The sequence below is a fragment of the Steroidobacter denitrificans genome (assembly GCF_001579945.1).
Taxonomy (GTDB): Bacteria; Pseudomonadota; Gammaproteobacteria; order Steroidobacterales; family Steroidobacteraceae; genus Steroidobacter; species Steroidobacter denitrificans.
On the sequence record NZ_CP011971.1, the window covers coordinates 461,372 to 576,714 of the forward strand.

Annotated in this window: 99 protein-coding genes, 1 tRNA gene, 1 pseudogene and 1 riboswitch (1 of these 102 cut by a window edge); of the genes and pseudogenes, 56 read left to right on the plus strand and 45 right to left on the minus strand. The window is 62.0% G+C overall.

Annotated elements, in window-relative coordinates:
• The first annotated feature begins 128 nt into the window (after window positions 1–128).
• Window positions 129–407 (plus strand): RNA recognition motif domain-containing protein, encoded by a 279-nt coding sequence (locus tag ACG33_RS01955; RefSeq protein ID WP_066918257.1) that lies wholly within the window; start codon window positions 129–131, stop codon window positions 405–407.
• A gap of 128 nt (window positions 408–535) precedes the next feature.
• Complete coding sequence (locus tag ACG33_RS01960; protein ID WP_083536361.1) at window positions 536–850, plus strand: DUF167 domain-containing protein; 315 nt, start codon at window positions 536–538, stop codon at window positions 848–850.
• A gap of 32 nt (window positions 851–882) precedes the next feature.
• Here ACG33_RS01960 and ACG33_RS01965 read toward each other — a convergent pair whose 3' ends face one another.
• Genes ACG33_RS01965 through ACG33_RS01975 form a run of 3 tightly spaced genes read right to left on the minus strand, consistent with a single transcriptional unit; the run spans window position 883 to window position 4,377 of the window.
• The gene (locus ACG33_RS01965) at window positions 883–2,106 is read right to left on the minus strand and encodes a dihydrolipoamide acetyltransferase family protein (protein ID WP_066918260.1); all 1,224 of its coding nucleotides are present in this window, start codon (window positions 2,104–2,106) and stop codon (window positions 883–885) included.
• Window positions 2,103–3,119 (minus strand): alpha-ketoacid dehydrogenase subunit beta, encoded by a 1,017-nt coding sequence (locus ACG33_RS01970; protein ID WP_066918262.1) that lies wholly within the window; start codon window positions 3,117–3,119, stop codon window positions 2,103–2,105. Before ACG33_RS01970 ends, ACG33_RS01965 begins: the two co-directional genes overlap by 4 nt.
• Window positions 3,120–3,129: 10 nt before the next feature.
• Window positions 3,130–4,377 (minus strand): thiamine pyrophosphate-dependent enzyme, encoded by a 1,248-nt coding sequence (locus tag ACG33_RS01975; protein WP_066918264.1) that lies wholly within the window; start codon window positions 4,375–4,377, stop codon window positions 3,130–3,132.
• A gap of 212 nt (window positions 4,378–4,589) precedes the next feature.
• On the opposite strand from ACG33_RS01975, the pseudogene ACG33_RS01980 reads away from it, so the two are divergent.
• A pseudogene (locus tag ACG33_RS01980) lies at window positions 4,590–5,069 on the plus strand (Lrp/AsnC ligand binding domain-containing protein); the annotation flags it as partial.
• A gap of 595 nt (window positions 5,070–5,664) precedes the next feature.
• On the opposite strand, the gene ACG33_RS01985 reads toward ACG33_RS01980, so the two are convergent.
• Complete coding sequence (locus ACG33_RS01985; RefSeq protein ID WP_066918267.1) at window positions 5,665–5,886, minus strand: hypothetical protein; 222 nt, start codon at window positions 5,884–5,886, stop codon at window positions 5,665–5,667.
• A gap of 112 nt (window positions 5,887–5,998) precedes the next feature.
• Here ACG33_RS01985 and ACG33_RS01990 point away from each other — a divergent pair, with 112 nt between their 5' ends.
• The 5 genes from ACG33_RS01990 to ACG33_RS02005 all read left to right on the plus strand — a co-directional run bounded on the left by ACG33_RS01990 (window position 5,999) and on the right by ACG33_RS02005 (window position 13,971).
• Window positions 5,999–8,395 (plus strand): TonB-dependent receptor, encoded by a 2,397-nt coding sequence (locus ACG33_RS01990; RefSeq protein WP_066918269.1) that lies wholly within the window; start codon window positions 5,999–6,001, stop codon window positions 8,393–8,395.
• A 205-nt stretch (window positions 8,396–8,600) separates the two neighbouring features.
• The gene (locus ACG33_RS01995) at window positions 8,601–10,007 is read left to right on the plus strand and encodes a phosphotransferase family protein (protein ID WP_066918271.1); all 1,407 of its coding nucleotides are present in this window, start codon (window positions 8,601–8,603) and stop codon (window positions 10,005–10,007) included.
• Entirely contained in the window at window positions 10,004–11,029 is a 1,026-nt protein-coding gene (locus tag ACG33_RS02000; RefSeq protein ID WP_066918273.1) for a DUF7064 domain-containing protein, read from the plus strand. The genes ACG33_RS01995 and ACG33_RS02000 overlap by 4 nt, the downstream gene beginning before the upstream one ends.
• Before the next feature lie 434 nt (window positions 11,030–11,463).
• Window positions 11,464–11,664, plus strand: a complete 201-nt coding sequence (locus ACG33_RS16995) for an ATP-binding protein (RefSeq protein WP_407696470.1) — start codon at window positions 11,464–11,466, stop codon at window positions 11,662–11,664.
• A gap of 144 nt (window positions 11,665–11,808) precedes the next feature.
• A complete protein-coding gene (locus tag ACG33_RS02005) occupies window positions 11,809–13,971 on the plus strand; it encodes a malate synthase G (protein WP_066918275.1) in 2,163 nt (720 codons plus the stop codon).
• A gap of 38 nt (window positions 13,972–14,009) precedes the next feature.
• Here the strand turns inward: ACG33_RS02005 and gdhA are convergent, their stop codons facing one another.
• Together gdhA and rnk are read right to left on the minus strand one after the other, a co-directional pair.
• On the minus strand, window positions 14,010–15,353 hold the full coding sequence (gene gdhA / locus ACG33_RS02010; protein ID WP_066918277.1) for an NADP-specific glutamate dehydrogenase: 1,344 nt from the start codon (window positions 15,351–15,353) through the stop codon (window positions 14,010–14,012).
• 38 nt (window positions 15,354–15,391) lie between these two features.
• Entirely contained in the window at window positions 15,392–15,832 is a 441-nt protein-coding gene (gene rnk / locus ACG33_RS02015; RefSeq protein ID WP_066922688.1) for a nucleoside diphosphate kinase regulator, read from the minus strand.
• A gap of 751 nt (window positions 15,833–16,583) precedes the next feature.
• Between rnk and ACG33_RS02020 the strand changes: the two genes are divergently transcribed.
• Window positions 16,584–17,105, plus strand: coding sequence for a hypothetical protein (locus ACG33_RS02020; RefSeq protein ID WP_066918278.1), 522 nt, complete (start codon window positions 16,584–16,586; stop codon window positions 17,103–17,105).
• A 4-nt stretch (window positions 17,106–17,109) separates the two neighbouring features.
• Here the strand turns inward: ACG33_RS02020 and ACG33_RS02025 are convergent, their stop codons facing one another.
• Window positions 17,110–17,760, minus strand: coding sequence for a TetR/AcrR family transcriptional regulator (locus tag ACG33_RS02025; RefSeq protein ID WP_083537122.1), 651 nt, complete (start codon window positions 17,758–17,760; stop codon window positions 17,110–17,112).
• Between the two features lie 358 nt (window positions 17,761–18,118).
• Between ACG33_RS02025 and ACG33_RS02030 the strand changes: the two genes are divergently transcribed.
• Together ACG33_RS02030 and ACG33_RS02035 are read left to right on the plus strand one after the other, a co-directional pair.
• A complete protein-coding gene (locus ACG33_RS02030) occupies window positions 18,119–21,634 on the plus strand; it encodes a methylmalonyl-CoA mutase family protein (protein WP_083537125.1) in 3,516 nt (1,171 codons plus the stop codon).
• 101 nt (window positions 21,635–21,735) lie between these two features.
• Complete coding sequence (locus tag ACG33_RS02035; RefSeq protein WP_066918281.1) at window positions 21,736–23,514, plus strand: acyl-CoA dehydrogenase; 1,779 nt, start codon at window positions 21,736–21,738, stop codon at window positions 23,512–23,514.
• On the opposite strand, the gene ACG33_RS02040 is transcribed toward ACG33_RS02035, so the two are convergent.
• Entirely contained in the window at window positions 23,506–24,462 is a 957-nt protein-coding gene (locus ACG33_RS02040; RefSeq protein WP_066918283.1) for a response regulator, read from the minus strand. The two genes, ACG33_RS02035 and ACG33_RS02040, sit on opposite strands and share 9 nt — an antisense overlap.
• Before the next feature lie 172 nt (window positions 24,463–24,634).
• Here ACG33_RS02040 and ACG33_RS02045 point away from each other — a divergent pair, with 172 nt between their 5' ends.
• Complete coding sequence (locus tag ACG33_RS02045; RefSeq protein ID WP_157071634.1) at window positions 24,635–25,717, plus strand: bile acid:sodium symporter family protein; 1,083 nt, start codon at window positions 24,635–24,637, stop codon at window positions 25,715–25,717.
• Window positions 25,718–25,823: 106 nt separating this feature from the next.
• On the opposite strand, the gene ACG33_RS02050 is transcribed toward ACG33_RS02045, so the two are convergent.
• Genes ACG33_RS02050 through ACG33_RS02060 form a run of 3 tightly spaced genes read right to left on the minus strand, consistent with a single transcriptional unit; the run spans window position 25,824 to window position 28,243 of the window.
• Complete coding sequence (locus tag ACG33_RS02050; RefSeq protein WP_168159997.1) at window positions 25,824–27,182, minus strand: ATP-binding protein; 1,359 nt, start codon at window positions 27,180–27,182, stop codon at window positions 25,824–25,826.
• Window positions 27,179–27,844 (minus strand): response regulator transcription factor, encoded by a 666-nt coding sequence (locus ACG33_RS02055; protein ID WP_066918287.1) that lies wholly within the window; start codon window positions 27,842–27,844, stop codon window positions 27,179–27,181. The genes ACG33_RS02050 and ACG33_RS02055 overlap by 4 nt, the downstream gene beginning before the upstream one ends.
• The gene (locus tag ACG33_RS02060; RefSeq protein WP_083536364.1) at window positions 27,845–28,243 is read right to left on the minus strand and encodes a PepSY domain-containing protein; all 399 of its coding nucleotides are present in this window, start codon (window positions 28,241–28,243) and stop codon (window positions 27,845–27,847) included. It abuts the gene before it with no gap.
• Window positions 28,244–28,447: 204 nt separating this feature from the next.
• Here ACG33_RS02060 and ACG33_RS02065 point away from each other — a divergent pair, with 204 nt between their 5' ends.
• The 7 genes from ACG33_RS02065 to ACG33_RS02100 all read left to right on the plus strand — a co-directional run bounded on the left by ACG33_RS02065 (window position 28,448) and on the right by ACG33_RS02100 (window position 37,932).
• Entirely contained in the window at window positions 28,448–28,762 is a 315-nt protein-coding gene (locus tag ACG33_RS02065) for a PepSY domain-containing protein (protein ID WP_066918289.1), read from the plus strand.
• Window positions 28,763–28,933: 171 nt separating this feature from the next.
• A complete protein-coding gene (locus ACG33_RS02070; RefSeq protein ID WP_066918291.1) occupies window positions 28,934–29,572 on the plus strand; it encodes a thermonuclease family protein in 639 nt (212 codons plus the stop codon).
• A gap of 96 nt (window positions 29,573–29,668) precedes the next feature.
• Complete coding sequence (locus ACG33_RS02075) at window positions 29,669–32,860, plus strand: beta-phosphoglucomutase family hydrolase (RefSeq protein WP_083537129.1); 3,192 nt, start codon at window positions 29,669–29,671, stop codon at window positions 32,858–32,860.
• Between the two features lie 174 nt (window positions 32,861–33,034).
• Window positions 33,035–34,309, plus strand: coding sequence for a mechanosensitive ion channel family protein (locus ACG33_RS02080; protein ID WP_066918293.1), 1,275 nt, complete (start codon window positions 33,035–33,037; stop codon window positions 34,307–34,309).
• A gap of 179 nt (window positions 34,310–34,488) precedes the next feature.
• Complete coding sequence (ahpC, locus tag ACG33_RS02085; protein WP_066918295.1) at window positions 34,489–35,055, plus strand: alkyl hydroperoxide reductase subunit C; 567 nt, start codon at window positions 34,489–34,491, stop codon at window positions 35,053–35,055.
• Between the two features lie 237 nt (window positions 35,056–35,292).
• Window positions 35,293–36,873 carry an alkyl hydroperoxide reductase subunit F gene (ahpF, locus tag ACG33_RS02095; RefSeq protein ID WP_066918299.1) on the plus strand — a complete coding sequence of 527 codons (1,581 nt, stop codon included), beginning with the start codon at window positions 35,293–35,295 and terminating at the stop codon, window positions 36,871–36,873.
• 249 nt (window positions 36,874–37,122) lie between these two features.
• Window positions 37,123–37,932 carry an SPOR domain-containing protein gene (locus tag ACG33_RS02100; protein ID WP_066918301.1) on the plus strand — a complete coding sequence of 270 codons (810 nt, stop codon included), beginning with the start codon at window positions 37,123–37,125 and terminating at the stop codon, window positions 37,930–37,932.
• Window positions 37,933–38,002: 70 nt separating this feature from the next.
• Here the strand turns inward: ACG33_RS02100 and ACG33_RS02105 are convergent, their stop codons facing one another.
• On the minus strand, window positions 38,003–38,602 hold the full coding sequence (locus ACG33_RS02105) for a YceI family protein (RefSeq protein WP_066918303.1): 600 nt from the start codon (window positions 38,600–38,602) through the stop codon (window positions 38,003–38,005).
• Window positions 38,603–38,858: 256 nt separating this feature from the next.
• Between ACG33_RS02105 and ACG33_RS02110 the strand changes: the two genes are divergently transcribed.
• From ACG33_RS02110 to ACG33_RS02120, 3 genes are all read left to right on the plus strand, one after another.
• Complete coding sequence (locus tag ACG33_RS02110; protein ID WP_066922697.1) at window positions 38,859–40,499, plus strand: MFS transporter; 1,641 nt, start codon at window positions 38,859–38,861, stop codon at window positions 40,497–40,499.
• 250 nt (window positions 40,500–40,749) lie between these two features.
• Complete coding sequence (locus tag ACG33_RS02115) at window positions 40,750–41,547, plus strand: energy transducer TonB (RefSeq protein WP_210399140.1); 798 nt, start codon at window positions 40,750–40,752, stop codon at window positions 41,545–41,547.
• Between the two features lie 495 nt (window positions 41,548–42,042).
• Window positions 42,043–43,152, plus strand: coding sequence for a Gfo/Idh/MocA family protein (locus ACG33_RS02120; RefSeq protein WP_066918307.1), 1,110 nt, complete (start codon window positions 42,043–42,045; stop codon window positions 43,150–43,152).
• A 148-nt stretch (window positions 43,153–43,300) separates the two neighbouring features.
• On the opposite strand, the gene ACG33_RS02125 is transcribed toward ACG33_RS02120, so the two are convergent.
• Window positions 43,301–45,130: an SLC13 family permease gene (locus ACG33_RS02125; RefSeq protein ID WP_066918309.1), complete on the minus strand. Its 1,830-nt coding sequence runs from the start codon at window positions 45,128–45,130 to the stop codon at window positions 43,301–43,303.
• Window positions 45,131–45,342: 212 nt separating this feature from the next.
• Between ACG33_RS02125 and ACG33_RS02130 the strand changes: the two genes are divergently transcribed.
• The 3 genes from ACG33_RS02130 to ACG33_RS02140 all read left to right on the plus strand — a co-directional run bounded on the left by ACG33_RS02130 (window position 45,343) and on the right by ACG33_RS02140 (window position 49,351).
• On the plus strand, window positions 45,343–46,578 hold the full coding sequence (locus tag ACG33_RS02130; protein WP_407696490.1) for an ATP-binding protein: 1,236 nt from the start codon (window positions 45,343–45,345) through the stop codon (window positions 46,576–46,578).
• Window positions 46,575–47,147: a response regulator transcription factor gene (locus tag ACG33_RS02135; protein ID WP_066918311.1), complete on the plus strand. Its 573-nt coding sequence runs from the start codon at window positions 46,575–46,577 to the stop codon at window positions 47,145–47,147. Before ACG33_RS02130 ends, ACG33_RS02135 begins: the two co-directional genes overlap by 4 nt.
• A 125-nt stretch (window positions 47,148–47,272) precedes the next feature.
• Window positions 47,273–49,351, plus strand: coding sequence for a TonB-dependent copper receptor (locus ACG33_RS02140; protein ID WP_066918312.1), 2,079 nt, complete (start codon window positions 47,273–47,275; stop codon window positions 49,349–49,351).
• Between the two features lie 46 nt (window positions 49,352–49,397).
• Here ACG33_RS02140 and ACG33_RS02145 read toward each other — a convergent pair whose 3' ends face one another.
• Both ACG33_RS02145 and ACG33_RS02150 read right to left on the minus strand, forming a co-directional pair.
• Window positions 49,398–49,988: a BPSL1445 family SYLF domain-containing lipoprotein gene (locus ACG33_RS02145; RefSeq protein ID WP_066918314.1), complete on the minus strand. Its 591-nt coding sequence runs from the start codon at window positions 49,986–49,988 to the stop codon at window positions 49,398–49,400.
• 50 nt (window positions 49,989–50,038) lie between these two features.
• Entirely contained in the window at window positions 50,039–52,474 is a 2,436-nt protein-coding gene (locus ACG33_RS02150) for a phosphoketolase family protein (protein WP_066918316.1), read from the minus strand.
• 217 nt (window positions 52,475–52,691) lie between these two features.
• On the opposite strand from ACG33_RS02150, the gene ACG33_RS02155 reads away from it, so the two are divergent.
• The 4 genes from ACG33_RS02155 to ACG33_RS02170 all read left to right on the plus strand — a co-directional run bounded on the left by ACG33_RS02155 (window position 52,692) and on the right by ACG33_RS02170 (window position 57,026).
• Complete coding sequence (locus ACG33_RS02155; RefSeq protein WP_157071635.1) at window positions 52,692–53,066, plus strand: DUF2946 family protein; 375 nt, start codon at window positions 52,692–52,694, stop codon at window positions 53,064–53,066.
• A 70-nt stretch (window positions 53,067–53,136) separates the two neighbouring features.
• A complete protein-coding gene (locus ACG33_RS02160) occupies window positions 53,137–55,299 on the plus strand; it encodes a TonB-dependent receptor (RefSeq protein ID WP_083536366.1) in 2,163 nt (720 codons plus the stop codon).
• 13 nt (window positions 55,300–55,312) lie between these two features.
• The gene (locus tag ACG33_RS02165) at window positions 55,313–56,515 is read left to right on the plus strand and encodes a hypothetical protein (RefSeq protein WP_210399141.1); all 1,203 of its coding nucleotides are present in this window, start codon (window positions 55,313–55,315) and stop codon (window positions 56,513–56,515) included.
• 40 nt (window positions 56,516–56,555) lie between these two features.
• Complete coding sequence (locus ACG33_RS02170; RefSeq protein WP_157071636.1) at window positions 56,556–57,026, plus strand: TlpA family protein disulfide reductase; 471 nt, start codon at window positions 56,556–56,558, stop codon at window positions 57,024–57,026.
• A 6-nt stretch (window positions 57,027–57,032) separates the two neighbouring features.
• On the opposite strand, the gene ACG33_RS02175 is transcribed toward ACG33_RS02170, so the two are convergent.
• The 7 genes from ACG33_RS02175 to ACG33_RS02205 are packed head-to-tail and all read right to left on the minus strand — an operon-like array spanning window position 57,033 to window position 63,417.
• Window positions 57,033–57,383 (minus strand): YbaN family protein, encoded by a 351-nt coding sequence (locus ACG33_RS02175; protein ID WP_066918322.1) that lies wholly within the window; start codon window positions 57,381–57,383, stop codon window positions 57,033–57,035.
• A 9-nt stretch (window positions 57,384–57,392) separates the two neighbouring features.
• Complete coding sequence (gene mnhG / locus ACG33_RS02180) at window positions 57,393–57,746, minus strand: monovalent cation/H(+) antiporter subunit G (RefSeq protein ID WP_066918324.1); 354 nt, start codon at window positions 57,744–57,746, stop codon at window positions 57,393–57,395.
• Window positions 57,743–58,018 (minus strand): K+/H+ antiporter subunit F, encoded by a 276-nt coding sequence (locus tag ACG33_RS02185; RefSeq protein ID WP_237392710.1) that lies wholly within the window; start codon window positions 58,016–58,018, stop codon window positions 57,743–57,745. Before ACG33_RS02185 ends, mnhG begins: the two co-directional genes overlap by 4 nt.
• A 2-nt stretch (window positions 58,019–58,020) precedes the next feature.
• Window positions 58,021–58,509 (minus strand): Na+/H+ antiporter subunit E, encoded by a 489-nt coding sequence (locus tag ACG33_RS02190; protein ID WP_066918328.1) that lies wholly within the window; start codon window positions 58,507–58,509, stop codon window positions 58,021–58,023.
• A complete protein-coding gene (locus tag ACG33_RS02195) occupies window positions 58,506–60,164 on the minus strand; it encodes a monovalent cation/H+ antiporter subunit D (protein ID WP_066918330.1) in 1,659 nt (552 codons plus the stop codon). Before ACG33_RS02195 ends, ACG33_RS02190 begins: the two co-directional genes overlap by 4 nt.
• A complete protein-coding gene (locus tag ACG33_RS02200) occupies window positions 60,161–60,505 on the minus strand; it encodes a Na+/H+ antiporter subunit C (protein ID WP_066918332.1) in 345 nt (114 codons plus the stop codon). Before ACG33_RS02200 ends, ACG33_RS02195 begins: the two co-directional genes overlap by 4 nt.
• Entirely contained in the window at window positions 60,505–63,417 is a 2,913-nt protein-coding gene (locus ACG33_RS02205) for a monovalent cation/H+ antiporter subunit A (protein WP_066918334.1), read from the minus strand. Before ACG33_RS02205 ends, ACG33_RS02200 begins: the two co-directional genes overlap by 1 nt.
• A 301-nt stretch (window positions 63,418–63,718) precedes the next feature.
• On the opposite strand from ACG33_RS02205, the gene ACG33_RS02210 reads away from it, so the two are divergent.
• The 3 genes from ACG33_RS02210 (at window position 63,719) to ACG33_RS02220 (ending at window position 66,386) form a co-directional block, all read left to right on the plus strand.
• Window positions 63,719–64,792: an NAD(P)/FAD-dependent oxidoreductase gene (locus tag ACG33_RS02210; RefSeq protein WP_210399142.1), complete on the plus strand. Its 1,074-nt coding sequence runs from the start codon at window positions 63,719–63,721 to the stop codon at window positions 64,790–64,792.
• Window positions 64,793–64,801: 9 nt separating this feature from the next.
• Window positions 64,802–65,680 carry an acyl-CoA thioesterase gene (locus tag ACG33_RS02215; protein ID WP_066918338.1) on the plus strand — a complete coding sequence of 293 codons (879 nt, stop codon included), beginning with the start codon at window positions 64,802–64,804 and terminating at the stop codon, window positions 65,678–65,680.
• Between the two features lie 220 nt (window positions 65,681–65,900).
• Complete coding sequence (locus ACG33_RS02220; protein ID WP_066918340.1) at window positions 65,901–66,386, plus strand: DUF934 domain-containing protein; 486 nt, start codon at window positions 65,901–65,903, stop codon at window positions 66,384–66,386.
• A 128-nt stretch (window positions 66,387–66,514) separates the two neighbouring features.
• Here the strand turns inward: ACG33_RS02220 and ACG33_RS02225 are convergent, their stop codons facing one another.
• Together ACG33_RS02225 and cysB are read right to left on the minus strand one after the other, a co-directional pair.
• On the minus strand, window positions 66,515–68,296 hold the full coding sequence (locus ACG33_RS02225) for an ABC transporter transmembrane domain-containing protein (RefSeq protein ID WP_066918342.1): 1,782 nt from the start codon (window positions 68,294–68,296) through the stop codon (window positions 66,515–66,517).
• A 49-nt stretch (window positions 68,297–68,345) separates the two neighbouring features.
• On the minus strand, window positions 68,346–69,323 hold the full coding sequence (cysB, locus tag ACG33_RS02230; protein ID WP_066918344.1) for an HTH-type transcriptional regulator CysB: 978 nt from the start codon (window positions 69,321–69,323) through the stop codon (window positions 68,346–68,348).
• 277 nt (window positions 69,324–69,600) lie between these two features.
• Here cysB and ACG33_RS02235 point away from each other — a divergent pair, with 277 nt between their 5' ends.
• The 3 genes from ACG33_RS02235 (at window position 69,601) to ACG33_RS02245 (ending at window position 72,760) form a co-directional block, all read left to right on the plus strand.
• On the plus strand, window positions 69,601–70,413 hold the full coding sequence (locus ACG33_RS02235) for a phosphoadenylyl-sulfate reductase (RefSeq protein ID WP_210399144.1): 813 nt from the start codon (window positions 69,601–69,603) through the stop codon (window positions 70,411–70,413).
• A gap of 134 nt (window positions 70,414–70,547) precedes the next feature.
• Window positions 70,548–71,672, plus strand: a complete 1,125-nt coding sequence (locus ACG33_RS02240; protein ID WP_083536368.1) for a cysteine synthase A — start codon at window positions 70,548–70,550, stop codon at window positions 71,670–71,672.
• Window positions 71,673–71,752: 80 nt separating this feature from the next.
• Window positions 71,753–72,760 carry a ketopantoate reductase family protein gene (locus ACG33_RS02245; protein ID WP_066918347.1) on the plus strand — a complete coding sequence of 336 codons (1,008 nt, stop codon included), beginning with the start codon at window positions 71,753–71,755 and terminating at the stop codon, window positions 72,758–72,760.
• A gap of 26 nt (window positions 72,761–72,786) precedes the next feature.
• Here ACG33_RS02245 and ACG33_RS02250 read toward each other — a convergent pair whose 3' ends face one another.
• The 3 genes from ACG33_RS02250 to ACG33_RS16300 all read right to left on the minus strand — a co-directional run bounded on the left by ACG33_RS02250 (window position 72,787) and on the right by ACG33_RS16300 (window position 75,639).
• Window positions 72,787–74,193, minus strand: a complete 1,407-nt coding sequence (locus ACG33_RS02250) for an FAD-binding oxidoreductase (RefSeq protein WP_210399145.1) — start codon at window positions 74,191–74,193, stop codon at window positions 72,787–72,789.
• Window positions 74,194–74,215: 22 nt separating this feature from the next.
• Window positions 74,216–75,094: a protease HtpX gene (gene htpX, locus ACG33_RS02255; protein WP_066918348.1), complete on the minus strand. Its 879-nt coding sequence runs from the start codon at window positions 75,092–75,094 to the stop codon at window positions 74,216–74,218.
• Between the two features lie 212 nt (window positions 75,095–75,306).
• On the minus strand, window positions 75,307–75,639 hold the full coding sequence (locus ACG33_RS16300) for a DUF6763 family protein (RefSeq protein ID WP_168159975.1): 333 nt from the start codon (window positions 75,637–75,639) through the stop codon (window positions 75,307–75,309).
• A gap of 128 nt (window positions 75,640–75,767) precedes the next feature.
• Here ACG33_RS16300 and proB point away from each other — a divergent pair, with 128 nt between their 5' ends.
• Window positions 75,768–76,916, plus strand: a complete 1,149-nt coding sequence (gene proB / locus ACG33_RS02265; RefSeq protein WP_066918351.1) for a glutamate 5-kinase — start codon at window positions 75,768–75,770, stop codon at window positions 76,914–76,916.
• Between the two features lie 26 nt (window positions 76,917–76,942).
• Here proB and ACG33_RS02270 read toward each other — a convergent pair whose 3' ends face one another.
• Entirely contained in the window at window positions 76,943–77,206 is a 264-nt protein-coding gene (locus ACG33_RS02270) for a hypothetical protein (RefSeq protein WP_066918353.1), read from the minus strand.
• 233 nt (window positions 77,207–77,439) lie between these two features.
• Here ACG33_RS02270 and ACG33_RS02275 point away from each other — a divergent pair, with 233 nt between their 5' ends.
• Complete coding sequence (locus ACG33_RS02275; protein WP_066918355.1) at window positions 77,440–78,723, plus strand: glutamate-5-semialdehyde dehydrogenase; 1,284 nt, start codon at window positions 77,440–77,442, stop codon at window positions 78,721–78,723.
• Window positions 78,724–78,740: 17 nt separating this feature from the next.
• Window positions 78,741–80,282 (plus strand): OmpA family protein, encoded by a 1,542-nt coding sequence (locus ACG33_RS02280; RefSeq protein ID WP_066918357.1) that lies wholly within the window; start codon window positions 78,741–78,743, stop codon window positions 80,280–80,282.
• Between the two features lie 81 nt (window positions 80,283–80,363).
• Here the strand turns inward: ACG33_RS02280 and ACG33_RS02285 are convergent, their stop codons facing one another.
• The 7 genes from ACG33_RS02285 to ACG33_RS02320 form a co-directional block, all read right to left on the minus strand.
• On the minus strand, window positions 80,364–80,816 hold the full coding sequence (locus tag ACG33_RS02285; RefSeq protein ID WP_066918359.1) for a molybdenum cofactor biosynthesis protein MoaE: 453 nt from the start codon (window positions 80,814–80,816) through the stop codon (window positions 80,364–80,366).
• Complete coding sequence (locus ACG33_RS15575) at window positions 80,813–81,715, minus strand: NTP transferase domain-containing protein (protein WP_210399146.1); 903 nt, start codon at window positions 81,713–81,715, stop codon at window positions 80,813–80,815. Before ACG33_RS15575 ends, ACG33_RS02285 begins: the two co-directional genes overlap by 4 nt.
• The gene (gene moaC, locus ACG33_RS02295) at window positions 81,712–82,272 is read right to left on the minus strand and encodes a cyclic pyranopterin monophosphate synthase MoaC (RefSeq protein ID WP_157071639.1); all 561 of its coding nucleotides are present in this window, start codon (window positions 82,270–82,272) and stop codon (window positions 81,712–81,714) included. Before moaC ends, ACG33_RS15575 begins: the two co-directional genes overlap by 4 nt.
• Before the next feature lies 1 nt (window position 82,273).
• On the minus strand, window positions 82,274–83,344 hold the full coding sequence (gene moaA, locus ACG33_RS02300) for a GTP 3',8-cyclase MoaA (protein WP_066918361.1): 1,071 nt from the start codon (window positions 83,342–83,344) through the stop codon (window positions 82,274–82,276).
• Window positions 83,345–83,362: 18 nt separating this feature from the next.
• The gene (locus ACG33_RS02305) at window positions 83,363–84,625 is read right to left on the minus strand and encodes a molybdopterin molybdotransferase MoeA (RefSeq protein ID WP_066918363.1); all 1,263 of its coding nucleotides are present in this window, start codon (window positions 84,623–84,625) and stop codon (window positions 83,363–83,365) included.
• A 99-nt stretch (window positions 84,626–84,724) separates the two neighbouring features.
• Entirely contained in the window at window positions 84,725–85,075 is a 351-nt protein-coding gene (locus ACG33_RS02310) for a hypothetical protein (protein ID WP_066918364.1), read from the minus strand.
• A 333-nt stretch (window positions 85,076–85,408) separates the two neighbouring features.
• The gene (locus tag ACG33_RS02320) at window positions 85,409–85,780 is read right to left on the minus strand and encodes a hypothetical protein (RefSeq protein WP_066918368.1); all 372 of its coding nucleotides are present in this window, start codon (window positions 85,778–85,780) and stop codon (window positions 85,409–85,411) included.
• A gap of 146 nt (window positions 85,781–85,926) precedes the next feature.
• On the opposite strand from ACG33_RS02320, the gene modB reads away from it, so the two are divergent.
• The 4 genes from modB (at window position 85,927) to ACG33_RS02340 (ending at window position 88,835) form a co-directional block, all read left to right on the plus strand.
• Window positions 85,927–86,610: a molybdate ABC transporter permease subunit gene (modB, locus tag ACG33_RS02325; RefSeq protein ID WP_066922709.1), complete on the plus strand. Its 684-nt coding sequence runs from the start codon at window positions 85,927–85,929 to the stop codon at window positions 86,608–86,610.
• A 3-nt stretch (window positions 86,611–86,613) separates the two neighbouring features.
• Entirely contained in the window at window positions 86,614–87,756 is a 1,143-nt protein-coding gene (gene modC / locus ACG33_RS02330; protein WP_083536371.1) for a molybdenum ABC transporter ATP-binding protein, read from the plus strand.
• Window positions 87,757–87,795: 39 nt separating this feature from the next.
• A complete protein-coding gene (locus ACG33_RS02335) occupies window positions 87,796–88,401 on the plus strand; it encodes a rhomboid family intramembrane serine protease (protein ID WP_066918370.1) in 606 nt (201 codons plus the stop codon).
• Window positions 88,402–88,604: 203 nt separating this feature from the next.
• Window positions 88,605–88,835: a helix-turn-helix domain-containing protein gene (locus ACG33_RS02340; protein ID WP_066918372.1), complete on the plus strand. Its 231-nt coding sequence runs from the start codon at window positions 88,605–88,607 to the stop codon at window positions 88,833–88,835.
• 185 nt (window positions 88,836–89,020) lie between these two features.
• Here the strand turns inward: ACG33_RS02340 and metE are convergent, their stop codons facing one another.
• A complete protein-coding gene (metE, locus tag ACG33_RS02345) occupies window positions 89,021–91,315 on the minus strand; it encodes a 5-methyltetrahydropteroyltriglutamate--homocysteine S-methyltransferase (protein WP_066918374.1) in 2,295 nt (764 codons plus the stop codon).
• A gap of 107 nt (window positions 91,316–91,422) precedes the next feature.
• Here metE and ACG33_RS02350 point away from each other — a divergent pair, with 107 nt between their 5' ends.
• From ACG33_RS02350 to ACG33_RS02370, 5 genes are all read left to right on the plus strand, one after another.
• Window positions 91,423–92,316, plus strand: a complete 894-nt coding sequence (locus tag ACG33_RS02350) for a LysR family transcriptional regulator (protein WP_066918376.1) — start codon at window positions 91,423–91,425, stop codon at window positions 92,314–92,316.
• A 168-nt stretch (window positions 92,317–92,484) separates the two neighbouring features.
• A complete protein-coding gene (locus ACG33_RS02355; protein WP_066918378.1) occupies window positions 92,485–94,035 on the plus strand; it encodes an apoptosis inducing factor family protein in 1,551 nt (516 codons plus the stop codon).
• Window positions 94,036–94,246: 211 nt separating this feature from the next.
• A complete protein-coding gene (locus tag ACG33_RS02360; protein WP_066918380.1) occupies window positions 94,247–95,347 on the plus strand; it encodes an NAD(P)-dependent alcohol dehydrogenase in 1,101 nt (366 codons plus the stop codon).
• Window positions 95,348–95,581: 234 nt separating this feature from the next.
• Window positions 95,582–96,805: an ATP-binding protein gene (locus tag ACG33_RS02365; protein WP_157071837.1), complete on the plus strand. Its 1,224-nt coding sequence runs from the start codon at window positions 95,582–95,584 to the stop codon at window positions 96,803–96,805.
• A gap of 145 nt (window positions 96,806–96,950) precedes the next feature.
• Window positions 96,951–98,657 (plus strand): IS1634 family transposase, encoded by a 1,707-nt coding sequence (locus ACG33_RS02370; protein ID WP_066918020.1) that lies wholly within the window; start codon window positions 96,951–96,953, stop codon window positions 98,655–98,657.
• Window positions 98,658–99,208: 551 nt separating this feature from the next.
• Here ACG33_RS02370 and ACG33_RS02380 read toward each other — a convergent pair.
• Together ACG33_RS02380 and ACG33_RS02385 are read right to left on the minus strand one after the other, a co-directional pair.
• Window positions 99,209–99,499 (minus strand): XRE family transcriptional regulator, encoded by a 291-nt coding sequence (locus ACG33_RS02380; RefSeq protein ID WP_066918386.1) that lies wholly within the window; start codon window positions 99,497–99,499, stop codon window positions 99,209–99,211.
• Entirely contained in the window at window positions 99,496–99,834 is a 339-nt protein-coding gene (locus ACG33_RS02385; RefSeq protein WP_066922712.1) for a type II toxin-antitoxin system RelE/ParE family toxin, read from the minus strand. Before ACG33_RS02385 ends, ACG33_RS02380 begins: the two co-directional genes overlap by 4 nt.
• 588 nt (window positions 99,835–100,422) lie before the next feature.
• Here ACG33_RS02385 and ACG33_RS02390 point away from each other — a divergent pair.
• The 3 genes from ACG33_RS02390 to ACG33_RS02400 are packed head-to-tail and all read left to right on the plus strand — an operon-like array spanning window position 100,423 to window position 101,362.
• Window positions 100,423–100,740: a type II toxin-antitoxin system RelE/ParE family toxin gene (locus ACG33_RS02390; RefSeq protein WP_066922714.1), complete on the plus strand. Its 318-nt coding sequence runs from the start codon at window positions 100,423–100,425 to the stop codon at window positions 100,738–100,740.
• Window positions 100,740–101,039, plus strand: coding sequence for a NadS family protein (nadS, locus tag ACG33_RS02395; protein ID WP_066918388.1), 300 nt, complete (start codon window positions 100,740–100,742; stop codon window positions 101,037–101,039). Before ACG33_RS02390 ends, nadS begins: the two co-directional genes overlap by 1 nt.
• A 29-nt stretch (window positions 101,040–101,068) precedes the next feature.
• Window positions 101,069–101,362, plus strand: a complete 294-nt coding sequence (locus ACG33_RS02400) for a hypothetical protein (RefSeq protein WP_066918390.1) — start codon at window positions 101,069–101,071, stop codon at window positions 101,360–101,362.
• Window positions 101,363–101,446: 84 nt separating this feature from the next.
• Here the strand turns inward: ACG33_RS02400 and ACG33_RS02405 are convergent.
• The 4 genes from ACG33_RS02405 to ACG33_RS02420 form a co-directional block, all read right to left on the minus strand.
• Window positions 101,447–101,522, minus strand: a tRNA-Arg gene (locus tag ACG33_RS02405).
• 307 nt (window positions 101,523–101,829) lie between these two features.
• Window positions 101,830–102,552 (minus strand): YebC/PmpR family DNA-binding transcriptional regulator, encoded by a 723-nt coding sequence (locus tag ACG33_RS02410; protein ID WP_066918392.1) that lies wholly within the window; start codon window positions 102,550–102,552, stop codon window positions 101,830–101,832.
• A gap of 84 nt (window positions 102,553–102,636) precedes the next feature.
• Window positions 102,637–103,032, minus strand: a complete 396-nt coding sequence (locus ACG33_RS02415) for a DUF1840 domain-containing protein (protein WP_066918394.1) — start codon at window positions 103,030–103,032, stop codon at window positions 102,637–102,639.
• Between the two features lie 113 nt (window positions 103,033–103,145).
• Window positions 103,146–104,240 carry an HDOD domain-containing protein gene (locus tag ACG33_RS02420; protein WP_066918396.1) on the minus strand — a complete coding sequence of 365 codons (1,095 nt, stop codon included), beginning with the start codon at window positions 104,238–104,240 and terminating at the stop codon, window positions 103,146–103,148.
• Between the two features lie 415 nt (window positions 104,241–104,655).
• On the opposite strand from ACG33_RS02420, the gene ACG33_RS02425 reads away from it, so the two are divergent.
• Together ACG33_RS02425 and ACG33_RS02430 are read left to right on the plus strand one after the other, a co-directional pair.
• Entirely contained in the window at window positions 104,656–105,504 is an 849-nt protein-coding gene (locus ACG33_RS02425; RefSeq protein ID WP_066918398.1) for an MBL fold metallo-hydrolase, read from the plus strand.
• A gap of 4 nt (window positions 105,505–105,508) precedes the next feature.
• Window positions 105,509–107,158 (plus strand): ATP-binding cassette domain-containing protein, encoded by a 1,650-nt coding sequence (locus ACG33_RS02430; protein WP_168159998.1) that lies wholly within the window; start codon window positions 105,509–105,511, stop codon window positions 107,156–107,158.
• A 273-nt stretch (window positions 107,159–107,431) separates the two neighbouring features.
• On the opposite strand, the gene ACG33_RS02435 is transcribed toward ACG33_RS02430, so the two are convergent.
• Window positions 107,432–108,352 (minus strand): PhzF family phenazine biosynthesis isomerase, encoded by a 921-nt coding sequence (locus ACG33_RS02435; RefSeq protein ID WP_066918402.1) that lies wholly within the window; start codon window positions 108,350–108,352, stop codon window positions 107,432–107,434.
• A 109-nt stretch (window positions 108,353–108,461) separates the two neighbouring features.
• Window positions 108,462–108,591: riboswitch (TPP riboswitch) on the plus strand.
• Between the two features lie 71 nt (window positions 108,592–108,662).
• On the opposite strand from ACG33_RS02435, the gene ACG33_RS02440 reads away from it, so the two are divergent.
• From ACG33_RS02440 to ACG33_RS02455, 4 genes are read left to right on the plus strand one after another with little or no spacing between them, the layout of a single operon-like run.
• Window positions 108,663–110,948 (plus strand): TonB-dependent receptor, encoded by a 2,286-nt coding sequence (locus ACG33_RS02440; RefSeq protein ID WP_066918404.1) that lies wholly within the window; start codon window positions 108,663–108,665, stop codon window positions 110,946–110,948.
• The gene (locus ACG33_RS02445; protein WP_210399148.1) at window positions 110,949–111,197 is read left to right on the plus strand and encodes a thiamine-binding protein; all 249 of its coding nucleotides are present in this window, start codon (window positions 110,949–110,951) and stop codon (window positions 111,195–111,197) included.
• A 6-nt stretch (window positions 111,198–111,203) separates the two neighbouring features.
• Complete coding sequence (pnuC, locus tag ACG33_RS02450) at window positions 111,204–111,872, plus strand: nicotinamide riboside transporter PnuC (protein WP_083536373.1); 669 nt, start codon at window positions 111,204–111,206, stop codon at window positions 111,870–111,872.
• Window positions 111,860–112,678, plus strand: coding sequence for a choline/ethanolamine kinase family protein (locus ACG33_RS02455; RefSeq protein WP_066918407.1), 819 nt, complete (start codon window positions 111,860–111,862; stop codon window positions 112,676–112,678). Before pnuC ends, ACG33_RS02455 begins: the two co-directional genes overlap by 13 nt.
• A gap of 25 nt (window positions 112,679–112,703) precedes the next feature.
• Here the strand turns inward: ACG33_RS02455 and gpmA are convergent, their stop codons facing one another.
• Together gpmA and ACG33_RS02465 are read right to left on the minus strand one after the other, a co-directional pair.
• Complete coding sequence (gene gpmA, locus ACG33_RS02460; RefSeq protein ID WP_066918409.1) at window positions 112,704–113,456, minus strand: 2,3-diphosphoglycerate-dependent phosphoglycerate mutase; 753 nt, start codon at window positions 113,454–113,456, stop codon at window positions 112,704–112,706.
• A gap of 227 nt (window positions 113,457–113,683) precedes the next feature.
• Window positions 113,684–115,343 carry the 3' portion of an NAD-glutamate dehydrogenase gene (locus tag ACG33_RS02465; protein WP_066918411.1) on the minus strand. Its footprint extends 3,305 nt past the window's final position, so the window shows 1,660 of its 4,965 coding nt (coding positions 3,306–4,965); its start codon lies beyond the right edge, outside the window; its stop codon occupies window positions 113,684–113,686.

The following is a 115,343-nucleotide window of genomic DNA, read 5'->3' on the forward strand; positions in this document are numbered from 1 at the left end:
CGGTCAACTCTAACTAAATCGAATCGTTTTCGAACCAAGTGCCGATGAGCCCGGTGGGCTCGTCATGTTTTTACGACGCGTTTTTGTGCTGAGCTGACCTCGGTTCGCGTCCGATTGTGAGTGATCGAATGAGTAAGATTTATGTGGGCAATCTGCCCTTTTCCGCCGATGAGAATGCGGTGCGTGAGCTGTTTCAGCAGCATGGCACCGTTGAATCCGTGGCGCTGATCAATGATCGCGAGACCGGCCGTCCGCGTGGCTTCGGCTTCGTGGAAATGCCGCGTGCCGACGCGGCACGCGCGATCCAGGCCCTGAACGGCCAGGATATGGGCGGGCGCCCGCTGCGCGTCAACGAGGCGCAGGACAAGCCCCGCGGCGGCGGCGGCGGCGGCCAGCGTCGCTGGTAATCGCCTTTTCGGCGCCCCCGCCTGCGCGGGGGCTGCCGTTTCGACCCTTCCGGCGGCCTGTATCTTCCAGGCCTGCATACTATTGTTGCGGCCGGCTCGTCCGGCGCTCGACAAGACCGGGGGTATTCATGACCGGTCCCATTCGCTTTCATGTCTATGTTCAACCGCGCGCTTCCCGGACCGAGGTTGCGGGCACTCATGATGATTGTGTGAAGATCCGGCTTGCCGCGCCGCCCGTGGATGGCGCGGCGAACGCCGCCCTAGTGGCGTTCATCGCGGATCGTTTGGGAATCGCAAAATCGCGCGTGCGCATTGCCGCTGGACAGTCGGCACGTCGCAAGCTCGTGGAAATCGACGCTCCCGTCGATGGCCTTGCCGGCTGCCAGCCCGGCGATCGCATGAACCGGCTGGCCGCCGCACAGGTTAGCGCCGCCCTTCGGTAAACCCTGCGGGCCAAGCCCCGGATATCCGGTCCCTAATCCCGAATGAAGATCATCGCCGGCTGTTCCAGGTAGGTCTTCAATGTCTGGATCGCTTCGGCGGCGTCGTAGCCGTCGATGAAGCGGTGGTCGAACGACGAGGATAGATTCATCATCAGGCGCACGGCGATGTTGCCGTTGTGGACGACAGGACGTTCGACGCTCTTGTTGATACCGATGATGGCAATCTCCGGCGCATTGATGATCGGTGTGGAGACGATGCCGCCCAACCTGCCCAGGCTGGTGATCGTGATCGTCGATCCGCGCAACTCGTCGCGGCCAGCCGTGCCATGGCGGGCCGCTTCGGTCACCCGGCGAATTTCCGCAGCAACCTCCCGCAGCGTCATGGCTTCCACATGCCGTACGACGGGTACTTTCAGGCCGTCGGGGGTCTGCGTGGCGATGCCGAGATGAATGCCGCTGTGCTGAACCAGTACGCTGCGTTCGGCATCGTACAAGGCGTTACATTTGGGAAAGTGCTCGAGGGTTCGCGCCAGCGCCAGTGCCAGCAGCGGTAGGTACGTGTAGTGCACCGCATCGCCGGACAGTCGTGTGTTGAGGTGTTGCCTTAATCGCTCGAGTTCGGTGACATCGACTTCTTCCACATAGGCGAAGTGAGGAATGTTGCGTTTGGACTCGCTGACGCGCTGGGCGCCGATACGGCGTACACCCAGGATACGAATTTCCTCGGTGGCGGTTCGCCGGACGGTGTCGCCGCGCCGCGGCGATCGATGCTCTTGGGTGCCGGACGAGTGTTCGCTCAACGCAGCGTCGAGGTCTTCCCGCAGGATCCGGCCGTCACGACCGGTACCGGTGATCGTCGTCAGGTCGATGCCTGCTTTGCGCGCCCGCAGGCGCGTGGCGGGAGATGTCATGATCCTGCTCGAAGCCGGTATGGCCGTGGATCTCTCCAGGGGTTCACTTTGCGGCGGGTCGGCAGCGGGGCCGCTGCGGGGCGATGCGCTGCTCGGTATCGGCGAATCGGTCTCGATGACAAGCAACTCGGCGCCGACGGCAATGGCATCGCCGGGCTGGCCACCCAGGGAAACGACCCGGCCGGAGACCGGCGCCGGCATTTCCATAACGGCCTTGTCGGTCGACATCTCGACCATGGGCTGGTCCTCCTGGATGACATCGCCCGGCTTGACGCGCCAGAGGACGATTTCCGAGGATACCGTGCCTTCGCCCAGATCAGGCAGTTTGACGACGTGCCGGGTCATGAGGCCTCCAAGGTTGCCTTGATCGCGGCCGACACGCGCGCCTGTCCGGGGAAGTATTCCCATTCGAACGCATGGGGATAAGGGGTATCCCAGCCTGCGACGCGCTGGATCGGGGCTTCCAGGTGCCAGAAGCAGTCCTCCTGGATGCTGGCGAGAATTTCCGCGCCGAACCCGGCGAAGCGTGTTGCTTCGTGTGCGACGATGCAGCGCCCGGTCTTTTTGACCGACGCGGCAATGGTTTCCACATCCAACGGAGCGATCGTGCGCAGGTCGATGATCTCCGCATCCACGCCCAGGCCCCGGGCGCTCGCCAGGCAGACGTGCACCATGGTCCCATAGGTCACGATCGTGACCTGGCCGCCGGGCCGGATGATTTCGGCCAGGCCGATCGGTACGCGATAATGCCCTTCGGGCACATTCCCCCTGGGATGTGAACTCCAAGCCGTCGCCGGCTTGTCAGGATCGCCGTCGAAAGGGCCGTTGTAGAGCCGCTTGGGTTCGAAGAACACCACTGGATCCTCGTCCTCGATGGCGGAGATCAGCAGCCCTTTGGCATCGTAGGGATTGGAGGGCATGACGACCTTCAGGCCGCAGATATGAGCGAACAAGGCCTCCGGACTCTGGGAGTGCGTCTGGCCGCCGCGAATGCCGCCGCCGCAGGGCGTGCGTATCGTCACCGGCGCGGCGAACTCTCCACCGGTGCGGTAGCGGATGCGGGCCAACTCGCTGACGATCTGATCGTAGGCGGGGTAGATGTAGTCGGCAAACTGAATCTCCGCCACCGGTCGAAGTCCATTGACCGCCATACCGATGGCAGCTGCGACGATACCGCCTTCGGTGATGGGCGTGTCGAGCACGCGGTGTTCGCCATACTTGCGCTGCAGGCCGTCTGTGGTGCGGAAAACACCGCCGAAATAACCGACGTCCTCTCCCAGGACGACGACGCCGGGATCCCGCGCCATCATGACATCCATGGCGGAATTGAGCGCCTGGATCATGTTCATATGACTCATGGCTGCTGGCTCATGGCTTTGCCCGCTCCTGCGCCAGTTGCCGGCGTTGGCGCTCCAGATTGCTGGTTCTTTCCTTGAGCACGTCGTCGAACATGGTATCGGGATCCAGCTGTGGACCGTCGCTCAAGGTGCCGTACGTGGTCGCTTCGCGCCAGGCGGCGGCCACCTCTTCTTCGCATTGTCGGATCAATAAGCTCTCGCGCTCCTCCGACCATGCGTCCAGCGCGATCAGATGCGATTTGAGGCGTTCGATGGGATCTCCAAGAGGCCAGTGTTCCCAATCGTCCTTGGGACGATATCGCGAGGGATCATCGCTGGTGGAGTGCGGGGCGGCGCGATAAGTGACCAGTTCGATCAGGGTGGGACCGGCACCGGTGCGGGCGCGAGCGGCGGCCCACTGGGTCACTGCGTAGACGGCCAGAAAGTCGTTGCCGTCGACCCGGATGCCCGGGAGGCCGTAGCCCGGACCGCGCGCCGCGAAGCAGCGTTGTTCGCCGCCGGCAAAGGTCTGGAACGTCGAGATTGCCCACTGATTGTTGACGACGTTGAGAATCACCGGGGCCTTGTAGACTTCCGCGAACAGCAGGGCATTGTGAAAATCCGCTTCGGCCGTACTGCCGTCACCCACCCAGCTGGCGGCGACATGATCTTCGTTCTTGATCGCAGCGGCCATTGCCCAGCCAACGGCCTGCGGAAACTGAGTGGCCAGATTGCCGGAAATGGAAAACAACCTGCCCTCGCGCCAGTGGTACATGACCGGTAGTTGACGCCCCTTGCACATGTCCCGTGTGTTCGATAGCAACTGGCACATCAGGTCCACCAGCTTGCGTCCACGAGTGATATGCAACCCCTGATTTCGATATGAAGGAAACAGCATGTCGCCGGGGCGCAGCGCCATGCATTGCGCCACCGAGACGGCTTCTTCGCCGGTCGACTTTATATAGAACGTGATCTTGCCCTGGCGCTGTGCACGATGCATGCGATCATCGAAGATCCGCGTCAACAACATGTGGCGCAGTCCGAGTTCCAGGTCGGAGGGCGCCAGGTGCGGGTTCCATGGCCCCACCGCGCGGTGATCGTCGTCCAGTACACGCACCATCGAATCGGCAAGATATTCGATCTGTGACGTCGGTGCATTCGGATCCGGCCGCTCAACCGCGCCGGCCGGCGAGAGGACGACATAGCTGAAATCCGGCGCTTCGCCGGGCCGCGCCGGCGGGCGTGGAACATGTAGACGGGATCGTGGGATCGAGCTCATGTACGCGCCTCCTGAATCATGCATCCGCCCCGGGGGGCGCGGCGTGCCGCCGCTGCCGCTCCGCGCGGCCCGGTCGGCGCCGCGCGACACCAGGCCGGATGTGCACCGGATCGAGTATCAGCATAACGAACTACGTTATATATAAAACATAAGTATTATTTTCTATAATTTGATAAATATATGGTTGATTCAGCTGTATACAGGAGCGCTCGATGACCGCCGACCCTGTCGCCCGGGCACTGGACCGCGTGGATCGGCAATTGCTCGCTTTATTGCAGAAAGATGGCCGTCTGACGGTCGCCGAACTGGCGCGAACCGTCAATCTGACGCTGACTCCCTGTATCGAGCGTGTCCGGCGCCTGGAACGCGATGGTTATATCGAGGGCTATTTCGCCCGGCTCAGTCCGCGGCACCTCGGGCAGCCGTTGCTGGCGTTCACCGAGGTCACGCTCGATCATGCTGCGCCGGATGTGATCCAGGCCTTCAGGGAGGCGGTGCAGCAGGTCGAGGAGATCAGCGAATGCCACTTGGTCGCCGGCGGGTTCGACTTTCTCCTCAAGGCTCGCGTGCGGGACATGGACGACTACCGGCGCGTGCTGGGTGATCACATCGCCGGCGTGCCCGGCGTGCGTCATACGCAAACCTATTTTGTGCTGGAGGAAGTGAAATCGACCCATGCGCTGCCTATCCGCGGCCCGGAACCTGCACGCAAGTCCGGGGCAACAGTCGTCCGCGCCGGCATACGTTCGAAATCCGGCCGCCGGCGCTGAAGCGCATCGCGGCGTTCGTGTGGCTCGGTTTGTGAACCTTGCAATTGACCACCTGCTCGTGCGTACAGCCGTTTGGTTGAACCATTCAGAAGTCCTTCGATCATGTTGTGATGTCTATTGCAGCGTACTGGCTGCTACGATCGGTATGCATGATCAGACCCGCCGCCGGTTTGCGGCGCCACGACTCTGGGATGGATGCCGAGCTCTCTGTAACCAGTCGTTCCGTTGCCATCGCGTTGTCTCCTCGCCGTGAGTGCTACCGCATGCTTATCTAGACCACAGCGACATCATCGACTGCCTTACGCGAGTTTAACCGGTGGCCATAACAGAACGTTTGTGTAGCATGCGAGCATGAAAACATAGCGGATGGTTCGCGTTTCTTTACCCAGCTCATCAATTCCCGGCGAGCGACGAAACCGCTTCGAAGGATGGGCCAATGGCATTGGCAGCAGGAAGGGCGACCTGTCATTGATGACAGTTCTCGTGCTAAATAACTCTCAGGTATAACACCTATAAATTAAGCAAGCGCGAATACCCGGCAACCGGACAGCATCATGAATGGCTTATGGGCGACATGGATCTCATCAGCGATCATCTGAATAAATAAATTAAATAGCCGAAAGTTGCATTGGCCATAAAGATCGACAAGGCGGATACGCGAGCAATGCAACGGCACTAGAGCTTGCCGGGTTGGGCAGGGCATGAAGCCGCGTGGCGTCTGCTCAGCCACCTCGATCATGTGCAGGAACTCAACCCGGATTTCGTCGCTGTGATGAACAGTCCGGTCGTGATAGGAGTAACGCCACCCACCATGGTGGGTGTACCGATTACAGCGGAGTACAGGAGGTCAAATGAATCGTCTCGTGCCGCATGTTTCCCAGTTGCAAGGGATCGGTTCGACCTATTCGTTCGCACGCTCAACTCTCGTCTCGACGTTGGGCGGCTGCATCGCGGCCCTGTCGTTCGCGACTGCCACCGGTGCCGAGACCGATGTGGTTTCTCAGGGCGCCAGCGCAACGGGTGTCGGCATCGAAGAAGTGATGGTGACAGCACGTCGCCGCAGCGAATCGGTGGATCGTGTGCCGATGTCGATCGCCGTCGTCGATGCTGGTTCATTGAACGCACGTGGAGTCTTTAGTCCGACCGCGTTCAACGAAGCAGTTCCAGGATTGCGCGTGAACGCACAGATAGGCGATCGCAACTGGCTGATTCCGAACATTCGCGGCCAGGGTCAGACCTACGGCTCGCGGGCTCCTAGCGTCGTGCCCTACTTGGCGGAAGTGCCCCTTTCGGTACTGAGCACCGAAAGCTTCTTCGACCTCGAGAATGTACAGGTTCTCAAGGGTCCGCAAGGTACGCTGTTTGGAAAGGTGACCGACGGTGGGGCGATCCTCCTCACACCAAACCGTCCGAGGGAGAAGTTCGGCGGTGAGCTGCAGATCAAGAGCGGAAATTACGACCTGCAGGGTCTCGATGCGGTCATCAATACCCCGATTGTCGAGGATAAGGTGCTGTTCCGTGCAGCCGCGCAGATCAAACGGCGCGACGGCTTCACGATCGATCGCGCGACGGGCAAGGACTATGACAACGTCCACTACAGCGCCTTCCGCGCAGGCCTGACGCTTAAGCTAACCGATTCACTCGAGAACTACACTCTCGTGCAGTACCAGCGCGCAAATGAGAATGGCACCGGAAGCATCATGTCGTACTACAACCCCGCGCTGCCGACGCCGGAGTTGCTCGGCCTGCCTGCGATCGTGGATGAAAATCTAGCTGCCGGACCGCGCTCGACGATTCTGTGGCCTGACCTGCACTCGGAGCGCAAGACGTTGTTTGTCTCCAATACAACGACTTGGAAGATCTCCGACTCGCTCACCCTGAAGAACATCATGGGTTACGTTGACCGTAAGGACCAGTCGTCGGCCGATTACGATGGCTCAATACTGCCGTTGGTAGATTTCAGACAAGTCAATATGCCGAATTTTTGGGTTCGGCAGTACAGTGAAGAACTGCAACTTCAAGGCTCCTCGCTCGGCGGTAAGTTGGAATGGATTACGGGGCTGTATGCCGATTACAGCCATCCGGGCGGTACCGCTGGCAACGAGCGCGTGATGTTCTTCGTAGGGGATGTCGCGATTGTGCACGAGGACAATAGCAGCATTGCCACATTCGCACAGGGATCCTACGACCTGTCCGAGTCATTGCTCGATGGGCTGAAGTTTACCCTAGGCGCCCGCTATACATACGAGTACAACAAGAGCTATACGTTTCAGTCGGAGACTACACCTACGCAGCCCCCGCAGCCCACATACGTGTGCCTCATACAAGGTGTTTCGCCCGATTGCGTGAATCGGGCCGCGAGCCATCAGGACGCCGTCACGTACAACATCGGACTCGATTATCAGGTTACGCCCGACACGTTGCTCTATCTCGTCACTCGCAAGGGCTATAAGGGCGGTGGCTATCAGGTCTACATTGCACGCCCGGACTTCAATCACTACGACGCGGAGACGATTAAGGACGTAGAGCTCGGTGTGAAAAGCGCATTCAATGTCGGCGGTATGCGGGGCCGCGTGAATCTCGCCGGCTTCTATGCCAAGCAGGACGACATTCAGCGCCTCTCTATTGTCGTGGACACTACGGTTACACCGCCGACGCCGTATTCGTTCATTGCGAATGCCGCTTCGGCAACCGTCAAAGGCATCGATTTCGAGGCATCGCTCCTGCCGTTCGAAGGACTCAGGTTCGACCTGCGGTATACCTATACGGATTACCGGTATGATAGGACGGCTGCGGGATTGGCAGCCTGTGATGCGGTAAAATCTTCGACGAGCACGGCAGGTTTTTGTGCGCTCAACTGGGCACCGGGCACGCCGGAGAATCAGGTGTCGGCCTCGCTCAGCTACACATTGCCCATGAATCCGCAGTACGGTGAGATCACGATTGGTGTGGATTACTCCTATCAGGATGATCTTGCGTTGACCGACGAGAGCTACACCTCGAGCCTGACCGGCAACAATTACAATGGTATCGAACCGGCGTTTGATCTGATCAATGCGACACTCACGTGGCAGAGCATGTTCGGCCGGCCGCTCGATCTGAGCGTCTTCGGTACCAATCTCAACAATACGGTGTACCGAACCGGTGTGAATAATTTGAGCAGTAACGTTGGGTTCGCCTCGTATTTCTACGGCGAGCCACGCATGTACGGCGCGTCGCTCAAATATCGATTCGGTGCGAGCCGATAATGATAGCGCACCGGTCCGATGCCCTTTGCATGGGTGGTACCGCCATATACAGCGGCCCGTACGGCGCCAATACGACGGAGAATCTGCCGGCACGGTGGGTTGGCTTTGGGGGAATCGATCAGGGAATTCGGCCCTGCCGACGGGGGTTGTCTGGTCCGTCCCGTAGCTTGTGAGTTCGGAGTGGGAAGAGTACGGAGGGATCAGAATGGGGTCCGACGCGGAGCGGGACGCTTCGGTCGTCGCGCAGCTGCTGGCAGCCGTGCGATCAGATCTGGAGCGCGTCATCAGGCCCGCGATCGCTGATCTGAACGCGCGCGCCAGCGCACAGATGATCGCCGAAATCCTCGATTACCTGATCATTTGGCACCGCGATATGGCCGGCGTCATCGGCGGACTCGATGAACGGCTGCGTGGGCTGGCGCGTGTAGAACAGCCGTATACGGGTTGGGGCGACATGTTTCCATCGCAGGGGCGACGTAACGGTCTGCTGCAGAGCATCGAGACCCTCCTCCAGAGCGGCGCGCTCGATGGTGTGCAATGCGGCGAGGCTGTGGCGGCCGATCTTGCGTTATTTGAGGCCGAAGCTCAACTCCGTGCTGCGGAGATGCGTCGCGAGGCTGAGCAGGCGGGGAAGGAAGTGAAGGTAACGGCGCAGCGACTCACAGCGCTCATCGAGCCCCACCCCATCGGCAATTTGCGGCGCGTTTCATCGTTCAGCCGTGTTTACGGTGGCTATTCCAAAGACACATTCCTGTTCGATCTCGTGGATGACGTCGCGGCGATCGAGTCGCTGGTGTTGCGGCGTGACCTGCCTTTCGGCCCGGCGGGAACGACGGTAAAGGATGAGTTTACGCTGCTTCGTCGGCTGTTCGATCGCGGCTTTCCAGTGGCGGAGCCATTGCTGCTCGATGCGGACGGCCGTCACCTCGGACAGCCAGCGATGGTCTCGCGACGCGTAGCGGGACGCGCGGGAACCGACGCGTGGTCGGGCGATGCACGGCGTTGCGACGGTATCGTGCGGCAACTCGCGCGGATTGTGGCACGCCTGCATGCGCAGAATCCGGCCGAACTGGGATTCGTGCTCTATGCTGGCGATTCGAGAGCGGCGGTTCGGGCCTATCTTGAGCACTGGCGCGATCGATGGCATCGCTACCGCGTCCACCCCTCGCTAACCCTTGCAGCCGGATTCGACTGGCTACTGGCTAATATTCCCGCGCTCGAGGGCAGGTCGGTCGTCGTTCATGGGGACGTCGGCTTCCACAATGTGATGGTGGAGGGTGCCGACATCACGGCGCTGCTGGACTGGGAGTTCGCGCATGTCGGTGATCCCGTGGAGGATCTGAGTTATGCGCGTCAGTTCATCGAGCCGCTGGGTGGTTGGGAAGTGTTTCTACAAACCTACATGGCCGAGGGCGGGGCGCCGTACCGCCTGCAAAATGCACGCTTCTATGAAGTCTGGCGGTCCATCCGCAATGCCGTATGTTGCATGACGGCCTGGCACGGCTTCTTGGACGGCTCATATACTGCACTGAAGACGGCCTATCAAGGCATTGTGTTCTACCGCCATTTCGCGCAGGACGCCGCAGCACAGCTCACCAAGGAATTGTCGTGATCCGCTCGCATCTCGTAGCGCCGCTGTCGAATTTCGGAATGATCAACAGCCTGGCAGGCCGCCCTCTCGGTACCGCTGCGCTAGCCGACGAATTCCTCCACCCGCCGGCATTGAGCGGTCACTACTCGGCCACCGAGACATCCTATTTTGGTTTCAATGTTCCGGAGCACGCGTTGAACGGTGAGATCTACATTTGGTTTCATCCCATACTGAAGATTATGAGCGTCAGCGTCTACATCTGGCGCTGTTTCCACGCCTCGACGCTGTCCTGCGACTACGTTAACCACTACCACTACCTGCCGTTTCCAGATGGCGATATCGGCGATTACACGATCGACGAGATCGGTCTAAGAATCCGCGTGCTGGAGCCGCTTCGCACCGTGCAAATCGAGTTCCGCGACGCCGAGCGTGACGTCGAGTTGTCGCTGCTGCTGCGGGCGATCATGCCGCCTGCGGTGCGTCCGGGAGGTTTCCATTTCACACAGGCCATGCGTACGAGCGGCACGCTGCGTCTGCACGACGAGCGGTTCACGATTGATGGCTGGTTCACACGTGATCGTTCATGGGGCCAGGAGCGGCGCGAGACTAGTCGTCTTATTCCGCCCTTTACGTGGATGGCTGGCGTCGTCGACGATGACTTCGCTTTTCATGTACTCGCCTTCGATTCGGTGGATGGAGCGCCGGATTGGCTGTCGCGGTATCAGCTGGCGGATTTCGAAAACCTCGTATGGGGATATGTGCGCCAAGATGGCGAGACGCAGCCGCTGATTGCGGCGCGCAAGTCGACCCGGCGTGGAGCGGACGGCCTCTCGCCTACGGGGTATTCGCTAGTGCTGCGCGACGCCGCGGGCGTCTCGCATGAGATTCATGGCGAGGTGCGCGCGCGCATGCCGTGGCAGACTTGGCAGAACATAAACGTTCATTTCTGCCAGACCCGATGGCATTGCGCGCGCGGCATTGGCTGGGGTGATTCACAGGACATCCAGCAGAATGATTTCATTCATCATTTCGCACGTAACTGACGCTCAGACTGAACACGCTGGAAGTAAATACTCCGGGAATTCTGCCTGACGAAGCGAACCACGTCGGCGCCGATATCCATATCGGCGGCACTTGCTGATTAATAGGGTTCGATTATCTCCGTACTTGCTAGGCTCTGTCGGTTCGCGTAGGCGACGCTCGCCTCGCCCCGCTGGGGCCGGCCGCTTTTTCAGGCGCGGCTACCTTCGCTGCGCTCGAGTGCTTGTCCAGCACCTCGTTGAGGCTCCAGGGCGGCGACTCGATCTGCTCGAGAGCGCTCGCTGCAGGCAGATGCCCGAACAGATGGTTCAGGTACTTTCGCCGGGGGCTATCGGTACGAACCAAAGCTGGATGCCGAGAACACAAAGATTGCCGACTGGCTGATCCGACTTCTCAGTCCTACGGACAAAGAGGGGGATTACTAGCCGATGTGCTCGTGAGCCGCAGCGAGAGGTTCTCAACGATCATTACCTCTAGCCGACCTGTAGGCAATTGGCCGAAGTTGCTCGGTGACGTCGTCGTCATGCCTCTACTCGATCGTCTGATGCGCCGCTTGCATCTACCGAAATTCGAGAGCAAGAGTTGGTGTCTGAAAGAGGTCTCCGCTCGAGTTGCAAAGGGTGCTCAGAGCGCGTAAATACACTGTCCCGTCGCTGTCAACTGGAGGAACTTGCCTCGGTCACTGATGGGAGAATTTAAGGCGGCAGCTGGGGTAGCTGCAGCCAAGCAGCCGCACCGCCGGATCTGCATGATCCGTCCTATCGCGAGGTAGTCTGAACGAATGAATACGAGTGTGAATGTCGGAATGCTGGAAGTCGACGCGGCGTTTCTGTCTTTCGTAAATGACGAAGTGCTGCCGGGAACGCAGTTGCGGCCGGATGAATTCTGGGGCGGTATGGAGCGGACGCTGGAGAAATTCACGCCGCGCAACGCGGCGCTGCTGGCCAGGCGCGATGAGCTGCAGACGCAGATCGACGCGCGCCGGCGTGCGTGCCGGGGTCAACCTTACGACGTTGTCCAGGAAACCGTCTTTCTGCGTTCCATCGGTTATCTGGTCGATGAGCCGGCAGACGTGCGCATCAGCACGGCCGGTACCGATCCCGAGATCGCCGAAGTTGCCGGTGCGCAGTTGGTGGTTCCCGTCAATAATGCCCGCTATGCGCTGAATGCCGCCAACGCGCGCTGGGGGAGCTTGTATGACGCTCTGTACGGCACCGACGCGCTGGCGCCGGTGGTGGCCGGCGCGAAGGGCTATGACCCGCGGCGCGGTGCTGCGGTGATCGCTTACGCACGCGAGTTCCTGGATCGGATCGCACCATTGATCGATGGCCGTCATGCCGAGGTAAGCGCCTATTTCATTGAAGCCGACCGTCTACAAGTACAGCTGCAGAGCGGGAAGACCACCTCGCTGGCGGAGCCGGCGTTGCTGGCAGGCTGGCGTGGGCCGGCACAGGCGCCGGAGGCGGTGCTGCTGAAGCATCATGGCTTGCACCTGGAAATCCTCATCGATCGCAACCATGCGATCGGCCGCGACGATGCGGCGGGCGTCGCCGATCTGATTCTCGAGTCCGCGCTCACCACGATCCAGGATTGCGAGGATTCCGTCGCGGCAGTGGACGCGGCAGAAAAGATCGCCGTCTATCGCAATTGGCTCGGCCTGATGAGGCATGATTTGGAGGCGAGCTTTGCGAAAGGCAGCGGCACGATCACGCGGCGCCTGAATCCGGATCGGGTATACGACGCGCCGGGTGGCGGGCAGCTGATTCTGCCGGGACGCAGCCTGATGCTGGTGCGCAATGTCGGGCATCATATGGAAACCGACATGGTGCGCCATGGCGGTCGGCCGGTGTTCGAGACGCTCGTCGACGCCTTCACTACGGTGGCGATCGCGCTGCATGACCTTCGCGGCCAGCGCAGGAACAGCCGCACCGGTTCGGTGTATGTGGTCAAGCCCAAGCTGCACGGCCCCGAGGAAGTGGCGATCGCCGACTGGCTGTTCGATGCGGTGGAGGATGCGTTCAGGTTGGCTCGCCACACGGTGAAGATCGGGGTCATGGACGAGGAACGTCGCACCAGCGCGAACCTGAAAGCCTGCATTGCCGCGGTGCGCGAACGCATCGTATTCATCAACACCGGATTCCTGGATCGTACCGGCGATGAGATTCATACGGCCATGGAAGCGGGCCCGGTGCTGCGCAAGGAGGAGATCAAGGCGCAGCCCTGGATCCAGGCCTATGAGAAGCGCAACGTGGAAATCGGCATTGCGACCGGTTTCTCCGGCAAGGCGCAGATCGGCAAGGGCATGTGGGCCATGCCGGATCTGATGGCGGCGATGCTCAAGGCCAAAGTCGCGCATCCGCGATCGGGCGCCAGTACGGCCTGGGTGCCGTCGCCGACGGCGGCCACCCTGCACGCGCTGCATTACCACGAAGTCGACGTGGCGCAGGTTCGGGCGTCACTGACGCAGGCGCTGGCGCGCTCCACGCCCACCGGTACGGATGAGTTATTGACGCCGCCGCTGGCGTACGGCGCCTGGCCCCCCGACGAGGTCCAGGCGGAATTGGACAATAACATCCAGGGTATTCTGGGTTATGTGGTGCGCTGGATCGATCAGGGTGTGGGCTGTTCCAAGGTGCCCGATATCCATGACGTGGGATTGATGGAGGATCGCGCGACCCTGCGCATTTCCAGCCAGCACGTGGCGAACTGGCTGCATCATGGTGTATGCACGCCCGAGCAGGTGCGCGCCACGTTCGAACGCATGGCGGCGGTCGTGGACAAACAGAACGCGAGCGACCCTCAATACCGGCCGATGTCGCCGGATTTTGCAGCCAGCGTTGCATTCCAGGCCGCCTGTGAACTGGTGTTCGAGGGGCGCGCGCAGCCCAATGGCTATACGGAGCACATCCTGCATCGCCGTCGCCGCGAGTTCAAGGCGAGGTGATGCACAGCCCTGGGCCGGCCTGAGCCATGTTCTGCCGCCTAAACGACGCCGAACGCCAGCATGGCTTCCGCGACGCGGCGGAAGCCGGCAATGTTCGCGCCCATGACATAGTTACCAGGCGCGCCGAATTCCGCTGCGGTTTCATGGCAGTCGTTATGGATGTTCTGCATGATGCCGTGCAGACGCTTCTCGGTGTATTCGAAGCTCCAGGCATCGCGGCTGGCGTTTTGCTGCATTTCCAGCGCTGAAGTCGCGACACCGCCGGCATTGGCCGCTTTGCCGGGGCCGTAGGCCAGGCCGGCTTCCATAAAGGCTTTTACGCCGCCGGGCGTCGTGGGCATGTTCGCGCCCTCGCCGACGGCAATACAGCCATTGGCGATGAGCGTGCGCGCGGCTTGCTCGTTTAACTCGTTCTGGGTGGCGCAGGGCAGGGCAACTTCGCAGGGAATATTCCACAGCTGGTTGGCACCCAGGCATTGGGCGTCCGGATGCTCCTGCGCGTAATGACTGATACGTCGGCGTTCGACTTCCTTGATCTGCTTGAGCGTATCCAGGCGAATGCCGTTCGGGTCGTGGATCACCGCGTTCGAATCGGAACAGGCGACAACCTTGGCGCCGAGCGCCTGGAGTTTTTCGACCGCATAGATTGCGACATTGCCCGAGCCGGAGACGATGCAGGTCTTGCCTGCCACCGTCTGTCCGCGTGCCTTGAGCATTTCCTCGACGAAATACACCAGACCGTAGCCGGTTGCCTCACGCCTGACCAGAGAGCCGCCCCAGTCGGGGCTCTTGCCGGTCAGTACGGCGGATTCGTAGCGGTTGGTGATGCGCTTGTACTGGCCGAACAGGAAGCCGATTTCACGCGCGCCGACCCCGATGTCGCCGGCGGGCACGTCGGTATATTCGCCCAGATGCCGATACAGTTCGGTCATGAAGCTCTGACAGAAGCGCATGACCTCATTGTCGGACTTGCCCTTGGGATCGAAGTCGGCGCCGCCCTTGGCGCCGCCGATCGGCATGCCGGTAACTGCGTTCTTGAAGACCTGCTCGAAACCCAGAAACTTCACGATTCCCAGATAGACGGAAGGATGGAAACGCAGCCCGCCCTTGTAGGGGCCGAGCGCGCTGTTGAACCCGACGCGAAAACCGCGGTTGATCTGTACCTCGCCCCGGTCGTCCTGCCAGGGCACGCGAAAAATGATCTGGCGCTCCGGTTCGCAGATGCGCTCGATGATTTTATGCTTGGCGTACTGGGGATGCTTGCGCAGCACCGGCCCCAGCGTTTCCGCGACTTCGCGCACTGCCTGATGAAACTCAGCCTCACCGGGGTTGCGCCGGATGACTTCTGCGATGATTCCTTCTATCGATGTATTGTCTGTCACCCTCGCTCCTCGTCTTTACCAGTATGATTCTCTAGAAATCAGTCCTTCTGCGCCGATTCCTCATTGTCGACTTCGAGCACCGTAAGCTTGCCGGAGCCGCCGCCTGGAGTCGGCCAGTCTATCGACTGGCCGGGGCTCAGGCCGATCAATGCGGCACCGATCGGCGTCAGCACGGAGATCAGGCCGAGATTGATATCGGCTGCTTCCGGATAGACCAGTGACACTTTGCGTGTCCGGCCGGTGGCCGCATCGCTGTAGGTCACATGTGACCCCATGCGAATGATGCTGGCATCCATTTCTCCGTCCGGCACGATTTGCGCCCGACTGAGCTCATCAGACAGATAATCCGCCACGCCCGCCGAAGGCGTACGCTCCTGCGCGACTTCCGCCAGTCGCATGAGGCGGGCGTGATCGGTGGCCGAAATGATGATACGTGGACGCGCCGGTATGCCGGTGCGGTTCGAAGTGTCGGGAGTCATATTATCACGAGTCATTTGAGCACCATGCCTGGTTGTAACTTAAAATTGCCGCCATGGTTTCGGGCGGCCAGGTATGTCAGATTCATCAATACCGGGACGGCGAGTGAGCAGGCCCCACGGGTTACGCGACAGAGGAGATCGTCGGATTCGAGCTGCTTGTAAAATCTCGCACGGAGTCCCCCGGGCGAGTAGCGGCAAAGCGCCTACACCCGGGGTAGGGGGCCCTGGACGAGCTGGCCTGCACGATACAGGCGATACTGGGTGAAAAAAGCCGGCAACATATCGTCGAGCATAGTTATTCGCGCTCTGCTGTCAAGTTTGGAGCGCCCAGGCTTGAAATAGGCGTGCGATAAGCTATAAGAATGGACTCATGAATTCGCTGGTGTTTTGCCGTTTTTTATCGTTTTTGCATGCTTCCGCGCCTACCGCGGCGAAGCTGATGAGCTGGGCATGACGAGCGGCGGCAGCTTGGATCCTGCCGGGTATCCCCGACCGAAAAAGCCGCGCAGCTTTGCCTGCCGGGAGGCCAACTGGGGGGATACGGCTTGCCTTGCCGGGGGGCGGTCCCCGGGCTGACGCGGTACACGGCGTCAGCCTTCGGCCCCGTCCCTGCTCCCTGTTTGTATTCTCACCCCTGATTTAGCCCATGCGGCGTCTGCCGCACCTTGTCATGCAGTTTTCTTATGTCACCTGTTTACCGCCTGTCTTGATGTCGTCCATGCCATCGAAATCGTATCGCAGGAGGGAATGAGTGCATCCGGAACTTCCGATCGAATGCCGGTGTTGGCATCGACATGAGCGGTTTCAGCTGGCGTTCGCCCGCCAGGCGATGGAAGTGCTGCCGCGCCGCGAGGATACGGCCTTCGCCGCGGGCGCCCGCGGCCTCACCCTGCTGGCGGAAACCGAGATGGCGCTGGAGCGGCCGCTGCGGGTACTTCGGGAAGTCTATGGCAACGCTCTCGGGATCGATCCGCCGGCCATCCGCTATCGTCACGGGGCCGAGATCGAGGAGCCGCACATGGGATTGCGCGTATTGTGCGCGCCGCAGTATTTCGATGCGGTGCGTCGGGATCTGTATCTACGGACGGCCTCGATCATGGATGCCGAAGTCAATCGCAGCTTCGGTATCGTACGGGCCACAGGCCCTCAGGTGGCGTTGTTCGGGTTTCCCGATCGGCTGATACAGTTGACGCAGGGGCAGGGAAAGCTGGTGATGTGGCTGAGTCACTATGCGCCGGTCCAGGAGCCGCCACCCGGCGGAAGCGCCGCATAGGGTCTCAGCGCGGCTGCAGCCCCAGCTCGAATAGATCCATGAATCGGCGGGCGATCTCGTCCGCGGTCAGGGAATCGCCGCTCTTATACCAGTAGGCGATCCAGTTCATGGCCCCGGCGAGTGCGAATGCGGTGATCTTCGTGTCGCAGGGCCGAATCGATCCATCGGCGATGCCTTCCTGGAGAAGCCGCCGGATTCCCTGGTCGATTTTGGACTTCAGCTGCTTCACCTTCTGGCTCATGGCGGGGCTGAGATCCTGGTTTTCCGCCTGAACCATGCACCAGCCGAAGTCCGAGGTCAGGGCTTCGGCGTAGCGGGTCATGACATAAGCCAGGCGTTCGCGCGCGCTGCCGGCCGAACTGCATACCTCCTCGAATCCAGCCATGATCAGCCCCAGGCCGGTACGAAAGCATTCGAACAGCAATTGCTCCTTGTTGGCGACGTAGTGATACACAGTGGGCTTGGTCACGCTGAGTTCGCGTGCGATATCGTCCAGCGAAGTGTTGTGATAGCCGCGCTGTCGGAAGGCGCGGGCGGCGGTCAGGATGACGGCCTCGCGCTTGCGCTCGCGGTCGCGCGCGCGCGCATCCACGGAATCCCACAAATCCCGGCCGCTCGGCGCCTCCTGGGAGTTTTTGCCGGTTCGTGCATCCATCGCCATATGCTCCCGAAAATGTGCATATCCGTGTCCGCCCGGGCTTGCGTGGGCGCAAACCGTGGGCGCAAACGAGACTCTTCGGCTTGGAGCCGATCCATTCCGAGGTCGTAGAACCCGCTGCAGGTACGAGGGGTTCAGCGCCATCATAGTCCGTGGCTCCCGGATTCGTGCTGCGCCGCCGTCCGGTCCGGGATCCGCGACCATCACTAGCGGATTTCAACCAGTATACCCATAAGTATAGTCATGTATACTGGAGGGTATAGTCTAGGATCTGTCGCCGCCGTACCGGGTGAAGCCGGTGTCGGCGGTAATGGCTCGGGAGGCGGCGCATGAAACGGAGCGTGGTGGAGGGGTGATGAGCGGGCAATCGGTCTCTTCGGAATCTGGTGAACGGGCGGCCGGTCCGGCATCGCAGCGGCCGCTGCGTTTCGTCAGTGCGGCCTCCCTGTTCGATGGGCACGATGCGGCAATCAACATGATCCGCCGCCTGCTGCAGGCGCATGGCGCGGAGGTCGTCCATCTAGGCCACAACCGCAGCGTGGCGGATATCGTTCGCGCCGCCATCCAGGAAGATGCCGATGGAGTGGCCGTTTCCTCCTACCAGGGCGGACATAACGAATATTTCGCCTATATGGTGGACATGCTGCGCGAGTTGGGTGCGGAACACATTCGCGTGGTCGTCGGCGGCGGCGGCACGATCGCGCCGCACGAAATCGAGATGCTGCAGCGGCATGGAGTCGAAAGGATCTACACACCGGAGGATGGGCGCCGCAGCGGTCTGGATGGCATGATCGAGGATGTCCTGGCGCGTGTGCGTGCCGCCAAACGCCCTGCATTCGCCTTCGCGCCGGTCAGCGCTCGCGAGCACGGCCGGCTGGCGCGCACGGTGTCGGCGCTGGAGGAGGCGCCGGAAGGAAAGATCGCGGATACGATTCGGCGCGCAGTCGCCAAGATGAAGCATCGAGCGCCGGTGATCGGTCTGACCGGCACGGGGGGGGCCGGTAAATCGAGCCTCAACGACGAGCTGCTACAGCGTTTCGTGCGTAATTTTCCCGATCGCCAGATCGCGGTCGTGGCGATGGATCCGACCCGGCGGCGCTCAGGCGGCGCACTGCTCGGCGACCGCATTCGTATGAATGCGCTGGCGGCCGAGAATATTTTCATGCGCTCCCTGGCGACACGCCGTCAGAATCTGGCGACCAGCGCGGTTCTGAAGGACATGGTCGGTCTGTTGCAACTGGCGAACTTCGATCTGATCATCGTCGAGACGGCGGGCATCGGACAGTCGGACTCCGAGATCGCCGACCTGGTCGATCTGTCCATCTATGTGATGACCAGCGAATATGGCGCCGCCAGCCAGCTCGAGAAGATCGACATGCTGGACTATGCCGACATGATCGTGCTGAACAAGTTCGAGAAGCGCGGTGCCGAGGATGCCTTGCGTGACGTTCGCAAGCAGTGGCGGCGCAATCATCAGGAACAGGCCGGCCGGCCGGATGCGGAGGTTCCGGTCTTTCCGACGATCGCAAGCCGCTTCAACGATCCCGGCGTGAATCATTTGTTCGCCCGGATCTGCAAGGCACTCGATGAGATGGCGGCCGCCGCGGCAGAGGGGATGCAGGCCGGGCCGGCCGGCCGGAATATCTGGGTACCCTCGATCGTCGGACCGGAGGAATTCTCCTCGCGGGAGCCGCTCATTCCGGGCGAACGTATACGCTATCTGGCGGAGATTGCCGCGAACGGCCGCAGGGCGCATGCCGATGCACGTTCGGCGGCTGCCGCGGCACGTACCGCGTATGGGCTATATACGGGACTGCGAGCCTTGCACGATGCCGCTCTGCCGGCAGCGCTGGAGCGTTATCCGCAGGCTGCATTGAGCGACGACGGTGTCGATGAGACGCGCCGCCAACTGCGTGTCGCCTACAACACAGCGCTGGATTCGATCGGCACGCAGGGCGTCGAGGAGCTGAAGCGTTGGCCGCAACGGGTGAAGGAGATCACCCAGGCCCAGTATTCCTACAAGGTGCGCGAGCGGTTGGTTACGGGCGAGAACTATACGCTCAGCCTCAGCGGCAATTCCATTGCCAAGCTGGCGGCGCCGAAGACCGATGAATGGGGCGAAATCCTCGAGTTCATCCTGACCGAGAATCTGCCGGGCAGCTATCCGTATACCGGCGGCGTGTATCCGTACCGCCGCGAGGAAGAGGATCCGATCCGCATGTTCGCCGGAGAGGGCGAGCCGGAGCGCACGAACCGGCGCTTTCATTACCTGGCGGGCGGGCATGGCGCCACCCGGCTGTCCACGGCGTTCGATTCGACCACCTTGTATGGCGAGGATCCGGATCCGCGTCCGGACATCTACGGCCGCACCGGCAACTCCGGCGTGTCGATCGCAACGCTGGATGACATGAAGAAGCTGTATTCCGGCTTCGATCTGTGTGCGCCGCTGACGTCGGTGTCGATGACGATCAACGGCCCTGCGCCCATGCTGCTGGCGATGTTCATGAATGCCGCGATCGATCAGCGTGTCGAACGATTCCTGCACGAGCAATCACGCTGGGACCGGGCAACAAAACGGATCGATGAACTGCACGCGAAAATCCGCGGCGCCGGGCATGTCGTACCAACCTATCGCGGCGAACTGCCGGCCGGACATGATGGTTCGGGTCTTGCATTGCTGGGGCTTACCGCGGAGGACCTGGTCTGTCCCGAGATTCTCACGCCGGAAGAGTACGCACGCCTGAGTGCCGAGGCCATGTCGCTGGTGCGCGGCACGGTGCAGGCGGATATTCTCAAGGAGGATCAAGCACAGAATACCTGCATCTTTTCGACCGAGTTTGCGCTGCGCATGATGGGTGACGTGCAGCAGTATTTCATCGAGAACAAGGTCCGGAATTTCTACTCGGTCTCCATCTCCGGCTATCACATCGCGGAAGCCGGCGCCAACCCGATCAGTCAGCTGGCGTTCACGCTGGCGAACGGATTCACGATCGTCGAGTATTATCTGGCGCGCGGCATGCGTATCGACGATTTCGCCCCTAATCTGTCGTTCTTTTTCTCCAATGGCATGGATCCGGAGTATGCCGTGATCGGCCGGGTGGCGCGGCGCATCTGGGCGCGCGCCATGCGCGATCTATACAAGGCGGGGCCGCGCAGCCAGATGCTCAAATACCATGTGCAGACTTCCGGACGTTCGCTGCACGCCCAGGAGATCCAGTTCAACGACATCCGTACGACGCTGCAGGCGATGTACGCACTGTTCGACAACTGCAATTCGCTGCATACCAATGCCTACGACGAGGCGTTGACGACGCCGACCGAGGAAAGTGTGCGCCGTGCGGTCGCCATCCAGCTGATCATCAATCGCGAGTTGGGATTGAACAAGAACCAGAATCCCTGGCAGGGTTCCTACTTCCTGGAGCAGTTGACCGACCTGGTCGAGGCGGCCGTATACAAGGAGTTCGAGTCCATTTCCGAACGCGGCGGCGTGCTCGGCGCCATGGAGACGATGTATCAGCGCGGCAAGATCCAGGAGGAGAGCATGCATTATGAGCGCATGAAGCACGACGGATCCCTGCCCATCATCGGTGTGAATACCTTCCTGTCGCAGGCGGACCAGCAGGCGGCGCAGCAGGACATCTTGCTGATTCGTTCCACGGAGGAGGAAAAGCAGGCGCAGGTGGATGCGGTAAAAGCGTTCCAGACGCGCAATGCGCAGCGTGCACCGGCGGCACTCCAGGAACTGCAGCAAGCTGCAACTTCAGGAGGAAACATTTTTTCGACCCTGGTTCGTACCGTCCGCCATTGCTCCCTGGGGCAGATATCACGGGCGCTATACGATGTCGGCGGCCAGTATCGGCGCAGTGTCTGATCAGCGGCGATTTTCGGTGCGTACGAGCCGCGGCTTCGAATACCTGTGCCGCGCTCGGCATCGCTGTCGATAATCACGGAACTTAACCCATCGGGTGTCCCATGTACCACGCTCCATTGAAGGAACTCGGCTTTGTCCTGCACCAGCTCATCGACGACGGTCAGCTCGAGGGATTGCCCGGACTGGCGGAGTATTCGCCGGAGTTTGCCGACTCGGTGTTGCAGGAGGCAGCGAAATTCGCCGAGCAGGTGCTGGATCCCATCAACGTTCTCGGCGATCAGGAGGGAGCGAAATGGACGCCCGACGGGGTGCGGATGCCGCCGGCGTTCAAGGAGGCTTATCGGCAATTCGTCGCCGGCGGCTGGCCGCAGTTGCGAGCGACGCAGGAATACGGGGGCCAGGGCGCACCCACGGTGCTGGGAACGGCGGTGGAGGAATTGTGGGGCTCGGCGAATCTGGCATTCAAGCTGTGCCCGATGCTGACCCAGGCGGTAATCGAGGCGATTCACCGCTGCGGTACGTCCCGGCAGAAGGATCTCTACCTGCCTAGGCTCATCAGGGGCGAATGGACGGGTACCATGAATTTGACCGAGCCGCAGGCGGGCAGCGATCTGGGAGCGATCCGGATGCGCGCCATTCCCGAGGGCGATTCCTTCCGGCTGCATGGGCAAAAAATCTTTATCACCTATGGGGAGCACGACTACACACCGAACATCATTCATATGGTACTGGCGCGTATCGAGGGTGCTCCTGCCGGCATCAAAGGGATTTCCATGTTCATCGTGCCGAGGGTGCTGGTCGGCGCGGATGGCAGCCTGGGGGAGCCCAACGATGTGCGCTGTGTGTCCATCGAGCACAAGCTCGGCATCCATAGCAGCCCGACCTGCGTCTTGTCCTATGGCGAGAAGGCCGGCGCGGTCGGCTATCTGGTCGGTGAACCCAATCGTGGTCTGGAATACATGTTCATCATGATGAACGCCGCACGTCTTTCGGTCGGTCTGGAAGGTTATGCCTTGTCCGAACGGGCTTATCAGCATGCGCTGGCGTATGCGCGTGAACGAGTGCAGGGCCGTCCGGCGCAGGCAACCGCGCCCGTCCGGGACAAACCCTTGCCGATCGTTTTTCATGCCGATATCAAGCGCATGCTGTTGGCGATGAAATCGCAGACGGAAGCTGCACGTGCCGTCGCCTTGTACGGTGCTCTGCAGCTTGATCTGGGCCGATATCATCCCGATGCGGCGACCCGCGCGGCAGCACAGGCGCGCGGCGACCTGCTGATTCCGATCATCAAGGCCTGGGCCACCGAGATGGGTGTGCAGAGCGCCTCGCTGGGCGTGCAGGTGCACGGCGGGATGGGCTTCATCGAGGAAACCGGCGCCGCGCAGTACTATCGGGACGTACGTATCACCACGATCTATGAAGGCACGACGGGTATCCAGGCCAACGATCTGGTGGGGCGCAAGGTCGGCCGGGACGGCGGTACGGCGATGGGCGCGCTCATTGCGGACATGCTCGAGGAACTGCGCCGGGAGGCGCCGAGCGATTCAGCCGGCGACCGGTCCGCCGCGCTTGCGGCGGTTGAACTGCTCAAGGAGGCGACGGCGAAAGTGCTGGAGTTCACCGGGCGTGGTCCGGAGCACGTCCAGGCGATCGCCGTGCCCTACCTGATGCTGAGCGGGTATGCGATCGGTGCCTGGCTGATGGCGCGGGCGCAAAGTCAGGCAGCCGGCCGAATCGATGAGGATCGCGGGTTCTACTCCGGCAAGTTGCAGACGACGCGGTTTTTCCTGCAGCACGCGCTACATGAGGTGCGCGCCCAGGCGGCGATCGTGACCGGCGGCGGCGGCGCCGTCGTGGAAGCCGATCCCGATCTATTCTAGCCGGATTGCCGTTTCGCCTGCCTGCGCTTCGGTCGTATCCCGGACGGCTTCACTCTGGACGTGCTGAATCTCATCGGCCGTCCGTTCGCCCACGCCGCGGCGCCGGCGCTCTGACTCGCCCAGCAGCTCCAGGGCTGTCGGCGCGTTCCCATCGTGCGCAAGGACGACAGAGCCGATACTCAGCTGCATCGCACCTGATGCGCCGGCCCCCTGAGAGGGCGCAAAGGCGTTGCGGATGCCTTGTGTCACCGCCATGACTTCAGCGGCGTCGGATTCAGGCAGCACAATCGCCAGTCTGTACAGGTTGAGCACGGCAGGTAGACGTGCCACCCAATGCAAACCCGCGCGGATGGAGCCGCGGACGGCGGTCAGCAGCGCGGCAGAGGCTGCGGTCTGGCCGCTCAGCGTACCGCCGGGGGAGGCGTCGGACTCGATACAGGCGCTGATCACGGTGAGCGGTGTGCGCCGGCGTGCTGCCAGCGCAATTTCCGCGTGCAGCCGGCCGATGAGATGGCGCGCCGTATGTGCTCCGCTATTCAAGTCGATGATCATCAGACCGTTGCCGCGAGCGGTCGCCGTCGACTGGCGGCGTCGGATTGCAGCAAATCCGGTGTTCACCCGAGCAATCAGTTCGGCATCGAGACTGTGGCGGGGCAGATAGTGATCCACGCCGGCACAGTAGCCGGCTTCATGCTCGTGTGTCGTCGTACCGTCCGCGGAGAGCATGATGACGTACACGGGGGCGATGGCGATGGCGCGTACGCGCTGTACCAGTTCGATGCCGTCGATGACCGGAATGTGCCGATTCGTGAGCAGCACCGGAAACCATTGGCGCATCGACAGCGCAAGCGCCTCCTCGCCGTCCGCGGCCGCCACGGCTTCGATGTTAGCCGCCTTGAGCAGACTCAAGGCAGTCTCGCGCATCGATGCATCTTCATCGATAATCATGACGCGGCGAGGGGCTCTCGGTTCATGGCTTGCGGACACGGGATCTCCCATCAGGGTCGGTCAATCAGCTCAATCACTCGGATCGATCATTGAAATTTAAATCGAGTCATTGTAACGCGAATCCACCGGGGACATCGTGCGCCGGTGCGGGTTGGCGCGCACCGAGGAACATTTGAGCTTGCGGATCTTCAAGCCGGATGGCTATCTACTGGCGCTGCTTGGGGCGATCGTGCTTGCCCTGATGTGGCCAGCACCCGGTGCCAGCGGTGGACTGTTGCACCTGGAACGAATGAATCAGATCGGGATCGCCTTGATCTTTTTTCTGCATGGCGCCGTATTGTCACCGCAGACCCTGCGGGCAGAGTCGGGGCGCTGGCGCGTGCACATGTTGATCCAGAGCATCACTTTTCTGATTTTTCCTGCGATCTGTTTCGTGGTCTACTGGTGCGGTGCGTCCTGGCTGCCGTATGAAACCCGGCTCGGGATTTTTTTTCTGGGCGTTCTATCCTCAACGATCTCCTCCTCGATCGCGATGACCGCGATCGCCTTGGGTAATGTTCCGATCGCGATATTCAATGCGACTTTGTCCGGTCTGCTCGGCTTGTTCGTAACGCCGTTTTTCATGGCTCTGCTCATGACGTTGCCCGGTGCCGGGTCCGACGTGGCAGCGGGATTGTCCTTCGGGCTGACGTTGCATCCCGAGGATCCGGCTGGTGCCGGACATGCCGCTACCATGGCGGATGCGTTCGTGCGTATCCTCAGACTGCTGTTGCTTCCCTTGTTGGCGGGCCAGCTGTTTCATCCCTTGATCGGCAGATGGCTGCAAGCACGCAAGCGTACGACGGGCCTGTTCGAACGTACCGTGATCGTGCTCATCGTGCTGAACGCATTCTCCAACGCGACGGCCGGCGGTCTTTGGTCGCAATACAGCCTGATACTGATGCTGAGCATCGGCATGATTGTCGTGTTGCTGCTGTTCGCGATCCTGGCTCTTTGCAAGTGGATCAGCCGACTGGCGGGGCTGTCGCGCACCGATGAGGCGGCGTTCGTTTTCTGCGGTTCGACAAAGAGTCTTGCGAATGCGGCGCCCATGGCGCAGATCATGTTCGGCGCCAGCCCCATGGGCGGGATGATCCTTCTGCCCATCGTGCTGTACCACCAGCTGCAGCTTGTCGTCATCGCGATCATGGCAAGATCCTATGCGCGTGCCGCATTGCTGGAGCCGGCATCCGCCCGGGTGGCCTCGGGCAGATAGCGCAGGAGCCCACGGTGCCGCAGGCGGTCCGACGTGGTTGAGGACAGCCTCGCCGGACAGCTCGGGTTATGGCGTCTTCGCCGGCGAATCGTGCCCGCCTGCGGATCTATGCGTCTGCCTGAACGTGCGGCCAGACGATCGTGATCTTCAAACCGCCGAGTTCGGAGCGCGACAGACTCATCGTACCGCGGGTCGCTTCGGCCAGGTCATGAGCGATGGCAAGTCCGAGACCATGGCCGCCGCCGACCTCGTCCAGGCGTCCGCCGCGCATCAGCACCTTGGATAAATGTTCGGATTCGATACCCGGACCGTCATCCTCGATGATGAGCGCCTCGAGCGCCGTGTCGTGGCAGCAGCCGGCGATGCGCACACGCCGGCGGGCGAAGCGAGCGGCATTTTCGAGCAGCGCACCCATGAGTTCCATGAAATCTTCCTCGGCGACGGGAACATGCGCCGCCTCGGATACGTCGGTTTCGAAGATTAGCTTGGCGCCGAACTCGGTGCGCTCGAGCACGCCGATGATGGCCTCGATGGCGGGCAGGGCGGGACAGTTGCGCGGCGGCGCGCCCTGGATTGCCGAAGCGCGGCTGCGGGCGAGTTCGCTCTCGACCGCGGCGGTCGCGGCGGCGATGGCGCGGTCCAGTCCGTCCGCCGCTTCGGCGGCGCCGGCCTCGCGGGCGCGGCGGCTTTGTGCGGATAGTGCCGCCAGTGGTGTTTTCAACCCGTGGGCAAGATCGGCGGCACGCCGCCGTGCGCGCGCGAGGTCGTGCGCGCGCGCATCGGCCAGATCATTGATGGCGCGTGTCAAGGGCTCGATTTCCAGGACCGATGAGGCGTCCAGGCGGGCATGCGGATTGCGCTGCAGGGCCTCGACTTCCCTGCGTATGCTCAACAAGGGCCGCAGGCCCAGTTCCACCTGGACCCAGGATGCTGCGGCAAGAATGGTCCACAGCAACGCCAGGAACACGGCGAGTTCGGCGCCGAACTCCGCGCGCGCCGTCTGCAGAGTTTTTTCCTCGTGCCCAAGCTGCAGTAGGACGGTTTCCCCGTGACGATCGGGGCGTATGCGCCGTTCGACCAGCAGCAGGCGGGGTTCGAACGGACCCTCGACGATACGTGTGGACCAGGCACCGCCCTCGGCGGTGGCGGAAGCAGGAAGCTCCTGGTCCCAGAGGGATCGCGAACGCAGCGTGCTGCGAGGGCCGGTCACCTGCCAGTACAGGCCGCTGGCCGGTTCGAAGAAACGCGCATCGGCAGGCTGGCGGCTGAGCTGCAGCGTGCCGTCCGCGGCGATTTTCATGCCCGCCGCGAGCTGCAATCCTTCACGCTGCAAATCGGCCTCGATGCGCCGCTCGATGTGACGTTCGAACAGCAGCGTCATGGCAACCCAGGCGGCGGCCAGCGCCAGGAAGAACGCGATCGCGGCACCCAACAACAGCCGCAGGCGCAGCGAGCGTGGGATCACGTGCTGCCGCCTGCGAGCACATAGCCGAATCCCCGGCGTGTTTCGATGACCTCCGGGCCGATCTTGCGCCGCAGGCGCACGACCAGCGCTTCGATCGCGTTGGAGTCGCCGGGTTCGGCGGCTCCATAGAGATGTTCGGCCAGTTCACCGGAGGAAACAGCCCGCCCCCGCTGATGTGCGAGATAGTCGAGGAAGCGGAATTCGAGCTGCGATAGACGTATCGGCCGCCCGGCGTAGCTGGCGGACATGCGGCGGGTGTCCAGCGCGAGGCGGCCGATTTCGATGACCGACGAGGCGTGACCCGCAGCGCGCCGGACGAGGGCACGCACGCGGGCGATGAGTTCAGCCATTTCGAAGGGTTTACCGAGATAGTCGTCTGCGCCGCTTTCGATGCCGGCGACTTTTTCGGTCCAGTCGTTGCGGGCGGAGAGTATCAGTACCGGAAAGGTTCGCTGCGCATCGCGCCAGCGCTTGAGCACGGACAGGCCATCCATGCGCGGCAGGCCGAGGTCCAGCACCGCCACGTCATAGTCCTCGACATTGCCCTTGAACCAGGCATCTTCGCCTTCGCGGGCGATATCGACGACGAAACCGGCATTCTGCAATCCCTGGCCCAGATCCGCTGCAACGTCGGCATCGTCTTCAACAACCAGTGCGCGCAATCAATCGTCCTCGATCTTCAGAACCTTGCCGGTACGCGCGTCGATCTCGATTTCGCGGATCCGCCCCGTGGGCGTGAGGATCTTGATTTCATAGATCAGCGCAGCGCGTTTGCCGTCTTCCAGTTCGACCTCGATGACCTCGCCGGGCACATGCCGTTCGGCGATCGTCAGGATCTTTGCCAGAGACAGCACTTCACCGCGGCGCAGGGCATCGTGGATGACATCATGCTCCTTGTCCTTGGCGAACACAGCGGAATTCGTACCGCCGGTCGAGAGGGCCAGCGCCAGCATGCTGCAAAGCAGCAGACAGGCCGCAGGACTGCGCAGCTTTCTGCCCGTGACCTCCGGCGACGGGCCTGGAGCGGCTGCGAGGCCGGGGGTGGATGCGTTCGTTTTCATGACTCGATACTGTGGACGCCGCGACCTGACAGGCGGCTGACGTGCCGTGACAGCCTGTCGTCAGGCGCAAACGGCTATGTTGCGCGGCATGGGCGGCGATCGCCCTGAGCGGATCTCCAAGGAGATTTCCGACGTTGACATCCAGTGTCGGTTCACCAGGTGATTCCAGCGTCGATTCCGCATCCATTCATAGGTAGGAGTGTCATGATGAATAAGTTGACGATGGCCAGAATTTCCCGCGTTGCCATGTTGTCTGCCGTGCTGAGCGCAGCCGGCGGATTGGAACTGGCCCAGGCGCAGTCACCGACGCCGCCGGCGTCCAACGCCGCGGTACAGAGCGAATTGCTCAGTCTGGGCGAGATAGAAGCCAGGCTGGCCGCGCAGGGAGTGAAGATCAAGGAGATCGAGGTGCGCGACAAGGTGCTGGAGATCGAGGGATATGACGAGCAGGGCCGCAAGATCGAACTGGTCGTCGACCGGCGTACCGCGGAGATCCTGTCGCGCCGCTTTGACGACTGATTCGATGGTAGGAATGTGCCTGGGATCATTGTCCGGGAGGCGGCCTGCGGGCCGCCTCCCGCCGGGTCAAGGACAAGGAGGGTAATGCCCGTGCGGGCCGGCATCGTGTCGGCAAGTTCGATCCGGTCGGGATACGGTATTCTGCGGCGGTCATCTGCCGGCGGTGGTTTCATGAACGGAGTCGTACACGGAACTTTTCTGCGATGGGACGCGCTGTTCAGGGTCTGCGTGATCAATGCCTGCCTGATCATGGCCGTCTGTCTGACGCCGGTTTGGGTGGCCGCGCAGCAAGCGGTGTTTCTGCGCGGCACCGTAATGCGGGTGATCGATGGAGATACGCTGATGGTTCGCCTCGAGAGCGGTCCGATACGCGTGCGGCTACATGCCATGGATGCTCCCGAAATGAATCAGCCTGGCGGCCCGGAAGCGAAACAGGCGCTGATCGCTCTGGTGCAGGGCCGGACGGTGGAGTTGCAACCGGTAGAGCAGGATCGTTATGAGCGACTGATCGCGGTGGTGCATATGGAGGTGCTGGAGATCAATCGGGAGATGATCCGGCAGGGTCATGCATGGGCCTATCGGCGCTACATGAGCCGTTCTGCACCCGATTATTGCACCGACGAGGCGCGGGCGCGTAACGCGGGACTTGGTTTATGGAAGTCACCGCAGCGAGAGGCGTCGTCCGCGTCGGCGGCTGCGCCTGCGTATATCGCGCCCTGGGAGTGGCGCCGCCGCAAGCGCCTGGCAGCGCTGAGCGACTATCGCCATGAGAGCGTCGCGAACTGTGTGGCGGCGATCGGCAGACATTGAAGATTCGTGCACGGCCGTATGCGGTGCGCCTCGTGACTTCTTCGCTGTGTGCCGAAGGGTCATCCGGAGGTCCATGAACATGTACGCGAGCAAAGCATGAGCGGCACGGGTCCTCTGGCAACGTTGTCACTGCGCGATTTCGATGCAGTGCTGTTCGACATGGATGGGGTGCTGACCCGTACAGCGGGCGTGCATGCCGCGGCATGGAAGAACTTGTTCGACGCATTCCTTCAGCAACGTGCCATCCAGAGCGGCGATACGTTCGTGCCTTTCGATATCCAGACCGATTACCGACGTCACGTCGATGGCAGGCCGCGATATGAAGGCGTAGCGGCGTTTCTGGCCTCCCGAGGCATCGATCTGCCGCCGGGAGGCGACGCCGATCCGCCCGGAGCGCCGACCATTCATGGCCTGGGAAAGCTCAAGGACGGCTATTTCATGCAGCACATCAAGGAGCATGGTGTGGCCGTGTTCGAGACAGCGGTGGATCTGGTGGAATCGCTGCGCGCGCAACAAGTCCGTACCGCGGTGGTAACCTCCAGCATCAACGCCACAGCGGTACTGGAGGCCGCCGGCATCGCGGGGCTGTTCGACGCCAGGGTAGATGGCAACGATCTCACGCGCCTGCCGCTCAAAGGTAAACCGGCCCCGGACGCATTTCTGGAGGCGGCGCGACGCTTGCACGTGGAGCCGGCGCGCGCCGTGGTGGTCGAAGATGCGATCGCCGGCGTACGCGCCGGGCGTGCCGGTGGATTCGGCCTGGTCATCGGCGTGGACCGCGTCGGACAATCGAAGGCGCTGCGGGAGGCGGGCGCCGACGTCGTGGTGACACAGCTCGGCCAGGTGCAGCTGGCGTCGGAATCACCGTCCACCTGGTCGCTGATCTATGAGGAATTCGACCCGGCACGCGAAGGTATACGGGAATCCTTGTGCGCACTCGGCAATGGTTATTTCGAGACGCGCGGGGCGGCATGCTGGGCGCATGCGGATGGTACGCATTATCCGGGCACCTATCTTGCCGGCGGCTATAACCGCTTGCGCACCGAGGTTGCCGGTCGCGTGGTCGAGAATGAGGATTTGGTCAATCTACCCAACTGGTTGAGCTTGGCGGTACGGATAGAGGATGAGGACTGGTTCGACCTGCGGGCAGTGCGACTCCTGTCTTATCGCCTGCAATTCGATCTTCAGCATGGTCTGTTGTTGAGAACGGTTCGATTCGAGGATCCGGCGGGCCGGCGCAGTTGCCTGTCAGAGCGCCGACTGGTGTCCATGGCGGACATGCATCTGGCGGCGCTGGAATTGTCCGTGACGGCTGAAAACTGGAGCGGACGGGTCACGTTGCGTTCAGCCATCGACGGCCGGGTCGTCAACACCGGCGCGCAGCTTTATCGCCGGTTCAATAATCAGCATCTCGAGCAGGTGGACGGCGCGGCCGTGGGAACCGAGGGCGTCATGCTGCGGGTGTGCACCCGCCAGTCACGCATCCAAGTCGCCCAGGCGGCGCGCACCCGGATATTCCGTGACGGCGAGGCCGTGATGCAGCCGCGACGGTTGATCAAGGAGCCGGGATTCATCGGCCAGGAATTCTCGATCGAGCTTCAGTCCGGAGAGCGAGTGGTGGCCGAGAAGATCGCTTCTCTGTTCAGTTCCAAGGATCATGCGATTTCAGAATGTGGCCTGGCCGCAGCCAAGGCGATCACTCGCGCAGGCCGCTTCGAGACGCTGGCGGCAGAGCATCGACGCAGTTGGATGCACTTGTGGCGCCGGTTCGATATTCACTTGAAACCGGCCGGCCAGCGCTTTGCGTTGAATGTTCCCATGCTGCTGCGCTTGAACATCACGCATCTGTTGCAAGCCGCCTCGCACAACAGCATCGGCCTGGACATGGGCGTGCCGGCCAGAGGCTGGACCGGAGAAGCCTATCAGGGACATATTTTCTGGGACGAACTGTTCATTTTTCCCTTCCTGAATCTGCGTACGCCCGAGACGACGCGCTCCCTGCTCATGTATCGCTACCGGCGCCTGGACGAGGCGAGGGCAGCCGCGGCGCAGGCCGGGCTGCAGGGCGCCATGTTTCCCTGGCAAAGCGGCAGCGATGGCCAGGAGGAAACGCAGGAACTCAACCTTAATCCACGTTCGCAGCGCTGGGTCCGGGACAATTCCTATCTGCAGCGGCATGTGGGCAGCGCGATCGCCTGGAACGTCTGGCAGTACTTCCAGGTCACCGACGACGCGGAGTTCCTGCAATTCTACGGTGCCGAGCTGATCCTGGAGATCGCCCGCTTCTGGTCCAGCCTGGCTTGTTTTAATGCAACCCGCCAGCGTTACGAGATTCATGGCGTGATGGGGCCGGATGAGTTTCATGAGGCCTATCCCGGCGCGCAGGTTCCGGGCCTGAACAACAATGCCTACACCAACATCATGGCCGCATGGGTCATGCTGCGCGCCTTGGATGTGATCCAGCGGTTATCCGAGATCCGTCGTGCGGAATTGATGGTGCGCCTGGGTATTTCTGACGAGGATACGCGACGCTGGGAGGATATCAGTCGCAGGATGTTCGTACCGTTTCATGACGGCATCATCAGCCAATTCGAAGGTTATGAAACGCTGGCCGAATTCGATTGGGAACACTATCGCCTGCGCTATGGCAACATCCAGCGCCTGGATCTCATCCTGGAATCCGAGAACGACAGCGCCAACAACTATAAATTGTCCAAGCAGCCCGACGTGTTGATGCTGTTTTATCTATTTTCCCGAGAGGAGTTGGGTGCGTTGTTGTCGCGCTTCGGATACTCCCTCGACGGCGAGTCGATACGACGCAATGTAGCCTACTACGATCAGCGCTCCTCGCACGGCTCCACCTTGTCGCGCGTCGTGCATGCCTGGGTGTTGGCGCGCTCGGACCGGCCGCGGGCGATGAGATACTTCGCGGAGGCGCTGCAGAGCGATGTCAGTGATATTCAGCAGGGCACGACCGCCGAGGGGATCCATCTGGGCGCGATGGCCGGTACGGTCGATCTGGTGCAACGCGTCGCCACGGGAATCGAGGTGACCGGCAACATGCTGCGTTTCAATCCTCAGCTGCCCGCTGAAATCGACAGGATCGACATGCGCATCCGCTACCGGGGGCATGCGATCGATCTGCGGCTGACGCGCGAGACCCTGACGATACGCTGCCGCGAGCCCGGCGCCGCTCCCGTCCGGCTGGCGGTTCGGGATGATGAGCGTGATTTCACCGGCGGTAGCACGCACGTGTTTCGGCTCGATGCGGCGGCCACGCCGGAGTAAGTAAAGACATATCCCGCGAGCCGGCCGGAAAATTCAAACCACCGGCCAAACCACCGGTGAAATTTCTACGATGCTCGTGATGCCGATTGGTTTGGCCTGCCATTAAGCAGGGCCAGTACAGGATGAGCCGGCGAAGCCGATAAATTCAGAATGTCGTTAAGCTAAACTAGAGGAATGGATTCGATTCGCAGTGCGCTGGCCCCGCTACAAGGCTATCCCTGGATGATGACGATGCTGCAGCTGACCGCGCTGGTGCTCGTCGTGTGGCTGGCGGGACTGCTGACCCGTCTGCTGCTGGTACGTACGATCGGGCAGGCCGTACGCATGACGCCCACGCGCTGGGATGACGCTTTGCTCGGCAAGGGGGTGATTTCCCGCCTGGCAAACGTGGTCCCGGCGCTGGTGGTCTATTACGGCGTCGGGATCGTGGCCGACCTGCCGGCTGCCGTGGCGTCCGTCGTACGCGGCGTCGCAGGTGCGTTCGTCGTCGTGACGATCGCCTTGTCCCTGGGCAAACTGCTGGATGCGGTGGGTGAGTTGTACGCGCAGCGCGACGAGGAACGGGCCAAGGCGCGTCCGATCAAGGGCTACCTGCAACTGCTCAAGATCATCATCTACCTGGTGACGGCGATCCTGGTCATCGCCACGCTGTTCGACCGCGATCCGCTGCTGCTGCTTTCGGGACTGGGAGCCATGACGGCGGTCTTGCTGCTGGTGTTCAAGGACACGCTCATGTCCCTGGTAGCCAGTGTGCAATTGGCCTCGCACGACATGCTGCGCGTGGGCGACTGGATCGAAATGCCGCAGCTCAATGCCGACGGATACGCCATCGACATCTCGTTGCACACGGTCAAGGTCCAGAACTGGGACCGCACCATCACCACGATTCCCACCTGGCGTCTGATCAGCGAGAGCTTCAAGAATTGGCGGGGCATGTTCGAGTCCGGTGGCCGGCGCATCAAGCGCTCACTGTATCTGGATCAGACCTCGGTACGCTTCCTGGATGAGCGCGAACGCGAGGAATTGCAACGCTTCGCGCTGATCGATGCCTATTTGGATCGAAAACACCAGGAACTCGAGGAGTTCAACAGCAAACTGCTCGCCGAGGGCAAGGATCCCATCAATACGCGCCGGGTGACGAATATCGGCACATTCCGTGCTTATGTGCAGGCCTATCTGGAGGCGCATTCTGGCATCAACGCCGAGATGCTGTTGCTGGTGCGTCAGTTACAGCCGGGGCCGACCGGGCTACCGCTCGAGATCTACTGTTTCACCGCCAGTACGGCCTGGGTAGTGCATGAAGCCGTGCAGGCGGACATTTTCGACCACCTGTATGCGATTCTTCCTCGTTTCGGCCTGCGGGTGTTCCAGCAGCCCAGCGGTGAGGATGTGAGCCGTGCCTTGAAAGCCGGGGAAGCGCCGGCCGCCCGGCCCACACCGGCCGTCTGAAACCGTTTCCGCGCGGCCGATACCCGGAAATAACGATAGGCATCGCCTATCGTCGTAACAGGAACAATCGAATGGCCGGTGAGCCGGGAAGCTCGTATTCTTACAGCACAAAGTGATGCTTCCACGGAAGCGGCGCTTTATCAGGCCCCCAGCCTCGGCAACCCAAAGGAGATCCGCCAATGAGTTCTTTAATCAATACATCCATCAAGCCGTTCAAGGCGACTGCATATCACAACGGCCAGTTCGTGCCGGTGTCGGACGCCGACGTGAAGGGCAAGTGGTCGATTTTCTTTTTTTATCCCGCCGATTTCACCTTCGTCTGCCCAACGGAGTTGGGCGACGTCGCGGATCTATACCCGGAGTTCAAGAAGCTGGGCGTGGAAGTGTACAGCGTGTCCACCGATACGCATTTCACCCACAAGGCATGGCATGACACTTCCGAGACGATCAAGAAGATCCAGTATCCGATGCTCGGCGACCCTACTCACGTGATCAGCCGGAATTTCGATGTACTGGTCGAGGACTCCGGTGTGGCATTGAGGGGGACGTTCCTGGTCAATCCGGAAGGTCAGATCAAGATCGCGGAGATTCATGACCTGGGTATCGGCCGCGATGCTCGCGAACTGCTGCGCAAGGTGCAGGCCGCCCAATATGTGGCGGAGCATCCGAACGAGGTCTGTCCGGCGAAGTGGAAGCCCGGCGAAAAGACACTGGAGCCTTCGCTGGACTTGGTCGGCAAGATCTAAGCAGACGGGATCCAGGCCGGCAGGGCCTGGGTCGAGCGGCATGGGTGAGCGGCCGGCGGCCATCGAGCCGGCCGGCCGGTATGCCGGATCGGACCGGTGCGGTCGTGCCGCGCGGCTGAACCGTTTGAATCATCCAGTCCGACTTCCATCCATCGACGACTGTTCCAATGGCGCGGTAGTTCGGCGCACGACACCGCCTACCGCCGATGTGATACCCGTGCGGGAGGAGAAGCATTCATGCTCGAAGCGAATCTAAAACAACAGCTGAAAACCTACCTGGAGCGTATCACGCAGCCCATCGAGCTTCTGGCATCGCTGAATGACAGCGATCAGTCGCGTGAAATGCTGCAGCTCCTGGAGGAAATCACGTCCTTGTCGGCGATGATTACATTGCAGCGTACCGACGATGAACAGCGCAAGCCGTCGTTCGCGGTCCGGCGTGCCGGCTCGGATATGAAGTTGTGCTTCGCAGGCATGCCGATGGGGCATGAATTCACCTCGCTGATCCTGGCGCTGTTGCAGGCGGGCGGACACCCGCCCAAGGTCGAGGAAAGCGTCATCGAACAGATCAAGGCACTCGAAGGAGAACTCGATTTTGAAGTCTTCATTTCCCTGAGCTGCCAGAATTGTCCGGACGTCGTACAGGCATTGAATCTCATGGCAGTGCTGAATCCACGCGTTCGCTGCGTGATGATCGACGGCGCGTTATTCCAGCAGGAAGTCGAGGCGCGCCAGATCATGGCCGTGCCGATGATCTATCTAAACGGGCGGAAGTTCGGCCAGGGTCGCATGACGATCGACGAGATTCTTGCCAAGCTGGATGTGAATGCCGATGCACGCCAGGCGGCGCGGATCGATGCCAAGGAAGCATTCGATGTGCTGGTCGTCGGCGGCGGTCCCGGCGGTGCGGCAGCAGCCGTGTACGCGGCGCGCAAGGGGATTCGTACGGGCCTGGTGGCCGAACGTTTCGGCGGTCAGGTACTCGATACGCTGGCCATCGAAAATTTTATCTCGGTGCCGTATACGGAAGGCCCGAAGCTGGCGATGGCGCTCGAGGAGCATGTCAAGCGCTACGATGTGGATGTGATGAATCTGCAGACGGCCCAAGGTCTCACGCCCGCCGGAGACGATGGCCTGATCACGGTAACGTTGGCAAACGGAGCGGCCTTGCGCAGCCGCACGGTCGTGCTTGCGACCGGCGCGCGTTGGCGCTCGATGAACGTGCCGGGCGAGCAGGAGTATCGCGGCCGCGGCGTGGCCTACTGTCCCCACTGCGATGGCCCGCTGTTCAAGGGCAAGCGTGTCGCGGTGATCGGCGGCGGAAACTCCGGCGTGGAAGCAGCCATCGATCTGGCTGGAATCGTCACCCAGGTGACCTTGATCGAATTTGACGGCCAGTTGCGCGCCGATGAAGTGCTGCAGCGCAAGCTGCGCAGCCTGTCCAACGTGCGTGTGATCGTGTCGGCGCAAACGACGGAGGTGCACGGCGCCCAAGGAAAGGTTTCCGGATTGTCCTACCGTGATCGAGGTTCGGATCAGATTCATCGCTTGGAGTTGGAGGGCGTATTCGTACAAATCGGCTTGCTGCCCAACACCGACTGGCTCAAAGGTACGCTTGCACTGAGCGAACGTGGCGAGATCGAGATCGATGCGCGTGGCCAGACCTCCTTGCCGGGCGTCTTTGCCGCGGGTGATGCGACGACGACTCCGTACAAGCAGATCGTCATTGCCATGGGTGAGGGGTCCAAAGCGGCGCTGAGTGCCTTCGACCACCTGATCCGTACCTCGGCGCCGGCATCCAAGGCGGATGCAGCCTGAAAGATTTCCTCGGCGGTGGCGATGACCGGGGCGGTAGCGAGGCAGCCGGTGGCGTCGAGCGTCAGCCGGGGTTCGGGATTCCGGTGCAATGAGTCGATCGGCTAGACTTGGATGCCTCGCCGCTGAATATGCGGGCGAGGCTGTCCGACGGCCGGACGGGAAGTGCCACGGCAGAGCTTCGACCGTGGTCGAACAAGGCACGAAGGCGGCTTTGAGCCGATCCTTCTGAACCAAGCGCTGGGCCAATCGATGCGTACACTCTGTCTGCTGCTGATCCTGGCCAATGCGTTGTACTTCATCTGGTCCCAGGTACTGGATGTTCCTGTCGGCGGCCTCGAGCGTGGCCCGGGGACGAGAGCCGTGCCGCCGCCGCGGATCGTACTGGCGCGCGAGGCGATGGCCGATTCAGCAGCGGGTATTTCCGAGGCCGACGGTCGGTCTGAGATCCGGCCCGAGGTTCGTGATGCCGCCGGGGGTGAATCGGAGCAGCAGGTGTCGGAGACGGTGCGGGCACCGGTCGTGCAGCCGCCGGGCGGGCCGTCCTCCTCGCCGCCGGAGAGGCTGGGCCGGCACGATACCCCGGCGTGTACGACCATCGGCCCCTTTGCGGATCTTCCCCAGGCATCCCAGGCACAAGCTGCGCTGAGGAGCGCGGGTTTTCATCCGCGGCAGCGACTGGAGGAGGGTGATCTGTGGGTGGGTTACTGGGTGAGCATCCAGGGTTTTTCCGACCGGAAGGCGGCCGAGAGCGCACTCGAAATCCTCACGGCGAATGCCGTGACTGATGTCTACATCATGCCGGGCTCGGACACAGCCGTCTCGAACGCACTGTCGCTGGGGGTGTTTTCGGATTATCAGCGCGCACGGCGGCGGGTGGAGGAAATTCGCGCCCTGGGCCTGGAGCCACGCATCGAGGATCGCAGGCGCGGCGGTACCGTCTACTGGCTGGACGTCGATCTTTCCGGGCCGGATCAGCGTATCGACAGCAGCATATTCCAGACCGATCCGGGCAAGATCACGCGGCTGGAAATGGCTGCCTGCCCGCCCGGAGGGGAGTAAGAACTCCGTCATCCTCCGGCGGGCGGATTGCGGCAGCGGCACCGCCTCCATGCGGGCCGCCGCTTCGAACTTACTTCGCTTCGTCGTCGCGAATCGCTTCGACCTGGATCTGCAGGATGGTCTCCATCTTGAAGCCATAGGCCTTGCCGTAATCGACCCCGAAGGTGTCGCGATCGAAGCTGGCCGACGCATCGGCACCGCAGACTTCCCTGCCCGATATCGGGCTGGACTTGCACAGGAAGCTGTTGATCGTCAGTTCCAGAGGTTTCGACACGCCCTTGAGCGTGAGGATGCCGTCTACCCGGGTGGGAGCGCCATCCTTGAAGTCTTTCAGCGTACCCTTGTAGATCGCGGTAGGAAAACTGGCGACATCGAAGATATCGCCGCTTTTGGCATGCTCGTTTAGCTTGTCGTGGCCGAAGTCGATGCTGCCGATATCGACCGTTACTTCCAAAGTTCCACCTGCCGTTTGTCGGTCGAGCAAGATGAAGCCCGAGGAGCGATTGAATTTACCGCGCCAATTGGACAGTCCGCCCATATGATCCGCCTGGAAGCTCGGATAGGTGTGATCGGGATCGATCGTGTAGCGCGCCGGAGCGGCGAGCGCGATACTGGCGCCCAGCGCTACTGCAGTTCCGAGCGCCATGCGGATCAGAGACGTGTTTTTCATCAGGTGCTCCAGCAGTGGATGGCGGGATGCGCCGTCGGCATCCCGTAGTATTCAATCCAGTGTTATTGGACCCAGTGTCATTGGCATCAGGTGGAGCGGTCAATGGTCGCAAAAAAATCGAAAAAAACCTATGCCTATGAAAGCAAGCATCGGTTTTTTCGATTAGCCCGGACCCCGGTGCTTTGAAGGCGCCGGCAGGCGCCTTGCATGTTAGTGAAACGGATCTTTTTCGATGGCTCAGGCAAGCTTTGACTTCATGAACCCCGCGGAACGGCCTTCGGCCTTGTCGCCTCTGAGCTACCGTATCTTCCGTAGAGTCTGGATCGCGAGCATGTCATCCAATTTGGGCGGCCTGATCCAGTCCGTGGGCGCCGCCTGGTTGATGACCTCGATCGCTGCGACAGCGGATATGGTGGCACTGGTCCAGGCGTCCGTGACCTTGCCGATCATGCTGTTGTCGCTGGTGGCAGGCGCGATGGCCGATAATCTCGACCGGCGCACCGTCATGCTCGGCGCACAGATCTTCATGTTCCTGGTTTCGATCGTACTGGCGGTCTGCGCCTGGCTGGATCTGATCACGCCCTGGCTGTTGCTCATGTTCACCTTTCTGATCGGGTGCGGCACCGCGTTCAATGCGCCGGCCTGGCAAGCCTCGGTGGGTGACATGGTCCCGCGCATGGAACTACCCGGAGCGGTGGCCTTGAACAGCATGGGCTACAACATCGCCCGCAGCGCGGGCCCGGCCCTGGGCGGAGCCATCGTTGCCGTAGCAGGGGTTGCCATGGCGTTCGGTTTGAACGCGATCAGCTATGTGCCGCTCATCGTGGTGCTGTTTCGCTGGCAGCCGCCGCCTGATCCTCGGATCCTGCCGCGCGAAACATTGGGCGCCGCCATGGCAGCGGGGGCTCGCTACGTGGCAATGTCGCCTGCCTTGCGTGTGGTGCTGTTGCGCAGCGCGGTGTTTTGCGTCGGGGCCGGCGCGGTCGTGGCGCTGATGCCGCTTATTGCCAAGGAACAGGTGGCGGGCGGACCAATCATTTACGGCCTGTTGCTGGGTGCTTTCGGCGTGGGTGCCGTCTTGGGAGCCATGGCCAGCGCACGCCTGCGTGAGGTGCTCTCGACCGAGGCCATCGTGCGCTGGTCCTGCGTCGGTTTCGCCGTGGCGACGGCGGTTGCCGGCTTGAGCAACTCTCTGACGGCGACGATCATGGCGATGCTGCTGGGCGGAGCGGGCTGGGTGTTGGCGTTGTCCACGTTCAACGTGACGGTGCAGATGTCGACGCCACGCTGGGTCGTCGGGCGGTCGTTGTCCTTGTATCAGATGGCGGCATTCGGCGGCCTGGCGGCAGGCAGTTGGCTCTGGGGTGTCGTGGCGGCGGCCGGGAGCGTCAGGACCGCGTTGCTGCTGGCGGTCGGTGTCGTGCTTACTTGTGCGCTGCTCGGCCGCTGGCGTCCGCTGGCGCAGGCCGAGAATATCGATCTGGAGCCGTTGCACGAATGGCAAGAGCCCGATACGGTCGTATCGGTCGAGTCGCGCACCGGACCGGTGGTGATTACGATCGAGTATCTTATCCGTGAGGAAGACATCCTGGAGTTTCTGGCGGCGATGGCGGAGCGGCGCCGGATCCGGCGCCGCGACGGAGCGCGAAACTGGCGGCTGCTGCGTGATCTGGGTGATCGGCAGATCTGGGTGGAACGCTACGAGACGGCGACCTGGCTGGACTATCTACGCCACAACACACGTCTGACCCGGGACGATGCCATCGTCCCCGAACGAGTACGTGCCCTGCATATCGGTCCTGAGCCGCCGCGTGTGCGCCGGATGATCGAACGGCAGACCAGCACGCTGCCGATGGAGCATGCGCCGGGCGGGCGTGAACTGGTGGAACTCCCCTGAGTCTGTTCCGCCAGGGGCATCCGGATCCCGGCTGAACCTCGGCAGCGCCCAGCCGCTCGAATCATGAGTTTCGACTTGATAGAGTTAGTGAGAATTATTATCATTAACTAAATTTGCGTGGTGTCGATACCTTCGATACCGGTCCGTAACACACCTGCCGCCTCGATACGAATCTTCGATGCAGAACAAGTCCAGCAGCCTGAATGCCCTTTCAAAGGCATATCTATTTCTAGGCCTGCCTGGCTTGGGAATGCGCCGACCATTCACTACTGCGCTGGTGGCAGGTGGCGATGTGGTACTAGAACCTGCCGGAGCGGGTGTACCCATGGGGCGCCTGGAGTTGCCGGCCTTCGATACACGGCCGGAGCAGGACGGAGCCTTTCGCGTTCCCTCGGCACGATTGCAGCATGTTCATCGTGGAATCCGTGACGCCTGGGATCGCCTGGGTTCACGCGCCGTACCCCTGTCGATCGTCCTGTGCATGCATGCCTTGTGTGCCGCGGTGCTGTTGACCAGCTCGATCCACACAAAAAATACGCCGCCGACCGCGCCGATTCAGGCGCGGATGATTCTGGAATCGCGCCCCGTGCAGCCGGTATTACCGCCACCGGCGGTTACCCTGCCGGAACAAACAATCGATGTACAGCCGCCGTCCCCGATACTCGTGGAACACACGCCCGTTCCGTCGAAAGCCATCTCTGTACCCGTCATCGTGCCGAATAATGTGCCGAGCGCCGCACCGCTTGCCGCATCTCCGGCACCGGTGACATTGCCGCGATTCGACGCGGACTACTTGAGCAATCCTACGCCGGCTTATCCGGCAGTGTCGCGTCGTCTACGGGAGGAAGGCACGGTTGTGCTGCGGGTGCTGGTCAGGAAAAACGGTGAGGCTGCGCAAGTGTTCATCGGACAAAGCAGCGGTTTTGCGCGCCTGGATCGGTCAGCGCGTGACACGGTGACTCATTGGCGCTTCGTGCCGGCGCGCGATGCCGACGGCCCCGTCGATGAATGGGTGCTGGTGCCGATCGAATTTTCGCTGCGGCGTTGACACCAGGGGCCGATCGGTGCGGGCTTCGGTCGATGCAAGATCGGGTCTTAGCGCAGGCGTTCACGGCGGCGCTGGCAAACAACGACAGCAGATCGCGCCGCTCCCGCATGCCGAGTTTGGTCAGGCGCGTACCTGCAGCATTTGGGGCAGTGCGGTGCGCCAACTGCCCTGCACGACGTTGGGGGGTGTGCGCAGCACCATTCGAACAACGACACCTGCTGTCCTCGCTGGGAGCCGATGAATCGGGCGATGCGCGCCAGTCCGGCCAGTTCCTCCTCGAACATAACCTCGAGCGGTGTGCGTCCTCCACTTCGTTGACCCGGCGAGGATCATCTTCCATGATGGCAAGCGCGCCCATTTTTCGACGCGGAAGCGCCGATCCGAGTAGCGATGGACCAGACTTGACAACGTCCTGGATGAACGTCTCGATCATCCGCAAACGTCGACTCCGTGCCGCATCCGTCTGGTGTATCAACGAACCTGGAAGTCAGAGCAATGAGCAATGGTCGTTTCGGTGTCGGCATCGTCGGGTTGCAGCCGGGCAGGAGTTGGGCAGCGCTCGCTCATGTACCGGCGTTGCGCGCGCTGGCAAGCGACTTCGAGATCGTCGGTGTTGCCAATACCAGTCTGGTCAGCGCACAGGCGGCCGCTGCGGCCTGTGGTCTGTCTCGTGCCTTCGCCGATGTGGCGGAACTGGTAGCCTGCCCCGACGTGGACATCGTCGCCGTCACGGTGAAAGTGCCGCATCACTTCGAGATCGTGAAGGCGGCGATCGCGGCCGGCAAGCATGTTTACTGTGAGTGGCCGCTGGGCAATGGTCTGGCGGAGGCGCAGCAGCTGGCTACGCTGGCGACGCGCAAGGGTGTGCTGGGCGTGATCGGAACACAGGCTCGTGTTGCACCCGAAATCGAATATCTACGCCGGCTCATCGACGAGGATTTCATCGGTGAGGTGCTGTCGACCACGCTCCTGGGCTGGGGAGAGGGCTGGGGTGCCACGATTCCGCACAAGGCGACGTATGCTTATCTGCTCGATCGCGCCAATGGCGCGACGATGTTGACGATTCCGCTGGGACACACTTTGGCGGCACTGCGCGACGTACTTGGCGACATCGTCGAGCTATCGGCCATCCTGGCGAACCGGCGCACTGCGGTATTCGCTGCCGATACCGGGGAAATGCTGCCGATGACGGCACATGATCAGGCGGTGATAGGCGGTCGGCTGGAGAACGGCGCACCCCTGGCCATTCACTATCGCGGCGGAATGCCTCGAGGTGAAGGTTTGATCTGGATGATCAACGGCGCCAAAGGCGATATACGCGTGACTGGTGCCCAGGGGCATTCGCAATTGACGCAACTCTTCCTGGAAAGCATCCAGGAAGGCGGGCGAGCCTGGTGCCCTCTGGAAGTACCTGGGTCGTACCGTGAGGACTGGCCGAACGACGCCGTTTCCGGCAACGTCGCCCGCGTATACGCCAGGATGGCAGCGGACCTGCGCAGCGGATCGCGCACCGCGCCGAGCTTCGACGATGCGGTACGCCTGCATGAACTACTGGCGGCGATCGAGGCTGCGGCGGAACATGGCCAGCGCGTGATGCTGAAATAGATCAAAGACCAGGAACGGAGCAGGAAGAAGCAGCGGCCCGGAGAAATGCCGGTTGTACCGGCCACCGGATGCTGCAGCAGGCATCCAGCAGTCCCAGAACAAGCAATCGCGGAACAAGCAATCTCGGAAATAGAGGCATCGTGCTGCCTCAGAAGGGCAGCAACCAGGGGATCAGCGTCACGCTGATCACCAGCGCGATCAGGGCGAAGGGCACGCCGACTTTCACGAAGTCGCTGAATTCGTAGTTTCCGGGGCCGACGACGAGCGTGTTCACGGGCGATGAGACCGGCGTCATGAACGCACATGATGCGGCCAGCCCGACGATCATCGCGAAAGGATAAGGCGAAGCCTGCATTGCCTCGGCGACGGCCAGTGCAACCGGCGCCATCAAGACCGCGGTCGCAGTGTTGGAGACGAACAGGCCCAGCGCCGCTGTAATGATGAAGATCGCGGCCAGAACGATTCGCGGATGGGTATCACCCGCCATCCCCAGCAAGGCGTCGGCCGCCAGATCCACGCCGCCCGTCTTTTGTAGTGCCAGTGAAAAAGGCAGCATGCCGACGATCAAAACGATGCTTTGCCAATGGATCGATCGATAGGCGCTGTCGAGGTCGAGGCAGCGAAACATCCCCAGCATCAAACAGCCGATCAAGGCAGCCTGTACGTTGGGCACGGCGCCGGTGACCATCAGGACGATGACGACGGCGAGAGACAGCAATGCATGGGGCGCGCGAGTCGGGGCGGGTATGGCGTCATCGATTTCCGCCGGCAGGTCGAGCAGGATCACCTCCTTGCCGCCCATCTGCAGCCTGCGGATCTGTTTCCAGCGGCCGACCAGCAGCAAGGTATCACCGAGCTGCAGCTTGTCATGGAGCAGGCTTTTACCGCGCGCTTCGCTGCCGCGCCGCAGGCCGATGACCGTCAAGCCATATTGGGAGCGGATTCTGGCCTCGATGATGGTTTTGCCGATGAGCGGCGAGCCGGATGGAATCATGACCTCGGCCATGCCGATTTCCTGCGACCGATCCGAGAAATACGTACCTGACAGCGGCAATTTTTCCAGGCCGAAGCGCCGGCGGAATTCATCGATATCGGTGCTGGGGACGAACAGATCCAGAAACAACACGTCTCCGGCTTGCAACTGCGTGGACGCTTCGGGCCGGATGAATCGATTCGCGAAACGGCCGCTGCGTTCGATGGCGACGATGCTCATGCCGGACGAACCTCGAAGATCGAGATCCTGAAGGGTCTTCCCGATCAGCGAAGATCGTGAAGTGATCCGCAGCCGATATTCCCGTTCGGCCAGGCCATATTCCTCGATCCATTCAGACAGATGAGGTCTCGGCCGGCCGGGGCGTTCGATCGAGACCGGAGTGGTGAGCCAGCGGCGGGCTATAAGCATGTAGGCAATGCCGATCGCCAGCAGCGGCAGGCCGAAGGGCGTGATACTGAACAGATGAAAGCCTTCGTATCCGCGACGGACGAGTTCGCCGTTGACCACCAGATTCGGTGGTGTGGCGATGAGAGTCATCATGCCACTGAAGAGACCGGCGAAACTCAGCGGCATCATGAGCCGGCTGGGAGCGGTGCTCGTACTGCGCGCGATGCGCAGCACCACCGGAATGAAGATTGCCACGACCGCGGTCGAACTCATGACGGAGCCGATGCCGGCAACGACGATCATCATCAGTACGATGAGCCGCGTCTCGCTGCGCGCCGAGCGTGATACGAGCCAGTCGCCCAGCCGATGGGTGACACCCGTTCTCATCAGACCCTCGCCGACCACGAACAAGGCGGCGATGAGGACGATGTTCGGATCGCTGAATCCCGCCAGCGCTTCGTTCATGGTGATCACGCCGGTGAAGGGCAGCGCGGTCATCATGAGCAGTGCGACGGCATCCATGCGCGGCCGGTTGAGCGCGAACATGGCCACGGCGGCGGCGAGCAGCAACAGAACGATGATGAGATCGAAGCTCATGGGAAACGATCGGGAACGATCGGATAATATTCGACAGGGATCATGGCACGCAGTCTACGGTATCGACAGCGGCGGCGGCACCCGGCAGCGTTCGCGGCAAACGACCGATCGGCGGCGCGTGCATCGTTCCATCGCCTGTCCGGGTGCCGCCTTTCCCTGCCTGTGACGGCTCGTTACCGATACCGATGGTCATGGATGGAGTACATGGCATGTTGAACCGGGCATCGTTACCGTTCCTGCGCCTGCTTTGCAATCTGCGCTGGCTGGCCGTGATCGGCCAGGCGGCCGCGATCATGCTGACGACCGGACCCATGCATATCACTCTTGCCACGACGCCTTTGTGGGCGGGGACGGGCAGCCTGGCGTCATTCAACGTTTATGCCATGCGGCGCGTGCGACAGGGAAGGGATCCCGAGCCCGCCGAGATTTTTGTTCACATATTGTTCGATATCGTGATCCTGACATGGATGATCTTCTGGAGCGGCGGCATCGAGAATCCATTCTCGTCGTTGTTCCTGCTGCCGATCGCGTTGTCCATTCTGGCGTTGCCGGCCGGATGGATATGGTCGACTGCCTTCGCCGGCGGCATCGGATACGGCATTTCCGCATGGTTTGGTCCTGAGCTGCCGCATGTGCATGGCGCGTTCGGAGACGCCTTCAGTCTGCACAAGCTGGGCATGCTGGCGAATTTCGTGGCATCCGCCGGCGTCGTGCTGTTCTTTTTCACGCGCATGGCGACGGCGTGGCGTCACAGTGAACGAGAAATTGCCAGCCTGCGCGAGCGGTTTACCCGCAACGAGGGCATTCTGGCGCTGGCGACCCACGCGGCATCGGTGGCGCACGAGTTGAATACGCCGCTGGGCACGCTTACCCTGATGGTGGATGACCTGCTGCATGAAAGCGGATCCGATGAACAGCGCGAAGACTACGCCACCATGAAGGCGCTGCTGGAAGTGTGTCGTGACCGGGTGCGGGAACTGGCGGCGCCAGCCGAATCCGAAAGCCGGCGCGGTGATGCCGCGCGGGTGGACCTGGAGCGGGTGATCGAGCGCTGGCAGCTCGTACGTCCCACGATCGAACTGCATCGTACCGGTACGATTGCGGGCTATGAAAAGGTGGATCCGGCGGTCGGACACCTGCTGCAGGCGTTGTTGAACAATGCGGCCGACGCCGGCGAACAGGCGAATGTGCCACGAGTGGACCTGGATCTGCATGCGGATGGCTCGGATCTGCGCGGCGAGGTCCGTGACTATGGCGTGGGATTCAAGCAGGCTCAGCCGCTGCTTCCCGCGACGCTGTTTCGCACCAGTAAACCGGATGGGCTCGGTATCGGACTGGCGCTTTCCCATGCGACGGTGGAGCGCCTGGGCGGAGAGCTTTCCATGCAGGCGCCGGAGGAAGGACGTGGCGTGCGGATCTCGTTTCGGCTCCCGCTGGCTCGGTCATGACGAATCCCCGAGACAGGATGCCGCAGACCGGTATTCTGATCGACGATGACCCGTTGTATCTGCGCACCTTGCAACGCTCATTGCGGAAGTGTGGACTTAGGATTGTCACCGCGACCACCAAGGCGGAGGCGCTGGCTGCGGCACAGGCGGAGCCGCCGGACTTCGCACTGGTCGATCTGCGGCTGGGCCAGGAGTCGGGACTTGGCCTCATCGAGCCGCTGAAGGCCATTCGGCAGGACATGCGTGTGCTGCTGGTCACCGGCTACGCCAGTGTTGCCACCGCGGTCGAGGCGATGAAGCGCGGTGCGGATGACTATCTCCTGAAGCCGGTGACGGTCGATGCGATTCTTCGGGCTCTGGCGGATGAAATGACTCCGCAGCCGGAACCCGAGGTTACGATGACGCCGTTGAGCCGCCTTGAATGGGAGCACATGCAACAGGCACTCAAGGAAACCGACGGCAACATATCTGCCGCTGCGCGCCTGCTTGGCATGCATCGCCGGTCGCTGCAGCGAAAGCTTGCCAAGCGCCCCGGGCCTGAGCGCAAGCCCGACGATACTCCTGGGTGAGGTGCACGGACGCGCACCGGCACCGTGCGTGATGCCTCCGGGATCTTCGGCCTGCGACATTCCGTCGCATCCCATTTCCGGTACGGCGGCGCGACAATGGGGCTCTTTCGAGCAGGAATGCCCAGATGCTTTATCTCAGATCCGCCGTGGTCGGCGCCCTGGTGGTTGCCGGCGTGCATGTTGCGGCGGCGCAAGACGATCACTCGCCTGCGGAACAGTCTCTAGTAGAACAGCCTATGGCGACCTTGGGGCATATCGTGGTCACGGCCGCCGCGCCTGATTCGGCGTTGACGTTCACGATCGATCCGCGGCTGCCCCGCCAGCCCGTTCCTGCGAGCGATGGCGCCGATTATCTGAAAACCATCGCAGGATTCACCGCGGTACGTAACGGCGGTACCAACGGCGATCCGGTGCTGCGCGGCATGTTCGGTTCGCGCCTGAACCTGTTGACGAACGATGGCAGCATGCCGGGGGCGTGTCCGGGGCGCATGGACAACACGCTTTCCTATGTGTCACCGCAGACTTACGATCTGTTGAGCGTCGTCAAGGGACCTCAGACGGTACTCTGGGGACCGGGAGCTTCGGCTGGTACGGTTCGCTTCGAGCGTACGCCCGAACCGTTCGAGCATGCCGGCCTGCGTGCGCACGCCAACGTTCTGAGTGGTTCATACGATCGCAATGATCAGATGCTGGATCTGACGGCGGGCGCGCGCTACGGTTATGCACGGCTGACGGCGAACCATTCGCAGGCCGATGACTACGAGGACGGCAATGGCAATGTCGTGCCGTCACGCTGGAAGAAATGGAATGCGGACGTCGCCTTCGGCTGGACACCCGGCGAAGATACGCTGCTGGAGTTTTCGATCGGCGGTGGCGATGGCGAAGCGCGTTATGCAGGACGCAGCATGGATGGATCCCAGTTCGAGCGCAACAGCTACGCAGTGCGCTTCGAACGCAGGAATCCCGGCGGCCTGCTGACGGAGGTGACGGCCAGTGCGTTCCTCAACGATGCCGACCATGTCATGGACAATTACAGCCTGCGCGATCCCAATCCCATGAGTTCCATGCCGATGCCCAGAGCCTCGAATGTGGACCGGCGGACGTACGGAGGCCGCGTGGCGACGACATGGGGTTTGGCGAATCTCGACTGGACCGTAGGGTTGGATGCGCAGGCGAGCCGGCATCGCCGCAGAAGTGCGACGGGCCGCGGCATGTACGCATCATTGCCCTGGACGACCGACGCGGAATTCTCCAACGTGGGTGCGTTTGGCGAGTTGACCTGGAGGTTCGCCGGGAAGAATCGCGTGATTGCCGGCGCGCGCGGCGATCGGGCGGAAGTGACCGACGAGCGGCAGATTGGCGCTGGAATGATGGCGATGCCCAATCCCACCGCGGGTGTCACTCGTCGCGAGATCCTGCGGGGAGGATTTCTGCGTTTCGAACAGGATCTGAACGACATGCCCGTGGTTTGGTTCGCCGGTATCGGCCATGCCGAACGCATGCCGGATTATTGGGAGCTGTTCTCCGCCGACAGGGGACCGGCGGGAGCCATGAATGCATTCACCGGTATCGGTCCCGAGAAGACGACCCAGCTGGATCTCGGCATCCAGTATCGCGGCGAGCACCTGGATGCATGGGCATCGGCCTATGCCGGCCGCATCGATGACTACATCCTGTTCAGCTATATGCGCGGTGGGATGATGGGAACGACATCCCGCGTCGATTCGATCGATGCACGCACTCGTGGGGGCGAGGCGGGCGTGGAGTACCGCCTGCGACATCACTGGACGCTTGGCGGTACCCTGGCCTATGCATGGGGAGAGAACCGCGATGCGAACGGCGCGCTTGCACAGATGCCGCCTTTGGAGACTCGGGTATCGTTGGCCTACGACAATGCGCAATGGTCTTTCGGCGCCTTGCTGCGTGCCGTCGACAGGCAGAGCCGCGTTGCAATCGATCAAGGTAATGTCGTCGGCCGCGACCTGGGGCCGGCAGCAGGGTTCGTCGTGGTTTCGCTGAACGGCGGCTATCATCTCAGCAGCCATGTCCAGATCACCGCGGGTATCGATAACCTGCTGGATCGGAATTACCGCGAACATCTGAATCTCGCTGGCAGCGCCGACTTCGGCTACCCCGCCGATCCGGTACGCATCGCCGAGCCAGGCCGCAGCGCGTGGGTAAGAATGAATCTTACCTTCAAGTAAACGTCGATCCGATAGGCCGTCGCGCCGAGCGCCATGGCGGCTGCGTTCAGAATTTCTTCCGGTAGATTTTTGCACCCTGCAGCGAAACACCCGCCATGATGCCGGCGTTCGACATCACGAAACCCACGACAGGCTGTTTCATGGTGTTGGTGTCGATGCTGCCGGTTGCGCCGATCTCCGCGACGGCCACGGTCGCATCGGCACCGATGGTCCAACCTTCGCTTTGACGAAATTGGTTCAGCGAATCGGTCGTCATGAAGATCAGTACGATGGCACGCGATTGCGCACCCGCCTGGAATCCGATCGAGCCTGCGGTGGTGGTGTAGTAGTCGATGGTCTTGCCGCCGACGCGCAGAGCGCCATTGCCGTGCTGTCCGCCGACCACGAAGCTGGCGCTCAGTACCGCGGGAAACACCAATACCCCTTCCGCACGGGCGGTGAGTGTGCGCGACTCCGGTACCGCTTTGTGCAGTCGTGCCAGGGTGGCGTCCACACCTGCATCGATTTCGCGGCGTTGAGATTCCGGATCACCCTGTCTTTGCGTGCCGGTGGTCGTGCATGCCGTGAGGAGCATGAAACTCATTGCGAGAAACGCCGTGGCGCTCTTGAGCAGGAAGGGATTAGGCAGGTTCGACATGCTGGTGACCTCGATTGCTTGTTCTGGAGTTCTATCGTAAAGCCGTATCGTCAGACATTGTCCGCTTCCGTCGATGACGAACCGCCGTTCGCGTGTCCGCTCCGTCCCCAGCGCCAGCCGGTGACTTCCGGTAGATCTTCACCGTATTCATGAATGTATTGCTTGTGTTCGATCAGTCGGTCACGTACCTGTTGCTTGGCATAGGCGGCACGTGCGCCCAGATGCGGCACCCGATCGATCACGTCTTCGATGAGATGGTAACGATCCATCTGGTTGAGAACCACCATATCGAAGGGCGTGGTCGTCGTGCCCTCTTCCTTGTAGCCTCGTACATGCAGATTATGATGATTGGTGCGGCGATAGGTCAGGCGATGAATCAGCCATGGATAGCCATGGAAGGCGAAAATGATCGGCTTGTCCTTCGTGAACAGGATATCGAATTCCTTGTGGGACAACCCGTGCGGATGTTCCTCCGGCGGCTGCAGTTTCATGAGATCGACGATATTGATGACCCGGACCTTGAGATCGGGAATGAAGCGCCGGATCAGGTCGGCCGCGGCCAGCGTCTCGAGCGTAGGCACATCGCCGCAGCATGCCATGACGACATCCGGTTCGTAACCCTTGTCGGTACTGGCCCATTCCCAGATGCCGATACCTGCGGCGCAGTGCTTGATCGCCGCATCCATGCTCAACCATTGCGGCGCAGGCTGCTTGCCCGCCACGACGACATTGACCGAGTTGCGGCTGCGCAGGCACTCCTCGGTGGTCACCAGAAGTGTGTTCGCATCCGGCGGCAGATACACATGAATGATCTCGGCCTTCTTGTTCACCACATGATCGATGAAGCCTGGATCCTGATGGCTGAAGCCGTTGTGATCCTGGCGCCAGACATGCGAGCTGAGCAAATAGTTCAACGACGCGATGGGTCGGCGCCACGGGATCTCGTTGCATACCTTCAACCACTTTGCATGCTGATTGAACATCGAATCGACGATGTGAATGAATGCTTCGTAGCAGCTGAAAAAGCCGTGGCGGCCGGTGAGCAGATATCCCTCGAGCCAACCCTGACACTGGTGCTCCGAGAGCACCTCCATCACCCGTCCGTCGGGCGACAGATGGTCATCGTCCGGATGGATGTCCGCCACGAAGCAGCGATCGGTCACTTGCAGGATGTCCTGCCAACGGTTGGAATTGTTCTCATCCGGGCTGAATATACGGAAATTGCGCTGGTCGAGATTCAGTTTCATCACATCGCGTAGATAGCTGCCCTGTACACGCGTGGACTCGGCCGTTACCGCACCCGGGGACGGCACTTCAACCGCGTAGATGCGAAAATCAGGCAGCCGCAGGTCTCGCAACAGTAGACCGCCATTGGCGTGCGGATTAGCGCTCATGCGGCGCGTGCCCTTGGGCACGAGCGCCTTCAGTTCGGGCTTGAGCCGGCCCCGGGCGTCGAATAGTTCCTCCGGCTTGTAGCTGCGCATCCAGCGTTCGAGAATCTCGATGTGTTCGGGTCGATCCATATCGCCCATGGGCACCTGATGGCTGCGCCAATACCCCTCCGTGCGCTTGCCGTCGACTTCTTTCGGTCCGGTCCAGCCCTTGGGCGTGCGCAGCACGATCATCGGCCAGACGGGACGTCCGCTGAAACCGTTCGCGCGCGCATCGCGCCAGATCGCATGAACCTCGTTCACGACGGCGTCGACGGTCTCGGCCATCAGCCGATGCATGCGCAGCGGATCCTCACCTTCGACGAAATAGGGTTTGTAGCCGCACCCTTCGAGGTACTTGCGCAGCTCATCCTTGGGGATGCGGGCAAGGAAACAGGGGTTGGCGATCTTATAGCCGTTCAAGTGAAGTATCGGCAATACACAGCCGTCGCGGACCGGATTCAGGAATTTGTTGCCGTGCCAGCCGGCGGCCAGCGGTCCCGTTTCCGCTTCGCCATCGCCCACGATGCAGGCCACGATGAGATCGGGATTGTCGAACGCCGCGCCATGGGCGTGCGCTAACGAATAGCCCAGTTCGCCGCCTTCGTGGATGGAGCCCGGGGTCTCCGGGGCCACATGACTGGGGATGCCACCCGGAAAGCTGAACTGCTTGAACAGCCGCTGCATGCCTTCCTCGTCTTCGCTGACGGCGGTGTAGACCTCGCTGTAGGTGCCTTCGAGCCACGCCTGCGCCACCAGTGCCGGTCCGCCATGACCGGGACCGATGATGTAGATCATGTCTTGATCATGGATCCTGATTGCACGATTCAGATGCGTGTAGATGAAGTTCAGGCCAGGCGTGGTACCCCAGTGACCCAGCAGGCGCGGCTTGATGTGCTCGCGCCGGAGCGGTTCCTTGAGCAGCGGGTTGTCGAGCAGGTAGATCTGCCCCACGGAAAGATAGTTGCCGGCTCGCCAGTGCGCGTCAAGATCGCGTAGTTCATCGCTCGACAGCGCCGCTGTCGTGATGCTCACGCCTTCCACACGCTTGTTCATCCGCGATCCCGCCCCGCAGCCCAGCGTTCTGCACTATAAGCCAAGTCACGCTGCGCAGGCCAATAAGGCGCCTTGCGGTCGATGGGCGCCGGACCCGTCATCGGGAAGGCTGGTCGCAGGGCCGCAGTGTGCGGGGGTGCCTGAGCTGCCGGCCATTCAACAACCTTCGAATTTTGCCTACAATCGAACACCTTTCCCCCGAAGGATCCGGATTCGAGTGATATCTCGCCGTTTCATGCTGGCCGTCGTGCTGCTGCCGCTATACATGGCGCGCAGCATGCTGCCGCTCGGCTTGATGCTGTCCTTCGACGAGGGGGCTCCGCGGCTCGTCCTTTGCCCCGGAACGACTTTCGTTCCGAACGAGTCCGGGCATGAGCAGCATCGCCACGGCGAAGATCGACCCGGCGGCAGCACCGAGCATGACCAGCAGATCTGCCCGTTCGCATTCGCAGCCGCAGCGCCGCCTACGTTCGATCATGGCGTCGCCGTCGTGCCTTTTCTCTCCGCGGCGATCGCCGCTGCGCCTGCTGCGCCGATTCTTGTCGACGTTCCCCGCGCACATCCCATTCGCGGCCCGCCCGGACTCTCCTGAAGCAAGCTGATCGTGGATTGAATGTCGCACTCCGACCAGGAGTGCGCTCCTTGCTTTTGGATATTCAAAAATGATCAAACGACCTTTCGGGTCGGTGGCGATATGCATCGCCGCCGGCCTGGTGATCGATGCTGTGGCGATCGAGGCTGTATTCGCCCAGGAGGCGGCGCAGTCCGTGGACGCAGCCAGGCGAAATGTACTGGATACAGTGATCGTTTCAGCTTCTCGTGAACGGGAACTGCTGTCCGAAACGCCGGCGTCGATCGGTGTCATCGGCGAGGCCGCCGTACGCAGGGCGGGCGCGACGCATCCGCAACAGATTCTGAGCCAGGTGCCCGGCGTTGCGGTATCCGTTACAAACGGCGAAGGACATACGACCGCCATCCGCCAGCCATTCACGACCAGTCCGCTCTATTTGTTCCTGGAGGATGGTTTGCCGATTCGTGCGACCGGTTTTTTCAACCATAATGCCTTGTATGAGCTGGATCTGCCCATGGCCGGCGGCATCGAGGTCACGCGCGGACCGGGCAGCGCACTGTATGGATCCGACGCTGTCGGCGGCATCGTCAATATGCTGACGCGCGCCCCGGCGCCGATGGCTGGACTGGGTGGTTCTCTCGATGCCGGCAGCCATGGCTGGCGGCGCCTGATGCTGGAGGCGGATACCGGCGAGGGTGCATGGGGTAGTCTGCGCGGCGGAGCGAATTTGACGCGCTCCGACGGCTGGCGCCATTACACCGGTTACGAGCGGAAAAGCGTCGATCTGCGCTGGGATCTAACGACCCGATCCGGCGTGCACCTCAAGACGCTGCTTGCAGCGGGACATATCGATCAGGATACCGGCGCCAATTCGCCGCTGATCTACAATGATTACCGCAATGATCCGACCCGCAACAATTTTCCTATCGCCTATCGCAAGGTCGAAGCACTGCGCCTGTCCATGGCGATCGAGAAGGAACTCGGCAACGGATTGCTCTCCATCACGCCGTATGTGCGCGACAATCGCATGGAACTGCTGGCGTCCTTCTCCCTGAGCTACGATCCGACGCTCTATGAGACCGCCAACCGGTCCTATGGCGCCTTGTTCAAATGGCGGCAGGATTTTCCGGCGTTCATGCGTGCCCGTCTCATCGGCGGCCTTGATGTGGATATCAGCCCGGGCGAGCGCAAGGAAAATCGTCTGGATGTGATCGCTACCGGCAGCGGCGCCTCCCGTGTCTTCAGTGATTATCGAGTCGGCGCTCGCATCTACGATTACGATGTGACCTTCCGTGCATATTCGCCGTACCTGCAGGGCGAGATTTCACCGCTCGAGCGGCTGCGCGTGACGCTGGGCATTCGCTACGATGCACTGAGCTACGATCTCGACAACAAGCTGGCAGGAACATCTGTGCAGGGGGCGGCAACCTCGTTCTACGGCCAGACGCCGGATACGACGGTCGACTATGATCATGTCAGCCCGAAGATCGGTGCGACCTACGCGCTGAGCGATCGCATGAGCATTTATGCGTCCTACAACACGGGCTTTCGGGTGCCGTCCGAAAGTCAACTGTTTCGGCCATCGGTGGCCGCGAATGCCGCGGATGCCGCGGCCAGGGCATTGTTGGCGATGAACCTGAAACCGATCACGGCGACGCAATTCGAGATCGGCTGGCGTGGAAAATTCGATCGCTGGTCCCTGGATTTGACCGCGTTCGATCTGGTGAAGCGCGATGACCTCGTCAGCCAGCGCGATATCGCCACCAACCTCACCACGAACGTCAATGCCGGCAAGACCTCGCATCGCGGTCTGGAGGCCGGGATGGGTGTGGAGCTGTCGCCGAGCGTCCGGCTGGACTCGGCATTATCCTATGCGCGGCACGAGTACCGGAATTGGGTGACCGCGGCGGCGGACTTCAGCGGCAACGACATCGAAGCGGCACCGCGCGTTCTGGGCAACACGCGCCTTTCGTGGAATTCTGCGGCGGGTGTGGATATGCAGCTCGAATGGATTCATGTCGACGACTACTGGCTCGAGGCGTCGAATGCGAGCAGTTTTCCCAAGTATGGTGGCCATGACCTGTTCAACGTGCGCGCCCATTGGCAGGCGACGCCGTCCGTCGCCCTGTTCGGTCGTATCTACAATATAGCCGATACGCGGTATGCGGACAGCGCCCAGATTTCGTCCGGCACGCCGGTCTATTCACCGGGCCTGCCGCGCACCTACTTTGCCGGCGTGGATGTGCTCTGGTAGCGCGGGAGGCTGCATGCGACGAAGAACGGTTGTTGCCGCGCTGGGCGTTCTGTCTTGCTGGCCGTACGTGCGCGCATTGGCGCATGCCGGCGATACGCATCGGCATGCTCAAGCCGGCAGGCGTACGGGACTGGCGATGAGCTCTGCTTTCGCGCCGGACGGCAGCTTGTGGATGGTCGGATTGAACCAACGCCGGCAGCTGTTCGTGCAGCGCAGCAGCGACGGCGCGCACTGGAGTGCGCCGCGCGTCATCGATACCGGGCACGATACGATCGCCGCCGAAGGCGAATTGCGGCCGAAGCTTGCCTTCGGACCGGATCGGCGGGTGGTCATCTCCTACACGCAGCCGCTCTCGAAGCCGTATACCGGTGAGATTCGCATGCTGCGCTCGGTGGACGGAGGAGCGAGTTTCTCCTTGCCGTTCACCGTGCATCGCGATCGGCAGCTCATCACGCACCGCTTCGAATCGATCGCCTTCGACTCGAGCGGTGCGCTGCATACGCTGTGGATCGACAAGCGCGACCTGGAGGCGGCCAGGCTGAAGGACGATGGCGGGAGTTATGCGGGCGCGGCGATCTATCGCAATGTGTCGCTCGACGGCGGCCGCACATTCGGGCCCGATATCAAGCTGGCCGATCATTCGTGCGAATGCTGCCGCATCGCGCTTGCACCTGCCGCGGGCGGCGGCCTGGCGGCGATGTGGCGGCATGTGTTTGCCGGTAACGTGAGGGATCACGCCTTCTGCACGATCGCCGCAGGCGGCGGCTCCGCGAGCGAGATGCGGCGTGCAAGTTTCGACGAGTGGAAGATCGATGCTTGTCCGCATCATGGTCCGGGGCTGGCGAGCGGCACGGGCGGTGGTTACCACGCCGTATGGTTCGGCGTGCGCCACGATGTGCCGGCGATCAGGTACGCTCTTCTCGATGAGCAGGGCGCGCCGCGCGGCCCGGTTTTGGAGCTGCCCGATGCGGGCGCGGAACATGCCGACGTAGGCAGCGTCGGTACGAATGTCGCGATCGTATGGCGAAGCTTTGACGGCGCGTGCACGCGCTATTCGGCCTGGCTTTCGAACGATGACGGCAGGACCTTCGCTATGCGTGTCCTGGGGAGCACGGAAGATGAGAGCGATAATCCGTTCCTGGTGCGTCGCGATCGGCAGTTGTTCGCGATATGGCGCACGCGCCAGGAGGTGCGCGTTGAGCGGATGTTCGGATAGCGCCGTGCGCCGGACCGGAACGGTCGTGCGTGGAGTTGGAATGGCCATGCGTCGGGCTGGAACGGCGGGCGCCTTAGTCGCCGTTTGCGCTTTTGCCGCGGCCGCGGCGGCGCCATCGAGCGTGGAGCGATTCGATGCCGCCGCCTGGGAGGACTTGCAGCAGGAGCTGTCCCGGCCGTCCGCCGTGGTCTTCACGGCCACCTATTGCGCAAGCTGTCCCGCTGTGCTGGCGAAACTGTCGGGTGCGCTCAGGGAACGAGGCATCGAGGGCGATGTCGTCGCGGTCGTGATCGATGACGCCGAGGCGTCCGAGTTGTTGAAGAACCGGCATTACCGGCATGCATCGCGCCTGTTCCTGTTCGAAGGGAATGAGGCCTCACTGCGCTACCGGGTCGACTCGCGCTGGCGCGGCGTCACGCCCTATGTTGCATTGCTGACCGCCAATGGCGAGACGGTGTTCACGGCCGGCACGCCGAGCGATGCGCAGATCGCGGCGTGGATCGGGCAGTGAATACGGCTAATCCGTTCTCCGGGTGACGATCCATGTTCCGCACACCAGCGCGACCGCCGTGGGTGCGAAGCGCCAAGGCGCATCGAGGAACGCCAGTCCTACGATCGAACCGATTGCCAACGCGACAAGCGCGGCGGCCTTGCCACGACGGCTGATCGCCCGGCGCTCGCGCCAGGCGCGCATGGGTGGACCAAACTGCGGATTGTCCAGGAGGCGCCGTTCCCATTCGGGATTGCTTCTGGCGAAGCAGAAGGCGGCGGCCAGCATGAAGGGCACCGTCGGTAGAAGGGGCAGGAATATACCGACAATGCCGAACCCGACGGCGATGATGCCGGCGACGAGATAGATCAGCCTCATCGATTCTGATCAGCTGCGGCTCGACCGCGCCGCCTCGGCCTGGTCCTGCAATCGGTCCTTGTCCCGGTAGATGGCGGCGTGCATCAACATCATCGCGGTCACGGGAGAGCTCATGACCACGAACAGCGTGATCAGAAGCTCGTGAAACACGGGGCGCTGCGCCAGCGACGAGGCGACCAGCATCGAAGCAAAGAGCAGACAGCCGGTTCCCATGGTGGTCCCCATGGAGGGCCCGTGCATGCGCGCCTGGAAGTTCGGCAGCCGTAGCAGGCCGAGTGATCCGACGAAGGCGAACAGACCGCTGGCGATCAACAAAAGTGTCGCGGGCAGGGCGGCCCACAGGGGTACATCCTGAGTCGTCATGGCTCGATCACCTCGCCGCGTAGCAGAAACTTGGCCAGCGACATCGAGCCGATGAAACCGAACAAGGCAATCATCAGGGCGATATCGAAATAGGCCTGGCTGGTCGAACGAATACCGAGCGTCAGCAGTGTGAGCATGCCGTTGATATAGAAAGTGTCCAGCGCCAGGATGCGGTCCTGGGCGGCCGGGCCGCGCAGCAGGCGTATGACGGAGAACACCATGGCCATGGAAAAGCAGAAAAGCGCGAACCAGACGGCGTAGTGCAGCAACATATTCACTGGAAAATCCCGATCAATGGGCGTTCATACCGTTCCTTGATGGTGCGGATCCAGCCTGCCTCGTCCTTGAGATCGAGTACATGCAAGGTCAGGATTCTATTCTCCTCGTCATGAGCCGCCCAGATCGTGCCGGGCGTCGACGTCACGATCGTGGATAGTACGGCGAGTCCGTGCGGATCGGTCAGTTCCAGCGGAATGTCCAGGAATCCGGACCTCACCTGGTCCGGCGGAACCATACCCAGGATGATGCGCCCGACGCCGATGTTGGATCGAACGATGTCGATCAGCACGACGAAAAAAAGCCCGACCGCGAGATATAGGCGTCGTGGACGCGGCTGCAGCGGCCGCATGGTCATGCCGGCCAGCCCCAGCAGCAGGGCCAGTATCGCTCCCAGCACCAGGTGTCCGGGCGAGACCGAGTTGTTGAGCAACAGCCAGATCACGAACATGACCGCGATCAGCATCAGCGGCGGGCGGCGTTTCATGGCTGGCTCGCTTCAACCGGTGCGAGATGCGTGCGCGAGGACAGCACGACCCGGATGTAGGTTTCGGGATCGTGCAGCGACCGCGCGGCGGCGTCCAGGTAGATCATCACGGGGTTGGCGGCGACCGTCAGGCCCATGGTGAGCAGCAGCAGAAACGCCACCGGCGCCGCTTCGATGATGCGCAGCCGCGGAGTCGTGCGGGTGACGTTGGTCCAGAACAGACGCATGCCGACGCGTGTCAGAGCGATCAGTGCCGCAAAACCGGCGACGATGATCGCGGCCATGAACGACCACATCTGCGTGGGGGCGGATTCGAAGCCTGTATTGAAGATGGCGGACAGCAGCGCGAATTTTGCGATGAACCCCGATAAAGGCGGCAGCCCGGAGATGAGCAGCACGCAGCATACGAACGACAGGCCCAGGAAGGCCATGACGGCCGGAATCGCAATGCCGACTTCATCATCGAGCGAATGCGAATCGGGAGATTCGCGCACGCCGAAGGCTTCGTAGCTGATCGCCGGCAAAGGCGCCGCGGCCGCGTCGGCCATGGGAGGAAATTGTGTGCGGGTACGTTCAGTCATGCCGGTGAGTATGAAGAATGCGCTGGTCGCGAGCACCGAGGTCAGCAGATAGAACAGGGCCGGTGCCGTCAGTACTTCGCTGGAAAAGCCCACGGCGGCCAGCAAGGTTCCCGAGGAGACGATCACCGAAAAACCGACCAGGCGACCCAGATGTTGCGCGGCCAGCAGACCGATCGTGCCGACGACGAGCGTTGCCATGCCGGCATAGAACAGCGCCGTGCCGATGAAAGTCGCATCGGCGTCGCTCGCGCCGATCAGCGTGCCGATGCGGATCAGTGCATAGATGCCGACCTTGGTCATGAGCGAAAATGCCGCTGCCACCGGTGCCCCCGCGGCAGCGTAGGTACCTGGTAGCCAGAAGTTCAGCGGCCAGCTGCCGGCCTTCACCAGGAAGGCAACTGCCAGCACCGTGGCGCCGGCTTCGAACAAGGGCCGGTCCTGCGGCGTCAGCGCGGCGATGCGACCGGCCAGATCCGCCATGTTCAATGTACCGGTAACGCCGTAGATAAGTGCCACGCCGATAAGGAACAGCAGCGAGGAGGCCAGATTGACGACGATGTAATGCAAGCCGGCCTTGACACGCGCCTTGCCGGAGCCGTGCAGAACCAGGCCATAGGAGGAAGCCAGCAGTACCTCGAAGAATACGAACAGGTTGAACAGATCACCGGTCAGGAATGCACCGTTCAAACCCATCAGCAGGAACTGGAACAAGGAATGGTAGTGCGGGCCGAGCCGATCCCAGCGAGCCAGCGAATACACCAGGGACGCCAGGCCCACCGAGGCGCCGAGCGCCAGCATCAATGCCGTCAGCCGGTCCACCACCAGCACGATGCCGAAGGGCGCAGCCCAATCCCCGATCGTGTAGACACCCACACCTTCAGACCACAGGTGCGGGATGGAATCCGTGGTCAGATACAGCAAGGTGCAGGCCGCCACGAATTGCAGCAGCATCGCAGTCAGGGCGATGCTGACACGCACCACCCTGCGGGATTCCGCCAGCATGAGCATGAGCGCACCGGCCAGCAGCGGCACTACGATCGGCAGCACCGGCAGGTGCATCAGCAGCATGTTCATGTCTCCGGCTCCTGTCCGTCGACATGATCGGTACCGGTGAGGCCGCGCGAGGCCAGCAGGACCACCAGGAACAGGGCGGTCGTGGCGAAGCCGATGACGATGGCGGTGAGCACCAGGGCCTGGGGTACGGGGTCGGCGTAGGATGCCGGATCCATGACCTCGTCGCCGCGAATGATGGGAGGCGCGTTCAACGACAGCCGTCCCATGCCGAAAATAAACAGGTTGACGGCATAGGACAGCAGCGACAGGCCCATGATGACCTGGAAAGTGCGTGGCCGCAGCAGCAGCCACACGCCGGATCCCGTCAGTACGGCGATCGCCAGTGCATAGATGGATTCCATCAGGAGACGGCTCCCACCGGTTGCTGGGTCCGTACCTCGGCGGCCTCGACGCGCAGGCGCACCTTGCGTGTCGTGCGGAAGGATTGGTGGGCGAGCGCGATCAGGATCAAGGTCGTGCCGCCGACCACCAGCAGGTAGACGCCCAGGTCGAACAGCAGCACGGTGGACAGATGAAGATCCCCGACGAAGGGCAGATGCAAGTCTGACGTGAGCGCGGTCAAGAAAGGGCGCGTGGCCAGCCACGCGCCCAGCCCGGCACTCGTGGCCGCCAGCAATCCCAGCGTCAACCAGTAGCGCGGATGGATCTTCAGCCGCGATTCGACCCATATGGCGCCGCCCACGATGTACTGCATCAGGATGGCAGTGGCCATGACCAGTCCGCCGACGAAACCACCCCCCGGCGCATCATGACCGCGCAGCAGAAAGTACAACGAGACCATCACGGCCATGGGCAGCAGCAGCCGCAGGATCACCGCTGGTACTTTCATGTGGCCGGAAGGCAGCTCTGCATCCGGGTCGATCGTCATCTCGGACTGGTTGAGCTGGGCGTGCGGTACCGCGATACTCTCCGGGGCCGGACGGAAGCGGCGCAACAAGGCATAGACCGTGAGCGCCACGACGCCTACGACGGTGATCTCGCCCAGCGTATCGAAGCCGCGGAAGTCCACCAGAATCACATTGACGACGTTATGGCCGCCTCCCTGCGGCAGTGCATTTTCCAGGAAGAACGAGGACAGGCCGCCCACCGGGGGGCGGGTGAGCATCGCAAACGACACCAGGCCCAGGCCTGCCCCGGCGGCGACGGCGATCACAGCGTCGCGGCTGCGCCGCAGCTTGGCGCGCAGCGTATCGCGAGGTTCATCCAGCAGCAGCCGTCGCGGCAGCCAGCGCAGGCCCAGCAGGATCAGCACCAGCGTGACGACCTCGACGGCGATCTGCGTGAGCGCCAGATCCGGTGCGGAAAACCAGGCGAAAGTGAGGCAGGTGGCCAGCCCGGTCGCGCCGACCATGATGAGGGCGGCGAGCCGATGATACTTTGCCTGCAGTGCAGCGCCGATTGCACAGGCGCCGCCCGCCAGCCACAGCAGCGCAAATACGGGGTCCGCCGGCAGAAGTTGCAGGTCGTTTCGCAGCAGGATTTCCTTCGACAGGGGCACCGCGGCGACCGCGAAGGCGGCGCAGACCACCCAGGTGAGTTGTGTCTGCAGCCGGCGCGAGGTGATCAGGCGGGTCAGCCAGGCCGAGGCACGGATGATGCTGACGATGAAGACATCGAAGGCACGCCGGGCATCGACGTGCGAGATCACGGGCGCCGGCCCGGTCGCGCTGCGCCGCTTGGCCGGCAGCAGCAGATAGATGGTGAGTCCGCCGGTCATGGCGAGCACGCTCATCACCAGCGGCATGGTGAATCCATGCCATACGGCCAGGCTGTACTCGGGCAGGTTTGCGCCCAGGATCGAGTGCATCGAAGTTTCCAGGAAGGGCCCCACGGTGCTGGCCGGCAGTATGCCGACCAGCAGGCAGGCGATCACCAGCAGTGCGCTGGGCAGCAGCATCCCGCGTATCGGTTCGTGCGGAGTGCGCGGCAGATCCCGTGCCGGCGGCCCGAAGAAAACCTGGTCGATGAAGCGCAGCGAATAGGCAACGCTGAACATCCCGGCAATCGTGGCTGCGGCAGGTAGGCCGATGCGCAGCGCCGGCCCGTGGCCGGCGAACATGGTTTCCGCGAAAAACATTTCCTTCGACAAAAAACCGTTCAGCAGCGGCACACCCGCCATGGCGGCGGCGGCCACGGTCGCTACGATCGTGGTGATCGGCATGATGCGGGACAGCCCCCCCAGGCGCTGCAGGTCGCGGGTGCCGGTTTCGTGGTCGACGATTCCCGTCGCCATGAACAAGGAAGCCTTGAAGGTGGCATGGTTCACCATGTGGAACACGGCGGCCACCAGCGCCATGCGGCTGTTCATGCCGAGCAACAGGGTGATGAGTCCCAAATGACTGATCGTGGAATACGCCAGCACGCCTTTCATGTCGCGCTGGAAAATCGCGGCGAATCCTCCCAGCAACAAGGTACACAGGCCGGCGCCTCCGACCGTCCAGAACCACAGGTCGGTGCCGCTGAGCACGGGCCACAGGCGTGCCATCAGGAATACACCGGCTTTCACCATGGTGGCCGAATGCAGGTAGGCCGAGACCGGCGTGGGCGCCGCCATGGCATGCGGCAGCCAGAAGTGAAACGGGAATTGCGCGCTCTTGGTCAGAGTACCCAGCACGATCAGCAGCATCATGGCGGAATACCAGGGATGCGTGCGAATGGCGTCGGCGGCGGCCAGCACCTGGTCGAGATCGTAGCTGCCGGCGATATGGCCCAGGATGAGAACGCCGATCAGCAGGCAAAAACCGCCGCCGACCGTGACCGTGAGGGCCATGCGGGCGCCGTGGCGAGCATCGCTGCGGTGATACCAGTAGCCGATCAGCATGAATGAAGTCAGGCTGGTCAATTCCCAGAACATGACCAACTGAATCAGGTTGCCCGACAGTACTACGCCGAGCATCGCCCCCATGAAAGCCATCAGAAACGAGAAAAAACGCGGCACGGGGTCGGCGGGCGACATGTAGTAGCGGGCATACAGCACGACCAGCGTGCCCATGAACGAGACCAGCAGCGCGAACAGCCAGGCGTATCCGTCCATGCGCAAGTTCAGTTCCAACCCGATCTGCGGCATCCAGGGCAGGGCCGCGCGCACGACCTCTCCCTCGACGATCAGTGGATACTGGATGGCGATGAGCACGACGCAGGCCAATGCAACGGCACCGGAGAGCCAGGCTTCGGCATTGCGCGCATTGGAGGGCAGGAATGCGGCGCAAGCGCTGCCCAGGAAGGGCAGCAGCACGATCAGGGTGAGCAGCACCGGTCAGCTGCTCCGTCCGCGAATGAATTCAGTTCCGTTCATCATTATATGTCGTTCAATGGGGGCCGCCGCGGTGCGCGGGTCGATGCCGCACGGATCGTACCGATCCAGCCGGTCTGGTCAGTCTTACGCTGCCGCACGACCGTGACGGATTCTTTCATGGCGGTGGATGCCGGACAATGCCGGCGCCATAGATCGAAGCGGTACCCAGAGCGGGACGCCTCTCGTATAGTATCAGGATGCAATTGATATCCGGATGCGCCGCAGCCTCTGCTGCAGACGATCTGCAGGAGAGAAATCCTTGAGCGAGAGCCACATCAGCGCCGCCGTGGACGGCGCCATTCAGGCCGATGTCGTCATCGTCGGCGCAGGACCTAGCGGGCTGTTCCAGATTTTCGAGTTGGGACTGCTCGGAATCCGCGCGCATATCGTCGATTCGCTCCCGCATCCGGGAGGTCAGTGCAGCGAGTTGTACCCGGAAAAGCCGATCTATGATATCCCGGCCGTACCGGTCTGCACGGCACAGGAACTGGTCGACCGGCTGTTGCAGCAGGCCAAGCCCTTCAATGCGCAATTCCACATGGGCGAGGAAGTGATCGATTTGCAAGTGCTGGAGGATCAGTCCTTCCTGCTGCGCACCTCGCGCGATACACGCTTCCATGCCCGCAGTGTCATCATCGCCGGCGGCCTGGGCTCCTTCCAGCCGCGCCGGCTGGGGCTGGCCGGTGCCGAGACGTTCGAAGGCACAAATATTCACTACAAGGTCAAGAATGCGGCCGAATTCACTCATAAGAATCTGATCATTTTCGGCGGCGGGGACTCTGCGCTGGATTGGACCTTGGAGTTGGCAGGCAAGGCGCACAGCCTGACCCTGGTGCATCGGCGCGCGGAGTTTCGCGCCGCGCCGGCCTCGGTGGCCAAGATGCGCGAACTGGTCAGCCACGGCAGCATGCGCTATGTAGAAGCCATCTCCCAGTCATTGATCATTACCGAGGACGTGCTGCAGGGTGTGCGGGTGAAGACCCCGCAGGGCCGGATCGAGGAACTATTCGCCGATCATTTACTGGTGTTCTATGGTCTGCATCCCAAGCTGGGGCCGATCGCAGATTGGGGCCTGGACATCGACAAGCGCGCGATCAAGGTCGACACGGAGAAATTCCAGACCAATATTCCCGGTGTGTTTGCGGTCGGCGACATCAACACCTATCCCGGCAAAAAGAAGCTGATCCTGTCGGGATTCCACGAGGCGGCGCTGGCAGCTTTTGCCGTGGCGGCGCGGCTCAATCCATCCAAGAAGATTCCGCTGCAATACACGACGACCAGCCCTATCATGCAGAAGCGCCTGGGTGTGGCCGCCGACGGTGCGGCGAGCTGAGGCACCCGAATGGATGCGCCGCTCGATCCGCTGCTCGTCGATGTATTACAGGTGCTGCGGCTGGAGCGGCTGGAGCCCGATCTGTTTCGAGGCGAAAGCCGCGATCCGGGACATCATCGTGTTTTTGGCGGCCAGGTACTCGGGCAGGCGCTGGTTGCAGCCTATGCGACGCTCGAGGGCCGCCCGGTACATTCCCTGCATGCCTATTTTTTGCGGGCGGGCGATCCCGATCATCCCATCATCTACCAGGTCGATCGCAGCCGGGATGGCGGCAGTTTTTCCTCTCGGCGGGTGGTGGCTCTGCAGCACGGCAAGCAGATATTCCACATGTCGGCCTCTTTTCAGCTCAAGGAGCAGGGCACCGATTCCCATGCGCCGATGCCTCTTGTGGCTGCTCCGGAAGCGCTGGGGGACACGAACGAGGCGATCGAGCAGTTTGAACGTCGTAATCCAAGCCGTACCATTCCATGGTCACGGTTGCGGCGAGCCTTCGAATTCCGTCCGACGATACCGCTGGATTCCCTTGCCGGGAATGAAGAGCCGTGCCTGATGATCTGGTTTCGCGCAGTGGATCGGCTGCCGCCCGACCCGGTGCTGCAGCACTGCTTGTTGGCGTATGTTTCAGACTATTATCTGCTGAGCGTGGCGACCCTGCGACTGCCGCCGGGCACAAACCGCGATCACCTGCAGATAGCAAGCGTCGATCATGCCATGTGGTTTCATCGTCCGGCGGCGTTGGATGACTGGCTGCTGTATGTGCTGCACAGTCCGAACGCTTCGGGTTCGCGAGGACTGTCCCAGGGCGGAATCTACAGCCGGGATGGCCATCTGGTCGCCTCCACGGCGCAGGAGGGCCTGATGCGCCACCGGCCGGAGGGTGCCGGCTGAATCCGGCCGGCCTGCCGGCGTTCGCAGGGTGTCATTCAGGCATCAGTACATATCCAAACCATATTTCATGGTCGCGCCGCAGCCGGCTAAAGTCCGGCCATGGTTCAGTGTGATCGAATCGACCCATGGAGCGTGGACCAGCAGGCAGTGCAGTCTAGCGGCCGGTTCCGCCGCGTTTTCTCCGGCCGCAACGGTCTTTTTCCTTTCGAGGCTCGTGTCTATGCGCCGTATCATCAAGCAGCGTGATATCGTCATCGACGAGTGGCGCTACGCCGAGGAGGATCCTCTCGGCCGGAAACGGGCCTTGATCCTGCCGTTCGATCGCTGGATTCAGGAGCGCAAGCGCTTGTGGCTGTGGGATGGCCGTCTGGGAGTGCGCATCGCACCGACCGATCCGGTGGCCGCGTTGGCGCAGGATTTTCTACGCGTTTCGCTGATCGCCATCGAGTTCGACGGCGGGGACGAGGATCAGGGCTACAGCCAGGCGCAGTTGCTGCGCAATCACTACGGATTCACCGGCGAACTGCGTGCCATAGGCCGTCTCCAGCGTGACCGGCTATCTTATATGGCACGCTGCGGCTTCGACAGTTTCGAGTTGCCGCCGGGCGCAGACCTCGATGCGGCTCTGCATGCGCTCAATGATTTCATTGTGGCCTGCCGGGGCGCAGCCGATGCCGATGCGGTGCCGCTGCGCCGCACCGGCTGATTTGCCCGCCTGCCCACCCGTTATGCCATGGCGCCGCAGTTGCTGCGGCCGCCTGATTTCTCGCAACGTCGACCCAAGCCCGAACGTTGTCTAGACTTCACCCGGATGTTCGGCCATGACTCCAGCCTTCAGCCAGCCGCCAAGTCGGCGAATTGCAGGGCGGCGAGCCGGGCATAGAGTTCGTTGTTAGCCAGCAGTTCGGCATGCGTGCCGATGGCGGCGATGCGGCCATGATCCACGACGACGATACGATCCGCCTTCAGGATCGTGGCCAGGCGATGGGCAATGATGATGGTCGTACGTCCCTGCATCAGCCGCTCCAGGGCCTGCTGCACATAGCGCTCGCTCTCGGCATCCAGTGAACTGGTCGCCTCGTCCAGCAGCAGTATGGGCGGATCCTTCAGCAAGGCCCGTGCGATCGCGATGCGCTGGCGCTGTCCGCCGGAGAGACGTGCGCCGCGCTCGCCTAGAAAAGTGTCATACCCCTGCGGCAACTCCTGAATGAACGCATCCGCACCTGCCGCTTGAGCGGCCGTCTCGATTTGAGCATCGCTTGCTCCGGGCCGCCCATAGCGGATGTTTTCACGAGCACTGGCGCCGAACAGCACCGTTTCCTGGGGTACCAGGCCGACACGGCGGCGCACCTCGCCGGGATCGGCCAGGGAAATATCGATGCCATCGATGACAATACGCCCGCTGGCGGGATCGTAGAATCTCAGCAGCAATTGGAAGGTCGTGCTCTTGCCGGCACCGGACGGGCCGACGAAGGCAACCGTCTCGCCGGATTCGATCTCGAGCGAGAAACCATCGAGCGCCAGGCTGTCCGGACGGGAGGGATAGCGAAACGACACGTCCTCGAAGCGAATGCAACCGCGCGCCGGGCTGGCGAAGCTCCGCGGGTTCGCCGGCGCCACGATCCGGGGCGTGGCTTCGAGCAGTTCGGCCAAGCGTTCCATGGCACCGGCGGCGCGCTGGACCTCGCCCCACATTTCGCTGAGCGAGGCAGCGGAGATCGCCACGTAGACGGCATAGATGAGGAATTGGCTGAGCTCGCCGCCGCTCATTTCACCAGCCAGGACGCGGTGAGCGCCTTGCCATAACACCAGAGTGACTGCCGCGAAGATAAGCATGGTACCGGCGGCGGTCAGCAGGGCGCGTACGCGGGTGCGCTGCACGGCGATCGTGAAGGAGTCCTCTACCGCCCGGCCATAGCGCTCGCTGTGCAAATCCTCGAGAGTAAACGCCTGTACGGTCTGCATGGCATTGAGGGTTTCACCAGCCAGGCCGCTGGTGTCCGCGATCCGATCCTGGGATTGGCGCGAAAGTGTCCGCAGCCGTCGTGCGATCGCGATCAGGGGCGCGATCACCAGGGGCAGCAGCAGCAGGATCATGCCGGCCAGCGCCGGGCTGGTCACGATGAGCAGCGCCAGCGCACCGATGAGCTGGATGCTGGAGCGCAGTGTGATCGACAGGTTCACGCCGGCAATCGACTGGATCAAGGTGGTGTCGGTCGTCAATCGCGACAGGACTTCGCCGGTACGCGTGGTTTCGAAAAAGGTCGGATCCATGCGAATGATGCGGCGATAGACATCGCCGCGTAGATCCGCGATCACACGCTCCCCCAGCCAGGTGACCAGATAGAATCGTAGCGCCGCGAACACGCCGAATATTCCCGCGGCGACCAGGAACGCCACGAAATAGGTGTCTATGGTGCCGCGATCCTGGACGGCCATGCCTTTATCGATGACGTCCTTGAAGGCGATCGGCAATACCAGCATGGCTGCCGAGGCGATCAACAGGGCGATCAGCGCCAGGGCCAGAGTCGAGCGATATTTGCGCAGATAAGGCCATAACGCGCGCAGCGGCGTGAGCGAACGGGACTTGGGGCGCTCGGGCGGTGTGGAGGACATGGATGTCGTTAGGATCCGGCTGGCGGTCTGGTGAAGAACCTGGGTGAGATTACCGGAATATCGGCAGGTCTACGTCCGCGAACAGTGCGTCGACCTCCTCGACGGTGGAGGCGTTGCCCGCCCGGTCGACCAGGCGACGTGTCAAATGCGGCCCGATCGCCTGCAGAAATTCGTACATGTAGCTGCGCAGCAGCGCTCCCTGATGAAAGCCGATCCAGGTCAGATGGGCCGGGAACAGGTGCGAAGCGTCGATGGACACCAGATCGGCATCCTCGCGCGGATCAATCGCCATGCTGGCGATCACACCCACCCCCAGTCCCAGGCGCACATAGGTCTTGATGACGTCGGCATCGCGGGCTGTCAGGGCGACGTTCGGCGTTTTACCGGCACGCGCGAAAATCTGCTGCAGCGATGAGGGCCCGGAGTAGCTGAACACGTAGGTGACGATCGGGTATTTGGCCAGGGTCTCGATCGTGACTTTCGCCTCATTTTCCAGCGGATGGCCATGAGGCACGACCAGGCGCCGGTGCCAGCGGTAGCAGGGCAGCAGCACCAGGTTGGTGAACATCTCCTGCGAACCGGTGTTGATGGCGAAATCGATCCGATCGAGCGAGGCCATCTCGGCGATCTGTTCGGACGTTCCCTGGTGCAGATGCAATTCCACCTGAGGGTAGCGTTGGCGAAACGTGCGAATGACCGAGGGAAGGACGTAGCGTGCCTGGGTATGGGTCGTGCCGATGGACAGGGTGCCGCGTCCATCGTCCTTCTGCTCGTCGGCCAGGCGCTTGATGTTCTGAACTTCCTTGAGGATTTTCTGAGCCCGCTCGATCACACGCTTACCGGACGGGGTGATGCGCGTGAGCGTGCGTCCCTGGCGCAGGAAGATCGGAAATCCCAGTTCGTCCTCGAGTTGCTTGAGCTGTTTGCTGACGCCGGGTTGGGAGGTATGCATCCGTTCCGCGGCAGCAGTGATATTGAGATCGTTTTCGACGATCGCAGCCAGATAGCGCAATTGCTGTAGTTTCATGCGCTTGACTTTAATTGAACGCGGCACAGAAGTCATAACGGCGCCGCATCATGACAGAACGAACCGGTCTTTCCCTGGTGGCAACCGAGTTGGTTAAAGTGTCTTTCATGCGATGGGTCGGGGCATCCCGGCGATTCCGAGTCGGAGAGGCCGGATTCGGTTGGAACCAAGATCCGGTCTGTACGCCCGGACGAGACGGTCGGCAGCCGGTACCTGCCGGCACCGTCCGCAATTGGGGCCGATGGCCGAAGCCGATGGCCGAAGCCGAGCGGAATCGATGAATACCAAGCCTGACCTGCAGCCTGCAACAGTCCTGAAGAAGCACTCAATGAGCATCGAGACCAGCATCGAGCAGTTGTCCTCCCGTCTGCAAGCCTTGGTTCAGGACACGCGCGTCGTGCTCGAGCGTGCTGTCCACGATTACCAGGACGTGGTCTATTCCAACAGCCTGGGTGCGGAAGCCATGGTGCTGACCGACATCATCTGCACATATGTGCCGGACATCGACATGTTTACGCTCGATACCGGCCGTCTGCATGATGAGACCCTGGCGCTGCTGGATCGTGTCGAGCGTCGTTATCAGAGGCGCATACAGGTGCTCTATCCGCAGGCCGAGGCTGTCGAGCAGTATGTGCGCGACCATGGTATCAACGGCTTCTACCAAGGATTCAATGAGCGTCAATCCTGCTGCAACATCCGCAAGATAGAGCCCTTCAAGCGCGGCATTGCGGGCCGCAAGGCCTGGGTGACAGGCGTACGCCGCGGACAGTCCGCCGAACGCGCGCAGGGCGAGGCCATTTCCTGGGACCAGCGCTACGACTTGTGGAAAGTAAGTCCGATGCTGGAGTGGACCGAGGAGGATGTGTGGGCTTATATCCGGGCGCGCAACCTGCCGTACAACGCCTTGCACGACAAGGGCTTTCCGAGTATCGGCTGCGCGCCATGCACACGGGCGGTGGAACCAGGCGCGGATCCGCGTTCGGGTCGCTGGTGGTGGGAGAATCCGGAGACACGTGAATGCGGTCTGCAGCCGCGGCGTGTCATTCCGCTGAAGGTCGAGCCGCGCCGCGCGGCAGCCAGCAGCGCCTGAGGCCGGCCTTCGGCTAATGCCTGGGTCGCCCGCCAGGCCCGCCTGCGCAATATACCGGTCAATGTCGTGGATGATCGTGAACTGGTGAACGACGTGTTCGCCGCGGTGGACATCACCGAAGGGAGACTCATCGTATGAGCATCCGCAGCATCGATGCCCCAGGTTGTCGCCATGGTGGGGAAAGACGTATCGAGCAGGGTTTCGCGGGCGCGATCGGCAACACGCCGCTGATTCGTCTGCGCCGTTTCAGCGCCGATACCGGCTGCGAGATTCTCGGCAAGGCGGAATTCATGAACCCGGGCGGTTCGGTCAAGGATCGGGCTGCGCTGGCCATCATTGAGGATGCCGAACGCAACGGACACCTGCTGCCCGGTGGTGCGGTCGTCGAGGGCACGGCAGGCAATACCGGTATCGGGCTGGCGCATGTCTGTAATGCGCGCGGCTATCGCTGCGTGATCGTGATGCCCGATAACCAGTCGAACGAAAAATACCAGACGATCGAAACACTGGGCGCCGAGGTACTGCGCGTCAAGGCCGTGCCATACAGCGATCCGAACCATTATCAAAAGATCGCCGGCCGGCTGGCCCTGGAAATCCCGGGCGCGGTGTGGGCGAATCAATTCGACAATATCGCCAATCGCAACGTGCACGAGCGCGTGACCGGCCCCGAGATCTGGCAGCAGACCCACGGCAGAATCGACGCGTTCGTTGCCGCAACCGGGACCGGTGGCACGCTCGGCGGTATTTCGCGCGCACTGAAGAAGTATCGCAATGACCGCGATGCCGACGTGCGGGTCTACCTGGCGGACCCCCAGGGCAGTTCGCTGTATCACTGGCGGCGATATGGTGAACTTAAACCGACCGGCTGTGGTTCCATCACCGAAGGCATCGGCATCGGACGCGTCACCGCGAACCTGGAAGGCTCACCGCTCGACGATGCCGTGCATGTGACCGATATCGAATGCGTACGTACGGTGTATCAATTGCTGCGTGACGAAGGCCTGTTCCTCGGCAGCACCAGCGGCGTCAACGTCGCCGCTGCCGTACAAATCGCCCGGCAGCTCGGGCCGGGACATACGATCGTCACGATTCTGTGCGACGGCGGCGCGAAATATCAGTCACGCTTGTTCAATCGCAAGTGGCTGTCCGGCAAGGGCCTGCTCGATGCGGCTGGACTCGGGGAACCGCTATCGCCGATCATTCAACCTTCCCTTGCGGAACAACCTCGTGCCGCTCACCCGACAAGACTCAGTGCTTGAGTTGGAGCGGCATCCGTTGTGGACCGGCGTGATCATCGCCGGCAATTGCAGGTGCGGCACGGAGGAGCGGTGTCGTGAATATGTATCGACCCGAGTTCGCCGTTCTGGGTGCCGGTGCGATCGGCTCCATCCTGGGAGCGCACTTGGCGCGTGCGGGACATTCCGTGGTGATGCTGGCGCGCGGCCGGCGGGCGGCACAGGTGCGCAACGCAGGCTTGTGCCTCAAGGGATTATCCGACTTTCGCATCCAGGTACCGGTGCTGGAGGATGCCTCGCGGCTGGCGGGTGCGCAGGTCTTGATCGTGGCGATGAAGACCATGGGGACGCGGGAGGCGCTCGAGCCTTTGCGCGGCGCGCAGGTGGATGCAGCGTTCTCGATTCAGAACGGGCTGTGGAAGAACGATCAGCTGGTGCAGGTTTTCGGCGCAGACAAAGTGCTGGGATCCTTGGCGAACACCAGTGGAGAGTTGTTGCCGTCGGGTGAGGTGCTGTTCACTCGCAATGTAAACGTGCTGGTGGGGGAGCCGGCCGGCGGCGACAGCGCGCGTGCCCAACATATCGCCGCGACGATCGACGCGGCGGGTGTGCGCGCGGCCGCGGTGCCGGACATCCTGGCGCGGGAATGGACCAAGTTCGTGGGCTGGGTCGGTCTGATGTCGATGGCGGTCACGACCCGTTGTGTGACCTGGCGGTATTTGAGCGATCCGGATTGCGCCATTGTGCTGGTGAGGCTGGTACGCGAGATGCTGCAACTGGCTCGTGCATCGGGGATTCGGCCGGGCGACGAGAAATCACTGCTGCCGCTGCGCATGATCGTGGAGGGCACGGAGCAGCAGGCCATTGCCGCCGTGATCGAGGCCGGCAGGCATTTCAAGCAGGATGCACCCGAACATCGCATGTCGGCATTGCAGGATCTACAGGCTGGACGGGCGCTGGAGATCGACGAGACCTTGGGCGATGCGGTGCGCAGGGCGCAGGACTTGAATCTGTCCTTGCCGCTGCTGGAGGCCATTTATCATCTGGTTGCGGCATTGGATCGCACCGCCCGAGCACATGCAGCGGCGAAACCGGCGGTGACTCTGGCCTGATCCGGATACGCCTTTGCGTTAGCTTCTCAACAGTCTTGGAGGATCTTGCCCGGATTCATGATCCTTCCGGGATCGAGTGTCCGCTTGAGACTGCGCATGAGTTCCACGGCCACGGGATTCTTGTAGCGCAGCAACTCATCACGCTTGAGCTGGCCGATGCCATGCTCGGCACTGAAACTGCCGGCGTAGGCGGCGATCAGATCGTGCACGCTGCGCTGGATGTCGGCGGCATGCCGCAGGAGATCATCGTCGGCATTGCCGCCGGGACCGGATACGTTGAAATGCAGGTTGCCGTCGCCGAGATGGCCATAAGCCACGATGCGGCCCTCGGGGGCGATCCGCGTGATCCGCTCCGAGGCCTCGGTGATGAAGCGCGGCAATTCGCTCGTGGGCACGGAAATATCGTGCTTGATGCTCACGCCTTCGCGACGCTGGGCTGCCGGTATGGATTCGCGGATGCGCCAGAATATCTCGCGCTGGGTTTCGTTGGCCGCGACGACGGTATCCAGTGGCGCGGCTGCGTCCAGGACAGCGAGCAGTTCGGTATCGATGGCCGCGCGCACCTCCGGATCACGCCAGTGGATGCCGATCTCCAGCAGCACATACCAGGGATAAGCCTGGGCGAAGGGGTCGGTGAGAGGAGGGATGTGCCGGCAGACCAGTTCCAGGGCGATGCGCGGCATCAATTCGAATGTCGATACCGCATCGCCGCTGGTGCTGCGAAGTTTCGACAGAAGCTCCACCGCGGCTTGCGGATCCGCCACCGCGACCAGCGCGGTGAAGTGGCCGGCGGGACGTGCATACAATTTGCATGTGGCAGCCGTGATGACGCCCAAGGTGCCTTCCGCACCGATGAACAGGTCGCGCAGGTCGTAGCCGGTATTGTTCTTGCGCAGCGGCGCAAGCTCCTCGAGCAGACGGCCGTCGGGCAGCACCACTTCCAGGCCCAGCACCAAGTCACGCATCATCCCATAGCGCAGCACCGCGGTGCCGCCGGCATTCGTGGACAGGTTGCCGCCGAGTTGGCAGGAGCCTTCCGAACCCAGACTCAGTGGAAACAGACGATCGACGGAGGCTGCCGCCGCCTGCACATCAGCCAGCACACAACCCGCCTCGGCAATGAGGATGCCGTTCTGTGGATCCAGGGAGCGTATGCGCCGCATCCGGGACATCGACAGCACGATCTGGGAGCCGTCGGCGGAGGGCGTCGCGGCGCCGCAGTAACCGGTATTGCCGCCCACCGGCACGACGCCGATACCATGCTCATTGCATAGCCGCATGATCGCGCGGACCTGGGCGGTGTCATCGGGGCGCAGTACCAGGGGTGTCGCACCACGGTAGAGCCCGCGATGATCGATCAGGAAAGGCTCCAGATCCTCCTGCCGGTCGTAATAGCCGTGCGCGCCCACGATCTCGCGGAGCCGATCGAGCATGGCGCAGTTCACGCGCATTGCATCATTGTGCTCGCAGTGCCGCGATGCGTTCCTCCAGCGGCGGATGGGTCATGAACAACCGCTTCAGCCCATGGCCCAGCGAGCCGCTGATACCGAATGCAGCCATCTGTTCGGGCAATGGGCCAGGATGCTTCTGACGCAGACGCTCCAGTGCGCCGATCATTGCCTCACGGCCGGCCAGATGCGCTCCGCCGGCATCCGCGCGGAATTCGCGATGCCGCGAAAACCACATGACGATCATGCTGGCGAGAATGCCCAGCACCAGTTGCGCGATGATGACGGTGATCAGGAAAGCCGGGCCATGGCCACGCTCGGTCTTGAAGACCATGCGGTCGATGGTATGGCCGATGACGCGCGACAAAAAAATCACGAAGGTATTTACGACACCCTGGATCAAGGTCAGGGTCACCATGTCGCCATTGGCAACGTGGCTGATCTCATGGCCCAGCACGGCCTCGGCTTCGTGCCGGGTCATGCCGTTGAGCAGGCCGCTGCTGACGGCGACCAGGGCGTTATTGCGGCGGGCACCGGTGGCAAAGGCATTCATTTCCGGCGTATCGAAGATACCGACCTCCGGCATGTCGATACCGGCCGCCTGCGCCTGGCGGCGCACGGTCTCCATCAACCAATTTTCCGTGGCGTTGCGCGGCTGGTCGATGAGACGCACGCCCATGGTGCGCTTGGCCATGAATTTGGAGAGTGCCAGGGAGATCAGCGAGCCGCCGAAGCCCAGTACGGCCGAGAACACCAGCAAGGAGTTCATGTCCAGGCCGACACCCTGGGTGTCCAGGATGCTGTCGATCCCCAGCAGGCGCAGTGTCACGCTGAGCACCAGCAGGATTGCCACGTTCGTGGCAAGGAATAGAAAAATGCGTTTCATCAGGACTCCGGCCGCAGATGACGGCGAATCTGTCCGCTGCATTCTATCGAAAACGAAATTTTCAATACCCCGGCGCTCCCGGGCCGGGAGACAGGTGAAACAGGGCGAAGTGAATGCAGGGGGCGCCGGGGAAGCCGCAGGCGCCCGGCACCGATGCGGCTCAGCGGCGCCGATCCGGAAGGCTGCCGGCGGCGTTTGGTGAACAGGAGCTTTCAGGTATCGTTGTTATCGTCGTAATCGTCATCCTCGTCGTCGAGGTCGTCATCCTCGTCGTCGTCCCAGTCGTCCTCATCGTCTTCTTCGTCCTCGTCCCAATCGTCGTCATCCTGATCATCCTCGTCATCGCTGGCCCAGCCCTCCGGCTCGTCGGCATGTTCGAGGTCGAGTTCGTGCCAGGTATCGAGATCGATGGCCTCGATATCACCGTTCTCGTATTGGATCTCGACAATTTCCTCGTCCGGATCGACGGACAGCACCTTGAAGATCTCATTCTCCTCGAGATCCTCATACCACTGCCCCTTCACCGGATCGTAGTCTCTAGCCACGCAAGCACCTCAGACGACAAGGGAACCGGCACAGGGCCGGAACGAATTCGGAAAGAATATTAGGGACATTCTTGGTGACTGCCAAGCGCCCGCGTTACGCTTGCGCCCCCTTACTTCATTTTCGGATCATGACAACGACGGAGTCCACCCGTTACGCCGCTCCCTTGCTGGGTGCGCAGCGCATCATCGTCAAGGTCGGTTCGGCGCTGCTGGTGTGCAGTGACACGGGTTCCCTGAACGAACCCTGGCTGCGCAGCTTGGCCGCCGACATCGCCGCACTGCGCCTGCGGGGGCAGGAGGTTCTGCTGGTGTCCTCCGGCGCAGTTGCCCTGGGACGTCAACCCCTGGGCCTGCCGGCCGGCAAGCTGAAACTGCAGGAGAAGCAGGCGGCTGCATCCGTGGGACAGATCCGGCTTGCCCACGCCTGGAAGGAGGCCCTGGAGAGGCATCCCTTGAAAGTGGCCCAGATCCTGCTGACCTTGGGCGATACGGAGGAGCGGCGCCGCTATCTGAATGCCCGCAGTACGCTGGAAACCCTGCTGCGCCTGGGCGCCATACCCGTCATCAACGAGAACGATACCGTTGCCACCGCGGAAATCCGCTACGGCGATAATGATCGTCTGGCTGCGCGGGTGGCGCAAATGGTCAGCGCCGACTGCCTGGTCCTATTGTCCGATGTCGACGGGTTGTACACGGCGGATCCTGCGCGTGTTGCCGATGCCCGCTTCATTCCGGAAATTCATGCCATTACGCCTGAAATCGAGCGAATGGCGGGCGGCTCGAATTCAGCAACGGGGACCGGCGGCATGGCAACCAAGATCGCGGCGGCCAAGATCGCCGTGGCAGCCGGGTGCCATATGGCGGTGGCGCTGGGCCGCGAGATGCATCCCTTGCAGCGGCTCGAAGCAGGGGCGCGCTGCAGTTGGTTCTATCCTTCCGCCACGCCGGCGACGGTACGCAAGCAATGGATCGCAGGTTCCCTGCAGCCGGCCGGGGAGCTGTGCGTGGATCCGGGAGCCGTCGTGGCGCTCAGGCATGGCAAAAGCCTGCTGCCGGCCGGCGTCTTGCAGGTCAGCGGAGATTTTCAGCGCGGCGATGCCTTGATCGTGCGCGATACGCAGGGCAAGGAGATCGCCCGCGGCCTGTCGGCTTATTCCAGCGCCGATGCCATACGCCTGCGGGGGCGCCGCTCCCAGGAGATCGAGGCGCTGCTGGGATTTCAGGGCCGCGATGAAATCATTCACCGCGACGATCTGGTGCTGACGGCGAGGGGCTGACGGCGTTTTGAGGCGGGGCCTGGCGTTCAGCGGCGGTTGGCGGGAATATCAACGTAGCGCGAGGCCGGTGGATCACTGGCCGGATAGGTGCCCTTGAGCGAATCATCGATCGCCCGTTCCCGTATGGCCTGCGGGTATTTCACTCGCCGGCGCCGGACGATGCCGCACCAGGCCGGCGCGGCGAGCAGGGCGAACGCGCCGACCAGAGCCAGATCCCACAGTAGGCTTCGGCCCCGATCGCAAGCGGCGTTCCGATGACGATTTTTCTTTGCGTACGCCGACCCGTACATCGATATTTCTCCTGCAATCAAGTTGATTCCAGCGGGTGCCCGGCGTCCAGGTCCGCCGCCGATCAGACGGCGTGGGTTTTGGCGGGCTGCACGAGACAGACGCACCCGGCCCGCATCCGGTTCCCCTTGCGAAGCATTGTGGCATGTCTGTCGCCAATGCACAGCTCACCGGCTCGGGTCCGGGCGAGTCGCGCTAGAATGTTTTCGTGGACACTCTTTCTTCGAGTCCGAATATGATTTCTTCTTCAGATGGGGTAGCCGGCGCAGAGCTGGCCGGACAGATGGACGCCTTGGGCCGGGCCGCCGTACAAGCGGCCCGTCTGCTGGCGCGGGCAAGCTCGGCCAGCAAGGATGCGGCGCTTCTGGGCGCAGCCGCGGCTGTTCGGGCGCAGCGCGACGATATCCTGGCAGCGAATGCACTGGATCTGCGCCAGGCCGGCGAACGCGGCTTGTCCGCGGCCCTGCTCGACCGTCTCGCCCTGGACGATAAGCGGGTGGAAGCGATGGCTCGCGGCATCGAGGAGATTGCCGCGCTCGCCGATCCGGTGGGCACCGTCATGGCTTCCTGGGAACGACCCAATGGTCTGCGCATCGCGCGAGTGCGTGTCCCCCTCGGCGTCATCGGTATCATTTACGAGAGTCGTCCGAATGTGACCGCCGACGCCGGCGCGTTGTGCCTGAAGTCCGGCAATGCGGTGATTCTGCGCGGCGGCAGCGAAAGCAGCCACTCCAGCCGCGCGATTCACGCCTGTCTGGTGAGCGGCCTGCGTGAGGCGGGCCTGCCTGAGGCAGCCATTCAGCGGGTCCCCACGACCGACCGGGCCGCGGTCGGTCTGCTGCTGTCCGGCATGACGCAGTACATCGATGTCCTGGTTCCGCGCGGAGGGCGCAGCCTCGTCGAGCGCGTACAGCGCGAGGCGCGCGTGCCCGTGATCGGCCATCTGGAAGGCAATTGTCATGTCTACGTCGATCGTGATGCCGATGCGGATATGGCCCGCGAGGTGGTGTTGAACGCCAAGATGCGGCGCACCGGCATCTGCGGTGCGGCAGAGACGGTGTTATTCGATCGCGATTGTCCCGCCGCCGCGGGCGTGGTGGCCGCGCTCCTGGAAGCGGGCTGCGAAGTACGCGGCGATGAAGCGGTGCAGGCGCTGGATGCCCGGGTGGTCGCCGCGAACGAACAGGACTGGATGACGGAATACCTGGCACCGATCATCGCCGCACGCGTGGTGGATACGGTGGAGGGGGCCATGGCGCATATCGAACGTTATGGTTCCGGTCATACCGAATCCATCGTGACCGGCAATCCGCAGACCGCCGAACGCTTCCTGGCGGGCGTCGACAGCGCGATCGTGCTGCACAATGCATCCACGCAGTTCGCGGACGGCGGGGAGTTCGGCATGGGTGCGGAGATCGGCATATCCACCGACAAGTTTCATGCACGCGGGCCGGTGGGCGTCGAGCAGCTGACCAGTTATAAATACGTCGTCCACGGCAGCGGGCAACTCAGGCCGTGAATCGGCGGCGATTTCCGGTGGCCGCGCGTCCATCGGGGCGGTGCCTGTTCGGCGCGGTCCTGGCGATCGGCACGGCGTTCGGCCTGTCGGCGCCGGCGCTCGATGCGGCTTCCGTCCTGAATGCCCGATCCGATCTCGGCCGGCCTATTTCGGCGGCGGCGCCGGAGCAAAGGATACCCGGGTCCGTGGAGGCGCTGGGAGTCGCGCTGGAACAGGCGCGCGCCGACGGGCTCGAGGTGCTGGCGCCCACGGCCTATGCCCAGGCGCTGAAGGCGCACGAGGATGCACTCAGGAATACTGCCCGTGGCCGCGAGCAGCGTGTCGGTGAACGCGTGCAGTCGGGCCAGGCGGCGCTGCAGCGCGCCACGGCATCGGCCACGCTGGCGCGCCAATCCTTCGGCTCCACCCTGAAGGCGCGCGAGGATGCGCTGCTTGCGCTGGCTCCTGTCCGAGCGGCTGCGGTATGGCTGCGGGCGGCGGAACGCTTCCAGCAGGCCATGAAGGAAAACGAGGCCGGTGACATCCCGAAGGCTCAGCGGCGGGCAACCGAAGCCGAAGTCTTGTTGCGTGACGCCGAACTGACGGCCATCAAGGCCGGCGTGCTCGATGAAGCGCGCGCGCTGATCGACCAGGCCGATGCCGCAAAAGTCGAGCGTCTCGCGCCGCGCTCGCTGGCGGCAGCCCGACGCCATCTGGCCGATGCCGAACAGGAGATTCAGCGCAGTCGCTATGATCTCGCCGCCTCGCGGCGACTGGCGGTACGAGCCAGCTACGAGGCTCGCCACGCCATGCATCTGGCGCATCTGATCGAGCGTACCTTGCAGCAGCAGAAAGACGGCCAGGCGGGATTGGAGGCGCTCATGCTTTCCTGGGAAGAACCCTTGCAGCGGATGGCCGCGGACATGGAGCTGTCGCTGCGCTTCGACGAGGGCATGCAGTCCTCGCTGCGGGAGCTGACCGAGCGCGTTCAGCAGCAGGTACAGGAACGTCGTCGTCTGAACCAGGAACTGCTGGATCGCGACGAACAACTAAACGCGTCAAATGCACAACTGGAGCGTCTCGAGGCGCGTCTGGGCGGCGTCGCCGAGGAACGTATCGCCTTGCAGCGCCGGGTGGACGAACAGGAGCGTCTGCGCGCCAATCTGACGCGTATCGAAAACAGTTTCACGCCGGAGGAAGCGCGGGTCTATCGGCAGGGCGAGGATGTGATTCTGTCACTCCTCGGCCTGCGCTTTGCTTCCGGGCGCAGCGCGATCGGCCGTGACGGCGTACGCCTGATGGGCAAGGCGCACGAGGCGCTGGCGCTGTTCCCCGATGCGACCATATCGGTCGAGGGCCACACCGATGCGGAGGGCAGCGATTCCACGAACCTGATCCTGTCGCAGGATCGTGCCGATGCGGTGAAACAATACTTGGTCTCGACGTTCGCGCTCGACCCCGAGAAGATCAGCTCCATCGGCTATGGCGAGGCGCGGCCGGTGGCGACGAACGAGACAGCCGCCGGCCGAGCCCGCAATCGCCGCATCGATCTGGTGATCCATTTGGATGGGGTGCGCTGACCGGCCGACTGCCCGATCGAGGCGGTCTTTCGCCGGACCGATGCCGCGGTACCGGACAGGGTGCGGCCGGGGTGGCGGGGTTCAGCCGGGAGAGTGAGCGTGCCGGGCATGCGCGGCACAATGCTCGCAATTCACCCAGCCGGAATCGCCGTCGAGATAGTGTTCCTTTTTCCAGATGGGAACGCGATGCTTGACTTCATCGATGATGTAACGACAGGCATCGAAGGCCGGGCCGCGATGCGGCGCACTGACGCCGACCCATACCGCCAGATCGCCGATTTCAAGCGATCCGACGCGATGCACACAGGCCGCCCGCACACCGTAGCGGGTAATGGCCTCCTGTACGATGCGGGCGCCTTCCAGATTGGCCAGGGCCTCGAACGCTTCGTATTCCAGGCGAATGACCGCCCGACCTTCGTTATGGTCACGCACCCAGCCCTCGAAGCAGGCGTAGGCACCGGCCGACGCATCCTGCAGAACGGTGCGATGGGTTTCCGGTGTGAGCGGCGCCTGGCTGAGGGTGAATGGTGTCATCCGCCGGCCACCGGGGGGATGAACACGACCGTGTCGCCATGGCGCAAATTCGTGTCCCAGTCGCTGAATTCCGCATTCAAGGCGACCTTCAATTGCGCAGGCGCCAGCTTGAAAGGGTGCCGGCGGGCCAGCTGCGCATACAGTTCGGCCGGTGTCGCGGCCTGCGTGTCGATGGTTTCTTCGTGGCAGCCCGCCTGTTCGCGCAGCACGGCATAGTAGCGGATGCGCAGGGTCTTGCCGCGCCCCGCTGCGTCATCGCCGGTGTCTTGGGTCTCGTTGCCTTGGAGGCCGGCGGCGAGGCGGAAAGGCGGCAGCGTATCCAGCGCATCGACGGCAGCAGCGAATTCCTGCGTGGTGTTGATATTGTCCAGGGCGTGCGCATCCGGCAGGTCCAGGAGCAGGATGTCGGCCCCCATCAGGAACTTACGCGGGCAATGCCGGCCCGCCGCTACGAACTCCCGCAGGGCTTCCCGGGCGCCCGGCTCCCAGATCGCGCACAAGGGTTCGGGCAGCCCGTCATGGCTGCTTCGATAGGCCGTGGCGCTCCTGCGCGGCTCGCGGTGGGTGATCAGGTAGCGTAACAGCGACGGAGTCAGAAACGGCAGGTCGCAGGCGAGGACCAGCCAGGCGGCCTGAGGATGTTCCGAGAGTGCCGTCATGATGCCGGCGATCGGGCCGGGGACGGAGTTGCGATCGACGATCTGCGGAAAGCGAGCGCGCAGCGGCTCCCGCCGTTGTTCTTCCCGCACCGAAACGAATGTCGAGCTGCAGAACGGCGTCAGCAGATCGAAGGCCCATTGCAGTTGCGGTTGTCCATGATAGGCCAGGCCTGCCTTGTCGCGCTGCATGCGGCGGCTGGCACCGCCGGCCAGCACCAGTCCGAACAGGGGGGGGATCATCGCGGTCTTCCTCCAGTAGCGGCGGGCTTGGCCGGCCCGGCCATCCTGCTCAGGGTCCCGGCGGCCATGTCGGGGTCAGACAGGTCGCTCGTGCTCGTGCCGCTTTTGCCGCCGCGCTTGTCGAGCAGGCGTGTTTGCAGGATTTCGATCCGGTGCGACAGAGCCTTGCACATATCGTAGATGGTGAGCGCCGCCACGCTGGCACCGGTGAGCGCCTCCATTTCGACACCGGTCTTGTGGTGCACGCCGACCGTGCATTGCACCAAGGCGTCGTCGCCGTCCATCACGATCGTGAGCTTGCAGTTTTCGATGCCTAGCGGATGACAGAACGGAATGAGTTCGTGGGTGCGTTTCGCCGCCATCGTGCCTGCGATGATGGCGGTCTGGAATACCGGTCCTTTGGGCGTATTGAACTGGCACACGCGTAGCGCTTCGGCGACTTGCGCCGGAAAGCGCACGCGAGTCTGGGCTGTGGCGGTGCGCTTGGTGACGGCCTTGTCGCCGACGTCGACCATGGTGGGCAGGGCATCGGCATCGATATGCGAGAACGAGCTCATGTCAGCCGCCAATGTAATACATTTCAATCTTGTGCTGCTGTTGCGGCGCGCGTTTCTGCAGGCTTTGACGCAACTCGCTGTAGCGGTCCGAGCGTGCGTGCCAACACGAGGCGATGAGTTCCCGGAGTTCCTTGTCGCTGGCGCCGCCGCGCATCGGCGCGCGCAGATCCAGCCCTGCCTGTGCAAACAGGCAGGTGTAGAGCACACCCTCCGAGGACAGGCGTGCCCGCGTGCACGCGCCGCAGAAAGGATTGGAGATGGAGGAAATGAAGCCGATCTCACCGGCGCCGTCATCGAAGGCATAACGCTCGGCCACTTCTCCGTGGTAGTTCTCCTGTACCGGGTGCAACGGCCAGCGAGCGCCGATACGCGCCAGCAATTCGCGCGAGGGGACGACTTGATCCGCAGTCCACTGGTTGCTGTTGCCGACATCCATGTACTCGATGAAACGTACGATGATGCCGCTGCCGCGAAAATACTCGAGCGTATCGAGCAGCGTATGATCATTCACGCCGCGTTGGACGACCACGTTGATCTTGATCGGCGCCAGATCCGCCGCCTGTGCCGCGTGGATACCCTCCAGCACCCGGTCGCGTTCCGCGAAGCCGCCGCTCATTTGCTTGAAAATCTCCGGATCCAGCGTGTCAAGGCTGACGGTGACCCGATTCAGGCCGTTGGCCTTGAGTCGAGCGGCGTGCTGAGCCAGCAGCACGCCGTTGGTCGTCAGCGCTACATCCTTGACGCCGTCGATCGAGGTCAACTCCCCGACGAGCTCAGCGATATCCGGCCGCAGCAGCGGCTCCCCGCCCGTCAGACGTAATTTTTCCACGCCGAAATAGACAAAAAGACGGCTCAGACGGACGATTTCCTCGAACGACAGGCGCTCCTTCGACTTCAGAAATCGATAGTGCTCGTGGTAGGTTTCCCGTGGCATGCAATAGGTGCAGCGGAAGTTGCAGCGGTCCATGACCGAAATACGCAGGTCGTGGAGCGGCCGTCCGAGCTGATCGCGCGGTCGCGGCGGCGCGGCGGACGGGATTGGAAACGAGACAATGTGTCTGGAGTCGGTCATGGAGCCGGTCCTGGTCGTTTACCAGCGATGCAGGGGCACCCTGGTGCCTTGCGCGATGATCGCCTCTGCCGGCGGCAGTTCGACGAAACCGTCGGTGCCGATGAGCGAGGTGAAATCCCCTGATCCCTGCGTGGGCCGTGGCCTGGCGGCTGGAGCTTGCAAGTCCATCGGCAAGCCGGACTTTTCACATCGGTCTCCATGTTCACCAATCCATGGCTTGGAGTCGAGCGCGAATCCGCCGATTCTCACCGGTACGAACCGGGTCACGGCCATTGCCGGCAAATCCTGCGCCAATGCAATCGTTTCGAGCGGTGACGCCGGGGTTCCGGCGGCGGCCTCCAGGCCGCGAAACACATAGCGGGTCAGGCACATGAGCGTAGAGACCGGGTTACCTGGCAAAGCGTACACCGCCTGGCCTCCGGCGCCCACCCCGAACCACATCGGCTTGCCCGGACGCTGCGCGATCTTGTGGAACACCTGGGTGACGCCGAGTTCCCGCATGACCTGAGGCACGAAGTCGAATCGGCCCATGGATACGCCGCCGCTGAGGATCAGCGCGTCATGCGCATCGAGGTGGGCGCGCAGGCGGGTGCGCAACAGAGACAGATCGTCGGGAAGGTGGTCCTGGGCCAGCTGAGAATAACCGTGCCGGCGCAGCGCAGCCCAGAGTCCGTAGATATTGGAGCGATGGATCTGCCAGTCTGCAAGAGGTTCGCCGGGCTCCACCAGTTCGTTGCCGGTGGAAATCATCATGATACGCGGTGGCCGGCTCACCAGGGCTTGGGCATATCCATTGGCGGCCAGGGCGGCAACTTCCGCGGCACCCAGGAGGGTACCGGATTTCAGCAGCGGATCGCCGCGGCGGGCGTCGAGTCCGCGAGTATGGATGTTCATCCTGCGGACCGGTGCGGCGCCTTCCTGCAAGACGGCCGTGCCGCTGTCGATGTCGATCTTTTCCACGGGAACCACGCAATCGCAGCCGGCCGGCAGCATTGCCCCCGTCATGACCTCGATGCAGCTTCGCGGATCCCTCAGGTGTAGCGGGGCCGAGCCGGCAGCCTGGATGCCGGCAATATGAAAGCGGCGGCAACCGTTCTCGAATGCCGACCAAGCCAAAGCGATGCCATCCATCATGACCCGGTCGAATGGCGGTTGGTCACGAGTCGTGACGGTATTTTCCCTCAGTGTCGTGCCGGCGAGTGCGGACAGCGGCAGGGATACGGCGGGCAGGAGCGGTACGTGGCTCCGGATCGCGACTTCGGCCTGGGCGGGAGAGATCATGGGTCCATCACGAAAACAACGACGCCCCCGGCAGGCAGGCTTGCCGGGGGCTTCAGTGTGTCATGAGGAGTGGTGTGTGGCTACCGAATTGGCGAGATATCAGCTCTTGGCCTTGAAAATACGTACCTGCTCATTGAACGCCTTGGCTTTTTCCTGCAGTTCGGCGATGGCGGCATTATGTTTCTTGGCCTGCATGGTCTTCATTTGCATGAGTTGGGCGGTACCGGCTGCCTTGGATTTGGTCTCTTCTTCCAGGCAGGCACCGAATTCCGTCACTTCATTGTTGTAGGTCTTGAAGGCGTTCATGGCGGCGATCATTTCCCCCTCGGTGGCGGTCGCTCCATCGGGAATCGTAGCCGGCGCCTTCGGGTAGATACATTCGGCCTGGGCCGACCACGAAACCACGGCAAACGCCAGGGCGGCGGCGAGCTTGAGCGCTTTACGATCCATTACAGGTCTCTCCATCAGGCAGGAAGTAGGCCGGGCGCACCGTGCGCGACGGCTGGCACGCAAAGCATCGGCCCGATCTCCATGGACTTGATGGCCGGACGGCACGGCATCATATAACTGCGACGGCGGTCGCAGGATTTCGAGGCCGATCCGCACCGCGGGGGGCGCCGGTCGATGCCGGCATGCAGGCAGGCGGATTCCTGCCGCATTAAAAGAAGAATCGAGAAAAAGACGGGTCGAGTTTCACATCGTCGATCTTGCGGATCGATGCGCCCAACCTCATTTCAGCCGCTGACCGCGGCGTGGCACTCCGCTGCGATCAGTTCTTGGCGATCAACTCTTGGGCCGCGCCTTGTACGCCTGGACCTGCTCGTTGAAACGGGCAGCATGCGCTTCGAGTTCCTCGACAGCGGCGTTATGCCGCTTGCTGTGGATGGCCCGGATCGAGGCAATCTGACTCTTGGAGGCATCAGCGCCCGCCGCCTCGATGCGCGCGTTCATTTCCATCTCCAGGCAGCTCAAATAAGCATTGACCTCGCTATTGTATGCCTTGATCGCCTGCATACCCGCGATCATTTCTTCTTCGGTGGCGGTGGCACCGTTGGGGCTGTTGTCCGGCGCCTTGGGGTAGAGGCATTCAGCATTCGCTCCGGTCACGCCCAGCAGGCCCGCCAGCATGACGCCCCACAGAATACGAATATTCATTGCTCACACCCTCCAGCAACCCGGCAAAATGAGAAAATACTCAAAATGAGAAAACACTTCGACCGTGGTTCCATACGGAACCATCATCGGAGACATATTAGGGCAGCATGGTACCGCCGGCTGGGCGCGTGAGGGAAGAACGACGAATGACAGCTGTGGAACTCGATGCCCTGCGCCTGAGCTTATCCGTCGCCCTGCGCAGCGTCCTGGTGAGCCTGCCGGTCGCGATCGTGATCGCCTGGGTGTTGACCCGGACCCGGTTCAAGGGACGGCTGCTGCTGGATGCACTGGTGCATTTGCCCCTGGTGCTGCCGCCGGTCGTGGTCGGTTATCTGCTGTTGCTGCTGTTCGGTATGCGGGGTCCGTTGGGCGGCTGGCTGTATGAACACTTCGGCGTACAGCTCATATTCACCCGCTCGGGTGCCGCGCTCGCTACCGCGGTGATGTCGTTTCCGCTGCTGGTGCGTGCGATCCGCATTTCGCTGGAAGGTATAGATCCGGGATTGGAACAGGCGGCGCGCACCTTGGGTGCCGGCGCCTGGGACCGGTTTTTCACTGTCACGCTGCCATTGATGCTGCCGGGCATCCTGGCCGGAGCGGTGCTGGCCTTCTCGGCCGGTCTGGGCGAATTCGGCGCGGTGATCACGTTCGTCTCCAACATTCCCGGCGAGACGCGTACCCTGCCGCTGGCGCTCTATACTGCCTTGCAGACACCTGGTGGCGATGCGCTGGCGGCGCGGCTGGCGGCCATTTCATTTTCCTTGGGGTTGCTCGGCTTGATCGTCGCGGAACTCATCGCGCGGCGCGTACGCTGGTTGCTGGGACGCTGAGCGATGTTCAGTATCGCGGTGAGCAAGCGGCGCATCGGCTTCGAACTGGAGGTCGCGATCGAGGTGCCGAGGCCCGGCGTGGTGGCCTTGTTCGGCCGGTCCGGCTGCGGCAAGACCACGCTGGTGAACATCGTCGCCGGTCTGGTCGCGGCGGACCAGGCGCGTATCGCGATCGATGGTGTCGTGCTCGAGGATTCCCTGCTCGGGCAGCGAGTGCCCGCACACCGGCGCCGTATCGGCTATGTATTTCAGGATGCGCGGCTGTTTCCCCATCTGGATGTGCGCGGCAATCTGCGCTATGCGCAGCGCCGTGCGTCGCGTGTACCGGCGCGCATCGGCTTCGATCAGGCGGTGCAGCTGCTCGGGCTGGAGGCACTATTGCGCCGCCGGGTGCATCAACTCTCCGGCGGTGAACGCCAGCGTGTCGCGCTGGGGCGTGCGCTGCTGGCCCAGCCTCGGCTACTGTTGCTGGATGAGCCGCTGGCCGCGCTGGATGCGGCGCGCCGCGACGAAGTTCTGCCTTATCTGGAGATGCTGCGCGACGAATTGTCCGTGCCCATGATCTATGTCAGCCATCAGTTCGAGGAAGTTCTGCGCCTGGCGACGCATGTGGTACTGATGGAGCAAGGCCGGGTGGTGGTGCAAGGCGGGTTGGACGACATCAGCCTGCACCCGCGGTTGCGGGCGATCGTCGGTCCGGAATCGGTCGGCGCCGTATTGCTGGGCAGGATCGAAAACGACGGCGATGGCAGGCTCGCCACCGTGTGCATCGGCGAGAACGTGTTGAGCGTCCCGATGCGGGCGGCGCGCAGGGGAGCCATGGTTCGGGTGCAATTGCTGGCGCGTGACATCATCCTGGCGACGTCGCGCCCGGAGGGTCTGAGCGTTCGCAATATGTTGACCGGCAGGGTTAGCCGTGTGAGCGGCGACGACGCCGATACGGATCTGGTGCAAGTCGACGTCGGTGGCGCGCATATCATGGCGCGGGTGACTCGCGAGGCGACGGCCGCCTTGGGCCTGCGCGGAGGATTGCGCGTCTGGGTGCTGGTGAAGGCCGTATCGATTCGTGGACATGCGTTCGCGGGCGGCGCAAGCCTTGAAGTCTTGAAGTCTTCCATCGGGATGGGATCCGATGCTGCGCAATGACAGGTTTGAATCGGCTGTCGAGATGCCCATACTTGCGGGATGTACGATCGAATAACACCTATCAACAAGGCGCTGATCATCGCCAACGTGGTGATTTTCGCCCTGCAGCATCTGCTGGGAAATTTTTTGGATGTCTGGTTTGCGCTCTGGCCGCCGGAGGCAGCCAGTCTTGGCTATCCCAGCTTCCGGATCTGGCAACTGGTGACCTACGGGTTTCTGCACGGCGGTCTGGCGCACCTGTTTTTCAACATGTTCGCGCTGTTCATGTTCGGACCGGATATCGAGCGGCTGTTCGGCGCGCAGCGGTACTTGATCTATTACATCGTGTGCGTGATCGGTGCTGCTCTCATGCACCTGATCGTTGTCAGCATGGCCGGCATGCCGCCGCTGCCGACGATCGGCGCGTCCGGCGGGGTGTTCGGGCTGTTGCTGGCCTTCGGCATGGCCTATCCGAACCGCAGAATCATGTTGCTGTTTCCGCCGATACCGATGCCGGCATGGTTGTTTGTGACCCTGTACGGACTGTTGGAGTTGTATCTGGGCATGACCCAGACGGCGTCGGGGGTAGCGCACTTCGCGCATCTCGGCGGTATGGCGACGGGTTTTGTGTTGATCCGCTATTGGCGGGGCCAGCGGCGGCGTTGACAGAAAAAGCGAGCGAGACAGCAGGCGATGGAGTGAATATTGCGAAAAACACCATCGCGGCGATTCGCTCCAGACTCGATTCATTCTTACCGCACCATTGTCAGGGATTGTTCGTGGCATAGTTGCTCCCCCAGCGACGGACATGGCATCGGACATGTCCAGTAGCCGCATGGAATGTCGGTTCCTTGAATCCTGGAGCGGATATGAACGAAAAACGGGCGACCGAGGCCATGGGCCTCGTCATTCGCGAAATGCGCCGACAGCGCCGGCTTACGCAGGCAGATCTGGCTAAAAGGACGGGCCTCAGCGCCCGACAGATCAATCACATCGAATCAGGCAATCGCCCACCCTACATGGACGAGGTGTTTCTGCTGGCGGACGCACTGGAGGTGCAGGCCTGGGTGCTGACGCGCAGGCTGAACGAGGTGCTTTGAGGGCTGGTCGTCGCGCAGTATCTTCAGTTGAGCAAGTGCTGGTGCCGCATCACGATGTCCGGAACCGGACGGATCATCCTCGATTAGGATCAAGTTGCCGCGGAGCAGAACTATAAAGCGTTCGAGTCTTACCGGCGATCAAGGATTTTCATGACGTATGGCAACTCCAGGATGATTCGTGCAGATCAGTTTACCTCAGCGCGCAACTCCCGGGCTGCCGCGACCATGTTGGCGAGTGCCGGAATGACTTCACTCCATTGCCGGGTCTTCAGGCCGCAGTCGGGATTGACCCACAGTCGCTCGGCAGGAACGCGTTCCGCAGCTTTGCGCATCAGTTGCACGATGTGTTCCCGCCTTGGGATGTTCGGTGAATGGATGTCGTACACGCCGGGGCCGATTTCGTTTGGATACCGGAAGTCGTCGAATGCATCGAGCAATTCCATGGCGGAGCGCGAGGTTTCGATGGTGATGACATCGGCATCCATGTCGGCAATCGAGGCAATGATGTCGTTGAATTCCGAATAGCACATATGGGTATGGATCTGGGTCTCGTCCGCGACGCCGTTGGCGGCGATGCGAAACGCTTCCACTGCCCAGCTTAAATAGCTTTTCCATTGCGATTTGCGTAGCGGCAGCCCTTCACGCAGGGCGGCTTCGTCGATCTGAATGATGCGTATGCCGGCCTTCTCCAGGTCCAGCACCTCGGCGCGGATCGCCAGCGCCAACTGTTTGCAAGAGACCGAACGCGGCTGATCGTCGCGGACGAAGGACCAGTTGAGGAGGGTCACTGGACCGGTGAGCATGCCCTTCATGGGCTTGTCGGTGAGCGAGGCCGCATACTTGATCCACTCGACCGTCATGGCCTTCGGACGGCTGATATCGCCGAACAGGATCGGCGGCTTCACGCAGCGGGATCCGTAGGATTGGACCCAGCCGAACCGGGTGAAGGCGTAGCCATCGAGCTGCTCGCCGAAATATTCGACCATATCGTTGCGCTCGGCTTCGCCGTGAACGAATACGTCCAGACCCAGCGATTCTTGTTCGCGCACGCTGCGCTCGATCTCGGCGCGCATCGCCTTGTGGTAGGCGGCCTGGTCGATCCGGCCGGCTTTGAACCGACTGCGCGCCTGGCGGACCTCGGGGGTTTGGGGGAAGGAGCCGATGGTGGTTGTGGGGAATTTCGGCAGCTTGAGCCGTACGGCCTGCTTGAGCGCTCGCTGCGTGTAGGTGTTTTTTCGCCGGCCGAATTCGGCGTCGATGGCGGCGACCGCTGCCTTGATGGTCGGGTCGTTGACGCGCGGCGATCTGTGCCGCATTTCGATGGCGGTACGGTTGGCATCCAACTCAGCTGTCACTGCCTCGCGGCCTTTGTCGAGGGCAGCCGCCACGGTGTGCAACTCATCGAGTTTTTGCAAAGCAAAGGCTAGCCAGGATTTTATTTCCGGATCGAGTTTTTGCTCGCTGGTGAGATCGACTGGTACATGCAGTAGCGAGCATGAGGGTGCAATCCATAAACGATCCCCGAGTTTCATCGCCAGCGGCTCCAGCCAGTCGAGGAGGGCGTTGATGTCGGTTTTCCAGATATTGCGTCCGTCGATGACACCCAGCGACACGATCCGGTCGGCCGGCAATCGGGCGACCAGCGGATCGACTTCCTGCCGTGCACGGATGGCATCCAGGTGTATGCCCTGTACCGGCAGAGCACCCACCAGCGACAGGTTCTCCAGCAACGGGCCGAAGTAAGTGGCCAGCAGGAGTTTGACCTTGCCGGTATTCAGCGCCGCATAGGCGCTGATGTATGCCTGCCTCCAGCGATCCTCCAATTCGGTGACCAGGATCGGCTCGTCGATCTGCACCCATGCCACGCTCTGAGCGGCCAATGCGGTGAGCAGTTCCTGATAGACGGGCAACAGGCGCGGCAACAGTGCGAGCTTGTCGGAATCATCCTTGGCCTTGCCGAGCGCAAGATAGGTGATGGGGCCGATGATCACCGGTTTGGCGTTGATGCCTTGCGACCTGGCCTCGGCGAGTTGTACCAGCAGGCGAGAGGCATCCAGCCTGAATTCGCTCTGCGCGTCGAACTCCGGCACGATGTAATGATAGTTGGTGTCGAACCACTTGGTCATCTCGCCGGCAGCGACGCCGCCACAGCATCGCGCATGGTCGGCTGCAGCTTCGGCCGAACGGCCGCGTGCCACGCGAAAGTAGTTGTCGAGCGTATTGCCATGGAAGCCGCGCACGCGTTCCGGCAGATTACCCAGGGTGAAGCTCATGTCCAGCATCTGATCATAGAAGGCAAAGTCGCCCACCGGCACCCAATCCAGCGCGGACTGATTATCCCAGTGACGCTTGCGCAGTTGTGCCGCGACCGCCTCGATCTCGTTCCGGGAGATCTGCCCCTGCCAGTACGCCTCCAGGGCGAACTTCAGTTCGCGCTGTGCGCCGATGCGAGGAAAGCCAAGGTTGTGGGTGGTCGCCATGTCTGTCGATGCTCTTGTCGGGAGAGTCACGGGGATCGTAGGATGCTTGATCCATGAGGTAAAATGGTCTTTATTCACAAATCGATTAATTTTATTCATGTGTAGCCGTGCTGGAAAAAAACCATTTAAGCATCATTCGCGCAGTGGACACGGAGGGATCCCTGACCGCTGCGGCCAAGGCGCTGCATACGACCCAGTCGGCGCTCAGCCATACGGTGCGCAAGCTGGAGCAGCAGCTCGGCACCGCCATCTGGTTGCGCGAGGGACGCCGGTTGCGGCTGACCCAGGCGGGTGAATATTTGCTGGCGGTGGCTCATCGCGTGCTGCCGCAACTGGCACAGGCTGAGGAACGAGTACGCCAGTTTGCAACGGGTGGACGCGGCGTCCTGCGCATCGGCATGGAGTGCCATCCTTGTTATCAATGGTTGCTGAAAGTCGTCTCGCCCTATTTACAGGCATGGCCCGATGTCGATGTCGACGTGAAGCAGAAATTCCGATTCGGCGGTATCGGCGCACTGTTCGGCTACGAGATCGAGCTGCTGGTCACCCCCGATCCGCTGTATCGGCGCGGGCTGCGCTTCGAGCCGGTGTTCGACTATGAGCAGGTGCTCGTGGTCGGGCGTGGACATCCACTGGCGGGGGCTGCTTATGTGCGGCCGGTCGATCTGAGTCGCGAAGTGCTGATCACTTATCCGGTCGCCATCGAACGGTTGGATATTTACAACCAGTTTCTGCTGCCGGCCGGCATCTCGCCTCGGCGCCACAAGATCATCGAGACGACCGATATCATGTTGCAAATGGTCGAGGGCGGACGCGGTGTGACGGCACTGCCGCGGTGGCTGGTCGAGGAGTATGCCGGCAGGATGGCCATCACGGCTGTTCGGCTGGGCCGAAACGGCATTGCCAAGCAGATCTTCCTGGGCATGCGCGAAGCTGATCTCGAGATTCGCTATGTGCAGGCCTTCATCGCGCTGGCACGGGATCGATCGACAGGCTCATAAGATCACGTGGAAGGCGTTCGTATGGAACCGACCCGTAGGAGGTGAGGCACCTGGTCGATTGGTGCAGTCCCTGTGTTTGTACCTACCCGGTTCCAGGGCATGAATTGTTATCTTTGAACCTCTGATGGCATGGCGATTGTCCATGCACGGTATTTCGGGAGATGAATCATGTCTGCAGGGAATTCGCATCACGCCGGGCCTGATCTTGCCGCGGGCGTGGTACTGGCAGACTTGCCCGACGGCGGCAAGCTAGCCGGTCATGTCGGCGATCATGCCGTGTTGCTGGTGCGCCGCGGCAGCGACGTATTCGCGGTCGACGCGCTATGTACGCATTATCACGGGCCACTCGCCGAGGGGCTGGTCGTCGGCGATACGGTGCGTTGTCCCTGGCATCACGCATGCTTTGATTTGCGCACGGGCGAGGCGCTGCGTGCACCGGCACTTAGCCCTCTTGCGTGCTGGTCGGTGGAACAGCGCGACGGCAGACTCTTCGTACGCGGGCAGCGGGCACAGTCGGAAATACAGCCATTCGAATCATCCGCTGAGACGCCTGCGCGCATCGTCATCGTCGGTGGCGGTGCAGCTGGATTCGCTGCGGCCGAACGGCTGCGCCGCGAAGGCTATCAGGGCGACGTGGTCATGTTGAGCAATGACGATGCCGCACCGGTCGATCGGCCGAACCTCTCGAAGGACTATCTTGCGGGAGCCGCGCCGGAAGATTGGGTGCCGCTGCGCCCGGAAAGTTACTATGCGCAGAACGGCATCGATCTGCGCCTACAGACGGAGGTGGTGCATATCGATCCGCTGGCCCGCGAGATCGGTCTCGCCGATGGTGGTAGGCAGTCGTACGACCGGCTCCTGCTTGCGACCGGAGCCGAGCCGGTACGATTGATGATTCCCGGTGCGGATCAGCCGCATGTCCGCTCGTTGCGCTCACTGGCCGATTGTCGCGCCATCATCGAACGCGCCATCGATGCACGTCGTGCAGTGATCGTGGGTGCCAGCTTCATCGGCCTGGAGGTTGCGGCTGCATTACGGGCGCGCGATATCGAAGTCCACGTGGTGGCACCGGACAAGCGGCCGATGGAGCGTGTCCTCGGGGCGCAGATCGGCGACTTTGTACGCGCGCTGCATGAGCAGCATGGAGTCATCTTCCATCTCGAGGAGACAGTGACCGCCATCGACGGCCGGCGCGTGCTGCTCAGTGGCGGCGGTACACTCGAGGCCGATCTGGTGGTCGTCGGAATCGGTGTGAAGCCGCGTACCGAACTCGCCGAAGCGGCAGGTATTCGCGTCGAGCGCGGCGTGCTGGTGAACGAATATCTCGAAACCAGCTTGCCGGGCATATTCGCCGCCGGCGATATTGCACGATGGCCTGATCCGCATACGGGCGAGATCATTCGCGTCGAACACTGGGTCGTCGCCCAGCGACAGGGACAGACGGCTGCCGTCAACATGCTGGGGCGGCGCGAAAAATATACCGCCGTGCCGTTCTTTTGGACCCAGCATTACGACGTACCGATCAATTATGTCGGGCATGCCGAACAATGGGACCGGATCATAGTCGAGGGCGACATCGGCGCCAGGGACTGCCTGCTGCATTTCAATCGCGGCAACCGCACTTTGGCTGTCGCATCGATTTTTCGCGATCTGAATTCGCTGCAGGCCGAGGTCGAGATGGAGCAGCGGATTGCTGCAACAGCAGATCAATTGAAGTGATGCAAGGAATTACGGTATGAGCGTCCCGGCCATACCCAGCGTCTTTGGTTGGCCGGAATCTCGAGCATTATCACCTTAGCTGAATATTCTGCTGCCAGAAAGGTGCATCGGGCCGGTGATTGAATAAGGCTCGTTTTATGACGACGAGTTGAGAGTCAACCACAGGAATTCCAGAGTAGCATTCATTGAATTATCGATATTGGGGGTCGACATGACTGCCATGATGAAAGCCGCCATCTTTGTCGAGAAGGGCCGCATCGAGCTGGCCGACAAGCCGATTCCGCAAGTGGGTCCCAACGACGCGCTGATCCGCATCACTACCACCACGATCTGCGGTACCGATATCCATATTCTCAAGGGTGAATATCCGGTCGCCAAAGGCCTGACCGTAGGCCATGAGCCTGTGGGCATCGTCGAAAAACTCGGCAGCGCCGTACAGGGCTACCAGGAAGGTCAACGCGTGATTGCCGGCGCCATCTGTCCAAATTTCAATAGCTACGCAGCCCAGGATGGCCATCCCAGCCAGGACGGCAGTTACCTGATCCCGCACGGCCGTTGCGGCAACCATGGCTATAAGGCCACCGCAGGCTGGCGTTTCGGCAATATGATCGATGGCACTCAGGCCGAATACGTGCTGGTACCCGACGCACAGGCCAATCTGGCGCCCATCCCCGAAGGTCTGAGCGATGAGCAGGTGCTGATGTGTCCGGACATCATGTCCACCGGATTCAAGGGTGCGGAAAACGCCAATATTCGACTCGGCGATACCGTGGTCATCCTAGCTCAGGGTCCCATCGGCTTGTGCGCCACCGCCGGTGCACGCCTGCTGGGTGCCACCACCGTGATCGCCGTGGACGGCAACGAGCACCGCCTGGGTATCTCCGGAAAGCTGGGCGCCGACGTGACATTGAACTTCCGCAATGTAGATGTAGTGGACGAGGTCATGAAGCTTACCGGCGGCAAGGGCGCCGATAGCTCCATCGAGGCGCTGGGTACGCAGGCCACGTTCGCGCAGGCGATGAAGGTGCTCAAACCCGGCGGTACGCTGTCGAGTCTGGGCGTATATTCGGAAGACCTGTCGATCCCGCTGGCGCAATTCGCCGCCGGCCTGGGCGATCACACCATCCGCACTGCGCTGTGCCCTGGCGGCAAGGAGCGCATGCGCCGGCTGATGAACGTGATCGCCGCCGAGCGTTTGGATCTGGGTGTGCTGGTCACGCATCAACGCAAGCTCGATGACATCGTCGAGGCCTATGACCTGTTTGCCAATCAGCGCGACGGGGTGCTCAAGATCGCGATCAAGCCTCAATGATATCGCCTGCGGTAAAGGTGTCTTCGCGAAGCTGGTGGAATGGGCTGAATACTTGGGGGATAACGCGCTCTTCCGGAGTCTGGCCGGAACGAGCTCATAGAGTTTGCAGGCGCACGGCCGCTTTCGCCCGGCCATTCCCGCGCTTTCAATTAGCCGGCCATTGGCTTTCAATTAGCCGGCTTCTTATTTACAATCAGCCGTGACCCTCATCATGATAATTCGCAGATGGTTTCCATGTACCCGCGCTTCATCGAGCGCCAGTTACGCCAGGCGCTGTCGGATACCCGTGTCGCGCTGATCACGGGACCTCGCCAAGCAGGTAAAACGACGCTTGCCGAGAAGCTCGCCAGGGATGACATGCCCTTCCTCACGCTCGATGACGACACCACACTCGATACGGCTCAACGAGATCCGGTGGGGTTCGTGCGCGGACTCGACCGCGCCATTATCGATGAAGTTCAACGCGCCCCGCGCCTGTTGCTGGCCATCAAGCGCAGCGTGGATATCGATAAGCGTCCCGGCCGCTTCGTGCTGACGGGTTCGGCCAATCTCATGACTCTGCCGCAAGTGGCGGATTCGCTGGCCGGCCGCATGGCGCTATCCGAGCTGCTGCCTCTGTCGCAGGGCGAGCTGCGCGGCAAGCCGGGCAGTTTTCTCGATCGTGTTTTCCAGGGCAAAGCGCCCGCCGTCGGCGATCTCGTCATCGGCGCCGAGCTGGTTCGAACCGTATTATCCGGAGGTTACCCGGAAGTCCTGGAGCGTCCCTCCTGGGCGCGCCGACAGAAATGGTTTCTGGACTACCTCAAAGCCATCATCGAGCGCGACGTGCGTCATATCGCCAAAGTGGATCATCTGAGGCAAATGCCGAGATTGCTGCGCATCCTCGCGCAGCACTCGGGACAGCTGGTGAATTACTCCGGCCTCGGCGCGCCCCTGGCCATCTCTCACGTGACGACACAAAAGTACGTGGGTATTTTCGAGAAGTTGTACTTGCTGCGCACGCTGCCACCATGGCACGACAATGAGATCAAGCGCCTCGTCAAGACACCCAAGCTGCATTTCCTGGACTCGGGACTACTCGCAGCCCTACGGAATCTTTCCCCCGAGCGCCTGCAGTCGGATCGCACGGTCTTCGGATCTTTGCTGGAAACATTCGTGCTCGCCGAACTCCTCAAGCTTGCGACTTGGAGTGGCGGCCATTTCGAGTTCCACCACTTTCGGGACCGATACGACAACGAGGTCGACGTCGTCATCGAAGACCATGACGGGCACATCGTCGGCATCGAAGTCAAAAGCAGCGCGACGGTGTCGAGCGGGGATTTTTCGGGGCTGCGAAAACTTGCCGACGCATGCGGCAAGAGATTCACGCTCGGCTTGGTCCTCTACGACCACGACACGCTCGTGCCCTTCGGCGAGCGGCTGTTCGCCGCGCCGATTTCGACGTTGTGGGGAGATTAGCCCGAAGTTCTTTCTGAATTCCCCCGTTGGGTAATTAGTTAGCCGTTGCGGATCAGTGGCTTGCGAGTCTTGTGTGGTCTTTCTGCGCAAAATATGTACCCATGTAAATAGTTGCAACGGGGCCAATTTAGCGTAGAATACGCGCATGCATATCGATGTTGTACCCAACCGTAAGTCCCGCCCCGCCTACCTGCTGCGCGAGACGTTCCGCGAGGGAAACACGGTCAGGAAGCGCACGATCGCGAACTTGTCCAGCCTCACCGATGAGCAGATCCATGCCTTGCGCGCGATTCTCAAGGGTGAGCCCCTGTACCCACTCCAGACGCTGTTCAACGTCGTGGGATCGCAGGCACACGGCCACGTCGAGGCGGTGCGCCTGGCCATGACCAAGCTGCGCCTGAGTTCACTGCTGGGCACGAAGCCCTCACGCGAACGCGATCTGGTGCTGGCCATGCTGGCCGCCCGGGTGCTCTGCCCGCGCACCAAGCTCGCCACCACCCGCTGGTGGCACACCACCACCCTCGCGCAGGACTTCGGCGTGGCGGATGCGAGCGAGACGGAACTCTACGCCGCCATGGACTGGCTGCTCGAGCGCCAGGGCGCGATCCAGAAAAAGCTGGCCCAGCGGCATCTGGGTCCCGACAGCGTAGTGCTCTACGACCTGTCGTCGAGCTATTTCGAGGGAACCACCTGCCCGCTGGCGAAACTCGGCTACAGCCGCGACGGTAAGCGGGGGATGCTGCAGGTCAACTACGGCTTGCTCACCGACCGCCGGGGCTGTCCGGTCGCTGTATCGGTCTACGAGGGCAACACCTCAGACCCGCAAACGCTGATGCCGGAAATCGCGCGGCTGAAGCAGGAGTTTGGGGTCGAGCAGCTGGTGATGGTGGGTGATCGCGGCATGATCTCCCAGAAAGCCATCCATACGTTGACGAATGAACAAGGCGTACGCTGGATCACCGCGCTCAAGAGCACCTCCATCCGCACGCTGGTGAACCAGGGACATGTGCAGTTGGATCTGTTCGACGAGCGCAATCTGTTCGAGCTTGAGCACCCCGATTATCCCGGTGAACGCCTGGTTGCCTGCCGTAACCCGGCGCTCGCGCAACTGCGCGCACACAAGCGCGAAGAGCTGTTGTGCGCCACCGAAAAGCAGCTCGAGAAGATCCGCGCGTCCGTGGCCAAGGGGCGCTTGCGAGGCCAAGATAACATCGGTGTGCGGGTTGGCCGCATAGTCAATCAATACAAGATGGCCAAGCACTTCGCACTCGATATCCGCGAGGATCTCTTCGGCTTCGAGCGCAAGACCGACGGTATCGAAACCGAAGCCCGCCTCGATGGGCTCTATGTCATCCGCACCAGCGTCCCGGCCCAGATCATGGACGCGGCCGAATGCGTGCGCCAATACAAATCGTTGGCTCAAGTAGAGCGCGCGTTCCGAACGCTGAAGAGCGTGGATCTGCGCATCCGGCCGATCCATCATCGGCTCGCCGAGCGAGTACGCGCACATATCCTGCTGTGCGTACTGGCCTACTACATCGAATGGCACATGCGCGAAGCCTGGCGCGAGCTGCTGTTTGCGGACGAAGACCAGGCCGCCAAAGCCACGCGCGATCCGGTGGCGCCGGCGAAGCGCTCTGAGGCCGCGAAACGCAAAGCCCTGACGGGTCGGCTTCCCGACGCAACGCCCGCCCACAGCTTCTCAACGCTCCTGGCGGAGTTGTCCACGATCGTGCGAAATACCTGCCGCGCCGCGCTGCCCGGCGAGTCGACATCCACGTTCGCCGCGGTGACCACCGCGAACTCGAAACAACAGCGCGCACTGGAGTTGTTGCAGAAGATCACCGTGTAGCCAGGCGCGAGCACCCCAGGCTCAGGTTAAGTATCTGAGCCTGCGAATAAATTTACTCTTTCTTCACAAGAACTTCAGATTAGCGAGCATCCGCGCTTGTTTTGCCTTTGTCATCGCTCTCCACTCCAAGCTGATTACCCTTGAGAAAAGAGCTGAATGTGTCCCCATTCTGTTGGGGTTTCACAAAAAGTAGACTGGCGCGCCTGGTGAGAGAAACTTCAAACTCTTTCCGTATCGAACGTCTCTTCTCAACCCTGATGGAATGGGATAAACACTTGAACGGCTTGCCTGGATTCGCGCCAGTTCCGTAGACGAGGGAACATTTCTCTGCCACCTGCTCCATCACTTCTCTGCATTAGGTGTTGTCTGATTGCGGTAATTCCACCATAACGTGAATTATGGTGGATATGACGCACCCTTCTGCGGAGCGGTCGCGCACTTGTGGCGCGAATCACCGCGCGGGCACGCCCGCTAATCACTGCAAGGGAGGCAGCTACGACGTTAGGCTGGGACATGATAGGGCCGCCAAGCAGCTCGCGTGGCCTGCCGCATTACACCAGTTCCAGCCTCACCTCACGCCCAAGCGCCCGCGCAGCCTTGAACACTGTATCGAGCTGAATCCTGTCGTTGTTCGGGTCGAGGATGCGGTCAAGCTGGCTGCGGCTCGTGTGCATCCGTTTAGCCATTTCATTCTTGGTCAGGCTCTCCTTCGCCATGGCGTTTTCAAGCTGCCATGCGAGGGTACGCTTGATCGCCAGCGCGCTGGTTTCCTCGTAGGTGCCTTCGTCCTTCAGGAAACTTTCGAAGGACGAGCCGATGCGCCCTTTCTTTTTCCTGCTCATGTGCTTACCTCTTTCTTTCGTTTCAATGCCAAATCCAAATCCGCCTTCGGAGTTTTCTGCGTCTTCTTGATGAACCCGTGCAGCAGAACCATCTTTCCGTCCTCGACACAGAAGATCATGCGCGTAATGCGCCCACGGCTGATGTCGCTGCGGATTTCATACAATCCTTTACCGAGCGAGCGGCAGACGGGCATCCCGACAGGCCAGCCGAATTCGGCGGTGGCAATGTCCTGGCCGACGATGCGGCGGTCAGGTTCGTCAAGCGCCTTGAGCCATTCCCGCACTGGCTCGTTACCCGCCGCCGTGCAATAGAACGCCGCTGGAAGCTTCTTGATCTCGACCACGCGCGAATACCCCTTTTTATTTATAGTACCGTATAAGGTACATTTTGGTCAAGATCAAAAACAGCAATGGGCCGCACGACCGGGAGCGCCGCGAGGCGTGCATCAGAACGGTATGTCGTCGTCCAGGTCGTTATCGTTGGCTTTCTCGCAAGCCCTGTCAGTTCTGGCATTCGGAACGACTGGAGGACAAGAGAGCGGTGCTAAAGCTTGCCTTCACCGGCCCGGCTGGCCTACATGCGAGATAAGGGACTTAAAACTCCCGAAGTGACCCTGCCTTTCAAGGTCTTGAACGATTTTCGGAATGGGAAAAGCAAAGTGGCGCGCCCGAGAGGAGAAACTTCGAACTCTTTGCTGGATACGCTGACTGGCTGGAATGCCTATCTCGAGCGCAATGCGCCAGCTTATCAGCCATCAAGCGCCATAGAGGACCGCTTCTCCGCCCTCACCGATGACTGTCGAAATCACGCGGCAGAACCGCTGGCGAGGGATTCCAGATAGGCGATGACCGCATCGGAGCGGCCTTCCTGAACCAGCATATCCTTCACTGGCGTATAGCCGCCGTTGGCGTATAATAGTTGGGTGATCTTCCTGGAAACACCTGTCTTCACGCGCCAGATTCAGGCGCTGGTTGACGATGACCAATACCGGGAACTGCAAGCCCGGCTCATGGCCAAGCCCGAGGCAGGCGACCTGATCCCACGCAGCGGGGGATTGCGGAAGATCAGGATGGGTCTGGCAGGCCGCGGCAAACGCGGCGGTGCCAGGGTCATCTACTACTGGGTAAAGCCCAGATCACAGATTTACATGCTGCTCGCCTACGCCAAGAACGAGCAGGAAGACCTGACTGCCGACCAGCTCAAGGTCTTGAAGGACTTGGTACAAGAGGAGTTCGGCTAATGGACCCGAAACTGTTTGCAGAGCTGACCAAAAGCATCAAGCAAGCTGGCGCCATCGCGCGGGGCGAGCGCAAGCCGTCGCGTCGCTTTGAGTTCACGCCGTCCAGGATTCAGGCTGTGCGGGAGAAGACTGAACTTTCGCAGGCTCAGTTCGCCCGGCTGCTCGGCGTCAGCATCAAGACGCTGCAGAACTGGGAGCAGGCCCGACGAGCTCCGACCGGACCGGCCAAGGCTCTGCTTCGGATTATGGAAAAGGAGCCTTCTGCCGCGCTGCGCGCCCTGAGATCAGAAGCGGCGTAGTTACGATTTCCCTACGCTGAGCAATTGGAATGCCTGCCTTGCGGCAGGATCAACAAGCCCGTGATGCTTACGTCCACATCGACGTGGTGGTGGAGTCCATGCAGCAGACACTGTTCCCTGAGCCATCAGGCGGCCCGGATTCGGTTCGCGAAGCGCCTGACCTTCTGGTCGAGCCCGCAACGATCGATCCCACGTTGGCCGAGCTTGCGACCGCGCTATCCCCCAAGGCCCGGCTGGGAAGCCTCAGCAACAAGGCGGAGGAATGTGCGCCATTGTCGGTGATTGCGTTGGCGGAGGCGGTGCGGCGCGTGGGTGCCGAATGAGCGTAGGCTGCCGCGCCTGAGCTGGCCATCCCGTTTGCCGCGGGGGAAGACTTTCGCGGATCGGGCTGGACCTCACTGGAAAAATGGCGCGCCCGGAGGGATTCAAACCCCCGACCCTCGGTTCCGAAGACCGATGCTCTATTCGCTGAGCTACGGGCGCGTCGTGTATGTCGCTGTAGGGCCTTGCGGCCAGCCCTGCGCCGATCATTGCGACCGCAGGGTGAATTCTACTTTGATCACGAGCGGCGTGTCGCGTCGCATGACACTGGTCGAATGATACTGGATATACCGGCCTTCCTTTGGCGCTTTTCGAGATCGCGGTGATCGGAATATCACGGGGCTCCAACGAAATGACGCTTACGGCGATTTTTCGGCCGTGGCAACATCGTGAAGATTCATTTCGTTAGAAGCACTAAGACGAACGATTACATGGAGCAGCTGCTTAACGAGGCGTCGTGCGGGCGCGATCAGGCCAGCGTGTGATACACCTTCTGCACATCCTCGTCCTGCTCGAGTTTGTCGATCAATTCCATCACTTCGGTGGCCTGGGGCTCGGGGAGTTCCGTGGGCGTCAGGCAAATATATTCATGTTCGGCCGATAACGGCGTGATATGGCGGTCTTCCAGTGCCTTCTGCAATTGACCGAACTCGGGAAACAGGCAGCGGATCACGAGCTGGGGTTCGTCTTTCTCGCCGATGCTTTCGCCCATTTCCTCCAGACCGTGATCGATCAGGTACAGCTCCAGATCATCCTGGTCGATTCCTTCGGGGTTCAGACGAAATACACCCATCTTCTTGAACTGGAAGCTGACACTGTTGGCGGTGCCGAGATTGCCGTCGTGCTTGGAGAAAATATTGCGCAGGCTGGCGACGGTACGGGTGGGATTGTCCGTAGCCGCCTCGGCCAATATAGCCACGCCGTGAGGGCCATAGCCCTCATAGAGGATTTCGGTGTAGTTGGCCGCTTCCTTGCCCGAGGCGCGGCGGATCGCCGCCTCGACCTTGTCCTTCGGCATGTTGACCGCGCGCGCATTCTGGATCACCCGGCGCAGTTGCGGGTTGCCTGCGGGGTCGGGGCCTCCTGCCTTCACGGCGATCGTAATATCCTTGCCGATGCGCGCAAACTGCTTGGCCATGCGGTTCCAGCGCGCAAACATCGTGTGCTTTCTGACTTCGAAAATGCGTCCCATGGAGGCCTCGAATCCTGATCGTGGCACTAGTTTAACGGGTTTGCGGGCAGCCGCGGTGGCGGGTGTTTCGTCATGCAGCCGGGTTTAGCTTGCCTGCCACATGACCTCGGCACCCGCCGCAGCGGCTCGCTTGAGCAGAGCGATCAGCGGTACTGCGCGCATTTCGATGGAAATCGGCGGCGCCTGGTCCGCGTCGGAGTGCTCCCGGTGTGAGTCGTCGCCGACTTCGGCGGACGCCACCTTGGAGGATGCGGGGGCGCGGGAGACTCTGTCGTCAGTCTGCGCCTGGGCTTCCGCCCGAGCTTCCGTTTTCAGTCGTTCGACTGCTTTCTCGAGTGAGCTCAACGCCGCCGGCACATCCTCGGCACCGAGCGCGCCGGGAACCCGGCCCGTGGTCCCCATGAGTTTCAGCAGGGCGCTGGCGTGCTCGCCGAACAGAGTGATTGATTCGGTGGCGGTGGATCGGAAGGTGACCAGCATTCAGAAGCTCCTCGGCACAATTTCGTCGCGCCGTCATCACTGATTTTTCGGGCAGTCCGGACCGGCTAGGCGAGCGGCACTCCCTAGAAGCGGGCAGCGGTCCGGTTTTTGCGCTATTCCCGGTCGGCGGACAGGGCGGCCTGCAGCATTCGACGAGCGTCATCGTGCGGCAGGCCCTGGGTCGTGAGCAGTGTCTCAGCGTCGTCACGATCCAACATGCCGCGTGCCTCCAGCATTGCAGCAGCCCCGCATAACTCACCGTAATACAAACAACGTCCCAGCATCGACATCGACGACGGCGGCTGCTCGTGCAACTGTTCGTCGAGGGCCAGGAGGGAGGGATCGGGCAGTGCCCATGAGGATGCAATGAGCCGTGCCACCGAGGACGCATGCCGGCGCATCGATCGTGCGAATACCTCGGCATGAGGCGAAAGATCCGGATGCCCGCTATATATATCCATCGCCAGCCTGAACAGGACGATACGCGCCAACGGCCGCAACAGTCCCAGCAGTTGAGCAACGAATGGATCGGCACTGCCGGCCGAACGCGCACCGGTCTCCGCCGCTCTGGCCGAGCGCTGTGCCTGCTCCCAGGTGATTTGCGCGAAATCTTCGAAGATCCCCTTGGGGACGCGAAACACGGGTTGAAGAATCGCGCTCGCCACCAGCCCGCGCAGGCCGTCGGTCCCGAGCGCGCGCACGGCGGCGTCGAGACTGTCGATAGGCATGGGCGAGGGGCGGTAATAAGCGCTGTTGGCACGCTGCAGCACGTTGCCGGCGAGCGCCGGATCATCCAACAGCAGGCGTACCACGTCCTGGCGGGTACTTTCGTCATCGTTCAGCATCTGCAGCAGCCTGGGCAGCAGCAGCGGCCGGCGTGGAAAATAATCACGCTGATGAATGGCGGCGGCGAGGCCCTGTCCAATACGCTCCAGGACAGCTTCATGTGCGCTGAACGGCTTATCGGCGGGCGCGAGCCCGAAGGCCAGTTCGTCGCACCGTGCCAAAAGAACGTCGGTTGCGGTAGTCGAGAAGCGCAGTTCGTTATCCGCTGTAGACATTTCATTCCGGGCTGCCTGCTCGGTGGCCGAAGCACCTCTTTTCACCGCCGCAGCCGTTCCCGGATCCTCCGGCCGACGGTGACGGAGAAAAAACACGCTCCAGGAGACGACCGCCAGGGTACCCAGTCCTGCCAGCGAGGCAATCATGATGTTCGCAGAGACGGTGATGTGCGAAACTCCCTTTGACCCGTACCGTGACGATCTGTATCGATACTTATGGTTTCAGCGTCGAATCCGTCGGGGCAGTGATCGTAGCCGTTGCCGTCCGACTCCCGGCCGGTTGACCGGCCGGAGCTGGGTACACGATGCCTTGCATGTTTTGATGCCGGACCGATTCGAGCTATGCATCCCGATCATAGCGGGAATCCGCTAGCGCTGGAACAGCGACTGCGGCGCGGCCGGCTTGGCCCTGCATGCCGCCATCGGGTGGGTAGCATTCACATCGCCGCTGTTGGGTGTTGGCTGATCGATTCTCCAGCGGTGACTGGTCGTCCCCGAGTGTCCACTTCTGCTTGACGCCCTTTGTGGTTAATCTGTCGGCTTCTCTGCGTTCGAGGTTGGGATGTCGCTCGTATCAGGCCAGCTGGATCAGATTGCCGTCGCAGTACGGCGTCTCGTGGCACGCAATCCTGGATATATGACGGGACCGGGAACGAATACGTATCTGCTCGGTACGGACCGTTGTATCGTGATCGATCCAGGCCCGGATGATCCGATGCATGTCGAGCGGATCCTGGCTCAGACTGCGGCGCGTATCGATGCCGTGCTGGTCACCCATACACATCCGGATCATTCCCCCGCCGCCGCCGCCCTGGCGCAGGCGAGCGGGGCGACGATCCTGGGACGTCCACCGCCCCTCCATGGACGGCAGGACAGGACGTTCGCGCCGCTGCGGGTCTTGAACGATGGTGATGAACTGCGGGTCGACGAAATGCACCTGAAGGTGCTGCATACACCGGGGCATGCCTCGAATCACTTGTGCTTCCTGCTCCAGGAGCAGGGGTTGCTGTTTACGGGAGATCATCTGATGCAGGGGTCTACCGTGGTGATTGTGCCGCCCGATGGGAACATGCGTCAGTATCTTGATTCGCTCGAGCGCCTGAAGCGCGAACCGGTCCGCTGCATCGCCCCGGGGCATGGCGAATTGATCCAGGACGCGACGGCCGAGGTCGATCGGTTGATCGCTCATCGCTTGGGGCGCGAAGCCAAGGTCTTATTGCGATTACGCCAGGCCGGTAGGGCACGGATCGAAGCACTGTTGCCTGAGGTTTATGATGATGTCGATGTACGGCTGCACCCGGTCGCGATGTTTTCACTACGGGCACACCTGCTGAAGCTCGAAGAAGATGGACGCGTGTGTCGCGATTCGACAGCCGATGATGCCGCCTGGTTTGCCGCGGAAACGGACTGACGCCTTGCAGATTGCCGAACCCGCATCGATCGAGCTGGCGAATTGTTCGCTGATCCTTGACGGCCAGGCTGTACTGCAGGACGTCAGTTTCACTCTGCGCCGCGGCGAGCGTTGGGCGCTCATCGGCGCCAACGGATCGGGCAAGACATTCTTGCTCAAGATGCTGCGGGGCGATGTGTGGCCCACGCCGACGGGGCACGAACGCCGTTGCTACCGGTTCGACGGCAACGTCAGCAATGAGCCGCGCAACATCAAGCAGTACATGGCCTACGTCGGGTCAGAACATCAGGACAAGTACATTCGCTACGGTTGGAATCTCAGCGTGACGCAACTGGTCACGACCGGCCTGTTCGATGAGGATATTCCACTGACCCGGCCATCGCGCGCACAACGCGAGCGGGTGGCGCGAGTGATACGCCGATTCAGTTTATGGGGATTACGCGATCGCCGTTTTTTGAGCCTGTCCTATGGGCAGCGCCGCCTGGCGCTGGTGGCGCGGGCGTTTGCCGGTCCAGCCAAGGTGCTGCTGCTGGACGAGGTGTTCAATGGGCTCGATGCGAGCGCAAAAAGACAACTCAGGCAGGCGTTGGAACGGCCCCGTGGCGGCCATGACTGGATATTGACTTCGCACCGGCCCAAAGAGCTGCCGGCCAATGTGACGCATATAGCCGAAATCGTGGCGGGCCGAATCGTTTCGGCCGGACCGGTAAGCTCGCCAGACGCGAAGGGATTGATGCAGCGCAGCGGGCCGACAGCCGTTGTACGCAGATATGATCGAGCGGTGGAGGTGAGCGAAGCCGATGATCCGGTGCCGGTGCGCGCCAAGCGTTCGGGGGGCGGCGCCGAAGCTTGCCATGGTGTCGCGAAGACCGGCTCCATCGATCTTCCGGCCGCATTGCGTTCTCGCCCTGCCGGGCCGAAGGATTCCACCCGCCGCGGCTGGCTGGTGCGCATCCGCAATGCCGATGTCTATCGAGACTATCGCCGTGTGATCCGCGGGCTCCACTGGACCTTGAATCGGGGCGAACACTGGGCGGTGCTGGGTGCGAACGGCTCGGGGAAATCCACCTTGCTGAGCCTCCTCCATGGTGATCTGCACCCGGCGCTGGGTGGTACGATCGAGCGGTGGGGATGCCCATTCGGCACGCCGATCGAGCGTTGGAAGCGGCGCACGGGCTGGGTGTCGCCGGAACTGCATGCAACACACGAGACGGTGCAGTCCATCGAACAGGTCGTGATTTCGGGGCGTTATTCCAGTGTCGGGCTATCAACGCAGCCCACGGCCCAGGATCTCGGGGCGGCCCGGCGCTGGATGCGTTTTTTCGGTATCGAGCGGCTGCGCGAACGCAGACCGCGCCAGGTGTCTTATGGACAGTTCCGGCTGGCGCTGTTGGCGCGCGCCATGGTCAATGACCCTTGGTTGCTGTTGCTGGATGAGCCTTGCACGGGTTTGGACGGTACGGTGCGCGCGCATGTGCTGTCGTTCATTGAAGCGGTGGCGCGCGGCGGCACCCAGGTGGTCATGGCGGTACACGATTCCGAGGACATCGTGCCCTCGATCCGCCACGTGCTGAACATACAACGCGGCGGCCGGACGACTACGACATTGCGCGCTGCCCAACCGGGACTGCGTGCCACCTCCCGATCCGCGTGAACCCGCGTTGATTCGCCGTTTCGCCTCGGCACTCCACGTAAATCCGTTCTGATTCGCGGTATCGTCAGCGACTCTTGCGCAAATTCGTCATGATTGCGCGGCTCCACTCGAGGCCTTGGCTATCCATGCCCTCAGGATTTCGAAGCATAGATAGCCAAGGCCTCGAGTGGAGCCGGGTTTCGTCGAACGATCTTCAACATCGAGATCAAGAATGGAAATCAAGAGTCGGCGTAGGATGTGACCCACGACGGATCCAGATCCTCGGGTGGAAGTCTACACCGGGATCTCGGCTTCGTATATGATCACGGCATCGCCGATGATGCGCACCGACTGTGCGACGCGGCCGGAGCATTCGACTTCGATTTCCACGGTGCCGGGACGGCGCATCCACATGCCCTGCCGGCCGCGCAGTACAGCCCGGCCCTCACGAGGTGTGAGCAGGCCGTTGTTCACCAGGTAGACGCCGAGCATGCTGTGGGCATTGCCGCTGACCGGGTCTTCGGGAATGCCCCTTGCGGGCACGAACATGCGCGAGATCGTTTCGATCTGTCCGTCCTGCCCATCGGTGCCGTCCGCCGCTGCGAACACGAAGTAGCCTTCCGCCCCGACGTGCGAGGTGAGGCGCGCCAGTTCTTCGAAATTCGGCTTCAAAGAATCCAGCAGCGCGACGGAATTCAGGCCGATCAACAGTCGCGCGCCGCCTTTCGTCATGATTTGCAGCGGGCAGTCACCATGCAAGCTGGGGCTGGAAATACCCAGTGCGTCGAGCACCTGACGACGATGATGATCGGGAATGACCGGACCGAGCATCGGCGGATTCTGGGTAATGCCGATCCGGAAATCTCCGTCGACTTGCGTCACGTCGATCTCGACGATTCCGACGTCGGTGCGCAGGCGCAGGCGGCGCTCCGGCATGTCCATCTTTTTCGCAAGTACATAATGCGCCGCAATGGTCGCGTGCCCTACGAAAGCGACCGGGTGGCGGGGCGTGAAATACTTGATCTGCAGATCGTGATCGCTGGACTCCGCTTCGAGCACAAAGGCGGTTTCGCCGTTGATCTCGGCGGCCATCGTCTGCATCTGCTCCTCCGACAGCGCGTCGGCGTCCAGCACGATGATGGCGGGGTTGCCGCAAAAACGCTCACGCGTGAACGCATCGACGTGGAAAAGCCGGCATGGACGGCGATTGGACATGGACGGAAGTCCTCGTTGGGGGGAGCTGGAAGCCGACACTTATGGCGGAACTGCGGCTGAACGTCAATCGTCGAGTGTGGCGCTGAGCGGCATAATCATGTAACAATCGCGCTTGCCTAAGGGGTGGTCCCGATAGGGACCTGAGACGCCGGATGTGATCGCTTGCGATCGCTCAGTCGGCGAACCCGTTGAACCTGATCCGGTTAGTACCGGCGTAGGGAGCAGGTCGTGCATTTTCATTTCATCAGATCATCATCTGCTTTCAGAGCGTCGAACGCCGGATCTTCTCTACTGCAAAGAGGATCTGGAGATGTGTAGTTCGGTTTCGAGCCGTGGCTGGATCGGCGGCTTGCTCGTGGCGATGATGGCCGGCGCGATCGGTGCCGACGCCGAGGCGGCGCGGCCGCAGGGGCAGGTATCCGCGCCTTTATCTCATCCCGGGATTTCTGCTTTGGCCGCCCGGAGGATCGCTGCGGCTCAGATGTCGCCGGTACCGGTCGCCGGGAAGATGACCCCGGCGGCTACCGGGACTGCCGTCGGCGTGGAACGCGAGACCGTCCTGGAAGAAGTCGTCGTGACCGCCACCCTGCGCGAGCAGGCACTGGCCGACGTCCCTGCGAGCATCACCGTTCTGAGCCGTCAGACTCTGCAGGACGCAGGCCGGCAGCATTTCCAGGATGTCATGACGAGCGTACCCAATCTGCATTGGGCAGGCGGCACTTCACGGCCGCGCTTTTTTCAGATTCGCGGCGTCGGGGAACGTGAACAATGGGAAGGTGCGCCCAATCCTTCGGTGGGGTTCCTGATCGACGATATCGATTTCAGCGGTATCGGCATGCCGGCCACGTCCTTCGACGTGGATCGCATCGAGGTGCTGCGTGGGCCACAGGGCCTGCTTTATGGCGCGAATGCGCTGGCCGGCCTCATCGCGGTACGTGGGCGCGCCCCCGAGCAGGCGTTCGGCTTTGCGACCGAAGCCTCGCTGGCGGAGTTCGGCGGCCGCTCGCTGGGCGCGGTTGCGACCGGTCCCGTACAGTCGATGAACGCCGCCTGGCGAGTGTCCGTACAGCGTTTTCGCAGCCACGGCTTTCGCGATAATGCCTATTTGGGGCGCGACGACACCGATGGCCGCGATGAACTCAGCGCGCGCGCGAAATGGCTGTGGCAGCCGGGAGAACAGACCCGCGTGCAATTGACCTGGTTGCACACCGATCTGGATAACGGTTATGACGCCTGGTCGATCGATAATTCGCGCCGTTCCCTCGCCGATCGTCCCGGCAAGGACGCCCAGCAGGCCGATGGCGGCGCGCTGCGTGTGGAAACACCTGCGGGCTCGTTGGGCCGGTTGACCTTGATTGCGACGGCTTCGCAGGCGGATGCGGAGTATAGCTACGACGAGGATTGGGGTAACGCCGACAGCTGGGCACCCTATGTCTACGATTATTTCTATAGCGCACTGAGCACCCGGCGGGGCCGCAGCCTGGAGGCGCGGCTGGCCTCGGATGATGAGGGCCACGCCGGCGAGCTGTCCTGGCTGGTGGGTGCCTACGCCCTGGATGTCGATCACCGCATCGATGAACTGCGCGACGGTGTGTTCGTCGATCCGGACTATCCGGAATATTCCGGTACCAGCTTCGATCGGCTGGCGAGCCGCTACGATGCCGTCAATGCCGCTTTGTTCGGTCAGCTCGAAGGCAGACTGGACGAGCACTGGGGATGGTCGTTCGGGCTGCGTGCGGAACAGCGCACGGCGCACTACCGCGATCACGGCATCCAGAGCGGGCTGTCGCGTACAACCGATGCGAAGCAGCGCAACCGCATGCTCGGCGGACAGGCGTCCTTGTACTTCGATACGAGCGCCGGCCTGAGGTTGTATACGACCTTGTCGCGCGGCTACAAGGCGGGGGGATTCAATCTTGGCCGAGCCTCGGCCCTGCGCGAGCGTTTTGCGCCGGAGTATTTGTGGAGCCTGGACATCGGTGCCAAGGGCGAGTGGTTCGACCGGCGTCTGTATGCGGATATCGCGTTGTTCCATATGTACCGCGACGATATGCAAGTCTCCACGGGTATCCAGCTGGAGGGTGCGGCCGGCGGCTATCTGTTTTTGACCGACAATGCCGCCAGCGGGCGCAACACCGGATTGGAGGCCAGCCTGCGCTGGCGGGCGTTGGAGCGGTTGGAACTCGGCGGGACGCTGGGTCTGCTGCATAGCCGTTATTCGGGGTTTCACTCGACCGGCGTCGATGTCAGCGACCGTGATCAGGCGCACGCGCCCGAGTATCAGCTTTCGCTCAATGCGACCTGGCGACACCCGCTCGGCTGGATGGCCAGAGTCGATTTCGTTGCGGTCGACGACTATTACTTCGATGTGCCTCCGATAGATCAGCGCGCGCTGGCGTATTCGCTTACGAACCTGAAGCTCGGTTATGAAGCGGAGCGCTGGGGCGTGTATCTGTGGGGCCGCAATGTATTTGACGAGGAATACGTGGTGCGTGGCTTCTATTTTGCAAACGAGCCGCCGGACTGGGCTGACAAGCGCTACACCCATCTCGGAGAACCACGTCAGTTCGGTGTCACGGCGCGTTGGGAGTTCTGAATGATGCGTACTGCAGTAGAAATCAGCCTGTATCCGCTCGATGCGGATTTCATTCCTGCCGTCAAGGGATTCATCGAGCGTCTGAACGCCTATCCGGAGCTTCAGATCACGACGAATGCGATGAGTACCCAGATCGCAGGTGAGCATGTGCGGTTGTTCGAGATTCTAGGCATGGAGACCGCAGCAAGCTTCAGTGAGGCCGGCCGCAAGGTTTTCGTGATGAAAGTGCTGGGCGGATCGGCGCCGTAGCGGCACATGCAGGAGCCGCTTGAGCAGTTGCTGGCGACGTCGCCCTGGGAGGCCGGGGCGGCCTTGCTGGGGCTCGCCTACCTGCTGCTGGCCGTTCGCCGCAGTCTGCTGTGCTGGCTGTGCGCGTTCATCAGTACCGCAATCTACCTGGTGCTGTTCGCGCGCGCGTTTCTGTACATGCAGTCGGTGCTGCAGGTGTTCTACCTGATCATGGCGGTTTACGGCTTTTCGCAATGGCGCCGGGGGCGCGATGCCGCCGGGGAGGTGCTGATCCGCTCCTGGAGCGCGCGGCGGCATGTCGTGGCGGCTGTGTTGATCGTTGGCGTTTCTTTGGCGAACGGCTGGCTGTTGTCACGCACCGATGCGGCGGCGCCCTACCTCGATGCATTCGTGACCTGGGGCAGCATCGTCACGACCTGGATGGTGGCGCGCCGGGTGATCGAAAACTGGCTGTACTGGATCGTGGTCGACGGCGCGGCAGCCTGGCTGTATTTCACGCAGGGATTGCTGGTCACCACTGCATTGTTCATCGTCTATCTCGGCATCGTGGTGCATGGATATCTGGTATGGCGCCGCCGGCAGCGCGTGCAGGACGAGGACGATCAGGGTCAGTCGCGAAGCGCCCATGCCGAAGTGGCGGCTGCAGGTAACGGCGGGCGACCGTGGGCGCCATAAACCACATTGCACCGGCCGTTCTTGCCGCCGCACAGGTGCTCGGGCTGGAAGCCGCCGCCATCACCAGCGTAACGGATATCAAGCACGGTCTGACCAATCGAAGCTGGCTGGTACGGGCGGACGGTGAAGCGCTGGTGGTGCGGCTCAGCGATGCGGCCGAGGATGCGCTCCAGATCGATCGTGCCAGCGAGGCTCGTATCCTGTCCGCGGTCGCCGCCGCCGGTATCGGACCCGGTGTGCTGCATTGTGACCCCGACCGGCATATTCTGGTGACGCGCTATCTGGGGCCGACCTGGAGCTTCGAGGCCGCGGGCGATGAACGCAACATCGAGCGTCTCGCCGTGCTATTGCGGCGTCTGCATCGCCTTACACCGCCGGCATCGGTTCGGCGGGTCGATCTGACGGCGACGGTGGAAGGCTACTGGCGCACACTCGATGAACATGCCGCCGATGCACCGGCACTGCACTCTCTGCGCAGCCGAGCACGACAGGTTGCCGGTTGCCTGGATCGTGATGCGATTGCCTGTTTGTGCCACAACGACGTGCATCATCTGAACATCGTCGAGGTTCCAGGCGGCGACACTTTACGGTTGATCGACTGGGAGTATGCCGGCATCGGCGAGCCCATGTTCGACCTCGCTGCCGCGTGCGTCTATCACCGTCATGATCGGGCTCGTCGGCAGCGGCTGCTGGCTGCCTATCTGGACGGTGTCGAACCAGCCGCATGGCACCGCCTGGAACTCGCCTGCTGGCTGTTCGAGTATGTTCGCGAGCTGTGGACGGCCGTGCGGGAACTCGCGTCGTAGATTGCCGCCGGGATTGCCGCTGGCGCTATTTTTTCGTCTCGGTCTGCTTGGCCACCGCGTCCGCCGCGGCCTTGATGGCCTCGGGATCGCCCAGGAAACGGCGCGAGACGGGTTTCAGCGCGTCGTCGAGCTCGTAATGAATGGGCACTCCGGTGGGAATATTGAACTCGACGATGTCGGTGTCGGACATGCCATCGAGCATTTTCACCAGGGCGCGCAGGCTGTTGCCGTGCGCGACGACCAGCACGTTGCGTCCAGCCGCAAGTTCAGGCGCCAGGCGGCTGTTCCAATAGGGCAGTACCCGGTCCAGGGTGGTCTTCAGCGACTCCGCGGCAGGCAGTTCCTGGGGTGGCAGACTCGCATAGCGCCGCTCGAAGCGCGGATGGCGGGGATCATCGATCGGCAGCGGCGGCGGCGGCACGTCGTAGCTGCGGCGCCAGAGTTTCACTTGCTCGGCGCCATGCTTGTGGACGGTCTGCGCCTTGTCCAGACCCTGGAGCGCGCCGTAGTGACGCTCATTCAAGCGCCAGCTGCGCTCCACGGGCAGCCACATCAGGTCCATTTCATCCAGGATCACCCACAAGGTACGAATGGCGCGCTTGAGCACCGAGGTGAACGCCAGGTCGAACGCGAATCCTTCCGTCTTCAGCAGCCGGCCGGCCGCGCGTGCTTCCGCGAGTCCCTGATCGGTCAGGTCGACGTCGACCCAGCCGGTGAACAGATTCTCCAGGTTCCAGGTGCTTTGTCCGTGGCGGATCAGAACGAGTTTTCCAGGCATGGCGATATCAGTAAAAAATCAGGGGTGTCTCAAGAAATCAGGGGTGTCGTCACAGGGTGTCTTTATACCAGAGTTGAATAACAGGCTGGGATATCGTCGCTGCCGCGCCGGGGCAGCGACGAATGAACCTCGGCGCCGATAGAGCCGGCACGCCGGGTGGCATGCAAGGGGCGGCGTGCAAGGGGCGGCATGCAGGCGCCGGCCGCTTCCGTCCACCTCCGTCCGCCTCAGCCTTCCGCCGTTCTGCGTACCGCTTGCAGTGCCACCGACAGCGTCGCGAAGTCCATGGCCGGCAAGGTGCGCATGTCGGCGAGCGTCCGGTGCAGATACTCGATGGTCTGCTGATGTCCCGCAAGCCATGCGGCGAGCGCCTGTCGCGGCGTACCCTTGCGCGAGTGCTTCAGGACCTGCATGCACAGGGTGCGCTGCAGGTTGTAGATATCGTTGCGCAAGGTCGAGCGGGCGATCGCCTGCCAATGACCGTCGACATCGAGCGTTTCGATCTGTTGTCGAATCCAGTCCAGCGACAACGCCGTACCGACACCGAAATAGGCGATGGCGGCCGATTCCACCGGCAGCCGCGCTTGCTGGGCGATCTCCACCAGATCCGGGCCCGAGCGCAGTGCGGCGAGAATCGCGATGCGTCTGCCAAGAATGTCTGGTGCCTTGGCCTCGCGATACCGGGCATAACGAGCCTCGAAGTCCGCCTGGTCGATGCCGGACAACACCCGCGGCAGGATCACGTCGAGCGCCGCCAGTCCATCGTGCAGCCGCGACACCTGCTGTTCGATGTCGAGACGGTGCGCATGCTGATGGATCAGCCAGTAGGTGCAGAATTGCAGCAGCTGCGTCGTTTCGAACATCATCTCGTACTGCGTGGCGGCGTCTACCCTGGTATCCAGAGCCTCGATCTGTCCCCAGGTCTTACGCATGTCCAGCGCTTCGCGCGCGATGGCATAGGCACGCACCACGGTCGCGGCATCGGCCCCGGTATCTTCCTGGGCCCGGCGCGCAAAGGTTGCGCCCATGCGGTTCACCATGCTGTTGGTGGTTGCGGTGGCGATGATTTCGCGGCGCAGGCGATGCTTGCCGAGATGGGTTTGCAGACGACGCTGCATGAGGGCGGGAAAATAGCGGTCCAGTTCGTGCGCCAGATAGGGATCTTCCGGCACGTCGGAGTCGATCAGCAACGAATACAAGGCCATTTTCGCGTAGGAAAGCAGGATCGCCAGCTCCGGCCGCGTCAGTCCGCGGCCGGTTTTGCGGCGCTCGCCGATCTCTTCGGTCGAGGGCAGAAATTCCAGCGAACGATTCAGCAAGCCCGAGGTTTCCAGTGCGCGGATCGTATGCTCGTGCTCGAGCAGGTCCTTGGACGCGCGTGATTCCAGCATCGACAGCGCCTGGCTTTGCAGATAGTTATCGCGCAGTACCAGGGCGGCGACTTCATCCGTCATGTCGGTCAGGAGCTTGTTGCGCCGTGACAGTGTCATGATCCGCGCCGGCAGGTTGTTGAGCAGGATCTTGATGTTGACTTCGTGGTCGGAACAATCGACGCCGGCCGAATTATCGACGAAATCCGTGTTGATCCTGCCGCCGGCCTGGGCGTATTCGATGCGGCCGCGCTGGGTGAAACCGAGGTTGCCGCCTTCGCCGACGATCCGGCAGCGCAGGTCTGCGCCATCGACACGTACGGCGTCATTGGCTCGATCGCCGACGTCTGCGTTGTTCTCACCGGCGGCCTTGACATAGGTGCCGATGCCGCCGTTCCACAACAGGTCGGCCGGCATGCTGAGAATCGCCCGAATCAGTTCGGGTGGTGAAAACGTATCCTGCTGCACGCCCAGCATGGCTTGCGCCTCGGCCGACAGTTGAATGGACTTGGCATTG

Excerpts from the sequence above, each read along its gene's own strand:
- ACG33_RS01955 (WP_066918257.1), top strand. The coding sequence starts at position 129 with ATGAGTAAGATTTATGTGGGCAATCTGCCCTTTTCCGCCGATGAGAAT.
- ACG33_RS01960 (WP_083536361.1), top strand. The coding sequence starts at position 536 with ATGACCGGTCCCATTCGCTTTCATGTCTATGTTCAACCGCGCGCTTCC.
- ACG33_RS01965 (WP_066918260.1), bottom strand. The coding sequence starts at position 2,106 with ATGACCCGGCACGTCGTCAAACTGCCTGATCTGGGCGAAGGCACGGTA.
- ACG33_RS01970 (WP_066918262.1), bottom strand. The coding sequence starts at position 3,119 with ATGAGTCATATGAACATGATCCAGGCGCTCAATTCCGCCATGGATGTC.
- ACG33_RS01975 (WP_066918264.1), bottom strand. The coding sequence starts at position 4,377 with ATGAGCTCGATCCCACGATCCCGTCTACATGTTCCACGCCCGCCGGCG.
- ACG33_RS01985 (WP_066918267.1), bottom strand. The coding sequence starts at position 5,886 with ATGATCGAGGTGGCTGAGCAGACGCCACGCGGCTTCATGCCCTGCCCA.
- ACG33_RS01990 (WP_066918269.1), top strand. The coding sequence starts at position 5,999 with ATGAATCGTCTCGTGCCGCATGTTTCCCAGTTGCAAGGGATCGGTTCG.
- ACG33_RS01995 (WP_066918271.1), top strand. The coding sequence starts at position 8,601 with ATGGGGTCCGACGCGGAGCGGGACGCTTCGGTCGTCGCGCAGCTGCTG.
- ACG33_RS02005 (WP_066918275.1), top strand. The coding sequence starts at position 11,809 with ATGAATACGAGTGTGAATGTCGGAATGCTGGAAGTCGACGCGGCGTTT.
- rnk (WP_066922688.1), bottom strand. The coding sequence starts at position 15,832 with ATGACTCCCGACACTTCGAACCGCACCGGCATACCGGCGCGTCCACGT.
- ACG33_RS02025 (WP_083537122.1), bottom strand. The coding sequence starts at position 17,760 with ATGGATGCACGAACCGGCAAAAACTCCCAGGAGGCGCCGAGCGGCCGG.
- ACG33_RS02030 (WP_083537125.1), top strand. The coding sequence starts at position 18,119 with ATGAGCGGGCAATCGGTCTCTTCGGAATCTGGTGAACGGGCGGCCGGT.
- ACG33_RS02035 (WP_066918281.1), top strand. The coding sequence starts at position 21,736 with ATGTACCACGCTCCATTGAAGGAACTCGGCTTTGTCCTGCACCAGCTC.
- ACG33_RS02040 (WP_066918283.1), bottom strand. The coding sequence starts at position 24,462 with ATGATTATCGATGAAGATGCATCGATGCGCGAGACTGCCTTGAGTCTG.
- ACG33_RS02060 (WP_083536364.1), bottom strand. The coding sequence starts at position 28,243 with ATGAAAACGAACGCATCCACCCCCGGCCTCGCAGCCGCTCCAGGCCCG.
- ACG33_RS02065 (WP_066918289.1), top strand. The coding sequence starts at position 28,448 with ATGATGAATAAGTTGACGATGGCCAGAATTTCCCGCGTTGCCATGTTG.
- ACG33_RS02070 (WP_066918291.1), top strand. The coding sequence starts at position 28,934 with ATGAACGGAGTCGTACACGGAACTTTTCTGCGATGGGACGCGCTGTTC.
- ACG33_RS02075 (WP_083537129.1), top strand. The coding sequence starts at position 29,669 with ATGAGCGGCACGGGTCCTCTGGCAACGTTGTCACTGCGCGATTTCGAT.
- ACG33_RS02080 (WP_066918293.1), top strand. The coding sequence starts at position 33,035 with ATGGATTCGATTCGCAGTGCGCTGGCCCCGCTACAAGGCTATCCCTGG.
- ahpC (WP_066918295.1), top strand. The coding sequence starts at position 34,489 with ATGAGTTCTTTAATCAATACATCCATCAAGCCGTTCAAGGCGACTGCA.
- ahpF (WP_066918299.1), top strand. The coding sequence starts at position 35,293 with ATGCTCGAAGCGAATCTAAAACAACAGCTGAAAACCTACCTGGAGCGT.
- ACG33_RS02100 (WP_066918301.1), top strand. The coding sequence starts at position 37,123 with ATGCGTACACTCTGTCTGCTGCTGATCCTGGCCAATGCGTTGTACTTC.
- ACG33_RS02105 (WP_066918303.1), bottom strand. The coding sequence starts at position 38,602 with ATGAAAAACACGTCTCTGATCCGCATGGCGCTCGGAACTGCAGTAGCG.
- ACG33_RS02110 (WP_066922697.1), top strand. The coding sequence starts at position 38,859 with ATGAACCCCGCGGAACGGCCTTCGGCCTTGTCGCCTCTGAGCTACCGT.
- ACG33_RS02115 (WP_210399140.1), top strand. The coding sequence starts at position 40,750 with ATGCGCCGACCATTCACTACTGCGCTGGTGGCAGGTGGCGATGTGGTA.
- ACG33_RS02120 (WP_066918307.1), top strand. The coding sequence starts at position 42,043 with ATGAGCAATGGTCGTTTCGGTGTCGGCATCGTCGGGTTGCAGCCGGGC.
- ACG33_RS02125 (WP_066918309.1), bottom strand. The coding sequence starts at position 45,130 with ATGAGCTTCGATCTCATCATCGTTCTGTTGCTGCTCGCCGCCGCCGTG.
- ACG33_RS02135 (WP_066918311.1), top strand. The coding sequence starts at position 46,575 with ATGACGAATCCCCGAGACAGGATGCCGCAGACCGGTATTCTGATCGAC.
- ACG33_RS02140 (WP_066918312.1), top strand. The coding sequence starts at position 47,273 with ATGCTTTATCTCAGATCCGCCGTGGTCGGCGCCCTGGTGGTTGCCGGC.
- ACG33_RS02145 (WP_066918314.1), bottom strand. The coding sequence starts at position 49,988 with ATGTCGAACCTGCCTAATCCCTTCCTGCTCAAGAGCGCCACGGCGTTT.
- ACG33_RS02150 (WP_066918316.1), bottom strand. The coding sequence starts at position 52,474 with ATGAACAAGCGTGTGGAAGGCGTGAGCATCACGACAGCGGCGCTGTCG.
- ACG33_RS02160 (WP_083536366.1), top strand. The coding sequence starts at position 53,137 with ATGATCAAACGACCTTTCGGGTCGGTGGCGATATGCATCGCCGCCGGC.
- ACG33_RS02165 (WP_210399141.1), top strand. The coding sequence starts at position 55,313 with ATGCGACGAAGAACGGTTGTTGCCGCGCTGGGCGTTCTGTCTTGCTGG.
- ACG33_RS02170 (WP_157071636.1), top strand. The coding sequence starts at position 56,556 with ATGGCCATGCGTCGGGCTGGAACGGCGGGCGCCTTAGTCGCCGTTTGC.
- ACG33_RS02175 (WP_066918322.1), bottom strand. The coding sequence starts at position 57,383 with ATGAGGCTGATCTATCTCGTCGCCGGCATCATCGCCGTCGGGTTCGGC.
- mnhG (WP_066918324.1), bottom strand. The coding sequence starts at position 57,746 with ATGACGACTCAGGATGTACCCCTGTGGGCCGCCCTGCCCGCGACACTT.
- ACG33_RS02185 (WP_237392710.1), bottom strand. The coding sequence starts at position 58,018 with ATGTTGCTGCACTACGCCGTCTGGTTCGCGCTTTTCTGCTTTTCCATG.
- ACG33_RS02190 (WP_066918328.1), bottom strand. The coding sequence starts at position 58,509 with ATGAAACGCCGCCCGCCGCTGATGCTGATCGCGGTCATGTTCGTGATC.
- ACG33_RS02195 (WP_066918330.1), bottom strand. The coding sequence starts at position 60,164 with ATGAACATGCTGCTGATGCACCTGCCGGTGCTGCCGATCGTAGTGCCG.
- ACG33_RS02200 (WP_066918332.1), bottom strand. The coding sequence starts at position 60,505 with ATGGAATCCATCTATGCACTGGCGATCGCCGTACTGACGGGATCCGGC.
- ACG33_RS02215 (WP_066918338.1), top strand. The coding sequence starts at position 64,802 with ATGGATGCGCCGCTCGATCCGCTGCTCGTCGATGTATTACAGGTGCTG.
- ACG33_RS02220 (WP_066918340.1), top strand. The coding sequence starts at position 65,901 with ATGCGCCGTATCATCAAGCAGCGTGATATCGTCATCGACGAGTGGCGC.
- ACG33_RS02225 (WP_066918342.1), bottom strand. The coding sequence starts at position 68,296 with ATGTCCTCCACACCGCCCGAGCGCCCCAAGTCCCGTTCGCTCACGCCG.
- cysB (WP_066918344.1), bottom strand. The coding sequence starts at position 69,323 with ATGAAACTACAGCAATTGCGCTATCTGGCTGCGATCGTCGAAAACGAT.
- ACG33_RS02235 (WP_210399144.1), top strand. The coding sequence starts at position 69,601 with ATGAATACCAAGCCTGACCTGCAGCCTGCAACAGTCCTGAAGAAGCAC.
- ACG33_RS02240 (WP_083536368.1), top strand. The coding sequence starts at position 70,548 with ATGAGCATCCGCAGCATCGATGCCCCAGGTTGTCGCCATGGTGGGGAA.
- ACG33_RS02245 (WP_066918347.1), top strand. The coding sequence starts at position 71,753 with ATGTATCGACCCGAGTTCGCCGTTCTGGGTGCCGGTGCGATCGGCTCC.
- ACG33_RS02250 (WP_210399145.1), bottom strand. The coding sequence starts at position 74,193 with ATGCTCGATCGGCTCCGCGAGATCGTGGGCGCGCACGGCTATTACGAC.
- htpX (WP_066918348.1), bottom strand. The coding sequence starts at position 75,094 with ATGAAACGCATTTTTCTATTCCTTGCCACGAACGTGGCAATCCTGCTG.
- proB (WP_066918351.1), top strand. The coding sequence starts at position 75,768 with ATGACAACGACGGAGTCCACCCGTTACGCCGCTCCCTTGCTGGGTGCG.
- ACG33_RS02270 (WP_066918353.1), bottom strand. The coding sequence starts at position 77,206 with ATGTACGGGTCGGCGTACGCAAAGAAAAATCGTCATCGGAACGCCGCT.
- ACG33_RS02275 (WP_066918355.1), top strand. The coding sequence starts at position 77,440 with ATGATTTCTTCTTCAGATGGGGTAGCCGGCGCAGAGCTGGCCGGACAG.
- ACG33_RS02285 (WP_066918359.1), bottom strand. The coding sequence starts at position 80,816 with ATGACACCATTCACCCTCAGCCAGGCGCCGCTCACACCGGAAACCCAT.
- ACG33_RS15575 (WP_210399146.1), bottom strand. The coding sequence starts at position 81,715 with ATGATCCCCCCCCTGTTCGGACTGGTGCTGGCCGGCGGTGCCAGCCGC.
- moaC (WP_157071639.1), bottom strand. The coding sequence starts at position 82,272 with ATGAGCTCGTTCTCGCATATCGATGCCGATGCCCTGCCCACCATGGTC.
- moaA (WP_066918361.1), bottom strand. The coding sequence starts at position 83,344 with ATGACCGACTCCAGACACATTGTCTCGTTTCCAATCCCGTCCGCCGCG.
- ACG33_RS02305 (WP_066918363.1), bottom strand. The coding sequence starts at position 84,625 with ATGATCTCTCCCGCCCAGGCCGAAGTCGCGATCCGGAGCCACGTACCG.
- ACG33_RS02310 (WP_066918364.1), bottom strand. The coding sequence starts at position 85,075 with ATGGATCGTAAAGCGCTCAAGCTCGCCGCCGCCCTGGCGTTTGCCGTG.
- ACG33_RS02320 (WP_066918368.1), bottom strand. The coding sequence starts at position 85,780 with ATGAATATTCGTATTCTGTGGGGCGTCATGCTGGCGGGCCTGCTGGGC.
- modB (WP_066922709.1), top strand. The coding sequence starts at position 85,927 with ATGACAGCTGTGGAACTCGATGCCCTGCGCCTGAGCTTATCCGTCGCC.
- modC (WP_083536371.1), top strand. The coding sequence starts at position 86,614 with ATGTTCAGTATCGCGGTGAGCAAGCGGCGCATCGGCTTCGAACTGGAG.
- ACG33_RS02335 (WP_066918370.1), top strand. The coding sequence starts at position 87,796 with ATGTACGATCGAATAACACCTATCAACAAGGCGCTGATCATCGCCAAC.
- ACG33_RS02340 (WP_066918372.1), top strand. The coding sequence starts at position 88,605 with ATGAACGAAAAACGGGCGACCGAGGCCATGGGCCTCGTCATTCGCGAA.
- metE (WP_066918374.1), bottom strand. The coding sequence starts at position 91,315 with ATGGCGACCACCCACAACCTTGGCTTTCCTCGCATCGGCGCACAGCGC.
- ACG33_RS02355 (WP_066918378.1), top strand. The coding sequence starts at position 92,485 with ATGTCTGCAGGGAATTCGCATCACGCCGGGCCTGATCTTGCCGCGGGC.
- ACG33_RS02360 (WP_066918380.1), top strand. The coding sequence starts at position 94,247 with ATGACTGCCATGATGAAAGCCGCCATCTTTGTCGAGAAGGGCCGCATC.
- ACG33_RS02365 (WP_157071837.1), top strand. The coding sequence starts at position 95,582 with ATGTACCCGCGCTTCATCGAGCGCCAGTTACGCCAGGCGCTGTCGGAT.
- ACG33_RS02370 (WP_066918020.1), top strand. The coding sequence starts at position 96,951 with ATGCATATCGATGTTGTACCCAACCGTAAGTCCCGCCCCGCCTACCTG.
- ACG33_RS02380 (WP_066918386.1), bottom strand. The coding sequence starts at position 99,499 with ATGAGCAGGAAAAAGAAAGGGCGCATCGGCTCGTCCTTCGAAAGTTTC.
- nadS (WP_066918388.1), top strand. The coding sequence starts at position 100,740 with ATGGACCCGAAACTGTTTGCAGAGCTGACCAAAAGCATCAAGCAAGCT.
- ACG33_RS02400 (WP_066918390.1), top strand. The coding sequence starts at position 101,069 with ATGCCTGCCTTGCGGCAGGATCAACAAGCCCGTGATGCTTACGTCCAC.
- ACG33_RS02410 (WP_066918392.1), bottom strand. The coding sequence starts at position 102,552 with ATGGGACGCATTTTCGAAGTCAGAAAGCACACGATGTTTGCGCGCTGG.
- ACG33_RS02415 (WP_066918394.1), bottom strand. The coding sequence starts at position 103,032 with ATGCTGGTCACCTTCCGATCCACCGCCACCGAATCAATCACTCTGTTC.
- ACG33_RS02420 (WP_066918396.1), bottom strand. The coding sequence starts at position 104,240 with ATGATTGCCTCGCTGGCAGGACTGGGTACCCTGGCGGTCGTCTCCTGG.
- ACG33_RS02425 (WP_066918398.1), top strand. The coding sequence starts at position 104,656 with ATGTCGCTCGTATCAGGCCAGCTGGATCAGATTGCCGTCGCAGTACGG.
- ACG33_RS02435 (WP_066918402.1), bottom strand. The coding sequence starts at position 108,352 with ATGTCCAATCGCCGTCCATGCCGGCTTTTCCACGTCGATGCGTTCACG.
- ACG33_RS02440 (WP_066918404.1), top strand. The coding sequence starts at position 108,663 with ATGTGTAGTTCGGTTTCGAGCCGTGGCTGGATCGGCGGCTTGCTCGTG.
- ACG33_RS02445 (WP_210399148.1), top strand. The coding sequence starts at position 110,949 with ATGATGCGTACTGCAGTAGAAATCAGCCTGTATCCGCTCGATGCGGAT.
- pnuC (WP_083536373.1), top strand. The coding sequence starts at position 111,204 with ATGCAGGAGCCGCTTGAGCAGTTGCTGGCGACGTCGCCCTGGGAGGCC.
- gpmA (WP_066918409.1), bottom strand. The coding sequence starts at position 113,456 with ATGCCTGGAAAACTCGTTCTGATCCGCCACGGACAAAGCACCTGGAAC.